At 60.8% G+C, this 99502-nt stretch carries 93 protein-coding genes, 1 tRNA gene, 2 rRNA genes and 4 pseudogenes (2 of these 100 only partly in view); 48 read left to right on the top strand and 52 right to left on the bottom strand.

Annotated features, from left to right (window positions below; genetic code table 11):
- The 5 genes from ACVWZP_RS17115 to ACVWZP_RS17095 all read left to right on the top strand — a co-directional run.
- A 23S ribosomal RNA gene (locus ACVWZP_RS17115) occupies positions 1-415 on the top strand (it extends 2476 nt beyond the left edge of the window).
- Positions 416-571: 156 nt separating this feature from the next.
- Positions 572-687: ribosomal RNA gene (rrf, locus tag ACVWZP_RS17110) — 5S ribosomal RNA — on the top strand.
- A 169-nt stretch (positions 688-856) separates the two neighbouring features.
- On the top strand, positions 857-1516 hold the full coding sequence (locus ACVWZP_RS17105) for a paraquat-inducible protein A (protein ID WP_017844516.1): 660 nt from the start codon (positions 857-859) through the stop codon (positions 1514-1516).
- Positions 1503-2126, top strand: coding sequence for a paraquat-inducible protein A (locus ACVWZP_RS17100; RefSeq protein WP_177031403.1), 624 nt, complete (start codon positions 1503-1505; stop codon positions 2124-2126). The genes ACVWZP_RS17105 and ACVWZP_RS17100 overlap by 14 nt, the downstream gene beginning before the upstream one ends.
- Positions 2119-4422 carry a PqiB family protein gene (locus ACVWZP_RS17095; protein ID WP_046384828.1) on the top strand — a complete coding sequence of 768 codons (2304 nt, stop codon included), beginning with the start codon at positions 2119-2121 and terminating at the stop codon, positions 4420-4422. Before ACVWZP_RS17100 ends, ACVWZP_RS17095 begins: the two co-directional genes overlap by 8 nt.
- Before the next feature lie 186 nt (positions 4423-4608).
- Here the strand turns inward: ACVWZP_RS17095 and mksF are convergent, their stop codons facing one another.
- Genes mksF through mksB form a run of 3 tightly spaced genes read right to left on the bottom strand, consistent with a single transcriptional unit; the run spans position 4609 to position 9420 of the window.
- Complete coding sequence (mksF, locus tag ACVWZP_RS17090; protein WP_017844513.1) at positions 4609-7449, bottom strand: Mks condensin complex protein MksF; 2841 nt, start codon at positions 7447-7449, stop codon at positions 4609-4611.
- Complete coding sequence (gene mksE, locus ACVWZP_RS17085) at positions 7446-8153, bottom strand: Mks condensin complex protein MksE (RefSeq protein WP_017844512.1); 708 nt, start codon at positions 8151-8153, stop codon at positions 7446-7448. The genes mksF and mksE overlap by 4 nt, the downstream gene beginning before the upstream one ends.
- Positions 8143-9420 (bottom strand): Mks condensin complex protein MksB, encoded by a 1278-nt coding sequence (mksB, locus tag ACVWZP_RS17080; protein ID WP_017844511.1) that lies wholly within the window; start codon positions 9418-9420, stop codon positions 8143-8145. Before mksB ends, mksE begins: the two co-directional genes overlap by 11 nt.
- A 187-nt stretch (positions 9421-9607) precedes the next feature.
- Here mksB and ACVWZP_RS17075 point away from each other — a divergent pair, with 187 nt between their 5' ends.
- Entirely contained in the window at positions 9608-10351 is a 744-nt protein-coding gene (locus ACVWZP_RS17075) for an energy transducer TonB (RefSeq protein ID WP_457370396.1), read from the top strand.
- Entirely contained in the window at positions 10344-10796 is a 453-nt protein-coding gene (rimI, locus tag ACVWZP_RS17070; protein ID WP_046384825.1) for a ribosomal protein S18-alanine N-acetyltransferase, read from the top strand. The genes ACVWZP_RS17075 and rimI overlap by 8 nt, the downstream gene beginning before the upstream one ends.
- A 53-nt stretch (positions 10797-10849) precedes the next feature.
- Here the strand turns inward: rimI and ACVWZP_RS17065 are convergent, their stop codons facing one another.
- A complete protein-coding gene (locus tag ACVWZP_RS17065) occupies positions 10850-11224 on the bottom strand; it encodes a hypothetical protein (protein ID WP_046384824.1) in 375 nt (124 codons plus the stop codon).
- Positions 11225-11375: 151 nt separating this feature from the next.
- On the opposite strand from ACVWZP_RS17065, the gene can reads away from it, so the two are divergent.
- The gene (gene can / locus ACVWZP_RS17060; protein ID WP_017844507.1) at positions 11376-12020 is read left to right on the top strand and encodes a carbonate dehydratase; all 645 of its coding nucleotides are present in this window, start codon (positions 11376-11378) and stop codon (positions 12018-12020) included.
- Here can and ACVWZP_RS17055 read toward each other — a convergent pair.
- The 4 genes from ACVWZP_RS17055 to ACVWZP_RS17040 all read right to left on the bottom strand — a co-directional run bounded on the left by ACVWZP_RS17055 (position 12017) and on the right by ACVWZP_RS17040 (position 17240).
- Positions 12017-12541 (bottom strand): SET domain-containing protein-lysine N-methyltransferase, encoded by a 525-nt coding sequence (locus ACVWZP_RS17055; protein WP_457369961.1) that lies wholly within the window; start codon positions 12539-12541, stop codon positions 12017-12019. The two genes, can and ACVWZP_RS17055, sit on opposite strands and share 4 nt — an antisense overlap.
- Before the next feature lie 146 nt (positions 12542-12687).
- Positions 12688-13857, bottom strand: a complete 1170-nt coding sequence (locus tag ACVWZP_RS17050) for a hypothetical protein (RefSeq protein WP_057005635.1) — start codon at positions 13855-13857, stop codon at positions 12688-12690.
- A 122-nt stretch (positions 13858-13979) separates the two neighbouring features.
- Positions 13980-15680, bottom strand: a complete 1701-nt coding sequence (gene acpA / locus ACVWZP_RS17045; RefSeq protein ID WP_017844504.1) for an acid phosphatase — start codon at positions 15678-15680, stop codon at positions 13980-13982.
- A gap of 141 nt (positions 15681-15821) precedes the next feature.
- Complete coding sequence (locus ACVWZP_RS17040; RefSeq protein WP_017844502.1) at positions 15822-17240, bottom strand: short-chain fatty acid transporter; 1419 nt, start codon at positions 17238-17240, stop codon at positions 15822-15824.
- 185 nt (positions 17241-17425) lie between these two features.
- On the opposite strand from ACVWZP_RS17040, the gene ACVWZP_RS17035 reads away from it, so the two are divergent.
- The 5 genes from ACVWZP_RS17035 to ACVWZP_RS17015 all read left to right on the top strand — a co-directional run bounded on the left by ACVWZP_RS17035 (position 17426) and on the right by ACVWZP_RS17015 (position 25324).
- On the top strand, positions 17426-18715 hold the full coding sequence (locus ACVWZP_RS17035) for an MFS transporter (protein WP_046487479.1): 1290 nt from the start codon (positions 17426-17428) through the stop codon (positions 18713-18715).
- Positions 18716-18789: 74 nt separating this feature from the next.
- Positions 18790-19695 (top strand): cation diffusion facilitator family transporter, encoded by a 906-nt coding sequence (locus tag ACVWZP_RS17030; RefSeq protein ID WP_046384819.1) that lies wholly within the window; start codon positions 18790-18792, stop codon positions 19693-19695.
- A gap of 109 nt (positions 19696-19804) precedes the next feature.
- Positions 19805-21028, top strand: coding sequence for a TolC family protein (locus ACVWZP_RS17025; RefSeq protein WP_046384818.1), 1224 nt, complete (start codon positions 19805-19807; stop codon positions 21026-21028).
- An 18-nt stretch (positions 21029-21046) separates the two neighbouring features.
- Positions 21047-22159 carry an efflux RND transporter periplasmic adaptor subunit gene (locus ACVWZP_RS17020; RefSeq protein WP_457369960.1) on the top strand — a complete coding sequence of 371 codons (1113 nt, stop codon included), beginning with the start codon at positions 21047-21049 and terminating at the stop codon, positions 22157-22159.
- Between the two features lie 18 nt (positions 22160-22177).
- Positions 22178-25324, top strand: coding sequence for a CusA/CzcA family heavy metal efflux RND transporter (locus ACVWZP_RS17015; RefSeq protein ID WP_457369959.1), 3147 nt, complete (start codon positions 22178-22180; stop codon positions 25322-25324).
- On the opposite strand, the gene ACVWZP_RS17010 is transcribed toward ACVWZP_RS17015, so the two are convergent.
- The 3 genes from ACVWZP_RS17010 to ACVWZP_RS17000 all read right to left on the bottom strand — a co-directional run bounded on the left by ACVWZP_RS17010 (position 25248) and on the right by ACVWZP_RS17000 (position 29018).
- A complete protein-coding gene (locus ACVWZP_RS17010; RefSeq protein WP_301555747.1) occupies positions 25248-26684 on the bottom strand; it encodes a heavy metal sensor histidine kinase in 1437 nt (478 codons plus the stop codon). The genes ACVWZP_RS17015 and ACVWZP_RS17010 overlap by 77 nt on opposite strands.
- Positions 26681-27355, bottom strand: coding sequence for a heavy metal response regulator transcription factor (locus ACVWZP_RS17005; protein ID WP_046384814.1), 675 nt, complete (start codon positions 27353-27355; stop codon positions 26681-26683). Before ACVWZP_RS17005 ends, ACVWZP_RS17010 begins: the two co-directional genes overlap by 4 nt.
- A gap of 343 nt (positions 27356-27698) precedes the next feature.
- Positions 27699-29018 (bottom strand): OprD family porin, encoded by a 1320-nt coding sequence (locus ACVWZP_RS17000; RefSeq protein WP_457369958.1) that lies wholly within the window; start codon positions 29016-29018, stop codon positions 27699-27701.
- Positions 29019-29243: 225 nt separating this feature from the next.
- On the opposite strand from ACVWZP_RS17000, the gene ACVWZP_RS16995 reads away from it, so the two are divergent.
- From ACVWZP_RS16995 to ACVWZP_RS16985, 3 genes and pseudogenes are all read left to right on the top strand, one after another.
- Positions 29244-29576, top strand: a complete 333-nt coding sequence (locus ACVWZP_RS16995; protein WP_457369957.1) for a DUF2790 domain-containing protein — start codon at positions 29244-29246, stop codon at positions 29574-29576.
- A 157-nt stretch (positions 29577-29733) separates the two neighbouring features.
- Positions 29734-29883: pseudogene (locus ACVWZP_RS16990) on the top strand (chemotaxis protein); the annotation flags it as partial.
- 60 nt (positions 29884-29943) lie between these two features.
- Entirely contained in the window at positions 29944-30531 is a 588-nt protein-coding gene (locus ACVWZP_RS16985) for a flavin reductase family protein (protein ID WP_046384811.1), read from the top strand.
- A 6-nt stretch (positions 30532-30537) separates the two neighbouring features.
- Here ACVWZP_RS16985 and ACVWZP_RS16980 read toward each other — a convergent pair whose 3' ends face one another.
- Entirely contained in the window at positions 30538-31347 is an 810-nt protein-coding gene (locus ACVWZP_RS16980) for an AraC family transcriptional regulator (protein WP_457369956.1), read from the bottom strand.
- A 140-nt stretch (positions 31348-31487) separates the two neighbouring features.
- Here ACVWZP_RS16980 and ACVWZP_RS16975 point away from each other — a divergent pair, with 140 nt between their 5' ends.
- Both ACVWZP_RS16975 and ddlA read left to right on the top strand, forming a co-directional pair.
- On the top strand, positions 31488-32126 hold the full coding sequence (locus tag ACVWZP_RS16975; protein WP_017844487.1) for a LysE family transporter: 639 nt from the start codon (positions 31488-31490) through the stop codon (positions 32124-32126).
- A gap of 44 nt (positions 32127-32170) precedes the next feature.
- Positions 32171-33265 carry a D-alanine--D-alanine ligase gene (ddlA, locus tag ACVWZP_RS16970; RefSeq protein WP_017844486.1) on the top strand — a complete coding sequence of 365 codons (1095 nt, stop codon included), beginning with the start codon at positions 32171-32173 and terminating at the stop codon, positions 33263-33265.
- A gap of 27 nt (positions 33266-33292) precedes the next feature.
- Here ddlA and ACVWZP_RS16965 read toward each other — a convergent pair whose 3' ends face one another.
- The 9 genes from ACVWZP_RS16965 to ssuD all read right to left on the bottom strand — a co-directional run bounded on the left by ACVWZP_RS16965 (position 33293) and on the right by ssuD (position 44238).
- Positions 33293-33607, bottom strand: a complete 315-nt coding sequence (locus ACVWZP_RS16965) for a helix-turn-helix domain-containing protein (protein ID WP_046384808.1) — start codon at positions 33605-33607, stop codon at positions 33293-33295.
- Positions 33608-34503: 896 nt separating this feature from the next.
- The gene (gene pgeF / locus ACVWZP_RS16960; protein ID WP_261754765.1) at positions 34504-35226 is read right to left on the bottom strand and encodes a peptidoglycan editing factor PgeF; all 723 of its coding nucleotides are present in this window, start codon (positions 35224-35226) and stop codon (positions 34504-34506) included.
- A 25-nt stretch (positions 35227-35251) separates the two neighbouring features.
- Positions 35252-37081, bottom strand: a complete 1830-nt coding sequence (gene ggt / locus ACVWZP_RS16955; protein WP_457369955.1) for a gamma-glutamyltransferase — start codon at positions 37079-37081, stop codon at positions 35252-35254.
- Positions 37082-37116: 35 nt separating this feature from the next.
- The gene (locus tag ACVWZP_RS16950) at positions 37117-37896 is read right to left on the bottom strand and encodes a PhzF family phenazine biosynthesis protein (protein ID WP_017844482.1); all 780 of its coding nucleotides are present in this window, start codon (positions 37894-37896) and stop codon (positions 37117-37119) included.
- A 193-nt stretch (positions 37897-38089) separates the two neighbouring features.
- Positions 38090-39340, bottom strand: a complete 1251-nt coding sequence (locus ACVWZP_RS16945) for an acyl-CoA dehydrogenase family protein (RefSeq protein WP_046384805.1) — start codon at positions 39338-39340, stop codon at positions 38090-38092.
- 31 nt (positions 39341-39371) lie between these two features.
- A complete protein-coding gene (locus ACVWZP_RS16940; RefSeq protein ID WP_457369954.1) occupies positions 39372-40799 on the bottom strand; it encodes an LLM class flavin-dependent oxidoreductase in 1428 nt (475 codons plus the stop codon).
- Positions 40800-40999: 200 nt separating this feature from the next.
- Positions 41000-42172, bottom strand: coding sequence for an acyl-CoA dehydrogenase family protein (locus tag ACVWZP_RS16935; RefSeq protein WP_457369953.1), 1173 nt, complete (start codon positions 42170-42172; stop codon positions 41000-41002).
- Positions 42173-42250: 78 nt separating this feature from the next.
- Positions 42251-43096 carry an amidohydrolase family protein gene (locus ACVWZP_RS16930; RefSeq protein WP_046384802.1) on the bottom strand — a complete coding sequence of 282 codons (846 nt, stop codon included), beginning with the start codon at positions 43094-43096 and terminating at the stop codon, positions 42251-42253.
- Positions 43093-44238 carry an FMNH2-dependent alkanesulfonate monooxygenase gene (ssuD, locus tag ACVWZP_RS16925; RefSeq protein ID WP_108525204.1) on the bottom strand — a complete coding sequence of 382 codons (1146 nt, stop codon included), beginning with the start codon at positions 44236-44238 and terminating at the stop codon, positions 43093-43095. Before ssuD ends, ACVWZP_RS16930 begins: the two co-directional genes overlap by 4 nt.
- Positions 44239-44671: 433 nt before the next feature.
- On the opposite strand from ssuD, the gene ACVWZP_RS16920 reads away from it, so the two are divergent.
- From ACVWZP_RS16920 to ACVWZP_RS16895, 6 genes are all read left to right on the top strand, one after another.
- Complete coding sequence (locus tag ACVWZP_RS16920) at positions 44672-45763, top strand: AMP-binding protein (protein WP_457369952.1); 1092 nt, start codon at positions 44672-44674, stop codon at positions 45761-45763.
- Between the two features lie 8 nt (positions 45764-45771).
- A complete protein-coding gene (locus ACVWZP_RS16915) occupies positions 45772-46572 on the top strand; it encodes an ABC transporter ATP-binding protein (protein WP_046384799.1) in 801 nt (266 codons plus the stop codon).
- A 2-nt stretch (positions 46573-46574) separates the two neighbouring features.
- Positions 46575-47456 carry a branched-chain amino acid ABC transporter permease gene (locus tag ACVWZP_RS16910; RefSeq protein WP_079442779.1) on the top strand — a complete coding sequence of 294 codons (882 nt, stop codon included), beginning with the start codon at positions 46575-46577 and terminating at the stop codon, positions 47454-47456.
- Positions 47457-47478: 22 nt separating this feature from the next.
- Complete coding sequence (locus tag ACVWZP_RS16905; protein ID WP_256823074.1) at positions 47479-48546, top strand: branched-chain amino acid ABC transporter permease; 1068 nt, start codon at positions 47479-47481, stop codon at positions 48544-48546.
- A gap of 48 nt (positions 48547-48594) precedes the next feature.
- A complete protein-coding gene (locus tag ACVWZP_RS16900) occupies positions 48595-49926 on the top strand; it encodes an ABC transporter substrate-binding protein (RefSeq protein ID WP_457369951.1) in 1332 nt (443 codons plus the stop codon).
- Between the two features lie 352 nt (positions 49927-50278).
- On the top strand, positions 50279-51631 hold the full coding sequence (locus tag ACVWZP_RS16895) for an OprD family porin (RefSeq protein ID WP_046384795.1): 1353 nt from the start codon (positions 50279-50281) through the stop codon (positions 51629-51631).
- Between the two features lie 104 nt (positions 51632-51735).
- On the opposite strand, the gene ACVWZP_RS16890 is transcribed toward ACVWZP_RS16895, so the two are convergent.
- The 3 genes and pseudogenes from ACVWZP_RS16890 to ACVWZP_RS16880 all read right to left on the bottom strand — a co-directional run bounded on the left by ACVWZP_RS16890 (position 51736) and on the right by ACVWZP_RS16880 (position 54994).
- The gene (locus ACVWZP_RS16890) at positions 51736-52500 is read right to left on the bottom strand and encodes a methyl-accepting chemotaxis protein (RefSeq protein ID WP_370737526.1); all 765 of its coding nucleotides are present in this window, start codon (positions 52498-52500) and stop codon (positions 51736-51738) included.
- A gap of 93 nt (positions 52501-52593) precedes the next feature.
- Positions 52594-53553, bottom strand: a pseudogene (locus ACVWZP_RS16885) (HAMP domain-containing protein); the annotation flags it as partial.
- 286 nt (positions 53554-53839) lie between these two features.
- Entirely contained in the window at positions 53840-54994 is a 1155-nt protein-coding gene (locus tag ACVWZP_RS16880; RefSeq protein ID WP_457369950.1) for a Fic family protein, read from the bottom strand.
- Positions 54995-55064: 70 nt separating this feature from the next.
- On the opposite strand from ACVWZP_RS16880, the gene ACVWZP_RS16875 reads away from it, so the two are divergent.
- Positions 55065-56284, top strand: a protein-coding gene (locus ACVWZP_RS16875; protein WP_199918165.1) for an IS3 family transposase whose coding sequence is annotated in 2 segments (ribosomal slippage) — positions 55065-55410 and positions 55410-56284 — 1221 coding nt in all. Because the reading frame shifts where the segments join, the coding sequence is not laid out codon by codon here.
- 348 nt (positions 56285-56632) lie between these two features.
- Here ACVWZP_RS16875 and ACVWZP_RS16870 read toward each other — a convergent pair.
- On the bottom strand, positions 56633-57151 hold the full coding sequence (locus tag ACVWZP_RS16870) for a carboxymuconolactone decarboxylase family protein (RefSeq protein WP_017844477.1): 519 nt from the start codon (positions 57149-57151) through the stop codon (positions 56633-56635).
- Between the two features lie 129 nt (positions 57152-57280).
- On the opposite strand from ACVWZP_RS16870, the gene ACVWZP_RS16865 reads away from it, so the two are divergent.
- Positions 57281-58105: an AraC family transcriptional regulator gene (locus tag ACVWZP_RS16865; protein WP_079442785.1), complete on the top strand. Its 825-nt coding sequence runs from the start codon at positions 57281-57283 to the stop codon at positions 58103-58105.
- Positions 58106-58169: 64 nt separating this feature from the next.
- Here the strand turns inward: ACVWZP_RS16865 and ACVWZP_RS16860 are convergent, their stop codons facing one another.
- Positions 58170-59048 carry a LysR family transcriptional regulator gene (locus ACVWZP_RS16860; RefSeq protein ID WP_448125737.1) on the bottom strand — a complete coding sequence of 293 codons (879 nt, stop codon included), beginning with the start codon at positions 59046-59048 and terminating at the stop codon, positions 58170-58172.
- Between the two features lie 109 nt (positions 59049-59157).
- Here ACVWZP_RS16860 and ACVWZP_RS16855 point away from each other — a divergent pair, with 109 nt between their 5' ends.
- Together ACVWZP_RS16855 and ACVWZP_RS16850 are read left to right on the top strand one after the other, a co-directional pair.
- A complete protein-coding gene (locus ACVWZP_RS16855; protein WP_046384790.1) occupies positions 59158-60159 on the top strand; it encodes a zinc-dependent alcohol dehydrogenase family protein in 1002 nt (333 codons plus the stop codon).
- A gap of 431 nt (positions 60160-60590) precedes the next feature.
- A complete protein-coding gene (locus tag ACVWZP_RS16850; RefSeq protein ID WP_457369949.1) occupies positions 60591-61532 on the top strand; it encodes a DHH family phosphoesterase in 942 nt (313 codons plus the stop codon).
- A gap of 150 nt (positions 61533-61682) precedes the next feature.
- Here ACVWZP_RS16850 and ACVWZP_RS16845 read toward each other — a convergent pair whose 3' ends face one another.
- The 3 genes from ACVWZP_RS16845 to ACVWZP_RS16835 all read right to left on the bottom strand — a co-directional run bounded on the left by ACVWZP_RS16845 (position 61683) and on the right by ACVWZP_RS16835 (position 63424).
- On the bottom strand, positions 61683-62171 hold the full coding sequence (locus ACVWZP_RS16845) for a hypothetical protein (RefSeq protein WP_017844471.1): 489 nt from the start codon (positions 62169-62171) through the stop codon (positions 61683-61685).
- Between the two features lie 15 nt (positions 62172-62186).
- Entirely contained in the window at positions 62187-62603 is a 417-nt protein-coding gene (locus ACVWZP_RS16840) for a hypothetical protein (protein ID WP_017844470.1), read from the bottom strand.
- 506 nt (positions 62604-63109) lie between these two features.
- Positions 63110-63424: a hypothetical protein gene (locus ACVWZP_RS16835; RefSeq protein ID WP_057005659.1), complete on the bottom strand. Its 315-nt coding sequence runs from the start codon at positions 63422-63424 to the stop codon at positions 63110-63112.
- Positions 63425-63583: 159 nt separating this feature from the next.
- Between ACVWZP_RS16835 and ACVWZP_RS16830 the strand changes: the two are divergent.
- A pseudogene (locus ACVWZP_RS16830) lies at positions 63584-63702 on the top strand (magnesium chelatase subunit ChlI family protein); the annotation flags it as partial.
- A 9-nt stretch (positions 63703-63711) separates the two neighbouring features.
- On the opposite strand, the gene ACVWZP_RS16825 reads toward ACVWZP_RS16830, so the two are convergent.
- The 5 genes from ACVWZP_RS16825 to ACVWZP_RS16805 all read right to left on the bottom strand — a co-directional run bounded on the left by ACVWZP_RS16825 (position 63712) and on the right by ACVWZP_RS16805 (position 68541).
- A complete protein-coding gene (locus tag ACVWZP_RS16825; protein WP_057005660.1) occupies positions 63712-64926 on the bottom strand; it encodes an aldose 1-epimerase family protein in 1215 nt (404 codons plus the stop codon).
- Between the two features lie 495 nt (positions 64927-65421).
- Positions 65422-65769 (bottom strand): hypothetical protein, encoded by a 348-nt coding sequence (locus tag ACVWZP_RS16820; RefSeq protein ID WP_017844468.1) that lies wholly within the window; start codon positions 65767-65769, stop codon positions 65422-65424.
- Between the two features lie 132 nt (positions 65770-65901).
- Positions 65902-66510: an outer membrane beta-barrel protein gene (locus tag ACVWZP_RS16815; RefSeq protein ID WP_457369948.1), complete on the bottom strand. Its 609-nt coding sequence runs from the start codon at positions 66508-66510 to the stop codon at positions 65902-65904.
- A gap of 324 nt (positions 66511-66834) precedes the next feature.
- The gene (locus ACVWZP_RS16810; RefSeq protein ID WP_457369947.1) at positions 66835-67455 is read right to left on the bottom strand and encodes a tyrosine-type recombinase/integrase; all 621 of its coding nucleotides are present in this window, start codon (positions 67453-67455) and stop codon (positions 66835-66837) included.
- 186 nt (positions 67456-67641) lie between these two features.
- Positions 67642-68541 (bottom strand): LysR family transcriptional regulator, encoded by a 900-nt coding sequence (locus ACVWZP_RS16805; protein WP_079442794.1) that lies wholly within the window; start codon positions 68539-68541, stop codon positions 67642-67644.
- A 92-nt stretch (positions 68542-68633) separates the two neighbouring features.
- On the opposite strand from ACVWZP_RS16805, the gene ACVWZP_RS16800 reads away from it, so the two are divergent.
- Entirely contained in the window at positions 68634-69644 is a 1011-nt protein-coding gene (locus ACVWZP_RS16800; protein WP_315968194.1) for an aldo/keto reductase, read from the top strand.
- Positions 69645-69805: 161 nt separating this feature from the next.
- On the opposite strand, the gene ACVWZP_RS16795 is transcribed toward ACVWZP_RS16800, so the two are convergent.
- The gene (locus ACVWZP_RS16795) at positions 69806-70273 is read right to left on the bottom strand and encodes a DUF1203 domain-containing protein (protein ID WP_057005668.1); all 468 of its coding nucleotides are present in this window, start codon (positions 70271-70273) and stop codon (positions 69806-69808) included.
- 252 nt (positions 70274-70525) lie between these two features.
- Positions 70526-71155 (bottom strand): LysE family translocator, encoded by a 630-nt coding sequence (locus tag ACVWZP_RS16790; RefSeq protein WP_079442797.1) that lies wholly within the window; start codon positions 71153-71155, stop codon positions 70526-70528.
- A gap of 674 nt (positions 71156-71829) precedes the next feature.
- Between ACVWZP_RS16790 and ACVWZP_RS16785 the strand changes: the two genes are divergently transcribed.
- Both ACVWZP_RS16785 and ACVWZP_RS16780 read left to right on the top strand, forming a co-directional pair.
- Entirely contained in the window at positions 71830-72054 is a 225-nt protein-coding gene (locus tag ACVWZP_RS16785; protein ID WP_017136943.1) for a DUF2188 domain-containing protein, read from the top strand.
- 60 nt (positions 72055-72114) lie between these two features.
- Positions 72115-72456 (top strand): hypothetical protein, encoded by a 342-nt coding sequence (locus ACVWZP_RS16780; RefSeq protein WP_003364707.1) that lies wholly within the window; start codon positions 72115-72117, stop codon positions 72454-72456.
- Between the two features lie 67 nt (positions 72457-72523).
- Here ACVWZP_RS16780 and ACVWZP_RS16775 read toward each other — a convergent pair whose 3' ends face one another.
- The 4 genes and pseudogenes from ACVWZP_RS16775 to ACVWZP_RS16760 form a co-directional block, all read right to left on the bottom strand.
- On the bottom strand, positions 72524-73567 hold the full coding sequence (locus ACVWZP_RS16775) for a DUF4062 domain-containing protein (RefSeq protein ID WP_457369946.1): 1044 nt from the start codon (positions 73565-73567) through the stop codon (positions 72524-72526).
- Positions 73568-73931: 364 nt separating this feature from the next.
- Positions 73932-74259 (bottom strand): annotated as a pseudogene (locus tag ACVWZP_RS16770) (Arm DNA-binding domain-containing protein); the annotation flags it as partial.
- Positions 74260-74428: 169 nt separating this feature from the next.
- A tRNA-Met gene (locus tag ACVWZP_RS16765) sits at positions 74429-74505 on the bottom strand.
- Positions 74506-74677: 172 nt separating this feature from the next.
- On the bottom strand, positions 74678-74917 hold the full coding sequence (locus ACVWZP_RS16760) for a hypothetical protein (protein ID WP_046384782.1): 240 nt from the start codon (positions 74915-74917) through the stop codon (positions 74678-74680).
- Between the two features lie 417 nt (positions 74918-75334).
- Here ACVWZP_RS16760 and ACVWZP_RS16755 point away from each other — a divergent pair, with 417 nt between their 5' ends.
- Complete coding sequence (locus ACVWZP_RS16755) at positions 75335-76531, top strand: MFS transporter (RefSeq protein ID WP_046384781.1); 1197 nt, start codon at positions 75335-75337, stop codon at positions 76529-76531.
- 50 nt (positions 76532-76581) lie between these two features.
- Here ACVWZP_RS16755 and ACVWZP_RS16750 read toward each other — a convergent pair whose 3' ends face one another.
- Positions 76582-77133, bottom strand: a complete 552-nt coding sequence (locus ACVWZP_RS16750; RefSeq protein ID WP_026139726.1) for an RNA polymerase sigma factor — start codon at positions 77131-77133, stop codon at positions 76582-76584.
- Positions 77134-77396: 263 nt separating this feature from the next.
- Here ACVWZP_RS16750 and ACVWZP_RS16745 point away from each other — a divergent pair, with 263 nt between their 5' ends.
- From ACVWZP_RS16745 to sctU, 11 genes are read left to right on the top strand one after another with little or no spacing between them, the layout of a single operon-like run.
- Entirely contained in the window at positions 77397-78455 is a 1059-nt protein-coding gene (locus tag ACVWZP_RS16745) for a TyeA family type III secretion system gatekeeper subunit (RefSeq protein WP_046488011.1), read from the top strand.
- Positions 78452-80545, top strand: coding sequence for a type III secretion system export apparatus subunit SctV (gene sctV / locus ACVWZP_RS16740; protein ID WP_017844429.1), 2094 nt, complete (start codon positions 78452-78454; stop codon positions 80543-80545). Before ACVWZP_RS16745 ends, sctV begins: the two co-directional genes overlap by 4 nt.
- Before the next feature lie 37 nt (positions 80546-80582).
- Positions 80583-81485, top strand: a complete 903-nt coding sequence (locus ACVWZP_RS16735) for an FHA domain-containing protein (protein WP_046384779.1) — start codon at positions 80583-80585, stop codon at positions 81483-81485.
- A complete protein-coding gene (locus ACVWZP_RS16730) occupies positions 81482-82840 on the top strand; it encodes a FliI/YscN family ATPase (protein WP_457369945.1) in 1359 nt (452 codons plus the stop codon). The genes ACVWZP_RS16735 and ACVWZP_RS16730 overlap by 4 nt, the downstream gene beginning before the upstream one ends.
- Positions 82827-83255 (top strand): type III secretion system stalk subunit SctO, encoded by a 429-nt coding sequence (gene sctO, locus ACVWZP_RS16725; RefSeq protein WP_256823087.1) that lies wholly within the window; start codon positions 82827-82829, stop codon positions 83253-83255. Before ACVWZP_RS16730 ends, sctO begins: the two co-directional genes overlap by 14 nt.
- On the top strand, positions 83252-83707 hold the full coding sequence (locus ACVWZP_RS16720; RefSeq protein WP_046384776.1) for a type III secretion system HrpP C-terminal domain-containing protein: 456 nt from the start codon (positions 83252-83254) through the stop codon (positions 83705-83707). Before sctO ends, ACVWZP_RS16720 begins: the two co-directional genes overlap by 4 nt.
- Positions 83704-84717, top strand: a complete 1014-nt coding sequence (locus ACVWZP_RS16715) for a FliM/FliN family flagellar motor switch protein (RefSeq protein WP_046384775.1) — start codon at positions 83704-83706, stop codon at positions 84715-84717. The genes ACVWZP_RS16720 and ACVWZP_RS16715 overlap by 4 nt, the downstream gene beginning before the upstream one ends.
- The gene (gene sctR, locus ACVWZP_RS16710; protein WP_046384774.1) at positions 84714-85367 is read left to right on the top strand and encodes a type III secretion system export apparatus subunit SctR; all 654 of its coding nucleotides are present in this window, start codon (positions 84714-84716) and stop codon (positions 85365-85367) included. The genes ACVWZP_RS16715 and sctR overlap by 4 nt, the downstream gene beginning before the upstream one ends.
- Before the next feature lie 7 nt (positions 85368-85374).
- Positions 85375-85638 (top strand): type III secretion system export apparatus subunit SctS, encoded by a 264-nt coding sequence (sctS, locus tag ACVWZP_RS16705; protein ID WP_017844422.1) that lies wholly within the window; start codon positions 85375-85377, stop codon positions 85636-85638.
- A 9-nt stretch (positions 85639-85647) separates the two neighbouring features.
- Positions 85648-86436: a type III secretion system export apparatus subunit SctT gene (sctT, locus tag ACVWZP_RS16700; RefSeq protein ID WP_017844421.1), complete on the top strand. Its 789-nt coding sequence runs from the start codon at positions 85648-85650 to the stop codon at positions 86434-86436.
- Positions 86433-87530, top strand: a complete 1098-nt coding sequence (gene sctU, locus ACVWZP_RS16695; RefSeq protein WP_046488028.1) for a type III secretion system export apparatus subunit SctU — start codon at positions 86433-86435, stop codon at positions 87528-87530. Before sctT ends, sctU begins: the two co-directional genes overlap by 4 nt.
- Here sctU and ACVWZP_RS16690 read toward each other — a convergent pair whose 3' ends face one another.
- The 11 genes from ACVWZP_RS16690 to ACVWZP_RS16640 form a co-directional block, all read right to left on the bottom strand.
- Positions 87531-87902: a hypothetical protein gene (locus ACVWZP_RS16690; protein WP_017844419.1), complete on the bottom strand. Its 372-nt coding sequence runs from the start codon at positions 87900-87902 to the stop codon at positions 87531-87533.
- Positions 87899-88102, bottom strand: coding sequence for an HrpT family type III secretion system protein (gene hrpT / locus ACVWZP_RS16685; RefSeq protein WP_057005746.1), 204 nt, complete (start codon positions 88100-88102; stop codon positions 87899-87901). The genes ACVWZP_RS16690 and hrpT overlap by 4 nt, the downstream gene beginning before the upstream one ends.
- Positions 88099-90240, bottom strand: a complete 2142-nt coding sequence (gene sctC / locus ACVWZP_RS16680) for a type III secretion system outer membrane ring subunit SctC (protein ID WP_261753664.1) — start codon at positions 90238-90240, stop codon at positions 88099-88101. The genes hrpT and sctC overlap by 4 nt, the downstream gene beginning before the upstream one ends.
- Positions 90241-90254: 14 nt before the next feature.
- A complete protein-coding gene (locus ACVWZP_RS16675) occupies positions 90255-90647 on the bottom strand; it encodes a hypothetical protein (RefSeq protein ID WP_046384772.1) in 393 nt (130 codons plus the stop codon).
- A gap of 1 nt (position 90648) precedes the next feature.
- Complete coding sequence (locus ACVWZP_RS16670) at positions 90649-90867, bottom strand: hypothetical protein (RefSeq protein WP_026139725.1); 219 nt, start codon at positions 90865-90867, stop codon at positions 90649-90651.
- An 86-nt stretch (positions 90868-90953) separates the two neighbouring features.
- Positions 90954-91550 (bottom strand): type III secretion system stator protein SctL, encoded by a 597-nt coding sequence (gene sctL, locus ACVWZP_RS16665; protein WP_017844414.1) that lies wholly within the window; start codon positions 91548-91550, stop codon positions 90954-90956.
- Between the two features lie 2 nt (positions 91551-91552).
- On the bottom strand, positions 91553-92110 hold the full coding sequence (locus ACVWZP_RS16660) for a type III secretion protein (protein ID WP_457369944.1): 558 nt from the start codon (positions 92108-92110) through the stop codon (positions 91553-91555).
- Positions 92103-92909, bottom strand: a complete 807-nt coding sequence (gene sctJ / locus ACVWZP_RS16655) for a type III secretion system inner membrane ring lipoprotein SctJ (protein ID WP_457369943.1) — start codon at positions 92907-92909, stop codon at positions 92103-92105. The genes ACVWZP_RS16660 and sctJ overlap by 8 nt, the downstream gene beginning before the upstream one ends.
- Positions 92910-92915: 6 nt before the next feature.
- Positions 92916-93278: a hypothetical protein gene (locus ACVWZP_RS16650; RefSeq protein ID WP_226926248.1), complete on the bottom strand. Its 363-nt coding sequence runs from the start codon at positions 93276-93278 to the stop codon at positions 92916-92918.
- A 111-nt stretch (positions 93279-93389) separates the two neighbouring features.
- Positions 93390-93596, bottom strand: a complete 207-nt coding sequence (locus tag ACVWZP_RS16645) for a hypothetical protein (protein ID WP_046384768.1) — start codon at positions 93594-93596, stop codon at positions 93390-93392.
- Between the two features lie 180 nt (positions 93597-93776).
- The gene (locus ACVWZP_RS16640) at positions 93777-94703 is read right to left on the bottom strand and encodes a sigma 54-interacting transcriptional regulator (protein WP_017844409.1); all 927 of its coding nucleotides are present in this window, start codon (positions 94701-94703) and stop codon (positions 93777-93779) included.
- A 560-nt stretch (positions 94704-95263) separates the two neighbouring features.
- On the opposite strand from ACVWZP_RS16640, the gene ACVWZP_RS16635 reads away from it, so the two are divergent.
- The 4 genes from ACVWZP_RS16635 to thrC form a co-directional block, all read left to right on the top strand.
- Positions 95264-96541 carry a cystathionine gamma-synthase family protein gene (locus ACVWZP_RS16635; protein WP_046384767.1) on the top strand — a complete coding sequence of 426 codons (1278 nt, stop codon included), beginning with the start codon at positions 95264-95266 and terminating at the stop codon, positions 96539-96541.
- A gap of 151 nt (positions 96542-96692) precedes the next feature.
- The gene (locus tag ACVWZP_RS16630) at positions 96693-98123 is read left to right on the top strand and encodes an amino acid permease (protein WP_046384766.1); all 1431 of its coding nucleotides are present in this window, start codon (positions 96693-96695) and stop codon (positions 98121-98123) included.
- A 51-nt stretch (positions 98124-98174) separates the two neighbouring features.
- The gene (locus ACVWZP_RS16625; RefSeq protein WP_046384765.1) at positions 98175-99065 is read left to right on the top strand and encodes a LysR substrate-binding domain-containing protein; all 891 of its coding nucleotides are present in this window, start codon (positions 98175-98177) and stop codon (positions 99063-99065) included.
- 16 nt (positions 99066-99081) lie between these two features.
- Positions 99082-99502 carry the 5' portion of a threonine synthase gene (thrC, locus tag ACVWZP_RS16620; RefSeq protein ID WP_046384764.1) on the top strand. The gene runs 959 nt beyond the window's last position, so 421 of the gene's 1380 nt are visible here — the first part of the coding sequence; the start codon lies at positions 99082-99084; its stop codon lies beyond the right edge, outside the window.

Below are 99502 nucleotides of genomic sequence, written 5' to 3'. Positions count from 1 at the left end.
GTTTGGCACCTCGATGTCGGCTCATCACATCCTGGGGCTGAAGCCGGTCCCAAGGGTATGGCTGTTCGCCATTTAAAGTGGTACGCGAGCTGGGTTTAGAACGTCGTGAGACAGTTCGGTCCCTATCTGCCGTGGACGTTTGAGATTTGAGAGGGGCTGCTCCTAGTACGAGAGGACCGGAGTGGACGAACCTCTGGTGTTCCGGTTGTCACGCCAGTGGCATTGCCGGGTAGCTATGTTCGGAATAGATAACCGCTGAAAGCATCTAAGCGGGAAACTAGCCTCAAGATGAGATCTCACTGGGACCTTGAGTCCCCTGAAGGGCCGTCGAAGACTACGACGTTGATAGGTTGGGTGTGTAAGCGCTGTGAGGCGTTGAGCTAACCAATACTAATTGCCCGTGAGGCTTGACCATATAACACCCAAGCAATTTGCGAACTCGAAAGAGACCAGATTGCGGTGTGTGAAGACGAAATGAACCGAAAGTTCGACTCTTACAAAACACCGAAAACTATCACATACCCAATTTGCTGAAGCGAGGCCAGCTGGCCACGACTCAGTACCCGAATTTCTTGACGACCATAGAGCATTGGAACCACCTGATCCCATCCCGAACTCAGCAGTGAAACGATGCATCGCCGATGGTAGTGTGGGGTTTCCCCATGTGAGAGTAGGTCATCGTCAAGATTAAATTCCAGAACCCCTGTTTGCTTATGCAGACAGGGGTTTTGTTTTGGGCGGTCGGAAAGGGTCAAGTGGCTCGCCCCCCTCGGTACTCGATAAAATTGCGCAGTTATTTCTGAACCAGACCACTAGAATAGGTACCTAACCTTTTTTTAGCGTCCGAGCCCTATCTATGCCCGATCCGGTTGATGCCCCCAAGGTGTCGGATTTACCCCTGGACGACCTGGTGGCATGCCATGAGTGCGATTTATTGATGCGCAAACCTGTGCTCGCCCTCGGCGAAAAAGCCCAGTGCCCGCGCTGCGGTTACGAGCTGTACGCGCATCGCCACAACGTCGTCGAACGAAGCCTGGCCTTAGTGTTGGCAGCGCTATTGTTGTACATCCCCGCGAACTTTTTGCCCATCATGCAGCTCAATCTACTCGGGCAGTCCTCGGAGGACACCGTGTGGACCGGCGTCGTCGGCCTGTTCGACACCGGCATGCGCGGCGTCGCTGCCGTCGTGTTCCTGTGCAGCATGGGTATTCCCCTGCTCAAGTTGCTCTGCCAATTGGCGGTGTTGCTCAGCATCCGCTGGAACATCGGTCGCAGTTACGGGCTGCTGCTCTACCGCATTTACCATCACCTGAGAGATTGGGGGATGTTGGAGGTGTACCTGATGGGCGTCCTGGTGGCGATCGTAAAGCTCGCCGACATGGCCTCCATCACGATTGGCCTGGGTCTGGTCTGCTTCGTCAGCCTATTAATGGTTCAGGTTCTGCTTGAGGTGGTGATGTCGCCCCACCAGATCTGGCAAGCACTGTCAGGAGAGGATGATCATGCGGGCGATTGATGCAGGCATTCTGATTTGTACCGAATGCCACGAATTGAACAAGCAAGAACCAGACACCGATGAGCAAACCTGCACCCGTTGCGGTGCGCTGGTCCATGCGCGCCGCCCCAACAGCCTGACGCGCACCTGGGCCTTGCTGATCACCGCTGCGACTCTCTATATCCCGGCCAACCTGTTACCGATTATGACCGTCAATTCCCTCGGCCAGGGCGATCCCAGTACCATCATGTCCGGCGTGATCCAACTGGTGCAGCACGGCATGTTCCCCATCGCCGCCGTGGTGTTCATCGCCAGCATCCTGGTGCCGACGTTCAAGCTCGTAGGTATTGGTCTGCTACTGTTCTCGGTGCAGCGTCACCAACCGCTGTCGGCGCAACAACGGATTATCATGTACCGCTTTATCGAATTCATCGGCCGCTGGTCCATGCTGGATATCTTCGTGATCGCCATCCTGGTGGCGGTTGTAAACTTTGGACGGCTTGCCAGTGTCGAGGCCAACCTCGGCGCGGCGGCGTTCGCCAGTGTGGTGATCTTGACGATGCTTGCCGCAGTAACTTTTGATCCCCGACTGATTTGGGATAACACGGAGTCGGACGACGACCATGAGTGATTTGCCTAAAGCTAAAACCCGCCCGGCTTCCAACTGGTCGGCTATTTGGGTACTGCCCCTGATCGCCCTGATCATCGGCGGTTGGTTGGGCTGGCGTGCCTATTCTCAGCAAGGCATCGAGATCCAGGTACGCTTCGAAAGCGGCGAAGGCATCCAGGTCAACAAGACCGAAGTCGTCTACAAAGGCATGCCCGTGGGCAAGGTCAAGACCCTGGCCCTGGACGACGAAGGCAACAATCGCGGGGTGATTGCCACCATCGAGATGAACAAGGACGTCGAGCAATACCTCAAGACCAACACGCGCTTCTGGCTGGTCAAACCCAGCGTCAGCCTCGCCGGCATCACCGGCCTGGAGACCCTTGTGTCAGGGAACTACATTGCCGCCAGCCCCGGCGACGGTGAGCCCACGCGCAAATTCAAGGCGCTGTCCGAAGAACCGCCCTTGTCCGACGCCAAGCCAGGCCTGCACCTGACCATCAAGGCCGACCGCCTTGGCTCGCTCAACCGCGGCAGCCCGGTGTTCTACAAGCAGATCCAGGTCGGCCAGGTCAAAAGCTACCTGTTGTCCGAGGACCAGAGCACCGTCGAGATCAAGGTCTACATCGAACCGACCTACGCCAGCCTGGTGCGCAAACACACGCGTTTCTGGAACGCCAGCGGCATCAGCATCGACGCCAACCTCTCCGGCGTGAAGGTGCGCAGCGAATCGCTCTCCAGCATCGTCGCCGGCGGTATCGCCTTCGCCACCCCGGAGAATCGCAAGGACAGCCCACCGACCGACTCGAGCCTGCCCTTCCGCCTGTATGAAGACTTCGACGCCGCCGCCGCCGGTATCAAGGTCAAGGTCAAACTCACCGACTTCGAAGGCCTGCAGGCCGGGCGCACCCCGGTGATGTACAAAGGCATCCAGGTCGGCAGCCTGAAAACCCTGAAGATCGACCCGGACCTGTCCAGCGCCAACGCCGAGCTGACCCTCGACCCATTGGCCGAAGACTACCTGGTACAGGACACCCAGTTCTGGGTGGTCAAGCCGTCGATTTCCCTGGCTGGTATCACTGGGCTCGAGGCGTTGGTCAAAGGTAACTACATCGCGGTTCGTCCCGGTGACAAAGGTTCTCCGCCCCAACGGGAATACGTGGCTCGAGCCAAGGCGCCGCCCTTGGACCTGCGTTCCCCTGGCCTGCACATGGTGCTGTTCACCGATAGCCTCGGCTCCCTGGATGTCGGCAGCCCGATCCTCTACAAGCAGGTCAAGGTCGGCTCGGTGCAGAGCTACCAGTTCTCGCGCAAAAACAAGCAACTGGTGATCGGCGTCCATATCGAGAAGGAGTACGCCAACCTGGTCAATGGTTCGACGCGTTTCTGGAACGCCAGCGGCGTGACCCTGACCGGCGGCCTCACCGGCGGTATCCAGGTGAAAAGCGAATCCCTGGCCAGCCTGATGTCCGGCGGTATCGCCTTTGAAACGCCGGAACCGAACGTGCCGCTGAAAAAACGTATCCCACGTTTCCGCCTGTTCGCCGATCGTGAAACGGCCAATCAGAGTGGCACCCTGGTGACCATCAAAGTCGACCGCGCCGACGGCCTGCGCCCCGGCACCCCGGTGCGTTTCAAAGGCCTGGACGTCGGTAAGATCGAGAGCGTCGACCTCAGCGCCGATCTGCAATCGGTGCTGCTCGGTGCGCGCATCACCCAGGTGACGGATCGCATCGCACGCGTCGGCAGCCAGTTCTGGGTGGTCAAGCCGGAACTGGGCCTGATGAAAACCTCGAACCTGGAAACCCTGGTCACCGGCCAATACATCGAAGTACTGCCCGCGCTGAAAAACGCCGGGCCGCAGAAGAGCTTCGTCGCGTTGGACCAGCCGCCCGAAGCCGTCCACCAGGAGGCTGGTCTGAGCCTGGTACTGAGTGCCGCACGCCGTGGTTCGCTCAAAGAAGGCGTGCCCGTCACTTACCGCGAAGTCACTGTGGGCAAAGTCACCGGCTACGAATTGGGCCAGACCGCCGACCGCGTGCTGATCCACATCCTGATCGAGCCCAAGTACGCGGCGTTGGTGCGCAGCGGCAGCCGCTTCTGGAACAGCAGCGGTTTTGGTCTCGACTTCGGCCTGTTCAAAGGCGCGACGGTACGCACCGAGTCCCTGGAAACCCTGGTTGCCGGCGGCATCGCCTTCGCCACGCCCGATGGCGAACGCATGGGCAGCGCCGCGCGGCCGCAGCAGACCTTCCCGCTGTTCGACAAGTTTGAGGATGAGTGGCTGACCTGGGCGCCTAAGATTCCGCTGGGCAAGTAGGCCGAGGCGCGGCTATCGCGGGCAAGCCCCCTCCCACAGATGAGCGCATTCCTACAGGATAAACGCGGTCACTTGTGGGAGGGGGCTTGCCCGCGATGAGGCCCTCAAAAACACCACCAAACCCCAGCCCACAAAAAAGGCCGCGATCCATAAGATCGCGGCCTTTTGGCATTTCACCGCCGAACGTCAGACCTCATCCAACTCCGGCTCATCCGCCTGCACCGTCACCGTTGCCTTCACCGCATCATGGCGCCGGATGTACTTCCAGTCCGCCTCATCGATGTAGATCCCGTTCGGCCCGCTGCCGCCTTCCAGGTCGATCGCCACCTGGGCCGACACCTGCGGCTTCACGCTCGCCAGGATCGGCACGAAGCCCAATTGCAGGCTGGTCTCCAGCAGCGCCGCCTGGTTCTTCTCATCGATGTCGGCCGCTTCGTCGAGGTAGTACGGCAAGCGCACGCGCCCGGCCTGGTCGCGGTCCATCAAGTGCAGCAACAAATACATGTTGGTCAGCGCCTTGATGGTCATGGTGGTGCCGTTGGACGCCGCGCCATCGATGTCGGTGTGAATCACCGGCTGGCCATGCACCTTGGTGATCTCGAACGCCAGTTCGAACAAGTCCTTGAGGCCCAACTGGTTGTGGTTGGCCGCCACCAGGCGCGCCAGGTATTCCTTGGCCTCTTCGTTCTTGTTGTCCTGCTCGGCGCTCTGGCTCAAGTCGAACACCGACAGGGTTTCGCCTTCTTCGTACTGACCGGCGCTGTGGATGATCTGGTCGATATGCTTGAGCGCTTCCTTGTTCGGTGCCAGCACGATGCGGAAACTCTGCAGGTTCGACACCTGGCGCTTGTTGATCTCGCGGTTGAACAAGGCCAGTTGGTGTTCCAGGCTGTCGTAGTCGCTGCGGATATTGCGCAAGGTCCGTGCGATATCGGTGACCGCCGCGCGCCGTGCCTTGCCCAGGGTCAGGGCTTCGTCGGTACGGTGAGCATAGGCGTTGATCAGCAGTTGCAGGCGCCGCTCCACGTCATCCTCGCTGTCGAACTTGGCCACGCCCTTGAGGCGAACCTGGGCGTACAGCGCTTCGATCTGGCCATCAGCGCGCAGCAAGCCTTGCCAACTGTCCTGATAGTCATTGAGCAGCGGCAGCAGGTTGTCCATGGAATCGTCGACCGGGTCCATGAACGGCGTGCCGAACGGCAAGTCCGCCGGCAGCAACTGGCGACGGCGCAAAGCGTCATCCAGGGTGCGTTGCTTGGCTTCCATATCGCCGATCTGGCGACCGACCAGTTGCAGCTTGGCCGACAGTTGCTGGACACGTTCGGTGAACGCGTCGCTGGAGCGCTTCAATTCATCCTGGGCGGCTTCCATCTGCGCCAGCTGTTCCAGCTTCTCGCCTTCTTCGGCGCTCAGGGTTTGCGCACGGCGGAAATCTTCCAGGGCCTTTTGCGCGTCCAGCACTTGCTGGTACAGCGCTTCGGTCTGGGTTTTACTCGCGGCGCGGTCAGAGGCCACCGCCTGCTGCGTCTTGAGCTGCTTGAGTTCTTTTTCCAGGCGCTCTTTCTGGTCGCGCAACGCCGCACGATCCGCCAGGGCCTGCAAGGCGGGCGGCTCGATGTGGGAGATGTCGATCGACAGCCCCGGCACTTCAAAGCGCTCACCCTTGAAACCATCGAGGATCAGTTCCAGGGATTTGACCCACTGGCCGTCCTCATCCAGCGTGATGCCATGTTCACCCAGCGGCAGGCTGAACAGCGAACTGTTGAACAGACGCATCAGGCGTTCGACATCTTGCTGTGAGAATTCTTCGCGCAGCTTGGCGTAGCTGTTGTTGTCTGCGTGATCGAGCTGTTGCTTGACCGACTTCAGGCGTTTTTCCAGCTCGCGCAGGCGCTCGTCCAAGTCTTCGGCGCTGAACTGACGTGACTGCGCCAGGGCGCCGGCGAGTTCATCGTGGGCATCCTTGGCCGCCAGCAGTTGCTGTTCCAGCACCCTGACATCATCGACCAGCGCAAAGCGATGCTTGAGCACCGACAGCTCGCCCAGCCAACGCTGGATACCGCTGATTTCGCGCTCCAGGCGCATCAGCTCCTGGGTGCCGCCACGTTGGTCGTGCTGCAGCGCGTCCTGCTCGTTGCGGTAGTGCTCGGCCTGGATGGTCAGCTCTTCCTTGCGCGCACTGGCGTAGTCCGACCAGGTGCCCAGCAGCGAGTCCAACAGCGGCGACAGGCGATGCAATTTACCGCGCAGGATGTCGCGTTGTTTCACGCCATTGGCCAGGGCCTCGACCAGCGGGCCGGCGGCGACCAGGGAGTTGTAGTCCTGCTCCATGCGTCGCACGTCGCGGAAGGCTTCTTCACACGCGGCGATGTAATCGACACTGCCGGAGCGCAGGCTGTGCTCGAACGCATCGAGGAACAATTGCTTGAGCTTGGCTGCGGTGATTTCGCGCATGTGCAACAGGTTGATAAACAGCGCGCGGAAGGTCTTCAGGCTCTGTTCGCTGGTGGAACGCAGCGGGATCAGCGTCAGGTCCAGTGGGATCGACGTGTGGCCGCCGACCAGCAAACGACGTAGTTCATCGGGCTTGAGTTCGTAGGCTTTCAGGCCCTCGCGCTCCAGGTTGGTGAACAGCTCTTTCTGGCGCAGGCAGGTGTCGTTTTTCTGGTAGTGGGCCAGGTCGAGCTTACCGGCGTAGGCAAAGAACTGGTGACCGAAACCACCGCCCGGGCCGCGCCCGACCACGCCGATCACATGCGGGCCGTGGGGCAGGGAGACTTCCACGAGGATGTAGCTGGTGTCGGTGGCGAAGTAGAAGCGCCGCGATTGTTCCAGGGTGTACTTGCCGAAACTCATGTCCGACATGCGCGCCAGGATCGGGAACTGCAAGGCGTTGATCGATGCGGATTTACCCAGGTTGTTCGCGCCGTACACCGACAGCGGCTCTTCGAGCGGGAACAATCCGAGGCTGTAGCCGGCGGTATTCAATAGGGCGAAGCGGCGGATGCCGTAGCGTTCCTTGCTCATGCGTCGGTCTCCTGTTCTTCGGCAATGGCGCGGGCCAGGGCGTCTTCTTCGCTTTCGTCGGCAAAGTCGCTCAAGTCCAGCGGGTCATCGGTCTTCAGCAGTTTTTCATCGCTGTCTTCGTCGATGATCACCGGTGTCGGCAATGGCAGCACGCTGTGGATGCTGGCCGCGAGGTCGCGGTCCTGTTGCACCGACAGGCACACATCGAGGAAGCGATGCATCGGCGGCAGGAAGCGATAGATGCCGTTTTCTTCGCTGGCAAAACCCAGTTGGGTCATGCGGCGCATGATTTTCTCTTCGAGCTCTTCCTGGGTTTGCACTTCGGCCTGGATAAACAGGTCGCGGTATTTTTCCAGCAGCGACGGCAGTTCATCGCGGCCGAGGCTGCCGCCGTCGAGCACGGCAATCGGGTCGCGGCCCTGGTCGGCCAGGTGCTCGACGATGATAAAGGTGAACAGCGCCAGGCGCTGCGCGGTCTTGTTCACCTGCGCGCTGGCGATGGCCGAATCCGGCACGAAGTAATAGAAACCACGGGTATCGCACACCAGTTCAAAGCCCAGGGCCTTGAACAGCGTGCGGTACTGGTCCTGGAAATTCGACAGTTGCGCGTACAGCTCCGGGTCGCGGCGGCTGACGTGGTAACCCTTGAACAGCTCGCGAAAGATCGGCGCCAGCTGGGACAGTTCGGATAGATCAAGATGCATAAGGGGTGCTCGCAGAATTCTCGGCGGCGTCGGGCGTGGCCGGGAGCAGGGCGAATGAGCGCAGGCTGACCTGATGCTCGTGTGTGTGGTAATCGCGGCGTTCCAGGCGCTCGCGCTTGAAGCGTTTTTCGCGGGACAGGCGCGAGAACCAGTAGAGCAATTCGTCGGTGGCGCCGTCCGGTTCCTGTTCCAGCAGCCAGGTCATCAGGTCCGGCATCGGCAGCGCGTCTTCGCAGCGTTCGAGCATTTCCTTGACCGTGCGCGGTGCGCGCTGGGCTTCGCCTTTATGGGACTTGTGCGCCTTGGGGAAGCGCGCCGGTTTCGGCTCGAAGTTCGCCAGGGCGTACACGTAGGCCTCGACCTGGCTCGCGCTGCCGAGGAAGGTGCTTTGCGGCCGGGTGAACATCGGCATCGCGGCCTGCGGCACCGCGTCCAGGCCTTTACGGCGAATGGCCGACAGCGCCAGCGCGGCGCCACGGGTCACGGCGTTGTGCCGACGCGCTTCTTCACGCAGCGGCAGCAGCAGCTCGCGGGCGTGACGCAGGGTCAACTGGGCGCTGGTCTGCATTTCGAGGATGCGCGCGTGGGTGCGCAACAGCATGTCGTCGTCGACCAGATGGCCGAGGCGCTGCTGCTCGGTGAGCAGGCGCAGCAGCACGTTTTCGACCTTGCGCACGCCTTGTTCGAAGGCGCCGTCGGCGTTCACCAGTTGGATCATCGGTTCGACGTATTCGTCCCAGGTCGCCAGCACTTCGGCGTAGCGCTGACGCAACGGGATCTGCCGGTCGCTGGTCTTGGCGCGGTCGGCCACGGCGGCGAGGGCCTGTTCGTCGTTGGCGAGTTTTTTCAGCACGTCGCGCACGCGCATGTCGAGCAGGCGCAGTTGCCGGGCCAGGTCGTGGCCGTCACGGATGTCGAAGGCGTCCTGAATATACCCGGCCAGGCGCTCGAGGTGGCGCAGGTAGGCTTCGATTTCCAGGCACAGGCCAAGCCGGTGCTCCTTGCGAAGATAGGCGAGGAAGTCGTGGATCTGCGCATTGAGCTCGAAACGGTTCGGGCTCTTGGCGACAGGCACCAGGATATCCAGGCGAATCCACACGTCCAGCAGGCTGGTGATGTCCTGGGGCGTGCTGTCCAGTTGTTGGGCGGCCAGTTGTGCGCGCAGCTCGCCGAGGCTCAGGGTGCCTTGGTCGAAGTGTTCGCACAGTGGCTCAAGTAAGGCCCAGTGTTCGGCGAGGGCGCGCAGGACGCGCTTGGGTTCGATCATGGGAATGGCCGGCTGGTTGGCGATTAAAAGTCGCGATTGTACTGCATCAGGCGCGGGATTTATCCACAGCCGGTCAGTGCGCAGTGGGCGATTGTTACCGAACAGCGGTAGAATCCCCGCTCTTTACTTATCCACAAGTGGCCGAGCTGTGCTTATCGAGTCCCGACGTCGCGCTTACTTGACCGCCATGCAGGTGGTCAACTGGCTGCCCCGCACCGAACTGCCGTTTGCCGCCCCGTCGCGGCCCGAGCTGCTGCAGGCGCTCGAGCCCGATGACGGATTGGAAACGTCGGGCGAGGAGGCGGCTGCGCCCGTGGCGGTGGTCAAGCCTGAGCCGCCGACGCGGCCGGTGGTCGAACGCGCCAAGGTCGAGGTGCCACGCCAGTCGCCGATGGCCAAGCCGGCGGTGGCTGAAGAGGCGGCCTCGGTGGTCAAGGTGCCTGTCGTCCCACCGCCGCGGTTTGCCCTGCAATTGCTGCGGGCCGGGCGTTGCCTGTTGCTGGTCGAGCTGCCTACCGGCGAGCGCTTCCAGACCCGCGACCCGGCCTACATGCTGCTCAAGGACATGCTGCGCGCTGCCGGCCTGCCCGACAGCCCGCAAATCGTCGGCGACCCGGTGCGCTGGCCGTTGCTGGTGCGCGGCACCATGGACCAGGGCCCGGACGCCGCGCGGGATTTTGTGCAAGGTTTTGTGTCGGCACGCCTGGAAGACGAACCCTGCGTGTGCCTGTGGCTGATCGGCCTGCCCGCCGTGCGGTTTGCAGGCGAAGCCGATGCCGAAGTCTGGTACCGCGAGCTGCAGGTCGAAGGCCTGGGCTCGGTATGGGCCCTGCCGGGCCTGGAATTATTAATGGAAGAGCCACAGCGTAAGGCTGATGTCTGGCAAGCCATGCGCCGGCTGATGGCGCGCTGGAAAACAATCGATGAGTGAGGCTTTATCCTTCCGCCCGATGACCGAGGCCGACCTCGACGCCGTGCTGAAAATCGAATACGCGGCATACAGCCACCCCTGGACCCGCGGGATCTTTCTCGACGGGCTGGGCAAGTACCAGATCTGGCTGATGTTCGAAGGTGAGCAGCAAGTGGGCCACGGGGTGGTGCAGATCATCCTCGATGAAGCGCATTTGCTGAACATCACCGTCAAACCGGAAAACCAGGGCCGCGGTCTCGGCCTGGCGCTGCTCGAGCACCTGATGTCCCGCGCCTATGCCGCCAGCGCACGGGAATGTTTCCTCGAAGTGCGTGACAGCAATGCCGGCGCGTTCCGGCTGTATGAACGCTATGGCTTCAATGAAATCGGCCGTCGGCGCGATTACTACCCAGCCGTCGGCGGTCGCGAAGATGCGGTCGTGATGGCCTGCACCCTCGTCGACTGAACACGCAACCCATGTGGGAGCCAGCTCCCTCCCACATTTGGAACTACAGGGTGTCAGCGGTTGCCGTCGACAGGATCTCGCTCGGCCAATTCGGCCTCATCCAACCCGTTGCCGCCGCCGATGTCATCTTCATTCACGATGCTCAGGTCCCAATCGGCCTGTTCGCCTTCGCCTTCTTCCTGTGCATCCCGTGCGCCGTCCTCGCGGATCAGGTTCTCCGGGCTCATCTCGTCATCGGTCGTCTCGGCCTCGCCCACCCGTTTATCGCGCATCCGGTGTTTGCGCTCGACAAGCGGCAGTTCATCGCCGATTTGCGCCGTCGGCTCTTGATCGTCAAAGTCCAGCTCGCGCACCGAGCCCATGCGATCCTCATTGTCATCAATCGGTTCCGGCTGTGTAGCGCCGTATGGACGTCGTGATTCAGTCATGGCCAATCCTCATACTGTGGGGCTTATAGTGTGTGGACAGGCCTGGCGCACCAAGATTCAAGTCATCGCCTGCCGTCTATCTTTATTCCGGGCGTGACCCGGACGGGCGGTCGTCTGTCAAAGCTGCGCATCATTCCTGAGGCTTTCCCTGATGAACGAACTACAAGAGCTGCTTGATAACAACGAACGCTGGGCGGATGCGATCAAACAGGAAGATCCCGAATTCTTCGCCAAACTGGCCCGCCAGCAAGCACCGGAATACCTGTGGATCGGCTGTTCCGACGCCCGCGTACCGGCCAACGAAATCGTCGGCATGCTGCCGGGTGATCTGTTCGTACACCGTAATGTGGCCAACGTGGTGCTGCACACCGACCTTAACTGCCTGTCGGTGATTCAGTACGCCGTCGATGTGCTCAAGGTCAAACATATCCTGGTCACCGGCCACTATGGCTGCGGAGGCGTGCGGGCGTCGATGCAGGACCGTCAGTTCGGCCTGATCGACGGCTGGCTGCGCACCATTCGCGACCTCTACTACGAAAACCGCGATCTGCTGGCCAAGTTGCCGACTGAGGAAGAGCGCGTCGACCGCCTTTGCGAATTGAACGTGGTTCAGCAGGTGGCCAACGTCGGTCATACCAGCATTGTGCAAAACGCCTGGCACCGGGGGCAGAGCCTGTCGATCCACGGTTGCATCTACGGCATCAAGGATGGCCGCTGGAAGAGCTTGAACACCACCATCACTGGTTTTGAGCAGTTGCCGCCGCAGTATCGCTTGCGCCCGCTGGGTGAAGCCTAAGGGCGCTTGCGCTCACGCCACAGGGTCATGAACGTCTGCCCTTCGGCGTTCAGCGGCTCCTGGCTGCCGGTGATCCAGCCCCGGCAGTTCAGCTCGCCGCATTGGCACGCGAACTGCCGGAACAGCGCGTCCTCGGTGCAGGCGTAATCCAGGGTCAACAGGGCGCCGGCCGCGATGGGCTGCACGGTCCAGAGCTCCAGGTAGGTGGTGTCCAAAAATACATTCGGGTTGCAGGAGTGGCGCAGCAGGCCGCAGAACCAACAGTCGTACAAGTGGATGCGCGGCGACAGTTGCAAGGTGTGCGGGCGTCGCTCGTTCACCGCGTAGCCGGAGACCTTGGCAATGCGTATGCGACTCTCAAAGGCGATGCGCGCCTTGACCCTGGCCCCGGCGCCGTCCCTGGCGTGGGTGACCTGGAAGTGTTTGGACGAAGGGTAGCCCTGCCCGACGAACAGTGCCTTGAACGGGTAAAGGCAGTCATTCACAGGGTTTACAGCCTTATCCATGGCGCGAGTTTTCATAACTCTCCTGGGTTGGGCTGCATCGACCTGCGGGTGGTGTCTGACTGCCAGTCTTGCAGCGGATGGGCCCGGATCAAGACTCGCTGAACATAACGCCGATTTCTACTGTCAACTTTGACAGTAGAAATCGGTTTTTTTTTGCGTTTTTACAGCGCCGGGGCGCTGATCGTCGGGGTGGGCGCGGCGTCTTTCAGCTGTTTGAGCTGGGCTTTGATCGCGGACGTGGCGCATTTGGCGTTGGCCTGTTCCGGGGTCAGGTTGCGCACCGAGGTGTAGAACAATTCGCAGGTCTGTTCTTTACGCGTGACCTGCCAGGTGTTCATGCACGCCTTGAGCAGCACATTCGCATCGCTCGCCGGTTTCTGGCCCATTCCGGCTTGCCAGCAGGCGGCGCTCAAATCCTGGCCCATCACTTTCAAACCGGCCTCGTCGGCCTTCTGCTCGTTACCGTCATACGTGTCGGGGCTTGCCGCATACCAGATGTAACTGGGGTGGTTGGCGCCCAGGACCGAGACGGTTTTGCCGGGGATCGGGCTGATCTGCGCCAGGCCCAGCACACCCACGGTTTGCCCGTATTGTTGCTTGATCCAACTGCGCACCGGTGCGCCGAATGCGACCATCGGCAACGCACCTTTGGGCGGCAGGCTCAGTTCCTTGACCATGCGTGTCTGGTAGTCGGTGAAGTAGCTGTAGACGTTTTCCAGGTCTTTCCCGGCGTTGGACGGCGCGGCGATCGGGGCGATGTCGATGATGGTCTGGTAGGCCGGGGTTTCGGTGGCCGGAATGCCATTGTCGACGAGCAGGGCGGCCCAGCGGTCGGTGGTGGCCGATTCCAGGTAATCCTGGGCCTGGGTCAGTGAGTAATCCGGCGGAAAGTGCAGCAGCTCGATGCTTTTGCGGTTTTCCAGGGCCATGCCCAGCGGCAGGAACAAGTACCAGTTGTAGGCCCACTTGCCATCGCTGTTAAGCCGGCTCGCGCCCTGGTAGGCCAGGTCGGCGGTAGCGAGCAAGCTCGTCAGCGGCTGGCCATAGTTGTCGGGCACGCCACTGAAGGTCGCCGCGACCTGGCCGTCATGCTTTCTGACGCTGACCTTGGCGCGGCTGTAACCGTCGCGCTGCAGGCTCTGGTTGAGGTAGTGCTCGACGGTCTGCTCCAGCGTCCACGGCCGGAAGCAGATCACGTTGCAGTTATTGGGGTAAGCGAACAACTGGGTAACCCGTTGCGTGCTGCCCAGCGGTACGTCGATGTCGGCCTGTACGACCGCACTCGCGATCAGTGCGGCCAAGGTGAAGGACAACCTGGTCGGTTTAAACATAGATGATTCCTTGTCAGCGAGAGCCCGTCTGCGCGGGGTGAAAGCCCACCTCCACACAGTAGCGGCTGACCAGGAAAACCGCGTGCAAAATCGCCGGGCGTGTCGCTATTGGATAAGCCGTCCTACACCTCGAACTGCAACGCATTGCTCAAGTCGCCCATCGGTTTCTGGCCGCGGGCGATCATGGCGTCGTCGCGCCGCTTGAGCCCGTCCAGTGTCTCCAACTGGAAGACGCGGGTGATCAGGCGCAGGATCGACGCGGTGTCGTACACCGTATGGTCCACCGTGCCTTTGCGCGCGAACGGCGACACCACCAGGGTCGGAACCCGTGTGCCAGGGCCCCAGCGGTCGCCCTTGGGCGGTGCCACGTGGTCCCACCAGCCGCCGTTTTCATCGACGGTCACCACCACCACCATGTTTTTCCACTGCGGGCTTTCCTGCAGCACCTTCAGGGCGCGGGTGATATGGCGGTCGCCCGAGGCCACGTCGGCATAACCGGCGTGCATGTTGAGGTTGCCCTGGGGTTTGTAGAAGGTCACGGCGGGCAGCTTGCCCGCCTGCGCGTCGGCAAAGAACTTGTTGGTGCTCGACTCATCGCCCAGGCCCGCGTCGCGCAGGCGCTTGTCACGCTCCGCGCGGTTTTCCGGGCCCTGTTGCTTGAAGTAGTTGAACGGCTGGTGGTGGTACTGGAAGTTGGGGATCTTCGGAATGCCGCCCGAGTCCTTGAACTGTTCCAGCGTCGCTTGCCAGGCCCCGGCGTACCAGGCCCAGTCGATGTTCTTTTTCGACAGCTTGTCACCGATGTGTTCGTGGGTCTGCGGCACCAGCACGTTGGGCAGGTCGGGCTTGGCGTAGTCCGGGTTTTGCGGGTCGCGAATCCAGGTCGGCCAGTAGGGCGGGGCCAGGGTGTTCACGGCGTAACCGTCCGGGGTCAGCGCGCTCGGGCCGAACTGCGGCGGGCCGCTCATGGCGCTGGCCGGGGATTTGTCCAGGGGCTTGAGGCGTGGGTCGGTGGGATCGTCGCTTTGCAGCGTGGCGATCTGCGCCTTGGCCACCGACTGCGCGGCGTTCGGATAAACCGGCGCGGTCGCGCTGATCAGGTATTGGTGGTTGAGGAACGAGCCGCCAAATGCGCCCTGGAAGAAGTTATCGCAGAGCACAAACTCCTTGGCCACGTCCCACAGGCGCAGGGAATAACGGCTCTGGGCGTAATGCCCCATCACCAGGCCGCCGGAGTCGGCCCAGGCGACGAAATTGTCGTTCTTGCCGCCGTTGATCTGCATCTGGTTCTGGTAGAACACGTGCCACAAATCCCGGGTGACCAGGCTCAAGGGCAGGTCTTCGGCGTTCGGGCCCTTGAGGGCGAACGGGGCGTTGGGCAGGTTTTCCTGGAATTGCACTTCGCTGGGGTAGGTCACCCCGTCGACGCTTTGCGAGCCGACTTGCAACACACCACCCCACACCGGGGGCAGGGTGGTCAATACGCTGGCGTCGCGGTCGCGCTGCTGATAGTCGGCGGGAGACAACGCCGACAGCGGTTTCTCCAGACCGGGGAAATCGGCAAACAGGTTGTTGAAGCTGCGGTTTTCGGCGTAGATCACCACGACGGTTTTCACTTGGTCGTGTAATGCCTTATCCAACTCTTGCGGCGTGAGCGGCCGAGGCAGCGGTTTGCCCGGCGCGTCGCCGGGATTGCCGCAGGCACTCAAGGTCGCGCCCACCCCCAGCACCGCTGCGCCGCCGAGGAAGCGCCGCCGGCTGGTGTCTACCGGCGGTTGATCGATGGAATCGGGGGCCGGGCGGTCTTCGTGCTCGTCACTCATTGCGGGAGTCCTTGCTGGCGGTTTGTTGCAAGATATTTCGCCAGGACGGTAGCAGTGGAATGTGACGCAGGGAAGACAGCTTGAAGTTACACGCTTTAAGCGGAAAGCCTGGAGCTACAAACCTCAAGCTTGCCGCTGCGTTTAAGGCATCACCGGCGGCAAATACTTCAACGTCGTCCCCAACGCCCACAACAGAAACAACACCAACGGCGCGTGTACCAGCAACTGCACGAACGAAAACCCGATCAGATCCCGCGCCTTCAGCCCCAACACGCCCAGCAGCGGCAGCATATAAAACGGGTTGATCAAATTCGGCAGCGCCTCGGCCGCGTTGTAGATCTGCACGGCCCAGCCCAGGTGGTATTGCAGGTCAGTGGCCACTTGCATCACGTAGGGCGCTTCGATGATCCACTTGCCGCCGCCCGACGGGATGAAGAAACCCAGCACCGCCGAGTACACGCCCATCAACAGGGCATAGGTGTCGTGGGAGGCGATGGAGGTGAAGAAGGTTGAGATATGGTGAGCCAGGGTCTGGCCGTCGCCGCCCTTGACCACCGTCATCAGCGCGGCAATCGAGCCGTACAGCGGGAACTGGATCAGCACGCCGGTGGTGGTCGGCACCGCGCGGGCGACCGCGTCCAGAAAGCTGCGCGGGCGCCAGTGCAGCAACGCACCGACCATGATGAACAGGAAGTTATAGGTGTTCAGCCCGGAAATCGCGCTGATCGCCGGTTTGGTCGAGAACTCGTGGAACAACCAACCTGCCGCCAGCACCGCCAGCAGGATCGTCAGCACCGGGCTGTGTTCCAGCCATTCGCCCGGGCGTGTCGGGGCCTGCGGCGTGGGCAGGTTGAAGGCCGGGTCGACCCCGCAGGCCTTGGCGTCACGGGCGCTGTTCGGGCCGGGCGCGGTGGCGTAGGCGATGATCAGCGAGACCACGATCAGCGCCAGCAGCAATACGCCGGATTGCCACAGGAAGATGGTGTCGGTGAACGGGATCACCCCGGTGATCGACAGGATCGACGGCGGCAGACTGGCCGGGTTGGCCTGCAACTGCGCGGCCGACGACGACAGCCCCAGCGCCCATACCGCGCCGAGCCCCAGGTAGGCCGCGGCACCGGCAGCGCGGTAGTCCATGCGCAAGTCCGTGCGCCGCGCCAATGCGCGCACCAGCAAACCGCCGAACACCAGGGACAGGCCCCAGTTGAGCAACGAGGCAACCATGGAAATCAACGCCACCCAGGCCACGGCCGAGCGGCCGTTCTTCGGGATGCGCGCCAGGCGGTCGATCAGTTTCACCGCCGGTGGCGAACTGGCGACCACGTAACCGCCGATCACCACGAAGGCCATCTGCATGGTGAACGGGATCAGGCTCCAGAACCCATCGCCAAACGCCTTGGCGGCTTCGGTCGGCGCGGCGCCCATGCCCAGGGTCGCCACGGCGACAATGATCACGGCGAGGGCGGCAAACACCCAGGAGTCGGGAAACCAGCGTTCGGCGAAATTGGAGCAGCGCAGGGCAAATCGGGCATAGCGGCTTTCTTCGATAGCATCGGCCACGAGTCATTCCTCTTGTAATTGTTATGGTTTTGGCAGTTTTACGGCATGTTCCGCTACGGCCATTGATATGGGAATGCAGTTATCTTCATCGATCATTGAGGAAAACAAATATATCCGCCGCGATTGCCATCATCCGGCGCAGCTCATAACCTGCACGCCATTTTGTTTGTCTGCCGAGCCTCAACATGACTGCCACCTCGCTTGCCCAGGCGCAGCGTTTTTCCCGCTCCGACTACAAAACCCTGGGTCTGGCCGCCCTCGGCGGTGCCCTGGAAATCTACGACTTCATCATTTTCGTGTTTTTCGCGCTGACCCTCAGCCAACTGTTCTTCCCGCCGGAAATGCCCGAGTGGCTGCGCCTGCTGCAAAGTTTCGGGATCTTCGTCACCGGCTACCTCGCGCGCCCGCTGGGCGGCATCCTGATGGCGCACTTCGCCGATCACCTGGGGCGCAAGCGCGTGTTCAGCCTGAGCATCCTGATGATGGCCTTGCCCTGCCTGCTGATCGGGATCATGCCGACTTACGCGCAAATCGGCTATTTCGCACCGCTGATCCTGCTGGTGCTGCGCGTGCTGCAAGGTGCGGCGGTGGGCGGTGAAGTGCCCAGCGCCTGGACCTTTGTCGCTGAGCACGCGCCGCCCCATCACCGCGGTTACGCCTTGGGCTTCCTGCAGGCCGGCCTGACCTTCGGCTACCTGCTCGGCGCACTGACCGCCACGCTGCTGGCGCAAATCTTCACCCCGGCGGAGATCCTCGACTACGCCTGGCGCTTCCCCTTCCTGCTCGGCGGCGTCTTCGGCGTGATCGGCGTGTGGCTGCGCCGCTGGCTCAACGAAACCCCGGTATTCCTCGACATGCAGGCGCGCCGCCAAGCCGCCGCCGAACTGCCGCTGCGCACCGTATTGCGCGACCATCGCCGCGTGTTGCTGCCGGCGATGATCCTCACCTGCGTGCTCACCTCCGCCGTGGTGGTGCTGGTGGTCATCACCCCGACCATGATGCAGAAAACCTTCGGCATGACGCCCAGCCACACCTTCGCCCTGAGCGCACTGGGCATTGTGTTCCTGAACATCGGTTGCGTACTCGCCGGCCTGCTGGTGGACCGCATCGGCGCCTGGCGCGCGGTGCTGGTCTACAGCCTGTTGCTGCCACTGGGGATCGCCGTGTTATACGCCAGCCTGATCGCCGGTGGCGTCTGGCTCGGCGCGGCATATGCCGTGGCAGGCTTGAGCTGCGGCGTGGTCGGCGCAGTGCCGTCGGTGATGGTCGGACTGTTCCCGGCGCCGGTGCGGGTGTCAGGCATTTCCTTCACCTACAACATTGCCTATGCGCTGTGGGCGAGCACCACGCCCTTGATGCTGATCGCACTGATGCCGACCAGCCCGTGGATTTGCGTGGGTTATTGCGTGGTGATGGGCGCGGTGGGGGTGGTGAGTGTGGTGCTGTTCAGCAAGCGCCATACGTTGGCGGCCTGAGGAAGTGCCGACCCCATCCGAATCTTCTGCTATGGCGCTATGATTCATCCAACCACACCCCACGAGGATGTTTCATGAGCGCAGGACACAACCACGCCCAGGTACGCGCCGGCCACGAACGGCAGTTGTGGATGGCCCTCGGGCTGACCAGCAGTTTCATGATTGCCGAGGTGATCGGTGCCTTTATCACCGGCAGCCTGGCGCTGTTGTCCGATGCCGCGCACATGATGACCGATGCCCTGGCCATGGCGATTTCCCTGGTGGCGATCCAGATCGCCAAGCGTCCCGCCGACCGCAAGCGCACGTTCGGCTATGCCCGCTTTGAAATCCTGGCGGCGGCGTTCAATGCCTTGCTGCTGTTTGCGGTGGCGTTCTACATCCTTTATGAGGCCTATCAACGCCTGCAGGCACCCGCCGAAATCCAGTCGACCGGCATGCTGGTGATCGCCGTGCTGGGGCTGCTCGTCAACCTGATCTCCATGCGCCTGCTCAGCGCCGGCAGTGGCGAAAGCCTGAATGTCAAAGGCGCGTACCTGGAGGTCTGGAGCGACATGCTCGGCTCTATCGGTGTGATCATCGCGGCCGTCGTGATCATGTTGACCGGCTGGGCTTGGGTCGACTCCGTGGTGGCGGCGGCGATTGGTTTCTGGGTGTTGCCGCGCACCTGGGTGCTGCTCAAGGACAGCATGAATGTGCTGCTGCAAGGCGTGCCCGACGGCGTCGATATCGACAGCGTGGAGCAGGCCATGCGTGGCGTGCCCGGCGTGAAGGACGTACACGACCTGCATATCTGGGCGCTCACCAGTGGCAAGAACGTGCTGAGCAGCCATCTGGTGGCGGATGCGATGCCGGGCACCGAACAGCAGGTCCTCGCTCAAGTGACGCAATTGCTGCATGAACAATTCGATATTTCCCACGTCACGCTGCAGGTCGAGGGCGAGGGTTTTCATCGTGACGGGCCCGAAGACGCCCATGCTTGAGCCTTGCTAACGGATTTGTAATGTTCGCCCCACCGCCCTGATAAGTACCGAAAGTTACAGTGCTCCGGCTTGGATTTATCCGCCATTTCATGGGCCTGGAACTCTCGTTATGCCAACTCGTGCAAGAACTCTACTGTGCTCGATCATCGTGTTGCTGGCGACGGCGCAAGGGGTCGGCGCCCAAACCCTGACCCTCGACGCCGCCCTGCAAACCGCCTTCGCCAACAACCCCGACCTGGCCGCCGCGCAATGGGAGATCGACATCGCCAGCGGCGGCCGCCAGCAGGCGGGGCTGATCCCCAACCCGGTGGCCTCGTGGGATGCCGAAGACACCCGCCGCGACACCCGCACCACCACGCTCAAGTTAAGCCAGACCCTGGAACTGGGCGGCAAGCGCGGCGCGCGCATCGAGCTGGCCACGCGTGGCCAGGACGTCGCGGCGCTGACCCTCGAACAGCGCCGCAACGGCTTGCGCGCCGAGGTGATCGACAGTTATTACGGCGCCCTTCGCGCCCAGGAGCGCCTCGACCTGGCGCAACGCTCCCTGGCGTTGGCCGAGCGCGGCCTGGTGATCGCCAACGGCCGCGTCAACGCCGGTAAATCGTCGCCAGTGGAAGCCACCCGCGCCCAGGTGCAGTTGTCGGAAATCCGCCTGGAACTCAACCGCGCCCAGATGGGTGTCAGCGATGCCTATCGCCGCCTGGCCGCCAGCACCGGCAGCGCCGCGCCCGACTTCGCCGCCGTCGCCACGCCAAGCAGCGTCCCGGCGACGTTGCCGCCCGCCGCGCAACTGCTGGCGCGTCTTGAACAGACCGCCGAGCTGCGCCTGGCCGAACTGCAAATCCTGCAGAACGAAGCCAGCGTGGGCCTGGAAAAAGCCCAGCGCATCCCCGACCTCGATGTGTCGATTGGCAGCCAGTACGACGCCAGCGTGCGCGAGCGCGTGAATCTGGTGGGCGTGTCGATGCCGATCCCGCTGTTCAACCGCAACCAGGGCAACGTGCTCGCCGCCACCCGCCGCGCCGACCAGGCCCGTGACCTGCGCAACGCCGCCGAACTGCGCCTGCGCACCGAAACCCGCCAGGCCCTGGACCTGTGGCAAACCGCGAACACCGAAGTGCGCGCATTCAACCAGCAGATCCTGCCCGCCGCCCAGAGCGCGGTGGACAGCGCCACCCGTGGCTTCGAAATGGGCAAGTTCAACTTCCTCGACGTCCTCGACGCCCAGCGCACCTTGATCGCTGCCCGCACCCAATACCTCACGGCGACCGCCCAGGCCACCGACGCCTGGGTACGCATCGAACGGATCTACGGCGACCTCGCCCGTTTCTGATTTTTTTTGGAGTCCTCTATGCAGACTAAACATGGCGTGGCGCTAGCCCTTGTCCTGGGCCTGGGCCTGATGCTGTCCGGCCTGGCAAACGCCGAGGAAGAAGAAGGCACACTCGAACTCACCGAGCAGCAGATCGAGGCCGCCGGTATTCAACTGGCCCAGGCCCAGCCGCGGCCGATCAGCACGGTGCTGTCGTTGCCGGGTGAAGTGCGCTTCGATGAAGACCGCACGTCGCACATCGTGCCGCGTGCGGCGGGGGTGGTGGAGGCAGTGAAGGTCAACCTCGGCCAGACGGTCAAGCAAGGCGAGTTGCTGGCGGTGATCGCCAGCCAGCAGATTTCCGATCAGCGCAGCGAGCTGGCCGCCAGCCAGCGTCGCCTCGAACTGGCGCGCACCACCTTCCAGCGCGAGCGCCAACTGTGGCAGGACAAGATCTCCGCCGAGCAGGATTACCTGCTGGCGCGCCAGGCCTTGCAGGAAGCCGAAATCGCCCTGAGCAACGCCCGCCAGAAGATGACCGCCCTCAGCGGCAGCGCCGTGCCGGCCGGCGGCAATCGCTATGAATTGCGCGCACCGTTCGCCGGCGTGGTGGTGGAGAAACACCTGGGCGTCGGCGAGGTGGTCAGCGAGACCAGCAACGCCTTCACCTTGTCGGACCTGTCGCAGGTGTGGGTCACGTTCGGCGTCTTTCCCAAGGACTTGAACAAGGTCCGCGTCGGCAAGCCGGTGAAAGTCAGCTCCACCGAAATGGGCACCGAAGTACTCGGTACCGTGGCCTATGTGGGCAACTTGCTGGGCGAGCAGACGCGCACCGCCACCGTGCGCGTGACCGTGCCCAACCCCGATGACGCCTGGCGCCCGGGGTTGTTCGTCGCCGTACAGATCGCCACCGACACCTACCAGGCCAAGGTCACCGTGCCCGAGGCCGCGATCCAGACCGTCGAGGACAAGCCCTCGGTGTTCGTTCGCACGGCGGACGGGTTCGTCACCCGCCATCTGGAACTGGGCGTCAGCGAAAACGGCTACGTCGAAGTGCGCCGGGGCCTCGACGCCGGGGCACAGGTGGCCACGGTTGGCAGCTTCATCCTCAAGTCCGAACTGGGCAAAGGCTCGGCCGAACACGCCCATTGATCCTGCGAGTGATTTCCCATGTTTGAGCGCCTTATCCAATTCGCCATCGAGCAGCGCATCATCGTGCTGTTGGCGGTGCTGTTGATGGCCGGTGTCGGCGTCGCCAGCTATCAGAAACTGCCCATCGACGCGGTGCCCGACATCACCAATGTGCAGGTGCAGATCAACTCGGCGGCGCCCGGTTTTTCGCCGCTGGAAACCGAACAGCGCATCACCTTTCCCATCGAAACCGCGATGGCCGGGTTGCCGGGGTTGCAGCAGACCCGTTCGCTGTCGCGCTCCGGTTTGTCCCAGGTCACGGTGATCTTCAAGGACGGCACCGACCTGTTCTTTGCCCGCCAATTGGTCAACGAACGCCTGCAAGTCGCCCGTGAACAACTGCCCGTCGGCATCGAAACGGCGATGGGGCCGATTTCCACCGGTCTTGGGGAAATTTTCCTATGGACCGTGGAAGCCGAAGAGGGCGCGCGCAAGGACGACGGCACGCCCTACACGCCGACCGACCTGCGCGTGATCCAGGACTGGATCATCAAGCCGCAACTGCGCAACGTGCCCGGCGTGGCCGAGATCAACACCATCGGTGGTTATGCCAAGGAATACCAGATCGCCCCCGACCCCAAGCGCCTGGCGGCCTACAACCTGACCTTGAGCGATCTGGTCACCGCGCTGGAGCGCAACAACGCCAACGTCGGTGCCGGCTACATCGAGCGCAGCGGCGAGCAGTTGCTGATCCGCGCACCGGGGCAAGTGGCGTCGATCGACGATATCGCCAACATCGTCATCACCACCTCGGACGGCACGCCGATCCGCGTGCGCAATGTGGCCCAGGTCGAGATCGGCCGTGAGCTGCGTACCGGCGCCGCCACCGAAAACGGCCGTGAAGTGGTGCTGGGCACGGTGTTCATGCTGATCGGCGAAAACAGCCGCACCGTGTCCCAGGCCGTGGCTGCGCGACTCGAACAGATCAACCGCTCGCTGCCCGAGGGCGTGGTCGCCGTGACCGTCTACGACCGCACCAACCTTGTCGAAAAAGCCATCGCCACCGTGAAGAAAAACCTCTTCGAAGGCGCGTTGCTGGTGGTCGCGGTGTTGTTCCTGTTCCTCGGCAACATCCGCGCGGCGCTGATCACCGCGATGGTGATCCCGCTGGCGATGCTGTTCACCTTTACCGGCATGTTCACCAACAAAGTCAGCGCCAACCTGATGAGCCTCGGCGCGCTGGACTTCGGCATCATCGTCGACGGCGCGGTGGTGATCGTCGAGAACGCGATCCGTCGCCTGGCCCATGCGCAACAGCGACACGGCCGCCTGTTGACCCGCAGCGAGCGCCTGCACGAAGTGTTCGCGGCGGCCAAGGAGGCGCGGCGCGCGCTGATCTTCGGGCAACTGATCATCATGGTGGTGTACCTGCCGATCTTCGCCCTCACCGGCGTGGCCGGGAAAATGTTCCACCCCATGGCCTTCACCGTGGTGATCGCCCTGTTCGGCGCGATGATCCTCTCGGTGACCTTTGTGCCGGCGGCGATTGCGCTGTTTGTCACCGGCAAGGTCAAGGAAGAAGAAAACCTGGTAATGCGCAGTGCGCGCCGGGTCTATGCGCCGGTGCTCGTTGGGGTGATGGCGCGGCGCCCGCTGGTGTTCGGTTTGGCGCTGTTGACCATCGTCGCCTCGGGGCTGGTGGCCAGCCGCATGGGCAGCGAATTCATCCCCAGCCTCAGCGAAGGCGACTTCGCCCAGCAAGCCCTGCGCGTGCCCGGCACCAGCCTGACGCAGTCGGTGCAGATGCAACAGCAGTTGGAAAAAACCTTGATGGCCCGGGTGCCGGAAATCGAACGGGTCTTCGCCCGCACCGGCACCGCGGAGATTGCCTCCGACCCGATGCCACCGAACATTTCCGACAGCTACGTGATGCTCAAGCCCAAGGATCAGTGGCCTGATCCGCAGAAGTCCCGCGAAACGCTGATCGCCGATATCCAGCGCGCCAGTGCGATTGTGCCGGGCAGTGCGTATGAACTGTCGCAACCGATCCAACTGCGCTTCAACGAGCTGATTTCCGGGGTGCGCAGCGACGTGGCGGTGAAGGTATTCGGCGACGACATGGCGGTGCTCAACGCCACCGCCGGGGAAATCGCCGAGACCTTGCAAGGCCTGAACGGCGCCTCGGAAGTGAAGGTCGAACAGACCTCCGGCCTGCCGGTACTGACCATCAATATCGACCGCGACAAGGCCGCGCGGTTTGGCCTGAACGTCGGCGATGTGCAGGACACGATTGCCGTCGCAGTCGGTGGGCGCCAGGCCGGAACGTTGTACGAAGGTGACCGACGTTTCGACATGGTCGTGCGTTTGTCCGACGCATTGCGCACCGATATCGACGGCTTGTCGCGGCTGCTGATCCCGGTGCCGGCGCTGGCCGGTAACGCCTCCGGGCAACTGGGCTTTATCGCCTTGTCCCAGGTCGCCAGCCTCGACCTGGTGCTGGGCCCGAACCAGATCAGCCGCGAGAACGGCAAGCGCCTGGTGATTGTCAGCGCCAACGTGCGGGGGCGTGATATCGGCTCGTTTGTCCAAGAGGCCGAAGCCGCCATCGGCGCGCAGGTCAAAGTGCCGGTTGGCTACTGGACCACCTGGGGCGGGCAGTTCGAACAGTTGAAGGAGGCCTCCGACCGCCTGCGCATCGTGGTGCCGGTGGCGCTGCTGCTGGTGTTCGGGCTGTTGTTCATGATGTTCAACAACCTCAAGGACGGGCTGTTGGTGTTCACCGGGATTCCGTTCGCCTTGACCGGTGGGATCATGGCGCTGTGGCTGCGCGATATTCCGCTGTCGATCTCGGCCGGGGTGGGCTTTATCGCCTTGTCCGGCGTGGCGGTGCTCAACGGCCTGGTGATGATCGCGTTTATCCGCAACCTGCGCGAGGAAGGGCGCTCGCTGTCGATGGCCATCAACGAGGGCGCGCTGACCCGGCTGCGCCCGGTGTTGATGACGGCGCTGGTGGCCTCCCTCGGGTTTATCCCCATGGCCCTGGCCACCGGCACCGGCGCCGAGGTGCAGCGGCCGCTGGCGACGGTGGTGATCGGCGGGATCATTTCCTCTACGTTGCTGACCTTGCTGGTGCTGCCGGCGTTGTATCACTGGGCGCATCGCAAGGACGAGGAAACACCAGGCTGAAGCGCGTAAAACGCCCCGGCTGGCTGCTGACATCGGCGTGGCCCTGATGCAGGTGCATGATCGACTGCACGATGGCCAGCCCCAGGCCGGTGCCGCCCTCGGCGCGGGTACGGCTGCTGTCGGCGCGGTAGAAGCGTTCGAACAAGTGCGGCAGGTGGTGCGCTTCGATGCCGCGCCCGGGGTTGCCGACCGACAGCGATACACGCTGGCCGTAGGTTTCCACCAGCAACAACACGGTAGACGCGGTTGGCGTGTGGCGGATGGCATTGGACAGCAAGTTGGAGATGGCCCGCTGGATCATCAGGCGATCGCCCATCACCCAGGCGTCGCCGCGCAGGTTCAGGGTCACCTGCTTGTCCTCGGCGCTCAAGGCAAACAGCTCCATCACCCGCTGCGCTTCGTCACCCAACGACACCCGGGCAAACCCGGCCCGCGCCGCCGGATGGCTGACCTGGGCCAGAAACAGCATGTCGGAGACGATGCGCGACAGGCGTTCCATTTCCTCGACGCAGGATTCCAGGCCCGCTTGGTATTCCTGCGAAGGCCGCTCGCGGGACAACGTCACCTGCGCCTTGCCCATCAGGTTGGTCAACGGCGCGCGCAGTTCGTGGGCCAGGTCATCGGAGAACTGCGACAGTTGCCGCACACCGTCGTCCAGGCGGTGCAGCATGAAGTTGATGCCCTGGGCCAACTCGCCCAGCTCCTTGGGCAGGTTGTCCAGCGCCAGGCGATGGGTCAGGTCCTGGGTGCTGACCTGCGCCGCCACACGGCTGAACTGCTGCAACGGCGCCAGCCCGCGCTGCACCAGCCACCAGGCGCCCATGCCGATCAGGATCAGCAGCAGCGGCAGGGCGATCACCGTGGAGCGCAGGTAGGCACTGAGCAACGCTTCATCGTCGGAGCGGTCCAGCGAGAGCAGCACGCGCACGTTCTCGCCATTGCGCAGCGCCACCATGCGCGAGGCGCTGAGGATGCGGTTGCCATGCCCGTCCACCCAGTTCAGGTAGGCCAGGGTCTTGCCGGCCGGTACGTCGAGCAACAACGGCTGCTGGGGTTTTGCGCCCACGCTGAGGAGCACTGGCGTATTGGCCTGGGTGCTCATGATGGTCAGGTAGATATTGTCGTGGCCCATCACCAGGTCCAGCAGCGAGTGGGGGCGGCTGCTGATGTCGCGGGGGGCGAGGCTCTGGCTCAGGCTGTGTTCCAACTGATCCAGCTTGTTTTCCAGGCCCTTGCGCGCGAGTTTGTCCAGCTCGTGGGTCAAGGCCAGGTAAGCCAGGGTCGCCAGCAGCACGACCAGTCCGGCGCCCATCAGGCTGACCGTCAGGCCCAGGCGCATCGACAGGCTGCTGGTCCTCATTGACGCGCCTCCAGCACGTAACCGACGCCGCGAATGGTGTGGATCAGCTTGACCTCGCTCTGGTCGTCGACCTTGCCGCGCAGGCGGCTGATGGAGACTTCGACGACGTTGGTGTCGCAGTCGAAGTTCATGTCCCACACCAGCGAGATGATTTGCGTGCGGGTCATCACCTCGCCGGCCTGGCGCATCAATACGTGCAGCAGGGCGAACTCCTTGGTGGTCAGGTCGATGCGTCGTGTGCCGCGGTAGGCGCGGTGGCGGCGCGGGTCCAGCTCCAGGTCGGCGACGCGCAACACGTCCGGCAACGGAATGTGCTCGCTGCGGCGCAACAGCGTGCGGACGCGGGCCAGCAGTTCGGGGAATTCGAAGGGTTTGACCAGGTAATCATCGGCGCCCATGTCCAGGCCCTTGATCTTGTCGGCCAGCCGGCCGCGGGCGGTCAGCATCATCACCCGCTGGTTGCCGTCGCGGCGCAGGTGTTCCAGCACTTCCCAACCGTCGGTGTTGGGCAGGTTCACGTCGAGGATCACCAGTTCATAGGTGTGTTGCCGGGCCAGGTGCAGGCCGTCGACGCCACTGGCGGCGCAATCGACGACATAGCCGCTTTCGGTCAGGCCCTGCTGCAAGTAATCGGCGGTTTTCTGCTCGTCCTCAACCACAAGGATACGCATGGGGATTTACCTTCAAAGGAAACGGAGAGGGGGCATGGCCTCATAGAGGCGCTGAATTTGGCTGTAGGAAAACTCTGAGCCGTGAAGTCGCTATAGGGTCAAGCCACGTCAGGTAGCTGCGACGATTCGCCGCTGTGCGAGTGAACAAAAAAACGCCCCAAGCGGGGCGTAAAAAGTTCATCTCCGTTCCAAAGGAGCTACACAAAAGCCGCAGAGATGAATAGTGCTCGATGCGCAGTATAAAAACTGCAACTTAACGCGAAGGTGAGGCCGATATTACAGTTCTGACAGATTTGAACCTGTGAAGAGATGTACTTCATCGGCAAGTAAATGTAAGCGTTGCTTAGAGCACCGCCAGTGGATATTCGATAATGACCCTTACTTCTTCCAGGTCCGACTCAAATGCACTTGAGCGCACGCTCGCCTGGCGCAGGCGCAGGGATAAGTCCTTCAGCGTGCCGGCCTGCACCACGTACTTGGCTTCGATATTGCGTTCCCAGCGGCGCTGATCGGTGAGCGGATTACCGGCGGCATCGCGGCGCATATACACCGCGTTGGCGTTGCTGTAGTCGGCCCCGCTGCCTTTGGCGTAGCGGGTCATGAACGTCAGGCCGGGAATGCCGAAGGCCTGCATGTCCAGGTCGTAGCGCACCATCCATGAGCGTTCCTTGGGCGAGTTGAAGTCGCTGTACTGGATCGAGTTGTTGAGGAAGATCGAGTCCGACTGGCGCAGGTAATCGAAGTCGTCGTCGCCATTGTTGCGCTGGTGCGACACGGCAACGCTGTGGGCACCGACTTTCACCCCGAGCCGGGCGCTCCAGATGTTGTTGTCGAATGTGCCCAGGCGCTTTTTGCCCTCGTCCACGGCCTTGTAGTAATTGACGTCGCCGAACAGCGAAACGTCTTCGGTGAGCGGGTAACTGGCGGTGCTGCCGACGTAGTATTGGTCCCAGGCGTCTTTCAGGCGGCTGCTGTACAGGCTGAAACCGAGGTGCTTGTTGAGTTGATAGTCACCGCCGAAATAGCCGATCCAGGGCGAGTCGAGCGGGCCCGCGTAAAACGTCGCGAAGCCTTTGTTCATGCCGCTTTCATTGGGCTGGCTCATGCCGCTCAAGCGTCCGCCCTGCAGGCTCAGGCCGGCGAGGCTGGTGTTTTGCACGGTGACGCCACGGAAACTTTCCGGCAATACACGGGAGTCGCCGTAGGCCACCACCGGCGTCAGCGGGAACACGTCGCCGGCCTTGATCACTGTGTCCAGCACGCGCAGTTTCGCGGCGCCGCCGACCTTGCTGTAGCTGTCCTCGGGGCGGTTGTCGCGGTCCACCGGCAACATGCCGAACGAGCCCTTGCCGCCGCTGCGGCCGGTGCCCGAATCGAGTTTCACGCCGATCATGGCAAACGCATCCAGGCCAAAACCCACGGTGCCTTGGGTGAAGCCGGACTCAAACTTGCCGATCAGCCCCTGCGCCCAGGCTTCTGAATAGCCGTTGCCGGTCGGGCTGGATTGGCCTTTGCGATCATCGCGGTTGAAGTAAAAATTACGTGCCAGCACGTTCAGGCGGCTGCCTTCGATAAAACCGTCGGGCTGGTCTTCCACGGCCAGCGCTGCCAGCGGCAGGGCGGCGATGAGTGAGAGGGGGAGGGTGTAATAACGGATATGCATGTTTCGCTCCTCGGTATTGGCAGTGATCAGCTTCTTATGGAGGCGGGCGTTCTTATTGATTTGGCCCGGGCTGATAGTTGCAAACCGTGGATAACGGCTGTGTTGCGCGAACATTACAATTCTGGAACCTTAGTGCCACCTAACAAATACGTAATCTTCTGGTGAACATCGCGTCAGGGTTGTTTGGTTAGTCTCGACACTGAACTTTCAGTCGAGGAATGAACAATGAACTTTTATAAAACCAGCCTGGGTATATTGACGGCCATCCTGTCCTTCGGCGCATTGGCCGAAGGCGGCGGCGATCGCACGTTTGCGCTGATGATGGAGCGCAATGAACAAGCCATGACCGAATACGCAGCCAGAGAGGGCAAAGCGGCCCCGGTGGTGCAGACCTATCGCTATGGCATGACCCTGGACATCGCCAAGGTGGTCAAGGTGACACCACCGATCCGCTCATGCAGCCCCGTGCCCTCGCGCATGACCTACGAAGACACCAGCGGCAAGCTCAATACCCTGGAATATCAAGTGATGGGTATCTGCCGGAACAATGGCAGCTGACCGCTGTAAAAAAGAGTGACGCCGGGCATTGAAGCGCTCTTCAGAAAACGCCGGCCACACCGATGAAGGCCGGGTGGGATGGGCGAATGCCAACTTCCTGCAGGAACTGGCTTACTCGATGGCGCAACTGCAGGCGCGCGGCGAACACGTTGCCGGTGCGGTGCGCCTGATGAGCGACGGCCGCCAGCAAGCCGAGCAGGGCCTGGCCCTGGCCGCCGAAGCCGGCACGGTGATCGTGTACATCCAGGACGGCGCACAAAAGGTCGTCAGCGCAGTCGGACAGTTCGCCAACCAGCTCTCGAACTGACCCGTAGGGCTTGTGCTTGAGGTATCGTAGGTTTTTTCACTATTGAAGAGCCGATCCTTCATGAGCCCCGACCACTGCCGCCCCGTTCCGCTGTCCAAGGCCTACCGCTTGCTCAACCACGGCCCGACCGTGCTGGTCAGCGCCGCGCATGACGGTCAGCGCAATATCATGGCTGCCGCCTGGGCCATGCCGTTGGATTTCGAACCGCCGAAAGTCGCCGTCGTGCTGGACAAGGCCACCTGGACCCGGCAACTGCTGGAACGCGCCGGCACCTTCGTGCTGCAGGTGCCCTGCGCGGCCCAGGCCGATCTCGTCCAGACGGTGGGCACTACCAGCGGCGCGGAACTCGACAAATTCGCCGCCTATGGCCTGCGCACCTTCAACGGTGAACACACTGAGGCGCCTTTGCTCGAAGGCTGCGTCGCCTGGTTGGAATGCCGCCTGTTGCCCGAACCGCACACCCAGCAGACCTACGACCTGTTCCTCGGCGAAGTGGTCGCGGCGTATGCCGACGAGCGCGTGTTCAGCGAAGGGCACTGGCACTTCGAAGGCTTTGATCAACTGCGCACCTTGCACCATGTGGCGGGCGGGCATTTCCTCACGATCGGCCAGCCGATTGACGGGCAGCAGCTGACGCCCGCCGGTTGAGCGCGTTCAGCGCCCGAGCATCTTCACCCAGCGCGCCGGCGGCATGCCGTAGGTGCTGTGAAATTGCCGGGTCATGTGGCTCTGGTCGGTGAAGCCGGCGATCATCGCTGCGTCCACCAGCGTTTTGCCCTGGGCCAGCAGGCTGCGTACCAGATCCAGCCGGCGCATGGTCAGGTAGCGGTAAGGGCTGGTGCCGAACAACAAACGAAAATCCCGCGACAAGGCCCAGCGGTCGCGGCCGGCGTGTTCGGCCATTTCATCCAGGGTGATGCTGCGGCCCAGGGCGCTGTGGATAAATTCCCGGGCGCGTTCGGCGGCGACGTAATCGAAGGTCTTGCGGGTGGTGATCGCTCCCGAGGCGTTGTTCAAGGCTTGGGCCAGGTCGAACAGGGCGTCCTGCTCCTGCAGCCGGTCGATCGGGCAGTCCAGGCTTTGCAGCAACACTTCGCTGGCGCGAAACAGCCACGGGTCGGTGGACACCCCGCCGGGGATAAACGGAAACGGCTTGCCGCCGAGGATCTGTTGGACCAGCGCCGGCTCCACATAGATCATGCGGTACTTGAAGCCTTCCTCGCTGCCGGCGCGGCCGTCATGGGTCTCGTCGGGATGAATCACCATGGTGGTGCCGGGCAGGCCATGGGTCATGCCGCCGCGATAATGAAAACTCTGCACGCCGAACAAGGTGCGACCGATGGCATAGGTGTCATGGCGATGCAGGTCGAACGCGATGCCGGCGAAGTACGCCTCGATACGGTCCAGGCCACTGGCATGCGGCGCGCGGTGGACCCAGTCGAGGGTGGGGGTGGGTTTACCCATGGTGACTTGTCACAAGAAGAGGTGGAAACACGTTAACCGAGTCTGAGGCCCTTGTCTGCCGGGGTCTTGTACGATTGTGCAGGGGGGCAGGCGAGGCCTATGATCGCTGTTCGTGCCCTGTGCTGATGGAGTTGCCCACCATGGATTTGCTCAACCCCGCCTACGTGACGCCCCTGATCTCGCTGGCCTTGCTGTGGACGGTGGCGGTGGTCACGCCCGGGCCCAATTTCTTCAACACCGCGCAACTGGCCGCCAGCTGTTCGCGCCGCCATGGCGTGGTGGCCTCGGCGGGTGTCGCGACTGGGACGATCCTGTGGGGGCTGGCCGGTGGGCTGGGCATAAAGTCGCTGTTTACCGCCGCCCCCATGCTGTACCTGGCGTTCAAGATCATCGGTGGCTGCTACCTGATCTACCTGGGGTTGAAGCTGTTCAAACGCTCGGCGCCGGCGATGGGGCAGAGCCGCTTGCCGGACGGGGCTCGGCGCTCGTTGTTTTCCGCCTGGCGCCTGGGGTTGCTGGGCAATCTGTCCAATCCCAAGGCCGCGCTGTTCGTCGCCACCATCTTCGCGTCCACCATGCCGCCGTCGCCATCGCCGATGCTGTTGACCCTGGCGGTGATCATCATGGCCACCTTGTCGTTCAGTTGGTATTCCAGCGTGGCCCTGGTGTTTTCCAGTGCGCGCATGGCCGACCTCTACAGCCGCTCGCGTAAGTGGCTCGACCGTTTTGCCGGGAGTTGCTACATGCTGTTCGGTGTACATCTGGTAGCGAATCGCTGACCGCTCATGGTAAGAAGCCTTACTTTCAACAGTGAGGTCGGGTCATGAGCAAGGTGCGCGTAGGGATTATTTTTGGTGGCCGTTCGGCCGAGCACGAAGTCTCGCTGCAATCGGCGCGCAATATTGTCGATGCCCTCGACCGCTCGCGCTTCGAGCCGGTGCTGATCGGCATCGACAAGGCCGGTCACTGGCACCTTAACGACACCTCGAACTTCCTGATCAACCAGGAAAACCCGGCGCTGATCGCCCTCAACCAGTCCAACCGCGAACTGGCGGTGGTGCCGGGCAAGGCCAGCCAGCAAGTGGTGGAAACCGCCGGCAGCGGCCTGCTCGCGCACATCGATGTGATCTTCCCCATCGTCCACGGCACCCTCGGCGAGGACGGTTGCCTGCAAGGCCTGCTGCGCATGGCCGACCTGCCTTTCGTCGGCTCCGACGTGCTCGGCTCGGCGGTGTGCATGGACAAGGACATCAGCAAACGCCTGCTGCGCGACGCCGGCATTGCCGTCACGCCGTTTATCACCCTCAACCGCAACAACGCGGCGCGCACGTCGTTCGACATGGCGGTGGGCAAGCTCGGCCTGCCGATGTTCGTCAAACCCGCCAACCAAGGCTCTTCGGTGGGCGTGAGCAAAGTGAACGACGAGGCCGAATACCACGCCGCCGTCGAACTGGCCCTGGGTTTTGACGAGAAAGTGCTGGTGGAGTCCGCCGTCCACGGCCGCGAAATCGAATGCGCCGTGCTGGGCAACGAACATCCCATCGCCAGCGGTTGCGGCGAGATCGTGGTGAGCAGCGGCTTCTATTCCTACGACAGCAAGTACATCGACGACCAGGCGGCCCAAGTGGTAGTGCCGGCCGATATCAGCGTGCAAGCCAGCGAGCGGATTCGCCGCCTGGCCGTCGAAGCGTTCGAGGTGTTGGGGTGCGCAGGGCTGGCGCGGGTCGATGTGTTCCTCACCGAGGACGGCGAAGTGCTGATCAACGAAATCAACTCGTTGCCGGGTTTTACCCGGATCAGCATGTACCCCAAGCTGTGGCAGGCGGCGGGGATGAGCTACAGCGAGTTGGTCAGCCGCTTGATTGAACTGGCGTTGGAGCGGCATGCGGGGCGCAAGGGGTTGAAGATCAGCCGATAGTCATCGCCCGGCGCGTCAGTAACGCCATCAGGCGTTACTGAGGACTTCCCGGAAAACGTCCGGTCTTATAGCCGCAATATGCAGCAGCGAACGTGCTGCGCCGGAGGGGGAGCGACGCCCTTGTTCCCACTCTTGAAGGGTTCTTATCGACACCCCCAACAGCTCGGCAAATTTGGCTTGCGACAACCCTGTCTTACTTCTTGCGTCCGCGGCTTGAGTGATTTCAACCTGGTGGACTGCGCCGTAAAGCCCCGCTTTGACATCCTGAATGGCTGCCAGTAATTCTTCGCCGATAGCGCGCTTGGCGTCACGTTCCTTCAGCTGTTTCTCAGTGAGTGGCATGGTTCATGTCCTTCGCGATTTTGTACAGGATATGCGCTGGAATAGGCTCGGTAGCGCCCTTGCCGTAAATCAGCAGGGCTACTACTGCTCCACACGACAATTGTGTGGTGTAGATGATCCGCACTGATCCACTTTTACCTCGGCCTTCCAGGCTCCAGCGTACTTTGCGGCAGCCACCCGAGCCGGGAATTACGGTTCCGGCGTCTGACGTAGCTTCTGGCAAGAAAGGGCGGGCCAGAAAATCGCAGTAGTGGAGCCGCTGTTCAAGGGCGTTTTTATCGCAAAAAATGACATGGCACTTTGCGTTTTGTCTCAGGGAGCATAGGTATCCACACAACTTTGGCGTGGTCCTGAACCTGTGGCGAGGGAGCTTGCTCCCGTGACGGCTCGGGAGCCGACGACTATCTAACTGATGCCCCGCGACCTAAATGTGGGAGGGGGGGGGCGACGATTCGACTTGCCCCCGATGGCGGCCTGACAGCCGACCAAGATGTTGGATCAGACTGAGTACATATCCGTTGCTGCGGTAACGGCGGCTATTGGTTCCGCTCTTACAGCGGCTCACTTTTGGAAAGGCCCAAAAGTAAGCAAAAGGCCTTCGCCCCACCACTCGGCACCTCGCCTAGGCTCGGTGTGCCCGTAATCCGACATTGATTTGGGGGGCCGCCGCCACGCGCCATCCATGGCGCGGGGCGGCTAAACCGGCATCCCTGCCGGTTTACCCCCCAAATCAATATCGAATTCCGGCCAGCGTGGTTTAACGGGGCGCCTGAGATCAAAAGCAAAATCAAGAGCGGCTCGCTTCGCATCGTGGTTACCGTTGGCTGCTACAAAGTTGTGTAGATACCTATGCTCAGGGAGGGGACATTCAAAAGAGGGCTGTAGGCCTTTGTTAATCAGCTTGTACGAGCAATCCACGAATACAACAACGTCTTCGCCTCTTGCGGTTGATGCGTGCGTCGGCGGTAGCTGGCAAACGTCGGTGATGTGCAGTAGGTACACACCTCACTCACTTCAATCTGCTCGCGCCGAATGCCCGCCGCTTGCAGCAGCATCAGCCCATACCCGCTCAAGTCAAACCATGCGCTGCCCGCTTGTCTCGCCTGGGGCGGTGCAATTTTCGGCGTCAGCAGCGGTGCCGGTTGCTCAGCGCTCCATGGCGCCTGGCGGTGTGGCCACAGGTGCCCTTGGTCCGACTGGAACTCGGCAATAAACGCCGCGCTCACCTCATAACAACAGGGCTTGATCGACGGCCCGATTGCCACCTGCAATTGATCGACAGCCACTCCTTCAGCGGCAAAGCGCTGCACGGCGCTGGCGATGATCCCGCGTTGCAGGCCCTTCCAGCCACCATGCACAGCGGCCACCCAGTCTCCGTTGTTCGAGGCGAACAGAATGGGCAGGCAGTCGGCGGTGATCACCGCGATCGGGTGGTGATGGCGCGTCAACACGCCATCGGCTTCGACCGTATTGGCCACCCGATCTGCCTGCCATTCCATCACCGACGCACTGTGTATCTGCTTGCAGATGAATACATCTTCCGGCCGCTGCGGGTCATTGATCGAACAAAAACCGTGGTCGACACCAGGAACGGAACCGAGATTGTTTGCCTTGCGCACTGTGCTGTTCTCCGTGCATTAACGATCAATCGCCCAACGCCTCTCCCTCCCGCCGAGGGTCGGCACCGCCGCTCAGCAGCACCTTGCCCTGCGCATCCCGCGTGCGAACGATGGCCTGGATGCCACTGGTCATCTCGATCTCGCTCAGCGCATGGCCCTTGTCCCTGAGCGCCTGTTTCAACGCCGGGCTGAACAGGCCGGTTTCCAGTTCGGTAGCGCCATTGCGGCTGCCGAAGTTGGGCAGGCTGATCGCGGCTTGCGGGTCGAGTTGCCAGTCGAGCATCGCCACCAGGGATTTGCTCACGTATTCGATGATCTGCGAGCCGCCCGGCGAACCCAGGGCGGCCAGCAACTCACCGCTGTGGCGGTCGAACACCAGGGTCGGCGCCATGGCCGAGCGCGGGCGTTTGCCGGGTTGCACGCGGTTGGCCACCGGCTGGCCGTTTTCTTCGGGAATGAACGAGAAGTCGGTCATCTGGTTGTTGAGCACAAAGCCCTGGACCATCAGGTGCGAGCCAAATGCGGACTCCACCGTGGTGGTCATCGACACGGCGCCACCCTGGTCATCCACCGCCACCACTTGTGAGGTGGAGATGCGCAGCGGTGAGCGGTCCGGGGCATACGCCACTTGAATGCCCGCCGGTTGGCCCGGCTGCGCGATGCCCAGGCTGCGTTCACCGATCAGCGCGGCGCGTCGGGCCAGGTAATCCGGGGCGACCAGGCCGGCGACCGGCACCGGCACAAAGTCGGCATCGGCCACATACAGGGCGCGGTCGGCAAAGGCCAGGCGCCCGGCTTCGGCGATCAGGTGAACCGCCTCGGGCGTGGGCTCAAGGCCGGCGGGGGAGGCGCTCTTGAGCGGCGTCATGGGCGCGATGGCCAGGCGTGGGTCGCGGGCTTGCAGGGCCTGCAACGTGCCGAGGATCTGCGCGATGGCAATCCCGCCCGACGACGGCGGCGGCATGCCACAGATTTTCCAGCGCTTGTAATCGGTACACAGCGGCGCGCGTTCCTTGGCCGCGTAGCCTGCAAGGTCGGCCTCGGACAGGCTGCCCGCGTTGCGGTGGCCCTGCACCTTGCGCGCAATCTCATCGGCGATCGGGCCTTGGTACAGCGCGTCCGGGCCTTCCTCGGCGATGCGCTTGAACACGGCGGCCAGCGCCGGGTTTTTCAATAGGGTGCCGGTGGCTTTGGGCGTGCCATCGGCGTTCAGAAAGTAGGCCGCCATCTCCGGCGACTGTGGGATAAAACGGTCAGCGGCAATCAGGCTGTGCAAGCGCGGCGAGATGGCGAAGCCGTGTTCCGACAGCCGGATCGCCGGCTCGAACAACCGGGCCCAGGGCAGATGCCCGGTCTTTTTGTGCGCCAGCTCCAGCGCTCGCAACACCCCCGGCGTGCCCACCGAACGCCCGCCGATCTGCGCTGCGGTAAACGCCATCGGCTGCCCGTCGGGCTTGAGGAACAAGCGCTCGGTCGCCCCGGCCGGTGCGGTTTCCCGGCCGTCATACGCCTGCACGCGGTTCCCGTCCCACAGCATGATGAACGCGCCGCCGCCAATCCCCGACGACTGCGGCTCCACCAGCGTCAACACCGCCTGCATGGCAATCGCCGCGTCGATTGCCGAACCGCCCTGGCGCAACATCTCGCGCCCGGCTTCGGCCGCCAGCGGGTTGGCCGCTGCCGCCATATGCTGCGCGGCATGGCGCGGGCTGAGGTCGGTGCGATAGCCCGAGCCCAACTCCGGCGCTGCTGGCGGTTCGTTGACCGGGGAGTGGCAGGCCACCAGGGCCAGGGCTGCGGCAATGATCGTCAGGTGACGGCGGGCAATCGAAAACACGCGTTGAACTCCGTTCATTTTGCGAATGATCTGTCGTTCTTGGGGCGTGCGTTTTACAGGTAGATCGAGCCCTGCATATACAGCACAGCCTTGCCGGAAATAATCACCCGGTCGCCCTTGAGGGCACAGCGCAACTGGCCCTTGCGCGTGCCGCCCTGTTCGGCGCTCAGGCTTGTCTTGCCCAGGCGCTCGGCCCAGAACGGCGCCAACGAGGTATGCGCCGAACCGGTGACCGGGTCTTCATTGACCCCCACATTCGGGCCGAACCAACGGGAAATGAAATCGAACCGCGCACTCTTGGCCGTCACCGCAATCCCGCGTTTGGGCAGGCCCTTGAGCCGGGCGAAATCCGGGGTGAGCGCGGCGACCTGGGCTTCGTCGTCGAGCAACACGATGTAGTCATCGGTGCCGAACACCTCGGCGCGTTCAATCCCCAGCGCGCTCAACATTCCGGCAGGCGGCTCGCACGCTTGTGGCGCTTTCGCCGGGAAATCCATCGCCAGTTCATCGCCCTCGCGGGTTACCCGGAGCTCGCCGCTGCGCGTTGCAAACCGCAGCACGTCAGGCGCATCCGCCAACGCGTTGATCAACACCCATGCCGCTGCAAGCGTGGCATGGCCGCACAGGTCGACTTCGACGGTCGGGGTGAACCAGCGCAATTCATAAAAATCGTCACGCGGTACGAAGTAGGCGGTTTCGGACAGGTTGTTTTCGGCGGCGATATTTTGCAGTTGCGCGTCGCTCAGCCACTCGGTCAGCGGGCACACCGCAGCGGGGTTGCCGCCGAAAGGGTGTTGGCTGAAGGCGTCGACTTGGTAGATGTCCAGTTTCACCGTGGTGTACTCCATGTGCGAGGGGGAGGCTGGACACTAACAGCGGGCTGCGGGGAGCGTCAAAATACAGATGGGCTGTTTTTTTGCGCGCATGCACGAGGCCGCGAGGGACGCGGCGCAGCTTTTTCGGCGGCTCGGAAAAAAATGCCCCGACGGGCCGGGGCATTTCAGGTCGCGGTTTTACGTGCTGGCGCTATTTCGCTGCTTGGTTTTGCGGGCCGCCACTGCCGATCTGCCACACGTAGGGCGGTTCGGTGCCGTTGATTTCCCAATCACCGATGATCCGCTCTTTATAGATCAATGGATTATGCGAGGCCGCGGTGCGCGCATTGCGCCAGTGGCGGTCGAGTTGCAGGCTCGTGCGTGCGGCGGAAGCGCCGAGGGCGTTGAACAGGTCGCTGGTGGCGCGAAGCACCAGCTCGGCAATCACCACTTGCGCTTGGGCCGACTCCAGCTCCGCAGCGATGTTGGCCTCGCGTTCGACCTGTGCATCCTTGGCGAAGTGCGCCACGTAGGCGCGTTGCGACGCCGCGGCGGCGCGCAGGGCGGCCGCTTCGGCGGTGTAGACCTGCGCCGAGGCCTTGCCGACCACCTGCTGCACCTGGGCATCGTCACGCACCGCTGCCGCATTGCCATGGCTGAACACCCGGGCGCGAACACGTACCTGTTGGGCCACCTCTCGCACGGCCGCCTGCCCCGACCCGACCAGGACAGCCAGCAGGGTCAGTTGGTAAAACGCCGTCTGGTATTTAAAGCGCGTGGAGAAGTCGATCAGGTGGTCGTCTTCGACCACTGCGTTTTCAAACACTGACGTGCCGCTGCCGGTGGTGCGCTGCCCAAAGCCATCCCAATCGTCGCTTTGCCGCACACCCGGTTGCTGCACGCGGACCGCCGCGATCACGTCGGCACCGGTGTCGTCCCGTTGGGCGTACAGGTCGATCCAGTCGGCGAACAGGCTACCGGTGCTGTAGAACTTGGTGCCGTTGGCGACCCATTGCTCGCCCTGGCGGCTGATGCGGGTAATCACCTGGCCGATCTTCACGTCGCCGACTTCGGTCCAGGCATTGCCGACCAGTTCCCCGGCCACAAACCGCTCGAACCAGGCGTTCTGGGCGCTGAATGCCTGAGCGTTGAGGCGGTCTTCGACAAACGCAAAATGCCCGCGCAGGGCTTGTGTCACGTTGGAGTCGGCGGCCGCCAGTTCAATCAACAGTTGGAACAGTTGCGGCAGCGAGGCGCCGGCCCCGCCGAATTCGACCGGGACGCGCACGGCGCCGAACCCGGCGTGCTTGAGCCATTGGATCGGTTCGAACGGCAGCGTGCGGCTGCGTTCGCGCTCGACCGCCCCTTCGGCAATCCGCGCAAAGATCGGCCGAAAACGCGCGGCGAGCGCTTCGTAATCGGTGCCGACAGACAATGTGTTCAGCGTGGTGAAACTGGACATAGGATGAATTCCTCTTCAGCGCAGTCAAGCGTCAAGTCAGGTCGGAGAATCTGGACGGTTTGGTGTGGTCGGTGGCGTTGGCGCCGGTTTTGAATGCTCCGCGATAACGCGCCGCCGGATGGTCATCGGCGGCGTAGGGCGAAGTGCCGTCGAGGAGGTTTTCGCGCAGGGTGTCGCCCTCATAGGAGGTGCGGACACGGCCCCGGCGTTGCAGCTCCGGAACGATGAACTCGACGAGGTCTTCGAAGGTGCCCGGGGTGATCGCATAGGCTAGGTTGAACCCGTCGATACCGCCGACGTCCACCCAGCGCTCCATCTCGTCGGCCACCGTTTTTGGGCCGCCCACCAGCACTGGGCCCAAGCCGCCGATGCTGCGGTGTTTGATGATGTCGCGCGGCGTCCACTTTCGGTCGGGGTCGGCGGTGGCGAGCAGTTCCAGCACCGAGCGGATGCTGTCGTTGTCGATCGCTTCCAGGGGTTGGTCCGGGTTGTATTCGGAGAAATCGATACCGGTCCAGCCGCCGTAAAACGACAACATGCCTTCGCCGTTGGCATAGCTCAGGTAGTCGCGGTATTTGGCTTGCGCGGCTTCATCGCTTTCACCGGTGATCACCGTCAGCAGCGTGAACACCTTGACCGAGTCACGGCTGCGACCGGCTGCCACGGCGCGGTTGCGGATGTCATCGGAGACCTCGCGCGCCTGTTCGGCGGTGGCCGGGCTGATGAACACCCCTTCGGCGTGCTTGGCGGCAAAGGCGCGGCCACGGCTGGAAGCGCCGGCCTGGAAAATCACCGGGGTGCGCTGTGGCGACGGCTCGGACAGATGGATGCCCGGCACATCGTAGTATTTGCCCTTGTGGCCGATCGGATGGACTTTGCTCGGGTCGGTAAAGATCCCGCGCTCGCGGTCACGCAGCACCGCGTCTTCATCCCAGGAGCCTTCCCACAGCTTGTAGGTCACGTCCAGAAACTCATCGGCGATGTCATAGCGTTCGTCGTGGGAAATCTGTTGCTTGAGGCCCAGGTTGACCGCCGCGCTGTTGAGGTACGAGGTCACCACGTTCCACGCCACGCGGCCTTTGGTCAGGTGGTCGAGGGTCGAGAACTTTCGCGCCAGGGCGTAAGGCTGTTCGTAGGTCAGCGCCGAGGTCACGCCAAAGCCCAAGTGCTTGGTGACGGTGGCCATGGCCGGCACTTGAAAGAACGGATCGTTGACCGGCACCTGGTCGGCGTCGAGCAGGGAGGTTTCCACCGAGCCGCGATAGATGTCATAGACGCCGACGACGTCGGCGATAAATACCGAGTCGAAATAGCCGCGCTCAAGCAGCTTGGCCAACTCGACCCAGTAATCGAGATCCTTGTATTTCCATGCCTGGCTGTCCGGGTGACGCCAGGTGCCCGCGGCCTGATGACTCACGCAGGTCATTTCAAACGCATTGAGGATAATGCGGGAAGCCATAGTCGATTAACTCCAGTTGTCTTGATTCATGGGGCACGTAGGGCCGTTCACTCGTGGTTTGAGGGGGTGATTGCATGGTTCATGCCGAGTGCCAAAGGCCCGTAATGCCTGGGTTTTGTCGGTTCCTGGGGCTGGCGGCCTATCACTGGAGCAACACTTTGTTGTTCTGGTGAACGGTGGCGAACACCCGGCGCGTGTGGTCAGGAATAGAAACTCGGTGTCGGCGGTTTTTGCTTCAACGCCCATTCGCCGAGTTCGCGGATGCGGTAGTCCACCGGGTCGTGCAGGGTCTGGGTCCGCAGGTTGCGCCAGTAGCGGTCGAAGCGCCGCGAGGCGTGGGTGGCGCGGGCGCCTGTCACCTCAAACAGCCTCGAACTGAGGTCCAGGCCCACCCGTGTGGCGTGGACCTTGGCGCTGCCGATGGCCAGGGCCAGGTTCGCCCGTTCCTCGGCGCGCAGTTGTTCGCCGCGGTTCCAGGCCTTGTCGAACAACGCATTGGCCCGTTCGGCCAGGGCGCGGACTGCCTCCAGGCCGGCCCAGAACTCGCCGTAGTGGGCCAGCACATACGGGTCGTCGACCGCCCGCTCGACCTCGGACTTGAACCAGGCGCGTGCTTCGTGGGTGGTGTAGTGCTGCGCCTGCTCAAAGGCGCCTTCGGCAATGCCGAGGAACAGGTTGACGAAGGTCAGTTGCGCCAACAGCGGTCGCAGCCCGGAAAACACCGTGCTCAGCGGGCCCGGGTCCAGCAGCAGTTCATCTTCGGCGATCCGCACGCGTTCGAAACGGGCGCTGCCGCTGTCGGTCTGGCGTTGGCCCATGTTGTTCCAGTCGTTGAGCAGGGTAATGCCGGCGCGGTCGGTGGGGATCGCGGCGATCAGCAGTTTGCCTGTGCCACTGTCCTCCAGCGCCGAGGCGATCAGGCGGTCGGAGTCGCTGGCCCCGGAACAGAAGCTTTTCATCCCGGTGAACTCGCGCCCGCCGTCCACGCGCGTGGCCACGGTGCGGGTGTCCAGCGGGTTGAGCGCGTTGCCCCAGAACCAACGCTGGCGGACCGTCTGCTCCAGCCAGGGCTGCCACTGATCGGGCCGCGAGAACAGGCGCACGGTGGCGAGCATCAAGTGTTGGAAACCGAACACGTGGGCCATCGAACTGTCGACCTTGGCGAACTCGCGCACGATGTTCAGGGTGTCGCTCCAGCTGGCACCGAGGCCGCCGAATTCACGGGGAATACTCAGGGTCAGCAGGCCGCTGTCGCGCAGGGCATCACGCTCGCGCTTGGGTGTGCCGCCGCGTTCGTCGCGCTCGACAGCCGTACTCGCCCAGTCGGCCGCCAGACGGCGGGCGACCTGCACAGGATCGTTGGGGGTGGTCACAGGGGAACTCCTTGCAATGGAAAACAACGCCAGGTCGGCCTGGGTGGCGGTCGGTCCCGGCGTGTGGCGCGACGTGTTCTACAACCCGAACAGGCGGGCGGCGTTGCCATAGAGGACGTTGTCGAGCACCTCGGGTCGCAACCCCAGGCGCAGGACATCCTCGATGGATTGGCGAATCGGGCGGAACGGATAGGACGAGCCGAACAACAGCTGCTCTGCCAGAAAGCCGTTGGCCGCTTGCACGTAGGCTTCGCTGCCGGGCTGGAACAGGTACATGTCCGGCACCAGGTAGATGTTCGGGTAGCGAAAGGCCACGCCGAGCGCTTGCTGCACGTTGGGCCAGTAGCCGTGGTAGCAGACGATCGCCAACTGCGGGAATGCCCGGGCGACCTTGGCCAGGCGTTCGGGGTTGTTGAAGGCGGGGTCCGGGGTGGTTGGCCCGCTCATCAGAAACAGCGGAATACCGCGTGCCTGCAAATGCTCGTAGATCGGCCAGTACAACGGGTCATCCGCCTGCCTGGCCGGTTCGCCAAACCCCGGCTCCAGGTCGATGCCGGCCAGGCCCAGCCCGGAGATGGCGCGCTCGATTTCGCCCAGTGCGCCGTCGATACCCTGCAGCGCCGGGTCGATGCTGGCGATGCCGAGCAGCTCAGCGTGGTCGCGCACAATGCTGTGAATCAGGTCGTTGGGCAGATGCTGGCCGGGCGTGTGCCGACCGACCACCACCGCCCGGCTCAACCCGGCGTCGCGCACTTCATCGAGAAACCCCTGGGGTGTGCGCGAACGGGCGAAGTGCTCGTCGTCGCCACGCGTGCCCACCCGCCGGTTCAGCCAGCGGGCAGTGGCGGTCTCGGCGCTGCCTGGGGTGGCGCCGAAAAAATCGTGCAGGTACGCCGGGCGGCAGCGCATATCAATCACGTTCATGCCGTGGCCTCTTCCTTGGCCGAGGTGTGGCCGGCGCGCACGTCGAACGCGCCGCCGGTGAGTACTTGGTCGCGGACCGTGACAGGCTGTTTGCCCAACAGTGGGAACACCAGTTCGGCAAAGCGGAAAGCCTCTTCCAGGTGCGGGTAGCCGGACAGTACAAAGCGGTCTACGCCGAGGTCGGCATATTCCTGCAGACGCTTGGCCACGGTCTGAGGGTCGCCCACCAGCGCCGTGCCGGCGCCGCCGCGCACCAGGCCGACACCGGCCCACAGGTTGGGCGAGACCTCGAGTTTGTCGCGCTGTCCGCCATGCAAGGCGGCCATGCGGCGCTGACCTTCGGAGTCCATCTTGGCGTAGTTCTCTTGGGCGTCGGCGATCACATCGTCGTCGAGGTGGCTGATCAGCTCTTCGGCCGCCGCCCAGGCCTGCTCGTTGGTTTCACGCACGATCACATGCAGGCGCACGCCGAAATGCAGGGTGCGGCCATATTTTTTCGCGCGCTCGCGCACATCGGCGATCTTCGCGGCCACGGCCGCCGGCGGTTCGCCCCAGGTCAGGTAGGCGTCGACCTGTTGCGCCGCCAGCTCATGGGCGGCCGGGGACGACCCGCCAAAATACAGGGGCGGGTGCGGTTGCTGCACGGGTTTGAAGAAGTTCTGCGCGCCTTCGACGCGCACATGCTTACCGGTGAAATCCACCACCTCGCCACTGAGCAAGCGACGCCAAACGCTCAGGAATTCGCCGGCGGCTTCGTAGCGTTGGTCGTGGTCGAGGAAAATACCGTCGGCGGCCAACTCGGTGGCATCACCACCGGGCACCACGTTGAGTAACAGGCGGCCGTTGCTGGCCTGGTCCAGTGTGGCCGCTTGACGGGCCGACGCCGTGGGGTTGCCCAGCGAGGTGCGCAGCGCCACCAGCAACTTCAGGCGATGGGTGACCGGTACCAGGCTGGCGGCGGTAATCCATGGGTCCAGGCAACTGCTGCCGGTGGGAATCAACACCCCGTCATAGCCCAGGCTCTCGGCGGCGACCGCGATTTGCTGCATGTACTTATTGGTGGCCGGGCGGCCGCTGTCGGATCGGCCCAGGTAACGGGTGTCGCCGGAGGTGGGCAGAAACCAAAAAATATCAAGACTCATCAACATGCTCCTCGCTGCAAAAATAAGAAGCCCGCTGCCTTGGGTAAGGCAAGACGGCAGCAGGTTGTGCAACGCAGGGCCGGCACGGCTCTAGGGAGGCGCTTGTTGGAACAAGTCTGTGGCTGTGGCCGATGGTTCTGAAGGAGCAAGCATCGTACCAATCCATCAACTTATTGATTTGTAAGGCTATTGTTGTTTTTTGGCGAGACGCTGAGTGTCGCTGGAGGAGAGGAAGTGTTGAACCACTGTTGCCTGGCGGACAGTTGTGCGCAAAGCGGGAAGTGTTCGCAGGGCAACAGGTGTTAAGCAGGCTGTGCCGAATCAATACATGATTGTGCTCGAGGTTTTTATATAAGTGATTGATAAGTAACGATTTAAACCTTGGCATGGAGACTGCAGAAGGGCCTGTATAGCACTCTGAAGGAGAGTCCCCATGGCCCAGACACTGCCTCTGGCGTTGTTACAGCAAGCCCAGGCCCGAGGTGCGGCGATTGCCCTGCGCTACAAGCGCCTGGGCATCTGGCATGCGCGCACTTGGAGCGAGTTGGCGCAGGACGTCAGCCGCCTGGCGGCAGCCCTGCATCAGCGCGGGTTCAGTCGCCACGACGATTTACTGATCATCAGCCAGGCCCGTTCCGAAGCCTTGTTACTGGCCCTGGCCGCGCAGTGGCTGGGCGGCAGCGTCACCCTGCTGGACCCCGAACGCGACAACCGCGCATTGCTGGCCCGGCTGCGCCCGAGCTTCGTGCTGGCCGAAACCCTGGAGGCGGTGCAACAGGTCGGTCATGCCGATCGTGCGCCTCCGGTATTGCTGTTCCTCGACGGGCGCGGTCTGAACGCCGGTGACGGGAAGGGGTTGAGCGCTTACGCCGATTTGTCCGCTGGCGTGGCGGCGGAACCGCCGGCCTGCGCCACTGATTCCGCAGCCGTCGCCTTCGTGTTCCATGCCGATACGCATGGGCCTTCCCTGCGGTTGAGCCATGCGCAATTGCTGGGGGGCGCACGCAAGCTGGTGGCGCGCGAGCAACTGAGCGGCGCTGAAGAAGCCTTGGCCGCCCGCGTGTTCGCCGCCAGCGGTCAGGCGCGTTACCTGCTGGCGCCCTGGCTCTGCGCCGGGTTCTGCCTGAATTTCCCGGAGGCCATGGCCACGCGCGACACCGATCGCCGTGAATTGGGGCCAACCCTGGTGCTGGGCACGCGCGAGTCCTATGCCCGTCTGGAGCTGTGGGCCCGAGAGCGCCTGCCGTTGCCCGGCACGCTCGCGCATCGGGTGTACCGCTGGGCAATGACGCCGGATGCCCAGGGTTTGCGCCGCTGGCTCGGCTACTGGCTGGTCCGCAGACCCTTGCTCGATGTGTTGGGCATGAGCCGCCTGCGCGTGCCGTTGCTGGTCGGGCCCGCGCTGAGCCAAGAGAGCGCCGCTTTCTTTGCTGCTTTGGGCATCCATCCGGGCGCCTGGCAGGAACCTTCCGCCCGGCCGGAACGTGCCGAGGCCCACACCCACCTGATTTCTCACTCCGTCTGACGAGCCCCATGAGCGCAACCACTGAATCCGAATTACTGCGGCTCGATGACATCTCCCTGTCGTTCAAGGGCGTCAAGGCCATCACCTCCATCAGCTTCGCCGTGAAGGCCGGGGAAATCTGTGCATTGATCGGCCCCAACGGCGCGGGCAAAAGTTCGCTGCTCAACGTGATCAATGGTGTCTACCAGGCCCAGAGCGGCAGCATCACCTATGCCGGACAGGCCCGGCGGCGCATGCGCCCGCACCAGGCCGCCGAGCGCGGTATTGCGCGGACCTTTCAAAATATCGCGCTGTTCAAGGGCATGAGCGTGCTCGACAACGTGCTGACCGGCCGCAACCTCAAGCGCCGCAGCAGTTGGGTCGAGCAGATGCTGCGCCTGGGCCGTGCGCCTCGCGAGGACGACGAGCAGCGCCTTCACGCCGAACACATCATCGAGTTTCTGCGCATCCACCCCTGGCGCCATGTGCTGGTGGGCACGCTGCCTTACGGTTTGCAGAAACGCGTCGAGCTGGCCCGCGCCCTGGCTGCGCAGCCCCGGTTGCTGCTGCTGGATGAACCCATGGCCGGTATGAACGCTGAAGAGAAGGGCCAGATGAGCCAATTCATCCGCGACATCAACCGCGAGTTCGGTACCACCGTGGTGCTGATCGAGCACGACATCGGGGTGGTCATGGGCTTGTGCGACCACGTGGTGGTGCTCGATTACGGCCGCAAAATCGGCGATGGCACGCCCGAGCAAGTGCGCGCCAACCCCGATGTGATCGCTGCTTACCTGGGCACGCGGCGTTCCCGCGCGGAGAGCCACTGAACATGCAATTTTTCTTCGAAGTGCTGATTGGCGGGCTGCTGGCGGGCGTCATGTACTCCCTGGTGGCGATTGGTTTTGTCCTGATCTACAAGGCCTCCGGGGTGTTCAATTTCGCCCAGGGGGCGATGGTGCTGTTCGCCGCGCTGACCTTTGTCAGCCTGCTCGAACGCGGTTTCCCGTTCGTGTGGGCCTTTGTCATCACCCTGGCGAGCATGGTTGTCCTGGCGCTGCTGATCGAAAAAATGGTGCTGCGACCGTTGGTCAATCGCGCACCGATCATCCTGTTCATGGCCACGCTCGGGCTGTCCTACCTGATCGAAGGGTTTGCGCAGTTTCTTTGGGGCGCTCAAGTCCATGGTCTGGAATTGGGCATTGCCGACGAGCCGTTGGAAATCCGCGGCATGCTGCTTTCGCAGTTCGACCTGTTCGCCGCCGGAACGGCCGCCACGCTGGTGATCGCCCTGTCGCTGCTGTTCAACCGGACCCGCGTCGGTCTGTCGCTGCGCGCGGTTGCCGACGATCCGTTGGCGTCCCTGGCGATTGGCATCCGCCTGCCACGCATCTGGGCGCTGGTCTGGGCGGTGGCGGGTTTTGTCGGGCTGGTGGCCGGGTTGCTCTGGGGCGCTCGCCTCGGGGTGCAGTTCTCCTTGTCATTGGTGGTGCTCAAGGCCTTGCCGGTGTTGATCATCGGCGGTTTTTCCTCCATCGGCGGGGCGATTGTCGGCGGGCTGATCATCGGCGCGGCAGAAAAAGTCGCGGAGATTTACCTCGGCCCGATCATCGGAAGCGGCATCGAAAACTGGGTGCCTTACGTCCTCGCCTTGCTGTTTCTGTTGGTGCGGCCTGCCGGGTTGTTCGGCGAGCGGGCGATCGAACGGGTCTGATTTTCTTTCAAGGAATGCCTCCATGCTTTATCGAGAAGCCGGTCAACTGAGCACCTCTTATGCGATGGAACGGCGCACGTTCCGCTTGCGCCAGGACCGCGTGGGCTTGTGGCTGCTGCTGGGGTTTGCCTTCATTGCGGTGCCCTGGCTGGGCAATGACTATTGGTTCAGCGCGATTCTGCTGCCGCTGCTGGTGCTGTCCCTGGCGGGGCTGGGGCTGAACCTGTTGACCGGTTATGCCGGGCAGTTGTCCCTCGGGGCGGCGGCGTTCATGGCGGTGGGTGCGTTCGCGGCCTACAACCTGCAATTGCGCGTGCCGGGTTTGCCGTTGCTGGTGAGTTTCGCGCTGGGCGGGGTGATCGCTGCGCTGGTGGCCGTGGCCTTCGGGCTGCCGAGCCTGCGGATCAAGGGTTTTTACCTGCTGGTGGCGACCCTGGCCGCGCAGTTCGTGGTGGAGTGGGTGCTGACCCGGTTCAGTTGGTTCACCAACGACAACGCTTCCGGGGTCATCACCTCGCCACCGCTGCTGATCGCGGGGCTGGATTTCAGTTCGCCCCGTGGGCGTTATCTGTTGACCCTGACGGTGGTCGTGGTGCTGTTCTGGCTGGGCAAAAACCTGGTGCGCAGCGAGTTGGGCCGCAACTGGATGGCCGTGCGCGACATGGACACCGCAGCCTCTGTGATCGGCATCCGCCTGTTCAAGGCCAAGCTGCTGGCGTTTGCCATCAGTGGCTTCTACCTGGGGGTTGCCGGTTCGCTGTGGGCGTTTGCCTACCTGGGCACGGTGGAGCCCCACGGCTTCGATCTCAGCCGCTCGTTTCAAGTGCTCTTCATCATCATTATCGGCGGCCTGGGCAGTGTGCTCGGCAATGTCCTGGGCGCCGCTTTCATCGTGCTGTTCCCGATTCTGCTGGCCAACCTCTTCGGGCTGTTGCCCGGTGGGCTGATCGATTCCGGCCAGTTGGAAAACCTGCAGAAAATGCTCTTTGGCGCGTTGATCATCGCTTTTCTGATCAAGGAACCCGAGGGTCTGGCCCGACTGTGGCAACGCTTTCGCCAACGGGCGCGGATCTGGCCGCTGCGTTACTGATTGTTCTCATCCCTGACCCCCATCCTTCGTTCACGAGGAACTGCCTTCATGACTCTCCGCACACCGCTGCGCCGCCTGCTATTGGGCCTGGCCTTGATCACCGCCGGGCTCAGTGCCGGCGCTCACGCCGACAACGAACAGTACTTCCCCTTGCAGAGCTATCGGGTCGGCCCCTACGCCGCCGGTGGCACCGGCTTCTTCGGCGGGTTTATCGACTACCTGCAATACATCAACGCAAAGGGTGGGGTGAACGGCGTCAAGCTGACCTGGAGCGAGTGCGAAACCGAGTATGTGGTGGAGAAGGGCGTCGAATGCTACGAGCGCCTCAAAGGCGGCCTCAACGGCGCGCCAGCCGCCGCGACCAACCCGCTGTCGGTGGGCATCGCCTACGCGACGCTGGACCGTTCGACGGCCGACAAATTGCCGCTGATCACCATCAACCACGGCCGCACCGATTCCACCGACGGTAGCGTGTTCCCTTACGTGTTCCCGCTGCAGCTCAACCCGTATTCGGAAGTCTCGGCGATCATCAACTACATCGGCACGCGCGAAGGTGGGGCGGACAAACTCAAAGGCAAGAAAATCGCCGTGCTGTACCACGGCTCGCCGTATGGCAAGGAAACCAATGGCGTCTTGGAAACCCTAGCGAAAAACGCTGGTTTCGAACTGACCCTGCTGGAAGTGCCGCACCCCGGCAACGAGCAGCAATCGCAGTGGCTCAATATCCGTCGCCTCAAGCCGGACTGGGTGATCCTGCGCGGTTGGGGGGTGATGAATCCGGTGGCGCTGAAGTCGGCGCAAAAGGTCGGTTACCCGGTGGATCACATCATCGGCAACATCTGGAGCAACTCGGAAGAGGACGTGGTGCCGGCAGGCGCGGCCGCCAAGGGCTTCATTTCCATTACCACGCACCCATCCGGGACGGATTTCCCGGTGCTGCAGGGCATCAAGCAAAGCGTGGTGGACGCCGGCAAGGGTAACCTGGCCGATCCGAAGCGTTTCGGTACGGTGTACTACAACCTCGGTGTGGTGAACGGCATTCTCAACGTCGAAGCCGTGCGCCTTGCGCAGGCCAAATACGGCGCCAAGCAGTTGACCGGCGAGCAGGTGCGTTGGGGCTTCGAACACCTGAACCTCGACGATGCGCGGTTGCAGGCATTGGGCGCCAAGGGCCTGGTGCAACCGTTGAAGTTGTCGTGCGCCGATCATGAAGGCGGCGGCGCGGTGCGCTTTCAGCAATGGGACGGCCAGCGCTGGAACCTGATCAGCGACTGGGTCCAGGCCGACCGTGCGTTGCTGCGGCCGATCATCGAGGCTTCCGCGGCCCAGTACGCCAAGGAAAAAGGCATCAGCCCGCGCAATTGCAGCCAGGAGCAATAAGGTCCGTTAAGCCAGAGTCTGCAAGCCAACCCTCCCTTGTCGAGGGGGCGAGCGGGTCGTTGTTTTCTACGAACAGTCGATCCTCGCCTTGCGCGGCGTAACACAAAGGAAAGGCCACAAGCCTTTCCTTTTTTTTTTGTATAGGCGACAGCACAAGTTCAACTTGTGCCAAGTGTTTGCAGTGCAACAGCGGACGCGCAAAGTGCGGATTAATACATGCGATAAATAGTGGATAACTTTATTTAACTAATTGAAATATAAGTATTTGTTGTATTGGCATGATTTTCGGAATGTTAAGGCAGGATCAGCATTTTTTGCCGCCCTCCCTCCTTAACAGTTTGAAGAGAACAACATGCGTAAAGTAGCTGCTTTGTCTGCGTTTTTTGCCGTTACCGCGCCCGGTTATTCATGGGCCGCCAGTGATAAAAATGAAAATGGATTTATTGAAGATAGCCATTTGAACATTCTCAACCGGGACTTCTATTTCAGTCAGGATTTCCGTAATGGCAGCAGTGCAACCAACCCTCACACGGGGGCGCGCCAGAGCCGCCGGGCGGAATGGGCCCATTCGGTCATCGGGCGCTTCGAATCCGGCTTTACCCAGGGCCCCGTGGGGTTCGGGGTCGATGCTTACGGGCAGTTCGGGGTCAAGCTCGACGGCGGTGATGGCGTGGTGGGCAACGGTGTCGGCGGGCCGGGGTTGATTCCGCGCAAAGGCGATAACAACGGCGAGCCCAAGGATGAGTGGGGCAAGGCCGGTGGCGCGGTCAAGGTGCGGGCGTTCGATACGGTGGTCAAATACGGCGATGTGTCCCCGACCAGCCCGGTACTCCATGCCGGTGATATCCGCCTGTTGCCGCAAACCCTGACCGGTCTGATCTTCGACAACACCTCCATCGCCGGCTTGAAGATCGAGGGCGGCAAACTGACGGCGTCCAGCGATCGCAGCGGCGTCAACCATAGCGGTGACCTGGGCACGGTCTACGGTGGTCGCTTGACCGGGGCGGATAATGTGCAGTACATCGGTGCGGATTATCGCTTCAACGACAACTGGAGTTTCAAACTGCACACCAGCCGCCTGGATAACGTCTGGAACCAGTCCTTCGCCCGGGTCGACTTCAAGCAACGGCTGACCCCCACCATCACTTGGGATACGGGGCTCAATTACTATCGCACCCGCGACAGTGGCGACGCCCTGCTGGGTAAGATCGATAACGACAGCTGGAGCACGCACCTGGGGCTGAATGTCGGATTCAACCGTTTTCTGCTGGCATACGAGCAAGTGCGCGGTGACTCGCCGTTCGACTATGTGTGGAACACCTACGACCTGGAACTCGACAACGCTTCCCAATGGTCAGACTTCAACAACCCCAACGAACGCTCCTGGCAGGCCAGTTATACCTATGACTTCGCCGGGTTAGGGCTGCCGGGGCTGAGCCTCACGGGCCGTTACCTGCGCGGTGACAACATTGATGGCACGCGAGCAACGGGCGGCTACACGGCGTTCAACAGCGTCAGTGACGGCAAGCACTGGGAGCGTGATTTCTGGGCGAGCTACATCGTTCAGAGCGGCCCGGCAAAGGACCTGAAGCTCCAAGTACTGCAAGCGACGCACCGGGTGGGAGGCGATTTCGGTAACTACGACGCCAACGTTGACGAGCTGCGGGTCATCGTCGAATACCCGCTGGATTTGCGCATGCTGTAACCGCGCCATCGGTGGCATGGCAGCAACAAAAAGCCCGCGCGAGGCGGGCTTCTTGGGGATTCATAGGCGGCCGTGGACGTCTATGGATCGGTGCCTGGAACCGGTCAGATACGGAAACTGCCCACCAGATGCTTCAAGCGTGCCGCCTGCTGTTCCAGGTCGGCGCAGGCGCGCAGGGTCGATTGCAGGTTTTCCACGCCTTCCTGATTGAGCGTGTTGATCTCGGTAATGTCCATGTTGATCGACTCCACCACCGAGGTCTGCTCCTCGGTGGCGGTGGCGACTGACTGGTTCATCCCATCGATCTCGCCGATGCGCTGGGTCACGCTGTTCAAGCGTTCGCCGACCTGGTTGGCGATCTCTACGCTGTCGAGGCTGTGGCGCTGGCTTTCGCCCATGGTGTTGACCGAATCCCGGGCGCCGACTTGCAGCTCCTCGATCATCGTTTGCACCTGTTGCGCCGACTCCTGGGTGCGGTGCGCCAGGTTGCGCACTTCATCAGCCACCACGGCAAACCCACGCCCGGCGTCACCCGCCCGGGCGGCTTCGATGGCCGCGTTGAGCGCCAGCAGGTTGGTTTGCTGGGAGATGCTGGTGATCACTTCGAGGATCTGCCCGATATTCACCGTTTTGCTGTTCAGCAACTCGATATTCGTACTCGATGCGCTGAGCATTTCCGACAGCTGATTCATTGCACCGATGTTGCGCTCCACCACTTGCTGACCCTGCTCGGCCATCCCGCGCGCGTCGCTGGCCTGGTGCGAGGCCTCAGCCGCATTACGGGCTATTTCCTGAGCCGCGGCCCCCAGTTCGTTGATGGCGGCGGCCACACTGTTGGTTCGGCTAGCCTGTTCGTCGGAGTTGAGCATGGATGAGTTGGAGGCGCTGACCACGCGCATTGCCACTTCGTTGACGTGCTCGGTCGCCGACGAGACCTCTCGGATCGAGGTGTGAATACGTTCGACAAAACGGTTGAACGCATTGCCCAGCATGCCGAACTCGTCATGCGTGTGGATGACCAGGCGTTTGGTGAGGTCACCTTCGCCTTGGGCAATGTCCTCCATTGCGCGGGTCATCGCGTGCAGCGGTTGGAGCAGTACGCGGATCAGCAGACTCAGCAGGACGATGATGATGACCACCGCAACGATGGTGGCAATCACCGCCGAATAGCGGAACTTGCTCAGCGTTGCGTAAGCCTTGTCTTTATCAATAGACAGGCCGATGTACCAGTTGGCCGAAGGTAGACCTTTGATCGGTGCGAAGGTCAGCAAGCGGGCTTGCCCGTTGAACTGGACCTCGGTCAGCTCGCCGGAAAGTTTCGGTGTGTGTGTAGGGTACAAATCCGAAAGCGACTTCATCACCAGCGCTTTGTCCGGATGGACCAGGATCTTGCCCTGATCGTTGACCAGGAAGGCATAGCCCATGCCGCCAAAGTTCAACGAGTTGATGATTTCCACCAGGCCATCCAGCGCCAGATCGCCGCCGACCACGCCGATGTTGCTGGAAACCTTGCTGATGACACCAATGACCATCTTGTTGGTGGCCATATCGATATAAGGCTCAGTCAGCATGGCGCCGCTGGCGTTCATACCGTCCTTGTACCAAGCCCGGGAGCGCGGGTCATAGCCATCGGGCATCTTGGTGTCCGGACGAATACTGAAGCTGCCGTCGACCTTGCCTAGGTAGTCGGTGAGAAAATTTGAGGTCAGGACGCTTTCATCCATCAGCGTCTCGGCATTGGCAGGCTCCCTGGCAATGTTCTGCGCCAGGTTCGTCACCAGATTGATCCGCCCCTCCAGCAGGTTGCGAATATTGGTGGAGGTCGACTCACCCATTTCAGCCAAATAGTTTTCCAGGCTGGTGCGGGTGGCATTGCGTTGTAGATAGTCGTTGTACAGCGTGAACAGGGTGAAGGCGAGCATCACTATCAGCGACACGGCCAAAAGAATTTTATGACTGAAACGAAGGCTTTTATTCATGGCGTATTGAGTTCGCTAGGTCTTTTGCGGGGACTGTGGAAGCGTATCGGCTGGAGCCTGGTAAACCTTGAGATGCGAAGAGCCTGTTTACTGCGACGGAGGAAGGTAAAGGGGGCAAGGAGCGACCGCCAGAAACAACGAAGCCCGCAGGAGGCGGGCTTCTTGAGGGGCGTCATAGACTGCTGCACAGCGGCGGGGGATTTCCGCTCATTCGGTTTTTAATCGATGCTCAGGGTCTTTCCTGCGGCTCAGGTATGAAGCCTTGCTCCCTGAGGGACTTGATTACACCTCGAATGAGATAGTTGTTGGAAAAACCGATCGTGTACTGCCTCGCGCCGGCGTTCAGCGGTAGAAGCATCCCTTGGTCCACCAGCTTTTTGATCAGGTAAGTCCGTTGATTGCTAGACTGCTGTGGGAGTACGGCTGCTACATCTGCCGATTTTACGACCTTCAGTTTTATTGCGGCCAACAGCACCGCTTCCTCTGTCTCCGTGATCCATTTGCGTTCGCGTGCGAAGGCCACGGCAGGCACGAGTATGCATTTGGTCAGGTATGCGTAGTCTGTGAGGCGATCGACTTTCTCCAGCTCCTCACGAACCCCTTCCAGCACGTAGGTACACCACGCCTCCAGTCCGTCCTTTGTTCCTTTGTCGGCGGTGGCAAGCATTGCGTAATAGCGCTCGCGATCGTTGCAGAATACGGCCGTAGGATTCAGGACACGGCCGCCGGCGTTGACGTTGAAACCATACTTGATCAGGAGTGCGTAGGTTAGCAGCCTGACCACGCGGCCATTGCCATTGTCGAATGGATGTATCCATCCAAATCTATGGTGAGCGAGCGCAACCTTCATGAGGTCGTATTTCGGGGGAGCTTCGTGATTCACGAATGCGACAAGTTCCTGCATATACGCTTGAACGTGGATGAAGTCAGGAGGCTGGTGATCAGACTGAGATATTCTGACCTCTCCACTGCGATAGGCTCCGGGCGTTTTGTCGCCCTCACGCACCAGATCGTCGACGGTCATCGCGTGCAGCTCTCGAATCATCTGCTCGGTCAGCGCTGCGCCGGGCGCCATGATCCGCTCAATGTAGTCCATCGCCTTTTCAATATTGGCCACCTCGCGCAACGGGTCCGTGTCCTGGGCCTTACCTTCGACCTTGCTGTCTATATAGTCCGCCAACGTCGTGTGGTTGCCTTCTATGCGGGCAGAACCGAGGCTTTCCAGTGCATGGAAAAGCGATTTGAGTTGGTAGAACACCTGCGGCGGCGTATCACCTTCAAGCCTTAGGCGACGCAGATGCTCCAGTTCGCTCAGTACATCGACAAGGTCCGAGTCAAAGGACGGATTGAGAAGCTCAAGGTCGTGATGGATAAATGTAGGCATTGAACGAGCCCCATGAAAGACAGGACACCGTTTCCCCCTTACGATAAGGGATAGGCAAACGGGTATGTTTATGACTAACAGCAACGATAAGGGTGGTGAGCTGCTCGGCCAGGAACGCCGACGCCGCTGGAGCACCGACCAGAAGCTGGCCATGGTTCGCGAGAGTCTTGAGCCGGGGCAAAGCGTGTCCGTGGTGGCCCGACGCAACGGCATCAACGCCAATCAGCTGTTCCTGTGGCGCAAGCTGTACCAGGACGGAAGTCTGTCGGCGGTCAGTGCTGGCGAAGCCGTTGTACCGGCGTCGGAACTGACCGATGCGCTCAAGCAGATCCGCGAATTGCAGCGGATGCTGGGCAAGAAGACGATGGAAGCCGAAGTCCTAAAAGAGGCCGTGGAGATTGCGCGGTCGCGAAAATGGATTGCGCACTCACCCTTGTTGCCGGGGGACGACCAGTGAAACTGGTCAGCAAATGTCTCGGTGTGTCGCGCTCGCAACTAACGGTTCGAATCAAGCAATCGGTATCGCCCAAAGTACGGCGACTTCGGCTCGTGAACGATACGGAATTGGTCGCTGAGATCAAGCAGCAAGTCAGCGAGCTACCAAGCTATGGCTACCGCCGCGTTTGGGGCTTGTTACGCCGCGAACGTGAAACCCGGTCGCGGCCACCGATCAACGTAAAGCGGGTCTATCGCGTCATGCGCGACCACAATCTGTTGCTGGAACGACGCATCAAGCAACCTGGCGTGCAACGCCGGCATGAAGGCCGCATCGCCGTTCAAACCAGCGACACTCGTTGGTGCTCGGACGGCTTCGAGTTCCGCTGTGACGATGGTGCGAAGTTGAGTGTAACTTTTGCTCTGGACTGCTGTGACCGAGAAGCCATCGGCTGGGTCGCCAGCCCAACAGGCTACAGCGGTGATGACATCCGAGACTTGATGTTGGAAAGCGTGGAGAAGCGTTTTGGCGATCAACTGCCAAGCACACCGGTGCAGTGGCTGAGCGATAACGGCTCGGCTTATATCGCCGAGCAGACGCGTCTGTTTGCTCGCCAGATCGGCTTACAGCCGGTAACTACACCGGTGCGAAGCCCCCAGAGCAACGGTATGGCAGAGAGCTTCGTGAAGACGATCAAGCGTGATTACGTTGCGCATATGCCCAAACCGGATCGAGAAACGGCGCTGCGCAATCTGACGATTGCCTTCGAGCATTACAACGAGCAGCATCCGCACAGCGCGCTGAAATATCGGTCACCAAGAGAGTTTAGGCGCTTGGCAGCAGCATCAATTTAACGGGGAGTTGGTGTCCGGTTTGATAGGGGCAAGTCCAGGCATATGGAAAGATATCTCAAGCCGGCCGAAAGGTTATCTTGAAAAAAATCAGGGAAGCTACCGTAATTAAGGGTGTTTGCTTAGAGTGCGCTAAACATTATCTTGAATTCAGGCTTAAGCTAACTCAAAAATGAGCAATGATTAAGTGAGAAATCTCGATGGTTAGCGGAGGGCATGGCGAGGATGTGCTTTCGGCAGGTCTGACTGATGGGGCCTTTGAGCGTCATGAATCGCCGCCAGGCCTTCAAGGTCAGCAGCAAGGGCTGACCTTGGTATTGCAGGTGCTGGAAACTGCTACGGAAATAGCCGTTAGTTTGACGATGGCGGGAAGTCGATATCGGTAGCGGCGATGTTGTTCAAATAGTTGGTCAGGGTTAACAGCGTGATCTGTGCCACCACCTCCACGATCTTGCTATCGGTAAGACCGGCGTTGTGCGCTGCGGTGATCTGGGCATCACTCAATTGTCCGCGGCTTTCGGTGATTTGATGCGCCAGAGCCGCGACCGCGCTGAGTGTGCCCATGCGTGCTTTGCCAACGGCCTCCTCGCTCAAGCCAGCCTTGGCACCAAAGAATGCATGTGCGGCCACGCAGTAGTCGCAACCGTTGACCTCTGACGCAGCGAGGGCAACGACCTCACGCTCAACGGCACTCAGTGAGGTTTTACCCAAGGCCTGAGCGAGGCTCTGGTAACCACTCAATGCGGCCGGGGAGTGAGCCAGGGTTTTAAATACGTTGGGAATAAACCCAAGACCTTTTTGGATACCTTCAAGAGCAGCGCGCGAGCCAGCAGGGGCTTGGTCCAGCGAGAGAGCAGCGATACGAGTCATGGTAATTCTCCAGTAGATTGATTAGCCGGCTTGTCGATCAAGCCTGGTGTCAATATTAGGGAGGCAGACTTTCCTTTCGGATCCAGATCGTCGAACTTATGCAACAGATCGTCTAAATTTGAGCGAGCCATGGACCGATTATCGACACTGCTTAAACACTTCAATCTGCATGCGTCCACGTTTCACCAGGGTGGTTTTTGCGGAACAACCAACCTCTATGGGCAGGGCAGTTTCGGACACGCACATTTACTGCGTTCGGGACGCCTGGCCCTAAGGGACAAGCGCGGCCAGCTCATTGAGTTGACGGAACCCAGCCTGATTCTGGCGGTGCGCCCGCAGGAGCATCAGTTGCTGGCGATCGAAGCAGATGAAGCGGAGTTGGTCTGTGCAACCTTGCAATTTGATGGCGGGGCGAATAATCCCCTGACTCTGGCTTTACCGGACTTCATCATCAAGCCACTTCGTGAACTGCAGGGGCTGAGTGGCACCCTCGACTGGCTATTTGAAGAAGCCTTCGGCGACGAGTGTGGCCGTGATGTCATCCTCAATCGTCTGTTCGAGCTGATGGTGATTCAGCTGCTTCGCCACCTCATCGCTAGTCGTAGCATTGCGTCAGGGATGATGGCCGGATTGGCTAATGCTCAGCTGTCCCGCGCGCTTGTAGGCATCCACAACGAACCACAGCGCAATTGGTCCGTGGCGCAATTGGCGGATCGCTCAGGTATGTCACGCGCCAGCTTTGCTGCGCACTTTCGCGAGACGGTGGGTAGTACCCCAGCAGATTATCTGGCGAACTGGCGAATCAGCTTGACGCAGAAACGCCTGCGTGAAGGGCGCCCCATCGCGTTGATTGCCGATGAGGTTGGCTATGAAAGTCCGTCTGCGTTAGCCCGTACTTTTCGGCGCAAAGTTGGTGCAAGCCCGAAGGAATGGCTCCAGCACACTAGGGGATGACGTCTAACCGATTGGTGGCGCAATCGCAGGAATGATCATGGTCCTGGGCTCAGTGTGGAAACCCTCACAGGTGTGCCCGGAGAAAATCGATGAACGCCATCGTCCGCGCTGAATGTCGCCGCTCACGACTGAACACGGCGCTTACAGGCAGCGCGGTGTTCTGATAATCGTTGAGCACGCTACGAACGTTGCCTTGTTCGACGTCAGCTGCGAACAGCCATTCTGGAGAAAGAGAAATGCCCAGGCCGCAGAGGACCATTTCACGGATGGCATCGCTGCTGTTGCTGGTGACGTTGCCTTTGATTGCCACATCGAACTCCCCTGCACCGTGCTTGAAGTGCCAGGTGTCATAGTGCTCCAGCAACGTGAAACCGATGCAGTTGTGGCTTGTCAGGTCATCGGGCTCGCGTGGCAGACCGTGTAGGTCCAGATAGGCGGGCGCGGCATAGACCCGCCGCGTGCTGGTACCCAGAGACATTGCCACCAATCCCTCGCTCTTGACCGCCCCGATCCGGATCGCAAGGTCGATGTTTTCCTTGAGCAGGTCTTCATTGTAATCGCTCAGCCGCAGGTCAATCCGGACCTCGGGATAGCGCTGCAGAAAAGTCCCTACCAGCGGCGCTATGCACAACCTCCCGTAACTGACCGGTGCCGTTACTCTCAGGGGACCTGCGATCTGCTCCTGGCCGCAGGCAAAGCTAAGCGTGGCGGTTTCGAGGTGGCCGAGAATTTCTTGGCAGTGGCTGTAGAAGCGTTGGCCCTGGTCGGTCAGGGCCAGGTGCCGGGTGCTGCGGGCGAACAATGGCCCGCCCAGATACTGTTCCAGTGCGCGGACTTGCTTGCTCACTGCCGGCTGCCCCATGTTCAGCTCTCGAGCTACCGCAGAAAACGACCCGCGCTCCACGACGCGTACAAAGATGTGCATGTTGTCGAACAGGTCCATCGGCAATTAGGCCTCTTTGTGGAATAAGTCATATGCAAATTCAGTTTCTTATCGGAACAATGAAAGCGCGGCAACCTGTAAGCGTCCATTCAATCATAGGGTTTGCGTCATGAATCACACCATGCTTGCCGCTATCGCCGAATCTGCCCAGGTCCCTCTGACCGTCCGCCACATCGCTCGCCCTGTTCCAGGTAAAGGGCAGGTCCTGATCAGGGTTCACGCCGCGGGAGTCAATCCTCTCGATACCAAGATCGCGATCGGCGCAGGCGCCCACGCCCGTCAGGCGCTGCCGGCAGTACTCGGCCTGGACCTCGCCGGAACGGTCATCGGACTGGGCGAGGCGGTTGAAGGCTTCACCCCTGGCCAGGAAGTCTTCGGTATGGCCGGCGGGATCGGCGGCGCCCAGGGCACTATGGCCGAGTACATTGCTGTGGATGCACGTCTGATCGCGTTAAAGCCGCACAGACTCGACATGCGTGAGGCGGCCGCATTGCCTTTGGTATTCATTACTGCGTGGGAAGGGTTGGTGGATCGCGCCAATGTCCGTGCGGGTCAACGTGTGCTGATTCATGGCGGCGCAGGCGGGGTCGGCCAAGTGGCTGTGCAACTGGCAAAGGCTCGCGGTGCCGAAGTCTATGCCACCGGTTCGGCGGCGAGTCTCGACTTCATTCGCTCACTGGGTGCAACGGCTATTGACTACCGTGCGCAGCGCGTAGATGACTATGTCGAGCAGCATACGGCGGGGGAAGGTTTCGACATCGTCTACGACACGGTGGGAGGCAGCACCCTGGATGCGGCGTTCAAGGCAGTGAAGCCTTATACCGGGCACGTACTGAGCTGCCTGGGTTGGGGGCAGCACAGCCTCGCGCCGCTGTCGTTTAAAAGCGCAACCTACTCGGGCGTATTTACTCTGACGCCGTTGCTCACAGGCAAGGGGCGCGAAAACCACGGGGCTATCCTGCGCGAGGCCGCCGCGCTGGCAAATGCCGGGCAACTGACGATCCGGATAGATCAGCAGCCATTTGGACTGAATGAAGTCAACGAAGCGTTTCGCCAGGTCGCGGAAGGTCGCGGCAAGGGCAAGACGGTAATCCATTTGGTGAGCGAATAGTCCCCAACGACTTCAACGGTGTGCAGCCCTCCGTGAATGGTTCATACCGCATTACGCACTCACATTCGCCGGTCTTCAAAATGCCTTTATTTTGTCATGTTCTTGCAATGAACCCATGCGAGTTTGGTCGCCGGAAAATAGGACGAAACCGAGTGTTTCAGTGCGCTAATACGCTGTTTTAAATATGGAAAATTGATTTTAATGTCGATGTTTTGTCAGCGCATGGATAAGTCTGAGAGTGGTGGGGGTGGGTGCAAAATCCCATCCAGTGTATTGACGAAGATTCTGTCGCAAACAGCCGCGGCCACGCTGCGCATTTCCATCGACGAAGAACCGTGTCAATTGGCGTATGAGCGGTTTCTGGAGGGGATCGCCCAAGCGCTGAAGCGGCCTTCGACTGTCTCGGCAGCTCACGCTGTGGCCCACGTGTCATGAAGGTGGTGACCTCAGGCTCGGCCTACCTGGACATCGACGCGTATGCTTGTTGCATTGCGTACGCCGAGCTGTTGAATCTCCAGGGCGTTGATGCTCGGGCCGTCAGTAGCGCCCCGCTCAATGCCAGCATCTCCAAGACCGTGCTCGGATGGCAATCCTCTCTGGACGATTATCTGCCGAGGGCGGGTGATGAGTTCGTGTTGGTGGATGTCTCCGACTACCAACATTTCGACCCGGCGGTGGTGCTTGAACAGGTGGTGGAGGTCATTGACCATCACCCAGGCTTTGAAAACTATTGGGCGCAGAAGCTCGGATCTGCGGCGGACATCCTGCCGATCGGCGCAGCGGCGACTCTGATTTTTCAGCGTTGGGAGTCGGCAGAGCTGTTGCCGCTGATCAGCAAAAAAAGTGCGGTGTTGCTGGCCACGGCGATTCTGGACAACACCCTGAATTTCACCGGGCAGTTGACCACCCAATCGGATATTCGGGCTTATGAAACCCTCGCACAGCGGGCGAAACTGGAAGCGGACTGGCCCGAGCGGTATTTCGCCGAGTGCCAAGCCACTATCGAGTCGGACCTGATTGGCGCATTGGCGGTGGATATGAAGCGGCTGAAAGCCGATAGCAACCTGCCGCAGGTTTTTGCGCAGATGGCGGTGTGGGATGCCAGTGCGCTGATCCGAACGCATCGTTCAACGATCGGTCACTGGTTGACGGCGCAGGGGGGCGACTGGCTGTTGAACGTCATCAGCATCCGCGAGTGCAGAAGCTACTTTCTGGCTGAGCCCTTGGTCAGTCAACAAAAGTTGAGCCAATTGCTGTCGATCGAATGGCATGCCGGAATGGCTGTGCTTGAGCGCGCGCTGCTACGTAAGGAACTGTTGAAGCTGGGCTTGGAGCGCATCTCGGTTATGAGTAAACCCCCTCTGGTTTTGTAGCCACGTCGAAGGGTTGTTTCTGGCTGTTTTCTGCCTGTCGTAACTGCTTGAATCCACCGCCAAAAGACGTCATTCAAAGGTGTCTGGGAACTAGGCGCTATTAGGGGGAGGGGACGGAAGGAGCCACGCTCCTTCCGCGGGTTCAGCTAATCAGTTCGTACCAATGTAGGGGTCCCATTGGATGAAACGTGTCGATGGCCGAAGCCCTCCAGAGGTCACCTTGACCTGGATCTGGTAGGTGGTCTGAGACGATGCGTTGCGAGCCAGGCCCACCCAATAGTTACCCGCGGCACCGACTTGCATCGGGTAGCCATCGCTGCCGAACACACTGCCCTGGGAAATTTGGAAGCCAGTGATGGACACCGTGTCGCCAGCGTTCGGATCGATCGGAACCACCTCGAAGCCGAGGTAGTCCCCGATGTTGCAGTGGGTGCGCAGTTCCAGCGTTCCTTCGCCGCTGCTGTCATTGCTCAGACGATTGTCGAACATGTACACACCGGTGGAAATGTTCCCGCCACCAGTGCCGAGTACATATGCGGTATCGATGGCAATGGTGATTGCGGTTTGCGGATTGGCGATGCCGGCAAGCACCTGCGAATCAGCCGTCCACACCTGGGCAGTACTTTTTTGGCCACTCATTGTCGTGCTCCTTCCTTAGGCAGAGACAGTCACGCTGGGGTTGAGCTTCACGGTGATACCGGAGCCGCCCGCCACCTGTACGTTGAGGGATACCGGGTAGGACGCAGTACCTGCGTTCTGCACGGTGCCGGTGTACGCGCTCGCGTTATCCGAAGCGGTTTGCGGCTGGCCACTGAAGCCCCAGGCGCTCGAGTTACCGAAGGCGGCAATGGAGACCTGCGAGGTCGACTTGGGATTGATCAGGAACACTTGCCAGCAGACATTGCTGCCTTTGGACGCAGCAGTATTCAGGTTGGCGGTGCCTTCGTGGGTGGTGCCAGCAGAGATACGGTTATCGACCAGATAGACCCCAGCGGTGGAGCCATTGGTCACTGCATTGTCGTCGACCCAGATTTGCACCTGGACGTCACAACTGGTGGTAGGAATTGCCATGAGAGAACTCCTTGTAAGGTTTCGACGCAAGCGTCGGGCGTGCCCTATGTCGACCCCACACGCTTACCTGCAGGCGTGGTGCCGAACCACCTTGAGCCTTGTGGTCGCGAGGACCTTGGCAAAGCATCTCGGTCAGGCGAGTGGGAGGATAGACAAAGCAAATAAAGGCAACTTGCCATTACGCTATTAGCAGTAGAGCCATTCGAAATAACTGCCGCGACAGCAGCCTCAAATCGCCTTGGGACGGCTTGGCGAAACCGCGGAATACAAGGTTCTCGAGATTGCAGGCATGGCAACCTCAATGCCGAAACGGCTGGCGATGATCTTGCGCCCGCTCCTCGGCGGGTCAGTGCATGGCTGTCTAGGTTCTGGGTCAGTCACTGGCGATTGATGGCTAACTTCTGTCGGTCGCGACAGGTAGAAATCGGCCCCTAGCGGCCTATCAGCAGCTAGCAGGTGAAATTCGCTGATAGGAAGCTAGAGAACATCCGTCATCAAGCATATTTTCAATATGCCTCGCCTTCATCGCCTTCAACGCTGGCTGCGAGTGCTTTCGCAATTTCCTTGGCCTTTATGATTGCCGCATCACTGTAGACGAAGGAAATCATCCCCCTGCGATAGTCAAAGAGATACTGTTGCTGTGTTAGTGGAGACGTCCAAGTTGCTGAATTTTTCCCGCTGGAAACAATGGTTTCACCGGTGACGGGATTTCTGCGAGCCAACTCGTTTTCTAGCTTCAGTGATGGATCACTTGCGCAAAGTAATTGCCATTCTTCAAGAGCTATTTCCATCGATCTGACAATATGGATTTCGTAGGCCATAGGTGTGCCGTCTCCTGACTGTTGGCTGTATGTGAGACACCTGAATGTCAGTGACGGCTGAGGCTAGCGACTGACGGCAGAGGTGTCCAGTGACTCCTTCTGGCCGACTTCTGCCGTTCGTGACGGGCAGAAATCGGCCAACCGCAGACAGTGACCGAATCGTTGCGAGCAGCCCATCGCCGCTCAAGGTCGCGCGCTTGCTGGTGGACCTTGAACAAGCCGACGGGCTCAGACGCGAACACATGGCCGAGGGGCTGCAATATCGGCCGACAATGCTCCAGCCCGTGTCACCCCTTGGTAAGATCAACCAACGGCGTCTGCCGCACCTCAGTCTCCCGCCCATCCTGAATCTCGCTAACCTGCTTCAAGGCTCTATCCACCGCCGCCTTATCCGCCAACAAGCTATAGCTGATGCGGAACTGCTTGTGTTCCTTGGGCCCAATTGTCGGTACCAGATTCAGTGGCCGCTGATAACGGCGGTTGTAGGAAAAACTTGTCCCCGGCTCCAGCCCCGTGACATAGCCCTGGCCTTGGGTGTCGGTGTTTTTCCACAGGGAAAACACGGGCAGTGTCTGAGTATTGAAGCCGACCGAAACGCCCAGGCTGCCGGCCTTGTTATGCAACACGGTCAACGTATCGCCCTTGGCATCGGCATACGGCACCACGTTGTACACCGTTTCGTCGTAGTCTCTGGTCGGTGCGCGGTAGGTTTGCCAGTCGGGGAGATCGTCCTTGGCCTTGTCGTTGAACGGCGACACCTGTTTCACCGGCGCGGCGAAACGAGCGCCCTGCTCCAGGAACGGGGTGCTGAAGTTGCTGTGATACAGCGCCTGGTATTCCTTCGGATAGTCGCCGTTGTTGGTCAGGGTGTCGTTGAGGGCGAACACGACGCTGCCGGGTTCGGTGACCAGTTCGGTCGCGACCGAGAAGTCGACCTTCTTGAACGCCTGCTCTTTCAGCTCGCCGCGCAGGGTGATGGCGTACGGTGGTTTTTCATCGATATGCAGCGTGACTTTATTCGCAGGAATGTTGGCGGCCCGACCGTGCAGGGTCAGCAGTTCGCCGTTGTCGACGCCGGGGTGGCCGACCCATTCGTATCCGCAGCGGGTGACCAGCTCATTGAAACCTTCCAACCAGCCCAGACCACCGCGGCCATTGAGTTCGATGAAAGACGGATTGACCACTTCCTTGACCGGCGAATCCCAGCCCATGCGTACATTGCCAACCGAGGCCTGCAAGACGTTCATTCCGCGAGTCGGCACTACCGAGAGTTTCATCGTGCCGTTATCGATGTCGACGATGCTGACGCCCTCCTGCCGACCGCCGTGCAAGGTGCGCAAGGTAACGCTGAAGGGTTTGTCGGTTTTTATTCCGAGTTGCTGACTGGTGATCTGCCAGCTCTGGGCGGCTTTGTCAGTGTCGAGCAGAACGTAATCCCATGCCATGGCGTGGGAGGCAGCGGACAGTGCGCTGATGGCAACAAAAAGTTTGAGCGGGGTCATGGCGGCAGCCTTTCTTGGAGTTGTGCCATTTTTATAAACGTGATGAAACGTTTCAGCAAGCTAAAAGATCGACACGGTAATGTCGCTGATAGCCCATTTCTGCCTTCTGTGACCGGCTAAAATCGACCCTAAGCTGCTCTTCGCGAAAGGCAGCGATCGGCCCAGAGTGTGTAAAAACGCTTCGTCAAAATTGAAGTGTGCGCGTCTACGTTAAATCTGAAATTTATCGGCACGTCAGCAGATGTGGATTTCGCGTAGACGCGCGACTTTCAGTCCGGTTTTGAGTACCTGCCGCGCTCAAAAACGTTTTTACACAGCCTCGGCCAGAAGCAGACGCTGAAAGGCGCTGCGTTCGACCAGTACTGCCTTTACTTCGAGCTGCGAATTGGGCTTCGCTTTGCGAGCACGGGCGTAGCGCGGTGAAACTAGAACCCACGGCCCGCCCGTAATAAAGCGCCCGTAAGTGGCTCAGCGCGCCCAACTTCGTAAGTCGATTCAGCTTCCCCCTTTACCCATGCCGCCACCCATACCACCGCCTGCGCCGCCGCCCATGCCGCCGCCCATGCCGCGCGCGGGTGGATCTTCCGGCAACGTCACACCCCGTTCTTTGGCTCGCTCACGCATCTGTTCATGGTGCTGGACGCGAATCTGCTCGCGCTCTTGTTGAGTGGTGGCTTGGCGCATGCGGTTGCGGTATTCCAGGCGTTCTTGCTGGGTCATGATCTGCGAGCCGAAGACCTGCTCGCTGTTACCGGCCGCGCCCTGGACGTCGGAGGACTGCGCCAACGCTGCACCGGATAGTAGGGCCATTGAAAGGCCGATGGCGAATTTGATGCTTTTCATGGGTATCTCCTCGTCTGAATATTACCGGCGACGCATCAACGCTCGTGCTCTTCGTCGTCGGGGTGGTGCGATGATTCCTCATCGCTGGGCTGGTCGCCCATGTACTTCGGTCCCTTACCGCGTCTAGCGAACTCAGGTTGTGCTTGCGATCGGCATTGTCGATGCGACCGCCGGCGAGGGTGCGAGCGTTGTAGTAGTCGTAGCTGTCGTAGGACGCAGGCGGCCGATCTCGCTGGCACCCCCCAGGTATGCTTCATCGTGCTCGTAGCGGGTGGGCTCGCGTTGCAACTCCGGCCAGGCAGCGCCGGGGACATAGCGATCCTCATGATCGCGGGTGTGGCGTAAGCCCCCGAATACTTGCGTTTGCTCGGTCAACTCGCGGGTACCGTCGAGGCCCAACCAGAAGTCCTCCACGTCTTCGGAATCGGCGTCCTGATAGCGGTCGAGGTCGGCGCCGAGATCCACGCTCAGTTCGTGCCGTTCCCAGTCCGATTGCAGTAGCAGCGACGGTGACAGGGTGAAGATGGTGTCTTCGGTTTCATCGGTACGCTGGGCGTAGATGTTGTCGTCGCGGGTCGCTGAAAGCACGACCTGAGGAAGTGCGACGAAAGTGCCGATAGGCAGGTCAGGAAATTCGCGCGTGTCGGCCTTCTTCAGCGTGGCGCTGATAGGCGCCGCGCTGGCTGGCGTGATCGAACCTAAGCCGAGCACAGCCATCGCAAGTACAAGTTCACGGTCCATCGAGCACGCTCCCAATCCATACGACAAATAGATGGTTTCGCACGATGAGCAACCATCGCCGACGCTCCACAGGAGCTGGTACATCGCTTAACGTCGATTACCGTTATCTGCAACGTACTCGTAATTGCTGCAATAAGATTGATGTAAATCATGCGCGACACACTGCCTGGGTTAGCTGTTGGTCAGCGCAGCGACTAATAGCGTCCGCCTAGTGGTGGCAGTGCGGTTGGATTTGGCTCCTCTCCGAGACGGAAACCGTTGCGTCCGCCGCGTCCGCACATGGCCGGTTAGCGACGGCTTGGCTTCGACCGTCGCTATGCATGGTCAAACCTCGGTCTGTTCCGCCATCTCCAGAGCGTCATCAACCTCAATCCCTAGATATCGAGCGGTGCTCTCCTGCTTCGTATGGCCGAGCAACAGTTGAACCGCCCGCAGGTTCTTCGTCCTGCGATAGATCAGTGATGCCTTCGTACGTCTCATTGTGTGAGTGCCATACATGGCTGGATCAAGGCCTACGGCTTTTACCCAGCCTTTGACGATACGAGCGTATTGACGAGTGGATAGATAGTCTGAGGCATGCAACCGGCTCGGAAAAAGGCAGTCCTCGTTGCGGAGCTGGGCTTGATGTATCCAGGCCGCGAGAGCAGACCGTGTTTGCTCAGTGATCTCAAACTGCACTGGCCGTTGCGTTTTCTGCTGCATCACCATGGCTCGTGATGACACGTGCTCGCCATGTGTAACGTCGCGCACACGGAGCTTGGTTAAGTCGCAGGCTCGAAGCTTGCTGTCGATAGCCAGATCGACGAGAGCCAGATCCCGGGTTCTTTCTGCAATTTGAAGTCTTACTCGGATGGCCCAGATATCTCTGAGTCGGAGCGGGGTTTTCTGTCCTACCAATTTTCCTTTGTTCCAGGGTTTACGGCTGCAGGTAGCGATGGTGTTCATGGCAAGTCCTCCGCGTGTGGGAGGATAAGGATGGCTAGCCAGAGCAGTGGTCGCTAACGACCCAGAACTGCCGCTGGCGACAGATAGAAATCGGCCAGAAGCTGCCTCTCTATAGCAAATGATCAGAACACCCTGTTCACAACCCCATGCTTCCAGACGGCGCCCACATGAACTGCCTTCGGTTTTTCATGGGTGCTGCGTTTCACGCACAAATTCGATCAGCGCCTGTAGCGCTGGCGGTACGTGACGCCGGCTGGAGTAATAGATAAAAAACCTGCTTGGCAGGGCTTTCCAATCTTCAAGAATTTCCTCCAGTTGCCCCTGAGCCATGTAGTCCCTGGCCATCTCCTCATACACATACGCGATCCCGGCACCGTCCTTCGCGGCTTGGATCATCAAGGTGTCATCTTCCAGTATCAACGGTCCTGCCACGGCCAGGCGCATGGGCTGGCCCTCGGCACGATATTCCCACTTGTACAGTTTGCCGCTTGGGAAGCGTCTGCCAATGCAGGCGTGTTCAAGCAGCCTTTGTGGCGTGTCCGGTGTCCCGTGCCTCCTGAGGTAACCGGGGGCAGCAACGGTGACAAATCCCTGCGGTGAGCCCACCGGGACGGCGATCATGTCACCGGCAAGGCTTTCGCCGAAGCGCACGCCTGCATCGAAGCCTTTGTCGATGATGTCGCTCAATCCATCGTCAGCCACCAGCTCCACGTTGACACGTGGGTAGGCGGCAGTGAATGGCGCCAACAGTGGCGCAATGACGAGGTGGGCTGCGGGTCGCGATACGTTCAATCGCAGCGTACCGGTGGGAACTTCTTGTTTGAAGGTCAGTTCATGCAGCCCTTTGGCGATCTCCGCCAACGCTGGAACCAGCGTAGCGAGCAGTTGATTGCCTGCTTCGGTGGGCGTCACGCTGCGAGTGGTACGGTTGAGCAGCCTGACTCCCAGCCTGCCTTCCAAGGCACGCATGGCGTGGCTCAGGGCCGATGCAGACACCCCTCGCTCGTCGGCCGCTTTGCGAAAGCTGTGATGGCGAGCCACTGCGGCGAAGGCGTCGAGTTCGGAAAGATCGCATGGGGTTTTCATGAATAGGGTTCAGTAGTTCAAACACGATTGGCTATCTTATCGTCGGTAACCTCCCCATGGATACTTTGCGCATCAATCGATGTGAGGTGTTTATGCAAAAGAATCGACTGGGTACGTCCGAGTTGTTGATTTCGCCAATTGGCATGGGCACTTGGGCCATTGCGGGGCAAGGGTGGGAGTTCAGCTGGGGGGCACAAGATGACCGAGATAGCCTGGCGGCATTGGAGTACGCGGTCGAGCGCGGCGTCAACTGGATCGACACAGCGGGGGTCTATGGACTCGGCCATGCCGAACGGTTGACGGGGCAATTGCTGCGTCAGGTGCCGGCTTCGCGTCGTCCATTGGTATTCACCAAAGGCAGTCTGGTGTGGGATCCCGAGACCCGTGAGATTTCTCATTCGCTCGCCCCCCAGTCACTGATGAAAGAGATCGAGGACAGCCTGCGTCGCTTGCAGGTCGATGTCATCGACCTCTATCAGATTCACTGGCCAGCGTTCCCGGCAGATGGGACCAGCGAAGGCATCGAGGAGGCTTTGGCGACTCTGGCCCAAGCCAAGGCGCAGGGCAAGATAAGGGCAATTGGCGTGTCAAACTTCGATGTTCCCCAGCTTGAGCGAGCCCGCTCGGTCACCGATATCGCCTCCCTTCAACCGCCGTATTCAGCTTTGATGCGTGATATCGAGGACCATATTCTGCCTTATTGCGCAACGGCGCAGGTCGGCGTGATTGCCTACTCGACTTTACAATCTGGCCTACTAACGGGAAGCATGACCCGCGAGCGGATTGCACAGCTGCCCGACGACGACTGGCGAAAATCGCGCAGCGCCGATTTCCAGGAACCTCGCCTCAGCAAGAATCTCGCTTTGGTAGAAGTGATGGCAAACATTGGTGCCAGGCATGGGGTCAGTGCGGCGGCCATCGCCATCGCTTGGGTGCTGCGTGATTCGGCAGTCTCCGGCGCGATAGTAGGCGCACGCCGGCCTGAACAGGTGAATGGATTGATCGATGCCATCAGCGTTCGTCTTGGCCAGGCTGAAATAGAAGAAATAAGCCACTATTTACCTGAAGGTATGGGTACGAACGTACCCAGCAGTGTGGCCTGAGCAAGCTGATGTCTGCCGGTTGATGCTCAGCGGCGTGTGATCTCTGGAGTCAGCGAGTGACTCCTGGAGATCATTCGGGTGATAGCCCGCTATCGACCAATACCGGCCAGTCGGTTACCGGCAGAGTCGACAGAAGGACGAGCCACCAAGACCTGTGTTGACTACGCCCGATCTATTCGCCCGGAGTAGCAACCCTGCTTGGCATTGTGAACGTGAATGTAACTAACCTCTGGATTGGCAAACATCCGAGTGACTACAGGTTCTATTGCTATTCCATCCGCTACGTCGGCGTCGAGCATCATCCCATCATCAGTGAACGCGCGAAGTGATAGCAGGCGGATTCGCATAGACTCAGGTACCTGATCGACTGCGTCATAAGCTTGCGTCGCCCATTCCCGTATGAAGATCGCGTGTGAGGCGCGGTATGGCGTTTTGGCTGGCTGACAGACATGGTTGAGTAAAAGCACGCTCTGACCTAGCTCCGCATCTTTCATTTCGATACGGTCAGGAAACCCTGGGTTGCTGTCGACGATATAACGCTTCATCCCAAGAGATGCCAGCTCTTGGTCGGGCAATCCAAACAGTGACTGGAATGGCTCGGGGGAAAGGCCAGTTATACGGAACGCCATGGTCGAACTCCTATTGGTTTGGAGTCCTATCAGACTGGAAGTCGTACAGTACTTACTATCCGATTCTTGCTGCTTTATTCAAGCTGCCGCGACCGGCTGCTTCGGGCCGATTTCTGATTTTTGGCAGCGCTAGCGACCGGTCAAAACCTGTCATCGAGCGCGCACCAGAACCTCACAAAACCTGACATCTGATCGATGTGCGCGGGCCTGGCGCGATGTTGAAACATGTGACGTCGGACGGGCTTGGGGTCTTTAAACCGGTCGGTTTAGAAAGACCAAGCGTGCTGCCAGAGCCGCCATTACCGCAGCGAAGCCATAAGCGCCTAGGCGTTTGGAGACCAAGCCTTTGCGCAGGCGCGCATGAAGCCGTCCGGCGCAAAATCCGAGCAGGGAATGAAACACCAAAGCGATCAGCGCAAGCAGCACACCTAAGAACATCAATTGCAACGTGACGCTGCTGCTGCCTACGGTGACGAATTGCGGTAGGAATACCATGAAGAACAACAGCGCTTTTGGGTTTAACAGGCTATTGAGCGTGGCTCGGGTAAAGATTTTCCGCAATGAAGCCTGTGTAGGTTGAGTGTCAGTATCCGAAGGAGGAGCCTTCAATGCTTGCCAAGCCAGCCACATCAGATAACAAGCGCCTGCCCACCGCAGCAAGTCGAACGCCGGTGCCCAACTCATCACCAGCGCCCCTAGACCCGCGCTAACCAGGACGGTCATCAGCAAATCGGCCAGGGTTATTCCGAGTGCTGCCGCGAGGCCAGCTCGCCAGCCGTGGGCAACTGCGTGGCTGGTGACGATTGCCATGTTAGGGCCCGGCACAATAAGCAGCAGCAAGGCGGCAACAATGAACAGGTAGAGATTAGTAGCGTCTGGCATCGCGTAATACCTCCTTGGATGAGGAACCATGCTAACCGGCAATGTTCAGGTAGAAGCAGATACAGCGGGGGGGTATTTGGGCGCTACAGTCTGGTGCAGAATGAGTCGGCCCTGAATTCGCAGGCACTCGATGTTCGCTCCTGGCCGGACGTAGCCGCTTATGACTGAACGCTTTCGGCCGATTCTGTTGAAAAAGTCGGCAGTGGTTTCCACCGCAGAAAAGTACGTGCTTGAGATTGAAATCTTTACTTTAAGCAGAGGGTTCCGGGCTCAGATTTCGCGTAGCTGCGCGAAAGAAAAGCATTTTCAGCACTCAGTACGTGCGTGGCCTGGAAGGACCGACTTTTTCAACGCAATCGGCCCAAAGCAGACTGTCCTCCAGCGGGGGGTAGTCCAAAAGCCTGTCGACCACCTTGGCGTAGATTTCTGCATTTCATAAGCCCAAAGGCTAGCGAGCCTGATCATCTTTTTTCATGGATATAGTAGAGGAGCAGCCGCGTCGCGAACCGGCGAGGCACTTCTGCTTCTGCACGTAAGCTTGAGCAAGATAGGCCGATTTGCTGAGGCAAAGCACAACATACATGTACTATCAGTCGATCTAGCACTACATGTTGTATTTGTCCGTTTTGATGCTACCTTCTACTAGGCAGGCAACTCACTAGTAGAGGTGTTCCATGGCAGGCAAAAATCAGCACGTCGTGAAACGTGATGAAGGCTGGGCGGTTCGGGGTGAGGGCAATACTAAAGACACCTCCCACCATCGGACTCAAAAGGAAGCTGCTGACGCGGCTCGTCAGATAGCTCAAAACCAAAAAAGCGAGGTGCTCATCCACGGCCGGGACAACCTGATCCGTGAACGTGACTCCTATGGCAACGACCCCCATCCTCCCAAGGGCTGATTACGCCCTCACAGCGCCTCCGGAAGGAGGCGCATCCTGGGCTTCAATAAGGTATTTGGTATGAAGATCGTAACGGTGGTTCACGTGCACCTGAATCGAATCGGCTCTACCCGTGGCGGGTTTGGAAGTCATAAGCGACTGACCACCTATGCAGAAGCATCGGATGCAGAAATCGAAACCCTTCGAGATCTAGTGATTTCGATTGCCGAACAAAATGGTGAGGCACCTGGGTCTCTGAACGACCTTCGCCATGAACGGCAAAGCGGCCACCCTCCCCAGGTTAAGGTCTTCAACATTCATGCGCCCAGCACTTCATTCAGCGAGCCCTATGCATATTGCGAAGCCTTTCCAGCGCTCAAGGCTGACAACCGGATCTTCAAGCTAGAAGAACTGCCAAGCTGAGACACGAAGGGGTCGAAGGGTTCATTGTTGCTTATCCTCCTTCCGCCTGCTGGCCACGCTCAATTCTTTAGGAAAGCTTGCGCCCGATTCGGAACAAAGCGTCTTCCAGCCACTGGTTGAAAACGCCCTGTGACGCTGGAATCAGCAGTTTTCTTTCCTCAATGTTTTTCTCACTGCGGTGCGGCACGGACATCGACGATGCAGGGGTGGTTGGCGGCTCTGCGTAGACTTGGTGAGAAATTCCGTAGATCCCCAGCTGGAACCAGCCTCCCTTACCTCGGCTAATCAAACTAAAAGCTTCTTCCGCAAAGCGTTTTAGCCGGCTGGGCGAGATGTAATAGGAGGCAAAATATTCGCCGCCCTTTCCTGGGGCTGCCAGAGGAATAGAGAGCCAGCTCATCCCATTATCGTGATGCCGCCAAGAGGCCTCCTCCGCATCTAGGCCGGTGATGTCTCCCTCGTTAAATGACTTGTAACCACCCTTGATAGAAACCAAGCCCGCCTGAGAAAGCTTGAGGAAGAATTCATCATGCTGGGTGTGCATGGAACGCAACGTACCCGAGAGAATGGGCTGCGGCAGAAACACGAGCTCTAGGCGATCTTCACGAGGTCGGCTATTCCAATTTCGGCTGTTGCTACGATTCTGCAGGTGCTGAACGAACTCCTGTTCGGAAATGGCGCTGCGACTGGCTGCAAGTTGACTTAGCCCCTGGATGATTTTGTCTGAGAGATCGCGATCACCTGTGAAGGTGGAACGGAAAAGGCCGTCGACGTAATCGGAAACCTCCCAGTGAAAGCGCTTTTGATCATCCTCGACCGGAACCTCTTCCAGAAAAGCCAGGATGGGTTTATTGGCAGCTTTGGCGCGATGGAACTCCTGCTGAGTCACGGATTCACCTGTGTGGGTTTTGAAGCCGAAGTCCGCGCCAAGAATCAGCACCACTATGTCGGCCTGGTCAACCTCAGTCATGCATGCGACTTCAGAGGAATAGGGTCTTGCACCAAAATCCTCACACATCACTGGGGTGTGCCCCAACAGAGAAACTGCTTTTTTGGCGGCCGCACGATAGTGCTCAAAATTACGTACTACAGAGCTGATAAACACGTTCATAGCAGTCCCCATCACTAATAGGCCACATCCGTTTCGCCTCATCATACCGGCCGCTTTACTCGAAGTGACAGTTGCCGAAAAAAAAGCTAGCCGCTGAATAGCCCCCCGATTTCGTAGATACTGACTGCTGCCTATTTCTGCCGCCTGGTCAGCGCCAGCGACCTGTCAAAGCCTGTCATCGAGCGCACACCAGAACCTGACATCGGATCGAGTGCGGGCCTAGCGCGATGTTGAGAAATGTTGAGGTCAGATCAGCCTGGAACTGGTGGCAACGCTCAAGGCCTGTTAGCAATTATCTAGGTTGGCGGGCGTATGGCGAATCCGTGAGGAGAGCCCAGTGATAGAGCGTGACCATGCTAGGTGGCCAGGGGCGCTTGCCGAACACCCGGAAGACGTGACGTTCCAGGGCACCAATGATTCGCTTTGTGGTGCCCGCGTCCCAGTCGATGCGCAATTCGACAGCTGTCTACCTGGCAACCGATCCGCTCACCTCGGGGTAACCGCCAAGCCCAAGCCATGACCATTTGTCGTCGGGCTTCTCGTAGCGAAGCTGCCAGGGCTTTTGGCCATCAGGCTTCACGCGGAAATAAAGGCCGCTCCCGTCCAGCTCGCGATACTCGTTGGCATCAGGCTCTAGGCCGGCCAATGCGGTGTCGGAAAGGGGGGCGGCGTTCTATCTCGGAGCGCTTCATTTGGGCTCGTATCCCCTCGGTTCAATTATTTGTCGAGGAAGCACAGAGGATACACGGAGGACGGTATAGGGGGGATACAAGGAGAGACAGCCAGAAACAAGAAAGCCCGCACGAGGCGGGCTTCTTGAGGTGATTCATAGACTGCTGTAGACGTCTATGGATCGGTACTTGGTGGCTACACAGGGACTTGAACCCCGGACCCCAGCATTATGAATGCTATGCTCTAACCAACTGAGCTATGTAGCCAAGTGGCGCGCATTATTCGCGGAGAACGACAAAGCGTCAAGCGTTTTTATTGAATTTTTATCTACGCTTTCAATTGTTTAACGAAAAGCCCTGGCTGGGCCGACGGGTGGCAGGGGGATTTGCAGGTCTTTATGACACGCCCCGGTCTCCCACATTTGATCGGCGTTGGCTGTCAGGACGTGCGGGGCATGCAGTCAATGGAGCGGTCGACCACGGTCTTGGCCATTTCCAGCAGGTGCCACACGGCGTGGATCTTGGCGCGGTCGTGGGGGGGCAGGTGGTCGCCGCAGTCCAGCACGGTGGCCGAGGCGCTGTGGATCAGGTGGGCGATGTAGAGCTGGGCGTCTTCGAAGCTGAGGTGTTCGTTGACGGCGAGGCAGTCGCTAGGCGGATCGGGGAGTGCTTTGGTCATGGTGTAACTCCTGATTAAGTCAGAAGCCGGCCCCGTCGCGACTAAACGAATGGGTGGCGGCTGTACGCAGGTTAGTCGACCGGCTAATCAGGAAAATCCGGCGCACCCGAAGGTGCCCTGCGCACAACCACCATAAAACTCATGGAGGTGCATGCGCCTGATTAAGAATCCGGGCGACTAAACCCGATCACTGATTCCAGTGACGGATCGAAGACTAGCCAGCGGTTTCCACAGGCACAAGGCGCCGGGGATTGTCTAGGAAACATCCTTCAAATTAAAGCGATCCACCCTGCTGGCCTTTTACAAAGCGTGACCGCTACAGTCGTTAGCTCCCTAACGGGATAGCCTTGCCATGGGCAAGAGTGGCACATTGTCGCACCTGCACCTGTGCATTCCCCCGCTGTACGGAACCCTCTTATGGCTCTTAGCAATTCCCCCGCCGCCGGGCAGACCAGCCCGCTGGTCATGCGGATCATCGGCGCGGTGGCGCTGGCGCATTTGATCAATGACTTGATCCAGTCGGTGCTGCCCTCGATCTACCCGATGCTCAAGGCCAGCTATGGCCTGACGTTCACCCAGGTCGGGCTGATTACCCTGACGTTTCAGCTCACCGCCTCGCTGTTGCAGCCGTGGGTGGGTTATTACACCGATCGGCATCCCCAGCCGTTTCTGTTGCCGTGCGGGATGGTCTGCACCCTCGTGGGGATTGTGATGATGTCCCAGGTCGGCAGCTTCCCGCTGATTTTGCTGGCGGCGGCGTTGATCGGGATCGGTTCGTCGACCTTTCACCCCGAGGCGTCCCGCGTGGCGCGGCTGGCGTCGGGTGGGCGCTATGGCCTGGCGCAGTCGACGTTCCAGGTCGGCGGTAACGCGGGCTCGGCGTTCGGCCCGTTGCTGGCGGCGGCGATCATCATTCCGTTCGGCCAGGGCAATGTGGCCTGGTTCGGCCTGTTCGCGGTTTTCGCGTTGGTGCTGCTGTATGCGATCAGCCGCTGGTATCGCACGCACTTGAACCTGTTCAAGCTCAAGGCCGGTCAGGCGGCGACGCATGGCTTGTCGAAACGGCGCGTGATGGCGGCGCTGGTGGTGCTCGGGCTGCTGGTGTTTTCCAAGTATTTCTACATGGCGAGCATCACCAGTTACTTCACGTTTTACCTGATCGAGAAGTTCGACCTGTCGGTGGCCAGCTCGCAGTTGCACCTGTTTCTGTTCCTCGGCGCGGTGGCGGCGGGCACGTTCTTTGGCGGGCCGATTGGCGACCGCATCGGGCGCAAGGCGGTGATCTGGTTTTCGATCCTCGGCGCGGCGCCGTTCACGTTGTTGATGCCCCATGTGGACCTGTTCTGGACCAGCGTGCTCAGCGTGATCATCGGCTTTGTACTGGCCTCGGCGTTCTCGGCGATTGTGGTGTACGCGCAGGAGTTGGTGCCGGGCAATGTGGGGATGATCGCCGGGGTGTTCTTCGGGCTGATGTTCGGGTTTGGCGGGATCGGGGCGGCGCTGCTGGGGCACCTGGCGGACAGTCACGGCATCGAGTACGTGTACCGCTTATGCGCGTTCTTGCCGTTGTTCGGGCTGCTGGCGATCTTGCTGCCGCGCACGAAAAAGGTCTGATACGGTTGGGCAGATATCCCTCTCGCCCAACGGTTGCCAGCTAGGCTGGACTACGGTTGCAACGGGTTGCGGGTGGCGCGCTTGAGGTGTTCGCGGGCCCGGGACAGGCGTGAACGCACGGTGCCGATGGGGATGTCCAGGGCGTCGGCGGTGTCCTGATAGCTGCCGTCGGTTTCCAGCGAGGCGTACAGGGTTTTGCGCATCTCGGTGGGCAGGTCCTTGATGGCGACCAGGGTTTTTTCCAGGCGGCGGTTGACCTCGAACTCCCAATCCAGGTTCTGGCTGTCTTCCTGGCCGTGCCACAGCGCTTCATCGAATTCGCAATGCACCGGTTTGGCGTACATGCGCCGGAAGTGGTTGCGGATCAGGTTCTGCGCAATGCCGCACATCCAGGTGCTAAGGGTTGCCTGGCCGCTGAAACGCTCCCTGCTGCGCCAGGCCTCCAGGTACGTCAACTGCAGAATATCGTCCGCATCTTCCGGGTTGAGTACGCGCTTGTGGATGAAGCGCCGGAGTTTTTTTTGCTGGTCGTCCGTCAGGTGGAGCATGAATTGAGGCGAGTCGCCAACAAAGTGAGCTAAAGCACCAATAGGGATATCCATGATTTTTTCCTCAGGGTGGGCGCGATCGAAATGGTTTCGATGGGAACCCCTTTAGCACCGGCTGTGCCAAACAGAAAAAAATCGCAACTGGTTGATTTATATAAATAAATATTTTTTGTTCGGAAGGTTTTGTGCGGTTTCTTGCAAAAGCCCAGGCGGGTTTGTGCCGGTAATTTCAAAACACCGCAGAGGGGAAATTTGTTGGAACCGTAAAGCCAGCGTTTGCCACATAGGGACACAATCTCTTTGTCCTGGCCTGCCCCATGAAAGTCGAATCGATCAACGATGTGCAACCGCTCCAACGCGTGGACCCACCCCGCGTCAGCCCTGAAAAAACAGCGGCCGCAGCGACGGGCTTCGATGAGGTTGCGCAGGTTTTCAACCAGGAAGTCGCGCTCAACAATCAAGCGTTGAACCGGCGCTCGATGGGCCTGGCCGTGCCTGCCGTCGAGCAGCTCGTGCGGCTCTATGATCAGCTTGGCCATCCGGCCCAGGAGACCATCGCGTCCATGGCGCGCCGGGTGCGTTCGCAACTGGCGCACAACGTCAGCGCGGACAAGTGGCTGGCGCTGACCGGCGGCGACCCGGCGCGGGCGTTCGTGGTGCTCAAGTATGTGGCCGCGCAAGCCGAAGCCCGCGCCGCCGACGTGGCCTTGGCGCAAGAGGCGATCGATCGGTTGCAGGTGCGCTACAGGGGCGAGATCCAGGCCGGCCTGAACATTGCCGCCGTGCTGGAGCAGGCCGCCGGCGACCCGCAAGAGCGCCAGGCCGTGCGTGGGCTGTATTACGCCAGTGTGGTCACGCGCCAATCCCTGACTTCGATGATGCAATCGTTGTTGGGGCTGTTCGGCGGGGACCGCTTCGCAGACGGCCTCAACGTGATGCGCCGGGCCCTGGCCGATGACATCGCCGCCCACTCGCCTTCGGTGCCCACGGCGCAGTTGCGCACGCTGCTGTTGGGGTTGCAAAGCTGCGCTCAGTTGGGCGGGGCGTTAGCCAATTGCCAGGCATTGCTGCAGCGCCTGAGCACCGATCAGGACTCGGTGAGTCTGTTGCAGCGCCTGTTGGGGTATACCGCCACGGGTGTCGATTCGGGCGAGGTATTGCGCCTGGCCGAAGACCTCGGTGGCGAGCTGGCGAGCGGCCAACTGGTGTCCCTCAACGCCCTGTACCCGGTGATCCAGCGCCTGCCGCAGACCTTGTGGCGTGACAGCCGGGGGCGCCAGGAGGCGCTGCACAAATTCTTGTTGGTGATGGACGAGTTCGCGCGCGTGGAGCGGGGCAGCCCCCGCATTGCCGGCGAGTCGAGGGGGAACGCATGACGGTGCTGGCGACCATCAACGCTGCGTTGCTCAAGGTGGCACGGCGTGCCGAAGTCTTGGGCGCGGTGGTGGTCATGGCCATTGTGTTCATCTTCATCGTGCCGTTGCCGACCTGGCTGGTGGATATTCTGATCGCGCTGAATATCTGTATTTCCTGCCTGTTGATCGTGCTGGCGCTGTACCTGCCCGGGCCGTTGGCGTTCTCTTCCTTTCCTTCGATTCTGCTGTTGACCACCATGTTTCGCCTGGCGCTGTCGATTGCCACCACGCGCTTGATCCTGTTGGAGCAGGACGCGGGCGATATCGTGGAAGCGTTCGGCAACTTCGTGGTGGGCGGCAACCTGGCGGTGGGGCTGGTGATTTTCATGATCCTCACGCTCGTCAACTTCCTGGTGATTACCAAGGGCTCGGAGCGGGTGGCCGAAGTGGCGGCGCGCTTCAGCCTCGACGCGATGCCGGGCAAGCAGATGTCCATCGACAGCGATCTGCGCGCCGGCTTGATCGACGGCGGCCAGGCCCGCGACAAGCGTGAACAACTGGGCCGCGAGAGCCAGTTGTTCGGCGCAATGGACGGCGCCATGAAGTTCGTCAAGGGCGATGCGATTGCCGGGCTGGTCATCGTGGTGATCAACCTGTTGGGCGGGTTTTCCACCGGCATGTTCCAGCACGGCATGAGCGCCGGCGATTCGATGGCGCTGTATTCGGTGCTGACCATCGGGGACGGCCTGATTGCGCAGATCCCTGCGCTGCTGATCTCCCTGACCGCCGGCATGATCATCACCCGTGCGGCGCCGGATGGGCGCAAGGGTGCCAATAACATGGGCGCGGAAATTGCCCGGCAGATGACCAGCGAGCCCAAGAGCTGGATGATCGCGTCGGTGGGCATGCTGGCTTTCGCCGCCTTGCCTGGTATGCCGACCGTGGTGTTCATCCTCATTTCGCTGATGACCGGCGCCCTCGGTTACTACCTGATGCGCCAACGCCAACGCGAGGAACAGCCCGAAGCCGAAGCCACCGAGGCGGTGCGCCCCGAGGACAACGGCGACGAGGATTTGCGTGGGTTCGACCCGTCGCGGCCCTACCTGTTGCAGTTTTCCCCGGTTCTGCAAGGCTCGCCCGAGGTCACGGAACTGATCCACGGGATCCGCCAGGCGCGCAACGCGATGGTGGCCCATATCGGTCTGACACTGCCGCCGTTCGAGGTCGAACTCGATGCCTCGCTGGCCGACGATGAGATGCGTTTTTGCGTTCACGAAGTGCCGATGATCAAGGCGTCGGTGGTCACGCTCGTCGCGGTGGAGCGCAAGGCGCTGGCGTCCGAGCCGGCCCACGCGGTGCCGGGGTTGCCCGAGCGCGACGAGCAGGACTGGCTCTGGCTGCCGCCCGACGATCCGCTGCTGGATGACCCGCAGTTGGAACGCTTCAGCGCCACCAGCCTGATCATCGACCGCATGAAGCAGGCCATGATGCTCAGCGGCCCTCAGTTTCTCGGGATTCAGGAGAGCAAGGCGATCCTCGGCTGGCTTGAGCACAACCAGCCGGAGCTGGTGCAGGAGCTGCAACGGATCATGCCGCTGTCGCGCTTCTCGGCGGTGCTGCAGCGCCTCGCGGGCGAAGGCGTGCCGTTGCGTGCCGTGCGCCTGATCGTCGAGTCGCTGATCGAGTACGGCCAGCATGAACGTGAGCCGGACGCCTTGGCGGACTACGCGCGCATCGCCCTTAAATCACAGATTTTCCACCAGTACAGCGAGGCGGACGGTCTGCATGCCTGGCTGTTGTCGCCGCAGACCGAAAACGTGCTGCGCGAGGCACTGCGCCAGACCCAGACCGGGGTGTTCTTCGCCCTCGATAACGACAGCAGCGCTTCGCTGATCAACCTGCTTAACCAAGCGTTTGCCGTGCGGCCCAAAAGCAAGCGCGTGATGTTGGTCGCCCAGGATCTGCGCAGTCCCTTGCGGACCTTGCTGTTGGAAGAGTTCAGCCATGTGCCGGTGCTGTCGTTTGCTGAGCTGGGAAGTGCATCGAAGGTCAAGGTGCTGGGGCGCTTTGACCTGGGCCAGGACGAACTGATGCGAGGAGCGGCAGCATGAGTGCAACGTACATACCCACGCCAGGGAGGGCTTGCTGATGTTTGAACTGCGCGTGTTGGAGGGTTTGAATCAGGGCGCTGCGTTGCCGTTGTTTGGCGAGCAGTGGAGCCTGGGTTGTCACACGGACGCCGACCTGCTGCTGACCGACGCCGGGGTGGTCGAGCATCATGCGCGGCTGCGGTTGATCGACGGGTTCTGGTCGGTGCAGGCGGAAGCCGGGCTGTTGCAAAGCAGCACCGGGCAGGCGCTGGCACAGATCGCCGACCTGGCGCTCAATACGCCTTTTTCGCTGGGCAGCATTCGCCTGTGCGTCGCCTTGGCCGACCAGCCTTGGCCCCGGGCGGCGGTCGCGCAGGTCACGCCAGCCGCCGAGCCGCGCCAGGAGGCGCCGCCCGCGCTGGTGCTGTCGTCCATCCCGCCGTTTCAGCAGAAGCGCCTGATCAGCCTGGTGCTGGTGTGTGCGGTCATCATTGTGGCGGTCGGCATGGCGTCCACCGGCGAGCATGAGGCCCAGGCGTCGTTGATGCCCGTCGAGCCGCAAAAGCCCAACCTCGGTTCGCCGCTCGAGGTGCGTCAGCAGTTGCTCAAGATGCTCGGCGAGCGCGAGCTGGACCATCGCGTCGGCTTGCAGGTGATCAATGGGCAGATCGCCCTCAATGGCGATGTGTCCCAGGAAGAGGTCGAACTCGTGGCGCGCATGCTCAGCCGCTTTGCTGAACAGTTCGATACCGCCGTGCCGGTGATCAGTCGTGTACGGGTACGTGACAGCATCCTGCCGTTCAAGATCTTGCAGATCGTCGGCGGGCCGAGCGGTCATGTGGTGTTGGAACACGGCGACCGTTTGTTCGTCGGCGATGAAGTGGATGGCCTGCGGCTGGTGCTGATCGACAACAGCAAGGTGGTGTTCGACGGCGCGCAACGCTATGAGGTGCGCTGGTGAGCGGCACGGTGCAGGAGCGTCTCGACGCGTGGCAATTGATTCAGTCCCAGGGCCTGGCCCGTTTCGCGCCGGTGTCGATGCGCGGGCGTATCCAGCGTGTCAACGGCATGCTGTTGCAGTGCCGGCTGCCCCAGGCGCGTATCGGTGATCTGTGCCAGGTCGAAAAAAAGCCTGGCGATTACATGCTGGCCGAAATCATCGGGTTCGATCAGCAGGATGCGGTGCTCAGTGCCCTGGGCAATCTGGAGGGGGTGCGCGTCGGCGCCGCGGTGGAGCGCCTGGGGGGGCCGCACCGGGTGCGGGTCAGCGACGAGCTGTTGGGCCAGGTGCTGGATGGTTTTGGTCGGCCGATTGCCGGCGAGGGCCCCAGTGCGTTCGTCGAGGCGGATACGCCCGACGCGACCACGGTGTTGTGCGAGGCGCCATTGCCCACGGAGCGCCCGCGCATCAGTCGCGCGTTGGCCACCGGCGTGCGCTCGATCGATGGCTTGCTGACGTTGGGCGAGGGCCAGCGTGTCGGGCTGTTCGCCGGCGCTGGTTGCGGCAAAACCACGTTGTTGGCCGAGATCGCCCGTAACGTGGAATGCGATGTGATTGTGTTCGGCCTGATCGGTGAACGGGGCCGCGAATTGCGCGAGTTCCTCGATCACGAACTGGATGACCAGTTGCGTGCCAAGGCCGTGCTGGTGTGCGCCACGTCCGACCGCTCCAGCATGGAGCGCGCGCGTGCCGCGTTCACGGCGACGGCGCTGGCCGAAGGTTTCCGGCGCAAGGGCAAGCGGGTGTTGTTGCTGATCGACTCGTTGACCCGTTTCGCCAGGGCCCAGCGTGAAATCGGCCTGGCCGCCGGTGAACCGTTGGGCCGCGGTGGTTTGCCGCCGTCGGTGTACAGCTTGTTGCCGCGCTTGGTGGAGCGCGCCGGGTTGACGCGCGAAGGCGTGATCACCGCGATCTACACCGTGCTGATCGAGCAGGACTCGATGAGCGATCCGGTGGCCGATGAAGTTCGCTCGCTGCTCGACGGCCATATCGTGCTGTCTCGCAAGCTGGCCGAGCGGGGCCACTACCCGGCTGTGGATGTGCTGGCCAGCCTTTCGCGAATTTTGAGCAACGTTGCCGAGCCTGGGCACATCCAGTCCGGCACGGCGTTGCGCCGCCTGTTGTCGGCTTACCAGCAGATCGAGTTGATGCTCAAGTTGGGCGAGTACCAACCCGGCAACGATGCGCTGACCGATCTGGCCGTGGACAGCCGCCAGGCGGTGGATGACTTCCTGCGCCAGGACCTGCGTGAACCCTCGCCCATCGCCTCGACCCTGGATCACCTGATGGAGCTGACTGCCTATGTCCCTTTCTGAAGTATTGCCGAGTGACATCGACACCTTGCGGCGCTTGCGTCGATACCGCGCAGACCGCGCCGAGCGGGCGCTGCGCGAGGCCAAGCGGGCGCATCAAACGCTGGTCGCGCATATCCAGCAGGCCCAGGAGACGCTGGAGCAAACGCGCCAGGAAGAGGCCCGGCAATCCGCGCAACTGTTGAGTGAACACCAGGGCCAGGTGGTGACCTTCAAGGCGCTGAAAACCTGGAGCGCCAAGGAGCAGCACTTGTCGGCCGGCACCCGCCGCGAAGAAAGCCAGTTGAAGACCCTGCAAGGGCAACGCGAAGAGCAGGCGGTGCAGGTCGGCAGTGCGCAAAAGCACGTGACCTTGTGTCTGCGCCAGGTGGAAAAAATCCAAGAACTCTCCCATTTACTCGCGCAGGAACCGCTATGAACCACGTTTCAGTCAACCCGTCTGAGCGCCAGTACCCGCTTGAGTTCTGGGGCGACCGTGTGCCGGCAATCGACGCGCTGGCGCCTTGGGAGCAACGGCTGTTTGCCCAGTTGTTGAATGATGACAGCGACGACGCGAGCCAATGGCAGTTCCTGGCCGGAATCAAGGCTTCGGGGGAAACCGCCAGGGTCGATGCGTTGAGCGAGCAATTGGTTTCGCGGATGGACGGCGTGTCGCAGTGGCCGCTGACGGCGGTCTTGTATTTGCCGCACCTGGGGCGGATCGACAGCAGCATCGGCCGAGAGCAGGGCGCCTGGAGGGTTGAGTTGCGCGCCGAGCGAGAGGGCACGACGCGCTGGCTCAGCGGGGTACGGCAACAGTTCGAGCAAAGGCTCGCCGCGAGCCTGGCACGGCCGGTCAGCGTGCATTTGGCACATACGGCGCTGGCATGATGATGCCCTCCCTGGCGTTACCCACGGTCAAGGGCAATGTGGCGGCGGCCCGGCAACGCTTGGGGCGCGGATTGCGCATGTCGTACCAGGTTGGCGAGCTGCGCGGAGAGTTGCGGCTGGAGCCCGGGGCGGCCCCCATGGGCGTCCAGCCGCTCTGTTTCGAAACAGCCTGCGGCGTATTGGGGTTCAGTGAACCGGGGCCGCAGTTCAGCTTGCTGGGCGAATGCCCGGTGACGTTGGCGCAGGCGGGCAACGATCCGGACTCCTGGTTCTGGGCCCTGTTTCAACATCATTTGAGTGCCCAGGTGCGGGCGCTGTTGGGGCATCTGCGGCTATTGCCCTCTGCCCGGCCGTTGAACTTCGGTTGCCGGTTGTGCGTGACGCTCGGCGCTTCCCACGTGGTGGGCTATCTGTGGCTGTCGACCGAGAGCTTTCTGGCGTTGTGCGAGGCCGGGCCGTGGCGCCGCATGGCCAGCCCGATGCCGACGCGTTTTCAGTTGGCGCTGCCCGTGACGATCGGGCGCCTGCGCGTGCCCCTCAGCCAATTGCGCGGCCTGCGCGCCGGCGATGTGCTGATGTTCGAGCAGGTGTATTTCCAAGCCCATGGCAACGGCCATGTGCAGGTCGGCAGGCAGCGCCTGTGCGTGTTTATTGATGATGAATCCGGGCCTGTCTGCCTGACCCTTACTTCGATCGAGGAAGCGCCTTTGGAAGAGGATTTCGCAACACCGCCCTATGCAGGGCATGAAGACGACACGCCGGTGGTGGATGTCTTCGGGCATGAACCGTTCGACGAACTGAGCATGGCGCTCAATGTGCGATGCGGCACGCTCAACCTGACCCTCGGCGAGCTGCGCAACCTGGCGCCCGGCGCGGTGCTGGGCATTTCCGGGTATGCGCCGGGCATGGCCGGGTTGTATTACGGCGACCGCCCGCTGGGCGTGGGGCAATTGGTGGAGGTGGACGGTCGCCTGGGGTTGCAGATGTCTCGTGTGATTTTTTCCCGATGAGTTTTCAAGGCGTAGACCCGATTGTCCTGGCCGTGTTCGTGGGTGCCTTGTCGTTGATGCCCATGCTGTTGATCGTCTGCACCGCGTTCTTGAAGATCGTGATTGTGCTGATGATTACCCGCAACGCGATCGGTGTGCAGCAGGTGCCGCCCAGCATGGCCATCAACGGCATCGCATTGGCGGCGACGCTGTTCATCATGGCGCCGGTGGGCTATGAGATCGCGGAGGTCGTCAAGGTATCGCCCCTGGACTTGAGCAACGTGAGCACGCTGCAACAGACCGGGCTTGAGGCGGTGCAGCCGTTGCGGACGTTCATGGTGCGTAACAGTGACCCGGACATCCTCACCCACCTGCTGGAAAACACCGCGCGCATGTGGCCGCCGGCCATGGCGCAGGAGGTCCAGCGCGAAGACCTGATCCTGCTGATCCCGGCGTATGTGTTGTCGCAGTTGCAAGCGGGGTTCGAGATCGGCTTCTTGATCTACATCCCCTTTATCGTGATCGACCTGATTGTCTCCAACCTGCTGCTGGCGCTGGGGATGCAAATGGTCTCGCCCATGACCATTTCCCTGCCGCTCAAATTACTGCTGTTTGTGATGGTGTCCGGCTGGTCGCGGCTGCTGGACAGCCTGTTCCTTTCCTATCTCTGAGCTGCCTATGGAACCGATCGTACTGTTCAAACAGGGCATGCTGCTGGTGGTGGTGCTGACGGCGCCGCCGCTGATTGTCGCGGTGATCGTGGGCGTCCTGACGTCACTGATCCAGGCGCTGATGCAGATACAAGACCAGACGCTGCCTTTCGGCGTCAAGCTGGTCGCCGTTGGCGTCACGTTGGTGGTGACCGGGCGTTGGATTGGCCTGGAGTTGGTCCAGTTGATCAACCTGACGTTCGACATGATCGCCCGTTCGGCCTTGAATTGAGGCGTGCCCATGCTGCTCTATCTTGATTTACTGCCAAGCCTGCTGATTGGCATGGCACGCATCTACCCCTGCGCTTTTCTGGTCGCGGCGTTCTGTTTCCAGCACATTCGCGGCATGCCCAGGCACGCCGTGGTGATGGTCATGGCGTTGATGCCCGCGCCGGGTATTCATGCGGCGCTGATGGGGCAGGAACTCTCCGCGATGATGTTGGGCGCACTGGTGCTCAAAGAGGCGATCCTGGGCGTTTTGCTGGGGGTGTTGCTGTCGATGCCGTTCTGGATGTTCGAGTCGGTCGGGGCGCTGCTGGACAACCAGCGCGGGGCTTTGGCCGGCGGTCAGCTCAACCCGTCGCTGGGCCCCGACGCCACGCCGATCGGGCATTTGTTCAAGCAACTGGCGATTTTTTTATTGATGGCCAGCCTGGGCCTGGGCGCACTGACCCAGGTGATCTGGGACAGCTACCTGATCTGGCCGCCGACCGTGTGGTTTCCGTTGCCGGCGGCCAATGGCCTCAGTGTGTTTGTCGAGTTGGTCGGCGACACCTTCACTCACATGATGCTGTACGCCGCGCCCTTTATCGCCGTACTGCTGTTGCTCGAGTTCGGCGTGGCACTGTTGGGGATCTACAGCCCGCAACTGCAGGTGAGTACGCTGGCCCCGCCGATCAAATGCCTGGCCGGCATCGGTATTCTGCTGCTGTATTTCGCCCTGCTGCAGGACTTGATCGTCGGGCGCATGGCGCTGCTGAGTGACCTCAAGCATTCCCTGGGCCTGCTGTTCAAGGGGCCTTTTACATGAGTGATTCAGGGGAAAAGAAACACCCCGCCAGTGCCAAGAAACTGCGTGACCAGCGCAAGAAAGGCCAAGTCGCGCAGAGCCAGGACGTGGGTAAGTTGCTGGTACTGACGGCCTTGAGCGAGATCGCCTTGTTCACGGCCGACACCAGCATGCAGCGCTTCCAGCAGATGATCGCACTGCCGCTGGCGCGCATAGGGCAACCCTTTGCGCGCGCCCTGGAAGAAGTGCTGACGGAGGCGCTGGTGTTGTTTTTCTCCTTCGGCCTGCTGATGGTCGGGGTCGCGATCGGGGTGAAACTGATTAGCAGTTGGATGCAGTTCGGCTTGCTGTTCGCCCCCGAATCCCTGAAGTTGGACTTCAACCGGCTGAACCCGCTCACCCAGCTCAAGCAGATGTTCTCCGCCCAATCCCTCATGAACTTGTTGATGGGCATCGGCAAGTCATTGCTCCTGGGCTTGATACTGTACGTGGTGATTGGCCCGTCGCTGGGGGCCCTGATCAACCTTGCCAACAGCGATCTGCAAACCTACATCCTCGCGCTGATCACACTCTTTCGGCACTTGTTGCATGCGTGTCTGGGGGTGCTGCTGGTGCTGGCGCTTATCGACCTGACGTTGCAGAAGTACTTTTTTGCCAAGCGCATGCGTATGACTCAGGTCGAGGTGGTCAAAGAGTACAAAGACATGGAGGGCGATCCCCACGTCAAGGGCCAGCGGCGCTCGTTGGCTTATCAGTTGGCCCAGGAAGAACCCAAGGTCAAGCTGCCCAAGCTGGAGGAGTCGGACATGCTGGTGGTCAACCCGACGCACTTTGCCGTCGCGTTGTATTACCGCCCCGGCCAAACGCCGCTGCCAAAATTGGTGGCCAAGGGCACGGACGCGAATGCGCGTAAGCTGATTGATCGAGCCAAGGCGGCGGATGTCCCGGTGATTCAATGCGTATGGTTGGCGCGCACGCTGTACGAGGCAAAACTGGGGGCGGGCATTCCGCGCGAGACCTTGCACGCGGTGGCGTTGATCTACCGTACCTTGCGCGACCTCGACGATGAGGCCAAGCGTGAAACCCTCGAGTTGCCGGAGCTGGAGCAGCGCTGATCAGCGGTTGGCGAAACCATCCAAGGCGTCGAGATCGGCCAGCGACAGCATTCGGCTGAGGACTTGATCCACGGCCTGAAGCTCGGCGGGCAGGGCGTGCCAGATCACCAGTGCGCCCTGGGCATCGAGGTAGATATAGCAGCCATCAAATACCACTGCCTGATCGAAGCGGCGTTCCAGCACGCGTTGCAGTTGCCCGGCTTGCAAGGCCGCCTGGCTGATGTGCAATGCCAACCCCGGGCGGGCGTTGGCGTGCCGTGTGTGCAGGGCGATGCCCAGGCACAACGGCAGGTGAGCGGCATCGCCGCTCACCAGGCTATCGAAGAATGCCTGCCGATGCCGCTCATCGTCCGGCACCCTCCCGGCGTTCATCGTTCCAGCGACACCGTTTGATAGTCCGAACGCTCCCCGGCCGGGCCGGGTTCGACGCGCATGTGCGGCGGCCACCAGATCACCAATTTATCGCTGGTCGATTGTGGGCGTGAGCAGGAGTCCCCTTTGCAGGTCGGGGTGCAACCGCTGATGAACAACGCGGTAATCATCAGGGTGGCGCACAACAGTCTTGGCTTCATGGCGTGGTCTTCCGGGTTGGCGTGAGCAGGGACGGGCGTGGCACACTCAGGTGTTCATCCTTCACCACCGGGCGCATGGCGATGAACACTTCGGCTTCTTCGCCCGGCTTGAGCCAGGCGCGTGGCCAGACGGTGACCGCCAGGGTCTCGGAGTTGCTGCATTCTTTTTCATCGATGCGGACATTGCGCTTGTACTGATTGCGCAGCACCACCACTGCCACGTTGAACTGCGGGCCGGCATACCACTGGCTGCGCTCGGTATTGAGCGCCAATAGCTCGCGAGGGGTACACAACGTGTTCAACGCCAGCGGCATCGGTGCGGCCTTGAAGGCTTTGGGCACTTGCCCGCTGACCAGATGCGCCAGGATGCTGGTGATGTCGCTGCGGTTGATCACCGGCTGATGTGGGGCCAAGCGCCGTGCCAGGGGTTTGAGTGCGGCCTGCAACTCGCTCTGGTCGGCCTGCGGCAAGTAACGTGATGGGTCGGACTGATCGCCGATCACGCGCGGGGTGAGAATGAACAAACGTTCGCGCCGGTTGTTCTGGCGTTCCGTCGAAGAGAACAGCGCTTTGCCCAGCAACGGAATGTCCCCCAGCAAGGGGATCTTGTTTTGCTTGTCCGCGCTGTTCGTTACATGGAAACCGCCCACCACCAGGGAGCGTTTTTCCGCCATGACGGCCTGGGTGCTGACCTTGCCCCGACGCACATCGGGGCCGATGCGTTCGGGGTTGGACTCGTCGAAGTTACCGTCTTCGATGTCCACCGCCAGGTGGATCTGATGGCCACCGCGGCTGGTGATGACGCGAGGCACGACCTGGAAACTGGTGCCGACGGTGATCGGCAGGATGGTCGCGTTCTCGCTGCCGGCCGTCAGGTACTGGGTGCGGTTGAAGTCGATCACCGCCGGTTGGTTTTCCAGGGTGAGCACCGATGGGTTGGAGACCATGGTTGCCAGCCCGCGCGCTTCCAGGGCGCGCACGTCGGCGTAAAAGCGGTCGCGGTTTTCGATCGACAATTGTGATGAGGTGCCGGGCGCCATGTTGACCGCGCCGCGGAAGCGACTGTTTTGAAAGCCCCAGTTGACGCCGAACTCACGTAATTGGGTGCGTTCGATGTCGAGGATGATGGCGTCGATTTCCACCAGTTTGCGCGCCACGTCGAGCTGACTGATCAGCTCGCGGTACATCCCCTGACGCTCCGGCAGGTCATAGATCAGAATTGCGTTGTTGCGCACATCGGCCTCGACGCGGATTCGGCTTGGGTTGACCGGCGCCCGCGACGTCAGCGCTATGCCGGCGTCCACCGGCCCGGTTGGCGCGGGTGTGCCGAGCATCTGCCCCAGCAGCGGGTTGCTCAGGCGCGGGAACGCCGGCGTCAGGGGCGCGGGCTGGGACTGCGCGGGGGAGCGCTGAGTCATGCCGGTGAGCATCGCGGGATTGCGTGGGTCGAGCAGCCCGCGCAGCATGGTAGCCACGCCGGGGATGGTGATTCTTTCGTTGCGGTATTCCATTTGGCGGTCCGCGGCGTTGGCGAACTTGAGCGGATAGCTCAACACGCTCTGCTTTTCGTCCGGTGAACGGCGCTGGCTGCTGAACTGCTTGATCTGTTCGATATAGCGCCGGGGGCCGGAGACTAGGACGACACCGTCCTCCGGCAATTCGCCCCAGCCGAAACGACTGTCGAGCAGGCCGATATCGGTCAGCGCCTGCTTGAGGTCGGCAATGGTTTCGGACGACACCTCCAGGCGTGCGGACTCTTGCTGGTCGAGGGTGCTGATGTGCAGGGTGTTGTTGTAGAGATACCACTGGAAGCGGTGTTCAACGCCCAGCCTGTCGAGCAGCGACTGCGGGGTATTGGCGCGTATCTTGCCGTTGACGTTGCCCTCCAGCAGGCCCTCGATCTGGAGTTGGGTACCGAAGGTCTGGGCAAAATCTTCCAGGACTTCACGTAACGGCTTGTGCTGGGCTTCATAGGCGTATGCCGTGTTTTTCCATTCGGCGGGGATGGCGGCGAGGGCGCCTGGCGCCGGGGCCAGCAAGCAGGTCAGGGCGATCAGGCACCGCCAATCGGCGCGTCTGGATGAAGTTTCGGGCGGGTCAATGCGCAAGCTGTCGCGCTTGTGGATCTTGTTATGCATAGAAGCTTCTCTGATTAGTACAGCAACGAACGTAGGGAGGTGGGGTTGCGTCGAGGCGCCGATCTATGGAGGCGCGCGACGGTGGCGCGCCAGGTATCGCGTTGGTTGAGCAGGGACTCGAGGCAGAGCTGCAGCTGCTGTTCGTCGTGCTTGTCATGCAGGCAATGCATCAGCCAGAGCGCGCCACTGGCCGGCGCCTGGGCGAGAGCGCCTGGAAAGTGTTCCAGGCTGACCTCGCCTAGGCGCAGCCAGCTCAGCAGCAATGATTTGTCCGGGCGAAGTGGCGTCAACTGGACACTGAGCAACAGGCTGTTCGAACAATGACGCAGGATAATTTCGTCATTGTTTTCGAATAACCTCAATTCTCCGGAGCCGCGTTTCAAACACTCGGCCAGCAGCGCGTTCAAGTTACTGACCGCTATCCAGGCCTGACTTCAGGAGCATATGTTTGACGCGGGCATGCTCATTGAAGACGTATTCGGAAGTTCGATGCTTGGCGACAAGATCGAAAAAAAAGGCAAGGTCTTCTTCAGACCCGGAATTGGTTTCTGCGGCGAGGTTGAGGTCACGTTTAACCTCCCTTGCGTCGTTTAAAAGCCGATTGCTGTAACCGTCGTAATAGTTCATGGATTCACTCCGTTGGGATGTTCTCCTTTTTGGTTTGTATTTCGAATTGGTTCCATGTGCGGCAATTTTTATTTCATGAAGTGTGTTTAAAACCCGTTGTCTGAAGGGCTGTCATCGGGCTTCATGAAAATATTGATCAAGGACGTCCAGTCAATCCGGAAGTCCCCTTCTTCGGTGGTCAATATGAGCGATTGCAGTTTGATCGTATCGTCGGCGCGCAGTGTCCAGTGCGTGCTGCCGCGGTTGGTCAGGCATGCCCGCACCGCCTCCAATTCGAGCGGGTGGCAAACCAGTGTTGCCTTCACCGCTGGCACATGGCTCGCCAGTAATTGCTTGATCAGGGCGGCCATGCGTTGGGGCGCGGGGGTGTCTTCTAGCAGCAGGTGAATAGCCTGGTTGGCGATCGAGGTGGCGTATTGTTCAAGGCTGTCGCACAGGGCCTGACGCTCGATTTCCCAGCGTTTGAGTTGTGCATTGGCACGTTGCCATACTTCAACGCTGACTTTTTCCAGCAGCGCTTCACGTTGGGCGTGTGCCGTCTTCAGCAACTGCCTGGCCTCGGCTTTTGCCTGGTCCACCACATTGCTGGCCTGGGTATAGCTCGCCAGTGTTTCGCAAGAGATCAGGCTCCCCGGCAAGGGCGGCGCGCCCCCGGGCGAGCTGATTTTATATCGGCATAACATCGTTAATCTCCGTGCCCCTCTGAGGCGGCAGCGCTACTGTTCCTGTTCATCGCGCCAATGCGCCACGCCACCGCATGCCAAAGGGTATCGAGGCGGCTATGGGAGTCGCCGAGCGACAGGGCTTTTTCGTCCAGATCCAAAATGCGCCGGCGCGCAAAACGCAACCGGATGCGCTGCCAGGTGGCCGGCGTGACCCAGGCGCGGAGCAATTGCAGCGGGTCATTATCGGGTTGCACCATATCCAGGGGCAGGGCCTTGGCCAGCCTGTTGCACCACTGTCGATGGTTGTCATCGAGTGCGGTGGCATAGGCGGGACGGCAGATGCCGTCAATCAGGGCGAGCCCCAGGTCGAGTTGATCCGTGGGGGCGAGTGCCAGTTGCAGGAGTGCGGGGTCGGGCATTGGCGGCAGGCAAGGGGCAACGCCATAAGGCGTGCCCGTGACGACCTGCCGGCTGCGGTGCAGCTCATTCAGCGCGGCGTGTTGAACGGGGACTTTCCAGTCTTCGTGGGCACACAACCAGGGCGCGGACCACCATTGGGCCCATGAGAGATTACTCATTGCGGGCCTGGACAGGCACATCCGGGGATGGGCCGTCTGACAGCGCGTCTGCGGCTCTTTGTGTGCGTTTATGCCAGAACATGCCCGCCGCGATCATCAGCGCCAGGGCGATCAGCCCGAATGTCACACTGGCCCGCCAAAAACCGATGTCATCTCCCGGAACCAGGAACGGCCCGAAGTAAGTCAACCGTTGCTGCTCTAAGTAAGCGGTTGCCGGCACGAAGACGACCGTCAGTTTTTGCGGGTTTTCCACCGCGGCGGTCATCCCGGGAATACTGCTTGCAACCATCCTGCGCACCCGGGCCCTGATATTGTCGGGGTCGAGTCGCGGGTCATGCTTGATGAACACCGAGGCGGAGGCGGGTTGTACCGGTTCCCCCGGAGCGACGCGCTCGGGCAGCACCACGTGTACGCGAGCCACGATGACGCCATCAATGTTCGACAGCGTGGTCTCCAGCTCCTGGGACAGGGCATAGATGTAGCGTGCTCGTTCTTCAAGCGGCGTGGAAATAACCCCCTCTTTGCGAAAGGTGTCGCCCAGCGTCGCGCGCGCGACCCGCGGGAGGCCGGCGGCCTCCAGCGTTCGCACAGCGCGGCCGATATCGGTTGAGTTGACCACCACCACAACGCCATCTTTCGCGGGAACCTTGGTGGCGCGGATATGTTTGTCCGCCAGTTCCGCAACGACCTCATTGGCCTCTTGTTCGGTTAACTGACGATGAAGTTCGACACGGTCACTGCAGGCATTGAGCAAGAATGAGAGCGACAGGATTACTAGGATAAGCCACGGGCGAGTCATGTTGGCCTACTGGAGGTTGCTGATTTTATCGATGCACTGCGCGGTTTTACCGACGCTCTTCGACAACATGTGCGTCAGCAGGAGTGCGTCGGAAAGTTGCCCCGGATATTTTCGCGCCTCTTCCAGTTTGTTCTTGCTGCTTAATGCCCGCAGGCTTTTGGTCATACGCTCAGTCATGGAATTGAGCTTGCCTGCGGCTTCGGAAAGCACATTCGGTGGCAGCGCATGATCGACCGCGGTATTCGCAATTGGGGAAGGCATGAGCGTTGAGTTGAAAAAGCTGACATCGGTGGCCGAGTGGGAGGCCTCCTGTATGCCCGAGGTGCCAGGGAGTTGATTGATTTCAGTCGTGCGGATGCTGCCTATCATCATGTTGCCCTGTCAGATAAGGGTTAGAAGATGAGCGTGTATATGACAACGCTCGTGGCGGTATGGCCTTCCCGGCATCGACTGTCGAGAAGGCCAGCAAGCGTTCAGCTATTACAGGCGGAGCATGTCAGCGGCTGCTTTAATACCGTTGGTATTAGCGTTCTCTGCTGCTTTATATGCGTTTTTTACGCCATCTTTGCGCTTCTTTGATTCTACAGCCTCCATCCCAGCATCTGCCTCATCAGCAGACATATTGTTGGCGTCACCGCCACCACCATAGGAGGCGCCAGAATACGAGCCAATCGAACCGATAGTCATGTTGTTTTCTCCGTGCTTGACGTTAGTTTCACTGGAGTCAGCGATACATCAAAAGACGCTGTTGCACACCTGTATCGCTGTTCCATGACTTATGTGGCTAAACGGATTCATGCGTTCCATATGTTGCGGGAAGGTATGTTTCAAAAGATGTTATTGCGTTAACAGGGGCGGCACCCTGTTTCAGTTAAGTGATATTCCCAAATGCTTTATTCGGTGGTACAGCGTTCGCTTGGCGACGCCTAAAGCGATTGCCACACTGTCCACACAGTGGTCGTGTTGACGAAGCGATTCTTCAATCAACGATTTCTCCATCTGTTGCAATCGTGTCTTCAGGTTCAATTCAAGTTCATGTCGGTTGATCACCGCGGTGGATAACGGCGGCAGGCCCAACACGAAGCGCTTGGCCGTCGAGCGCAGTTCGCGCACATTGCCCTTCCACGGGTGGCACAGCAGTTGTTGCAATAACTGCTTGCTGGGGGGCGACGGCGCGGCGAGCCGGAAGTGATCGGCCTCTTGCTCAATCATGTCCAGGAACAAGGGAATGATCCGCTCTCGCCGATCCCGTAAGGCTGGAAGGTGGATATTGACCACATTCAGACGGAAGTAGAGGTCGCGTCGGAAAGTGCCTTGCTCGACCATTTCGTGCAAGGCGTGCTGGGCCGAGGCGATCACACGCATGTCTACCGGGATAAATCGTGTAGACCCCAGGCGTTCGACCCCGCGCGATTCCAGTACACGTAACAGCTTGGCTTGCAGCGACAGCGGCATGCTGTCGATTTCGTCGAGGTATAGGGTGCCCAGATGGGCGGCTTCGACAAACCCCGCGCGCGATTGCATGGCGCCCGTGTAGGCGCCGCTGTTGACACCGAACAGTTGGCTTTCGGCCAGGGTTTCCGGGATGGCGGCACAGTTAACTGCAACGAAGTTTCCTTTGCGACGAGACAGCTGATGGATGCGTTGCGCCAACGTATCTTTACCTGTGCCGGTTTCTCCCAAGAGGAGAATATCGATATCGAGAACGGCCGTATTGTTCACGGTCGTTTCGATGGCCGGGCAATCGCTAAAGGTCATGTCCGTTATAAGAACGTTTTCGCAGAGCGTCGACATCGTGTTGTGCTCCGATACTGTTGCCACTTCAGGGAGGGCAATTAACCTATGGGCCGGCACGCAGTTAAACAGGAAAGCTTAGTGTTGTCATGATGCGCTGCTTGAGCTGTAGAGTCGCTCGGGTATTTGAATCGCAAGAACTATAAAGTTGCAAGCGCTGCTCGTGGTAGTTGCCCGTGGTTGGTGTAAGATAAATCTTAGAGTGATGAGGAATAGTTGGGATGTTTGATGAGGGTGCAGTTATGTTGCGGTGTGTGTTCTAGAATTCTCGTTATTTTATAATGTGTGGCGATGTTTCACTATCTTGATGCATCGCCCTTTATAGTTCGGCTTCTACCGCAATCAACGTTTGCACGTTAAATCAGCCAGCTAGACAGCCCACTGCCCGCACAAAAACCCACCAGGGCTGGACCCCCTCACCCCGCACATGGATAGCCATTAAAAAAAACAGCCCTTTGGCACCGATAACATCGTTTCTCGGGCGCACGGGTTTTCAATATATTGGCCGCCAGATCCGATTAATGATTCAACATTCACCACTCTCAGTGCGAGTAGTCTTAATGAACAATAAACCTGACAGCACAAGGCTTGAAAATGCCGGAGCGGGGACCCGGGCGGTCTGGGGTGGGGAGCAAGTCAGGCACCCCTACAATGCCACTCAAACACCTATCGTGGTCAGTGCCGCTTACGGTTACGACGACATCGACGTCTGGTACGACGTTGCTCTGGGCAATGCTCCGGGCTTTATCTACAGCCGCATGAGCAACCCGACGGTCGAGACCCTCGAAGCCAAAATCCGCGAGTTGGAACATGCTGAGTCCGCCGTGGCCTTCAGCAGTGGCATGGCGGCGATCAGCAGTGTGCTTTACACCTTCCTGGCCCACGGCAATCGTGTGGTGTCCACTAAGGACAGCTATGGCGGAACCAACAAGATTTTCGAAGAGTTCCTGCCGCGCATGGGCGTCGAGGTGACCTTGTGCGAGACGTTCGATCACGAGGAGATCGAGCGTGAAATCGCCAAAGGCTGCCAGTTGGTGTACCTGGAAACACCGACCAACCCGACCCTGAAAATCCTCGATATCCAGCGTCTGGTGGCTGCGGCCAAGCGCGTCGGTGCCGTGGTGGTGGCGGACAACACCTTTGCCACGCCGCTGAATCAAAACCCACTGGCGCTGGGCGTGGACGTGGTCATCCACAGCGCGACCAAGTTCCTCAGTGGTCATGGCGATGTGCTCGGCGGCCTGGTATGCGGCAGCGAATCGTTGATGGCCAAGGTTCGTCATTACCGGGAAATCAACGGTGCGACGCTCGATCCCTTCTCGGCCTACATGATCATCCGCGGCATGAAAACGCTGGTGCTGCGCCTGCGTCAGCAGCAACACAGTGCCCGTGCCCTGGCAGAGTTCCTCTGCACCGAACCGTTGGTGGCGTCGGTGAATTATCCCGGCTTGACCAGCCACCCGAACCACGCTGTGGCGTGTGCGCAAATGTCCGGTTTCGGTGCCATCGTCAGTTTTGTCCTGGTCGGTGGCATGGACACGGTCAAGGTGCTGTTGCCGCGCCTGCGCTTTGCTCACTGCGCGGGCAATCTGGGCGCGGTGGAAACCATTTACGGTCCGGCGCGGACCACCAGCCATGTGGAGAACACGCTGGAGGAGCGTCTGGCCCTGGGTATCTCCGAAGGGCTGGTACGCGTCTCCGTCGGCATCGAAGACACCGATGATTTGCTCGACGATCTGCAGCAGGCGTTTGCCTTTGTCAGGCATTCACGGGATGAACAGCTACCAGCAAGCAAACAGCCCTCAATCAATGAAACATGCACTGAGGTAGCCAGTTGAAGTTTTAACGTTACTCCCTCACGACAGGGCCGTTAGTGAGGCGTTCATGAAGCGGAATAATAATAAAACCCAGTGGCGACATTTTTTGACTCTGCCCAGTAACTCAGCGCAGACGTTAATGCGTGCCCCGCCAACTTTCATGAGAACAACCATGTCCATACAAGAACAGCAAATCAACCCGCGTGCCAGTTTCAAACAGGAAATGCAGACGCGCCATATTGTCATGTTGGCATTGGGCGGTGTGATTGGTACCGGGCTGTTTCTCACGTCCGGATACACCGTTAACCAGGCCGGTCCGTTAGGTGCGGTCATTGCTTACATCATCGGCGCCCTCATGGTCTACATGGTCATGATGTGCCTGGGCGAGTTGGCGGTGCAGATGCCGGAAACCGGCTCCTTCAGCACCTACGCCACGCGCTTTCTTGGCCCAGGTACCGGCTACACCGTGGCCTGGCTGTATTGGCTGACGTGGACCGTGGCCATCGGCTCGGAATTCACCGCCGCCGGTATTCTTATGGTGCGCTGGTTCCCGGACACGCCGGTGTGGATCTGGAGTGCGCTGTTCGCTGGCGTGGTGTTCCTGACCAACGTGATCTCGGTGCGTTTGTTTGCCGAGACCGAGTTCTGGTTGTCTTTGATCAAAGTAGTGACGGTGGTGGTGTTCCTGATAATCGGCGGCGGGGCGATTCTCGGCCTGTTGCATATCGATCAGGCGCACAGTGCCGGCCTGGGTAACTTCACCCGCGAGGGCTTGTTCCCCACCGGTTTCATGTCGATTGCCATGACCCTGTTGGCGGTGTCCTTCGCCTTCTCCGGTACGGAGTTGATCGGTATCGCTGCCGGTGAAACCAAGGACCCTCAGCGCAATGTGCCGCGGGCCATTCGCACTACCGTGTTGCGTCTGGCGATCTTTTTCGTCGGCACCATTTTCGTCCTGGCGACGCTGTTGCCCCGCGAGCAGGCCGGTTTGGTGGAGAGTCCGTTCGTCACTGTATTTACCTACATCGGCATTCCTTACTCCGCCGACATCATGAACTTCGTGATCATCACGGCGCTGTTGTCTGCGGCCAACTCCGGGTTGTACGCCGCTTCGCGGATGCTCTGGACCTTAAGCGATCAGGGACACCTGCCTAAGCAGTTCTCTAACCTGACCCGCACGGGGACGCCGTTGAATGCCATCGTATTGAGCATGTTCGGCGGCGGTGCCTCGTTGCTCAGTAGTGTGTTTGCCGCTGACACCGTCTATCTGGCGCTGGTGTCGATTTCCGGGCTGGCGGTAGTGGTGGTGTGGATGAGCATCGCCGCGAGCCAGATCGCATTCCGCCGTCACTATGTGGCCAATGGCGGTGATGTCCGCGACCTCAAGTTCCGCGTCCGGGGTTATCCGTGGGTACCTCTGGGAGCGCTGGCCTGCTGCAGCCTGGCCTGCGTCGGGATCGCTTTCGACCCCGAGCAGCGGGTGGCGCTGTACTTCGGTTTGCCATTCATCGCCTGGTGCTACTTCGTGTATTACATTACCCGCAAGAGCCGCGAGCGACGCTTGTCGCTTGCCCCCTTGGCACAACCGTCCGATGCATTCTAGGCAGGGTGGGCAAGCGTGCTCGGTGCGGGGGGCGTCAATGAGGTCCAGACCATGAAGCAAAAGCCGTTACCCCCATTGAACTGGCTGCGGGCATTCGAGGTGTCTGCCCGCTGTCTGAACTTTACCCACGCCGCCGAGGAACTGTTTTTGACCCAGGGCGCGGTCAGCCAGCAGATCCGCCAATTGGAAAGCCATCTGGGGGTGGCGCTGTTCAAGCGCTTGCCCCGTGGCTTGGGGCTGACCGAGGAAGGCCAAGCCTATCTGCCGGTGGTGCAGGATGCGATCACTCGGCTGGCGGTGGGGACCAACGAGATTTTTGGCCAACACAAGCGCCGGCCGATCAAGGTGCGTGGCAGCCTGGCGTTTTTCGTACATTGGCTGGCGCCCAAATTGGTCGACTTTCGTCAGGCTCATCCCCATGTCTACATCCGCTATATCAGCAACATTTGGGTCAAGGAGCTGGATGGCGAAGACGATATGGAAATTCGTTGGGGTCATGGTCAATGGCCCGGCCTGGTCTCGCAACGCCTGACCTGGGACACCTTGTTTCCGGTCTGCTCGCCCGCCCTGATGGCGCGCTCGCCGCTGAAGGTCGCGGCCGACGTGGCTCACCATCCGTTGCTGCACGTTCTGGGTTACGAAGAGGGCTGGGGTTACTGGTTGAACATGGTCGGAGCGGACACCGTCGATTCGTCGACCGGCATGCAGTTCGACACGCTGATCTGCACCTTGCGCATGGCCGAGTTGGGGCAGGGGATTGCCCTGGCCCGCTCCTCGATGGTCGACGAGATGCTCCAGGACGGGCGTCTGGTTGAACCCTTCGCCCAGCGCATAGAAGCCAGCGAATCGTTTTATCTGGTACGCGGTTCGGGGGCCGACCAGCATCCCGACGCGGTCATGTTTTCTACCTGGCTGGTCGAGCAGGCACATCGTTACAAATGAATGGCCGGAGTCAACCATGCACTATGTGAGTACGCGAAGTTCGGCCATGCAGGTCGATTTCGAAAAGGTCGTGTTATCCGGTATTGCCGAGGACGGCGGACTGTTCGTGCCCTTCGAGTTGCCGCTGTTCGAACCCCAGGACATGGCCAATTGGTCGATCTTGCCGTATGACGAACTGGCCTATCGGGTCATGAGTCCGTTTGTGGGTGGGGCCATCCCTGAGGTGGATCTCAAGCGCATGCTCAAAGAGGCGAGCAGCCGCTTCAGTCATCGCTCCGTGGCGCCCTTGCATCAGGTCGACCGCAACGAGTGGGTGCTGGAGCTGTTCCACGGACCTACCCGTTCCTCGAAGGATTTTGCCGCCCAGTTGCAGGCGCAGTTGGTGCAGTATTTTCTGCACAAACGCCAGCGACGCGCGGTGGTGCTCGGGGCTACCA

Source organism: Pseudomonas sp. TE36184 (assembly GCF_054060055.1).
This window is presented reverse-complemented; position numbering and strand designations above follow the sequence as displayed.

Coding starts and splice junctions, on each gene's coding strand:
- ACVWZP_RS16930 (WP_046384802.1), bottom strand. CDS start 43,096: ATGAACGTGATTGATATGCGCTGCCGCCCGGCGTACCTGCACGATTTT.
- ACVWZP_RS17020 (WP_457369960.1), top strand. CDS start 21,047: ATGCAGACTAAACATGGCGTGGCGCTAGCCCTTGTCCTGGGCCTGGGC.
- ACVWZP_RS16915 (WP_046384799.1), top strand. CDS start 45,772: ATGAGCGCAACCACTGAATCCGAATTACTGCGGCTCGATGACATCTCC.
- ACVWZP_RS16905 (WP_256823074.1), top strand. CDS start 47,479: ATGCTTTATCGAGAAGCCGGTCAACTGAGCACCTCTTATGCGATGGAA.
- ACVWZP_RS17095 (WP_046384828.1), top strand. CDS start 2,119: ATGAGTGATTTGCCTAAAGCTAAAACCCGCCCGGCTTCCAACTGGTCG.
- ACVWZP_RS16635 (WP_046384767.1), top strand. CDS start 95,264: ATGAACAATAAACCTGACAGCACAAGGCTTGAAAATGCCGGAGCGGGG.
- ACVWZP_RS16735 (WP_046384779.1), top strand. CDS start 80,583: ATGTTTGAACTGCGCGTGTTGGAGGGTTTGAATCAGGGCGCTGCGTTG.
- ACVWZP_RS17005 (WP_046384814.1), bottom strand. CDS start 27,355: ATGCGTATCCTTGTGGTTGAGGACGAGCAGAAAACCGCCGATTACTTG.
- sctU (WP_046488028.1), top strand. CDS start 86,433: ATGAGTGATTCAGGGGAAAAGAAACACCCCGCCAGTGCCAAGAAACTG.
- ACVWZP_RS16795 (WP_057005668.1), bottom strand. CDS start 70,273: ATGGCGTTCCGTATAACTGGCCTTTCCCCCGAGCCATTCCAGTCACTG.
- mksE (WP_017844512.1), bottom strand. CDS start 8,153: ATGCATCTTGATCTATCCGAACTGTCCCAGCTGGCGCCGATCTTTCGC.
- ACVWZP_RS16775 (WP_457369946.1), bottom strand. CDS start 73,567: ATGAACGTGTTTATCAGCTCTGTAGTACGTAATTTTGAGCACTATCGT.
- ACVWZP_RS17035 (WP_046487479.1), top strand. CDS start 17,426: ATGACTGCCACCTCGCTTGCCCAGGCGCAGCGTTTTTCCCGCTCCGAC.
- ACVWZP_RS17055 (WP_457369961.1), bottom strand. CDS start 12,541: ATGAAAACTCGCGCCATGGATAAGGCTGTAAACCCTGTGAATGACTGC.
- ACVWZP_RS16820 (WP_017844468.1), bottom strand. CDS start 65,769: ATGAAAAGCATCAAATTCGCCATCGGCCTTTCAATGGCCCTACTATCC.
- ACVWZP_RS16920 (WP_457369952.1), top strand. CDS start 44,672: ATGGCCCAGACACTGCCTCTGGCGTTGTTACAGCAAGCCCAGGCCCGA.
- ACVWZP_RS16900 (WP_457369951.1), top strand. CDS start 48,595: ATGACTCTCCGCACACCGCTGCGCCGCCTGCTATTGGGCCTGGCCTTG.
- ACVWZP_RS17030 (WP_046384819.1), top strand. CDS start 18,790: ATGAGCGCAGGACACAACCACGCCCAGGTACGCGCCGGCCACGAACGG.
- ACVWZP_RS16790 (WP_079442797.1), bottom strand. CDS start 71,155: ATGCCAGACGCTACTAATCTCTACCTGTTCATTGTTGCCGCCTTGCTG.
- ACVWZP_RS16860 (WP_448125737.1), bottom strand. CDS start 59,048: ATGGACCTGTTCGACAACATGCACATCTTTGTACGCGTCGTGGAGCGC.
- ACVWZP_RS16845 (WP_017844471.1), bottom strand. CDS start 62,171: ATGAGTGGCCAAAAAAGTACTGCCCAGGTGTGGACGGCTGATTCGCAG.
- ACVWZP_RS16810 (WP_457369947.1), bottom strand. CDS start 67,455: ATGAACACCATCGCTACCTGCAGCCGTAAACCCTGGAACAAAGGAAAA.
- ACVWZP_RS16895 (WP_046384795.1), top strand. CDS start 50,279: ATGCGTAAAGTAGCTGCTTTGTCTGCGTTTTTTGCCGTTACCGCGCCC.
- ACVWZP_RS16980 (WP_457369956.1), bottom strand. CDS start 31,347: ATGGGTAAACCCACCCCCACCCTCGACTGGGTCCACCGCGCGCCGCAT.
- ACVWZP_RS16715 (WP_046384775.1), top strand. CDS start 83,704: ATGATGATGCCCTCCCTGGCGTTACCCACGGTCAAGGGCAATGTGGCG.
- can (WP_017844507.1), top strand. CDS start 11,376: ATGAACGAACTACAAGAGCTGCTTGATAACAACGAACGCTGGGCGGAT.
- ACVWZP_RS16805 (WP_079442794.1), bottom strand. CDS start 68,541: ATGAAAACCCCATGCGATCTTTCCGAACTCGACGCCTTCGCCGCAGTG.
- ggt (WP_457369955.1), bottom strand. CDS start 37,081: ATGAACGGAGTTCAACGCGTGTTTTCGATTGCCCGCCGTCACCTGACG.
- ACVWZP_RS16670 (WP_026139725.1), bottom strand. CDS start 90,867: ATGAACTATTACGACGGTTACAGCAATCGGCTTTTAAACGACGCAAGG.
- ACVWZP_RS17065 (WP_046384824.1), bottom strand. CDS start 11,224: ATGACTGAATCACGACGTCCATACGGCGCTACACAGCCGGAACCGATT.
- ACVWZP_RS16890 (WP_370737526.1), bottom strand. CDS start 52,500: ATGCTCAACTCCGACGAACAGGCTAGCCGAACCAACAGTGTGGCCGCC.
- ACVWZP_RS16855 (WP_046384790.1), top strand. CDS start 59,158: ATGAATCACACCATGCTTGCCGCTATCGCCGAATCTGCCCAGGTCCCT.
- sctT (WP_017844421.1), top strand. CDS start 85,648: ATGCTGCTCTATCTTGATTTACTGCCAAGCCTGCTGATTGGCATGGCA.
- ACVWZP_RS16780 (WP_003364707.1), top strand. CDS start 72,115: ATGAAGATCGTAACGGTGGTTCACGTGCACCTGAATCGAATCGGCTCT.
- ACVWZP_RS16840 (WP_017844470.1), bottom strand. CDS start 62,603: ATGGCAATTCCTACCACCAGTTGTGACGTCCAGGTGCAAATCTGGGTC.
- rimI (WP_046384825.1), top strand. CDS start 10,344: ATGAGTGAGGCTTTATCCTTCCGCCCGATGACCGAGGCCGACCTCGAC.
- ACVWZP_RS16745 (WP_046488011.1), top strand. CDS start 77,397: ATGAAAGTCGAATCGATCAACGATGTGCAACCGCTCCAACGCGTGGAC.
- ACVWZP_RS17015 (WP_457369959.1), top strand. CDS start 22,178: ATGTTTGAGCGCCTTATCCAATTCGCCATCGAGCAGCGCATCATCGTG.
- ACVWZP_RS16645 (WP_046384768.1), bottom strand. CDS start 93,596: ATGACTATCGGTTCGATTGGCTCGTATTCTGGCGCCTCCTATGGTGGT.
- ACVWZP_RS16825 (WP_057005660.1), bottom strand. CDS start 64,926: ATGACCCCGCTCAAACTTTTTGTTGCCATCAGCGCACTGTCCGCTGCC.
- sctR (WP_046384774.1), top strand. CDS start 84,714: ATGAGTTTTCAAGGCGTAGACCCGATTGTCCTGGCCGTGTTCGTGGGT.
- ACVWZP_RS16750 (WP_026139726.1), bottom strand. CDS start 77,133: ATGGATATCCCTATTGGTGCTTTAGCTCACTTTGTTGGCGACTCGCCT.
- ACVWZP_RS16850 (WP_457369949.1), top strand. CDS start 60,591: ATGAAGGTGGTGACCTCAGGCTCGGCCTACCTGGACATCGACGCGTAT.
- ACVWZP_RS16880 (WP_457369950.1), bottom strand. CDS start 54,994: ATGCCTACATTTATCCATCACGACCTTGAGCTTCTCAATCCGTCCTTT.
- ssuD (WP_108525204.1), bottom strand. CDS start 44,238: ATGAGTCTTGATATTTTTTGGTTTCTGCCCACCTCCGGCGACACCCGT.
- ddlA (WP_017844486.1), top strand. CDS start 32,171: ATGAGCAAGGTGCGCGTAGGGATTATTTTTGGTGGCCGTTCGGCCGAG.
- sctO (WP_256823087.1), top strand. CDS start 82,827: ATGTCCCTTTCTGAAGTATTGCCGAGTGACATCGACACCTTGCGGCGC.
- ACVWZP_RS17010 (WP_301555747.1), bottom strand. CDS start 26,684: ATGAGGACCAGCAGCCTGTCGATGCGCCTGGGCCTGACGGTCAGCCTG.
- ACVWZP_RS16625 (WP_046384765.1), top strand. CDS start 98,175: ATGAAGCAAAAGCCGTTACCCCCATTGAACTGGCTGCGGGCATTCGAG.
- ACVWZP_RS16985 (WP_046384811.1), top strand. CDS start 29,944: ATGAGCCCCGACCACTGCCGCCCCGTTCCGCTGTCCAAGGCCTACCGC.
- ACVWZP_RS16690 (WP_017844419.1), bottom strand. CDS start 87,902: ATGAACGCCGGGAGGGTGCCGGACGATGAGCGGCATCGGCAGGCATTC.
- ACVWZP_RS17050 (WP_057005635.1), bottom strand. CDS start 13,857: ATGTTTAAACCGACCAGGTTGTCCTTCACCTTGGCCGCACTGATCGCG.
- ACVWZP_RS17000 (WP_457369958.1), bottom strand. CDS start 29,018: ATGCATATCCGTTATTACACCCTCCCCCTCTCACTCATCGCCGCCCTG.
- ACVWZP_RS16755 (WP_046384781.1), top strand. CDS start 75,335: ATGGCTCTTAGCAATTCCCCCGCCGCCGGGCAGACCAGCCCGCTGGTC.
- hrpT (WP_057005746.1), bottom strand. CDS start 88,102: ATGAAGCCAAGACTGTTGTGCGCCACCCTGATGATTACCGCGTTGTTC.
- ACVWZP_RS16640 (WP_017844409.1), bottom strand. CDS start 94,703: ATGTCGACGCTCTGCGAAAACGTTCTTATAACGGACATGACCTTTAGC.
- ACVWZP_RS16760 (WP_046384782.1), bottom strand. CDS start 74,917: ATGACCAAAGCACTCCCCGATCCGCCTAGCGACTGCCTCGCCGTCAAC.
- mksB (WP_017844511.1), bottom strand. CDS start 9,420: ATGATCGAACCCAAGCGCGTCCTGCGCGCCCTCGCCGAACACTGGGCC.
- ACVWZP_RS16945 (WP_046384805.1), bottom strand. CDS start 39,340: ATGTCCAGTTTCACCACGCTGAACACATTGTCTGTCGGCACCGATTAC.
- ACVWZP_RS16870 (WP_017844477.1), bottom strand. CDS start 57,151: ATGACTCGTATCGCTGCTCTCTCGCTGGACCAAGCCCCTGCTGGCTCG.
- ACVWZP_RS17100 (WP_177031403.1), top strand. CDS start 1,503: ATGCGGGCGATTGATGCAGGCATTCTGATTTGTACCGAATGCCACGAA.
- ACVWZP_RS16815 (WP_457369948.1), bottom strand. CDS start 66,510: ATGGACCGTGAACTTGTACTTGCGATGGCTGTGCTCGGCTTAGGTTCG.
- acpA (WP_017844504.1), bottom strand. CDS start 15,680: ATGAGTGACGAGCACGAAGACCGCCCGGCCCCCGATTCCATCGATCAA.
- sctV (WP_017844429.1), top strand. CDS start 78,452: ATGACGGTGCTGGCGACCATCAACGCTGCGTTGCTCAAGGTGGCACGG.
- ACVWZP_RS17075 (WP_457370396.1), top strand. CDS start 9,608: ATGCAGGTGGTCAACTGGCTGCCCCGCACCGAACTGCCGTTTGCCGCC.
- ACVWZP_RS16835 (WP_057005659.1), bottom strand. CDS start 63,424: ATGGCCTACGAAATCCATATTGTCAGATCGATGGAAATAGCTCTTGAA.
- ACVWZP_RS16965 (WP_046384808.1), bottom strand. CDS start 33,607: ATGCCACTCACTGAGAAACAGCTGAAGGAACGTGACGCCAAGCGCGCT.
- ACVWZP_RS16975 (WP_017844487.1), top strand. CDS start 31,488: ATGGATTTGCTCAACCCCGCCTACGTGACGCCCCTGATCTCGCTGGCC.
- ACVWZP_RS16940 (WP_457369954.1), bottom strand. CDS start 40,799: ATGGCTTCCCGCATTATCCTCAATGCGTTTGAAATGACCTGCGTGAGT.
- ACVWZP_RS16650 (WP_226926248.1), bottom strand. CDS start 93,278: ATGATAGGCAGCATCCGCACGACTGAAATCAATCAACTCCCTGGCACC.
- ACVWZP_RS16800 (WP_315968194.1), top strand. CDS start 68,634: ATGCAAAAGAATCGACTGGGTACGTCCGAGTTGTTGATTTCGCCAATT.
- ACVWZP_RS16720 (WP_046384776.1), top strand. CDS start 83,252: ATGAACCACGTTTCAGTCAACCCGTCTGAGCGCCAGTACCCGCTTGAG.
- sctS (WP_017844422.1), top strand. CDS start 85,375: ATGGAACCGATCGTACTGTTCAAACAGGGCATGCTGCTGGTGGTGGTG.
- ACVWZP_RS16910 (WP_079442779.1), top strand. CDS start 46,575: ATGCAATTTTTCTTCGAAGTGCTGATTGGCGGGCTGCTGGCGGGCGTC.
- ACVWZP_RS17025 (WP_046384818.1), top strand. CDS start 19,805: ATGCCAACTCGTGCAAGAACTCTACTGTGCTCGATCATCGTGTTGCTG.
- ACVWZP_RS16630 (WP_046384766.1), top strand. CDS start 96,693: ATGTCCATACAAGAACAGCAAATCAACCCGCGTGCCAGTTTCAAACAG.
- sctC (WP_261753664.1), bottom strand. CDS start 90,240: ATGCATAACAAGATCCACAAGCGCGACAGCTTGCGCATTGACCCGCCC.
- sctJ (WP_457369943.1), bottom strand. CDS start 92,909: ATGACTCGCCCGTGGCTTATCCTAGTAATCCTGTCGCTCTCATTCTTG.
- ACVWZP_RS16865 (WP_079442785.1), top strand. CDS start 57,281: ATGGACCGATTATCGACACTGCTTAAACACTTCAATCTGCATGCGTCC.
- ACVWZP_RS16995 (WP_457369957.1), top strand. CDS start 29,244: ATGAACTTTTATAAAACCAGCCTGGGTATATTGACGGCCATCCTGTCC.
- mksF (WP_017844513.1), bottom strand. CDS start 7,449: ATGAGCAAGGAACGCTACGGCATCCGCCGCTTCGCCCTATTGAATACC.
- ACVWZP_RS16660 (WP_457369944.1), bottom strand. CDS start 92,110: ATGAGTAATCTCTCATGGGCCCAATGGTGGTCCGCGCCCTGGTTGTGT.
- ACVWZP_RS17105 (WP_017844516.1), top strand. CDS start 857: ATGCCCGATCCGGTTGATGCCCCCAAGGTGTCGGATTTACCCCTGGAC.
- sctL (WP_017844414.1), bottom strand. CDS start 91,550: ATGTTATGCCGATATAAAATCAGCTCGCCCGGGGGCGCGCCGCCCTTG.
- ACVWZP_RS16785 (WP_017136943.1), top strand. CDS start 71,830: ATGGCAGGCAAAAATCAGCACGTCGTGAAACGTGATGAAGGCTGGGCG.